This is a genomic window from Ruegeria sp. HKCCD6157, from assembly GCF_013110685.1.
In the GTDB taxonomy this organism is placed as follows: domain Bacteria; phylum Pseudomonadota; class Alphaproteobacteria; order Rhodobacterales; family Rhodobacteraceae; genus Ruegeria.
The window spans coordinates 1-114300 of record NZ_WVRB01000003.1 but is presented as its reverse complement, the minus strand read 5'-3'; the positions used below and the strand labels follow the sequence as shown (position 1 = coordinate 114300).

Sequence of the window (114300 nt, the reverse complement as noted above, 5' to 3'; positions counted from 1 at the left end):
GTTTCGGATGTTTTGCAATCCCACCGGGTGGTTGGCTTCAACACCTACGGAGAGCAGCAATCCGGCGTACACATGAACCAGACCTTTGTAGGGGTCGCTTTCTTTGAACCCGAAAAGCGGGAACTGAGCTGACCATGCTTAATCCGGATGACCCGCCAGAGATCCAGATATCCAAACAGGCCAAGATCATTGATGCGCTGATGCGGCGCGCCAACCGTCAGAAAGATGTAGGCCCGTCCGCCTTTCTGGCGTTTCAGTCGGCGATAGAGTTGCAGCAGCAGGTGATGAAGCAGAGTCGCGATCTGGAACGCGCGACCACCGAACTTGAAAGCGCCAGGTACGAACGCGAACAAACCCGCAAGAGCCTCGTCAAGGCCCTGTCTTCCATGGAAGAAGGGTTTGCGCTGTTCACGGATGGTGAATTGAATCTGTGCAACGAGCTGTTTCAGGCGATCTTCCCTGATATGTCCGATATTGTCGGGCCCGGCCTCAGCTTGGGTCGGTTTTTTCTGTTGGTGCAGAACAGCCCCGAATTCGTATCGTCCGACAATGGCATATCGAAAATGCTGGATACGCTTGAGCGCAATTGCCATACCGGGATGGTGTCCAGCGACGTGATCGAACTGCGTGGGGATCGTTGGTATCAACTCAGCGCACAATACACGTCGCCTCAGAATGTGGTCATTCTGTTGACCGATATCACATCCGTTGTTCGCAGAAATCGTGATGAGAAAGAAACCCTTATTGACCGTCAGGAGGACTACCTTAAGGCGGTTTTCCAAAACATGAGCTCAGGCGTTTGCACGTTTTCATCAGATACGAAGATCATGATGCACAATGCGCGGTTCAGGGAAATACTGAACCTGCCGCTTTCCGTCTTGCAGGCAAATATGCCAGTGCAAACGCTTTTGGATTTGATGCGGGCGCGTGGGTTGATCAAGGCCGATGATGAACTCAGGATCGGCAAATGGCAACACGAGCTGAAAAGCCGTGGCTGGTTGCGCAAACGTGTGCGCGACGGATCAGACCGTGTATTGGACATTCAGGTCAACCAGTTGCCGGATGGTGGTTTTCTGGTCGAACTGAAAGACGTAACGTTTGAGGCACGCGCGACCGAAACCCTGGAAAACCGGGTAATGGAACGCACGGCAGAGTTGACCCATGCCAACGCCAAGCTGGTTCAGGAATACGAAGAAAAAGCGCGGGTGGAAGAGGCGCTGCGGATCGCAAAGGAACGCGCCGAAGCTGCGGTTTCTTCCAAGACGCGATTTCTTGCGGCCGCCAGCCACGACCTGCTTCAACCGATCAATGCCGCGAAACTCATGATCTCGACCCTGCTGGAGATCACGCGTGAAACCGAGCTTCATGAGATGATGGAGCGTTTGGACGGTGCGTTTGGATCTGCTGAACAACTGTTGCACTCATTGCTGGATATATCGCGGCTTGAAACCGCTGACCCGGACACGGTCTCACCGACAGAAGTTAGCCTCGCTACGATGATTGCAGGGATACAGGGCGACCAAACGCTGGTGGCCGAGAGCAAGAATGTGACGCTTGATGTGGTTCCGTGTTCGGAAATCGTGAAATCCGACCCGGTCTATCTGTTGCGCTCGATCCAGAATTTGGTCGTGAATGCCATACAGTATACCGAACCGGGTGGTCGGGTTCTGGTGGGGTGCCGCAGGCGCGGCGACAAGGTCATTTTGCAGGTCTGGGATACGGGTATCGGGATCGCACGCAAAGACCAGGAGCGCGTGTTCGAGGAATTCACGCGGGCCGAAAACGTGCCATTGGGGTCCGGCATGGGGCTGGGTTTGTCCGTCGTGGACCGCGCCTGCCGGTTGTTGGGTCATAAGCTGTCGCTGCGGTCCAAACCTGGCATTGGTTCAGTGTTCAGCATAGAAATGGACAGGGTCGAAACCGGGCCAAGCACCATCGAACCCTTGGATCTTCTGGCCAATACGGGCGACGTGCCGTTGGATTTCATCATTCTGGTGATTGAAAACGACCGTGACGTTCTTTTTGGAACAACGCAGTGGCTGGAACAGAACGGCGCCAGTGTTCTGCCGGCCCGGTCACCGAAAGAAGCGCTGCAATTCATAAAAGACATAGGAATGCCCCCGGATATCATTCTGGCCGACTATCAATTGGATGATGGGGAAACTGGCGTGATGGCCATTCACCGGATCCGAGAGATGACGCAGACTCAAGTTCCGGCGATCCTGATCACGGCTGATCGCAGCGAAGCGTTGCGCAAAGACGGATTGCGGCATGAAATTTCGGTTATGGCGAAACCGGTCAAGCTGCCTCGGCTGCGGTCTTTGATCTTCTGGAAAATACAGAATGCCCTGCACGCGCAAACGCTCAACACCGACAAAAGTCGGCGATGACATGGGGCGATTTGCCCATACTCTCATCCTTGGGAGGGCCAGGTCATGAGAAGGCTTCTTTGCGGCATCGCCGTTTTGTTTCTGAGTTTGAATGCCGTATCCGCGGCATCGGTTGATGCCGAGCAAGCCTATGATTTGCTGTTCCAAAATGGCGTTCTGGACACAATCGAACGTGACAAGGAATTGATCTATCAGCGTACCGTCACAAACCGGATAAGACCCGATGCGGCGGAACGTGATACCGGTCTTATCTCTCTCAGTTTTTCGGATGACGGGAACGAGATGGCCCATCTTGAATTTCGCCAAGATGACAAACACCGCGCCATGGGTGTTTTTCCGGCCAGCGTCGGCAATCCGATGATCATGGTTTTCTATGAAAGCGCCATACGGGATATGGCCGAGTCCGCCGGAGGCAGCCCGTTTTACATCCGAAATCGTATCAAGGATGCGCTGGTTCAACCTGCCGAGATCGTCGAGGGCGAGGCGGCGATTGGTGGCAAAACCATCCCCGTTCGGACCATTTTCATGCGTCCTTTCGCCGAGGATCCGAACCGCGACCGGATGCAAGGGTTCGGAGATCTGGTTCTTCGCGTCACGGTGTCAGAAGAGGTCCCGGGCTGGTATCTGAGCCTTGTGGCGGAAGCTGTTTCCGAACGTGACGGCACGGCCGTTTATCGATCGGAAATGCGGTTTGAAGGAATGCAGGAGGGTCGCGAATGAAAACGCCAGGCCAAATTAGGGAACGCGGCCGCATGACCTTTAAAGCGCTGGTCGCGGGCATTCTGGCAGCGCCCATTGCAGCGTCAGCACAAAGCGTTGCGGATCGGCTCAATGACTACCCGACCGCGGCGCGCGCGGATTACGTGTTTGCATGCATGGTCACCAACGGTCAAACCCGCGAGATGCTGGACAGGTGCTCATGCTCGATCGATTTGATCGCTTCGATCCTGCCGTATGAGCAATATGAACAGGCGGAAACTGTTCTGTCGATGCGTCGGGTCGGGGGAGAGCGTATGGCGTTTTTCAAAAGCGCGGTACTGGCCGAAAACATGGTGGCTGACCTGCGCCGGGCGCAGGCAGAAGCCGAGGTTGTCTGTTTCCGATAAACGCAGGCTCGTCCGTCAGCTGGCCGCAGCTTTGGGAAGGTCTTTTTCGAACGTGTTGCCCTCGGTATCCGTTGCCTTGACCGTCAACATGGTCGAACCGTTGTCATTGTAGGCAAAACGGAAAGCCGGGTTTTCCGAGATCGAGATGCCGCCATCCATCGTGAACAGCAACTCATCGCCCTGCCAGACTTCGATATGGTCGATGAAATGCGCGGGGATGAACAGTTGCGTGACCTGATCGCGTTGCAGGCCGGAATAGTTCGGGTGGCGGATCATGATTTGAGCTTCTCGGCGTGATGTGGAAATCTGCGCCTCTTCCCCAAAGCTGCGCAGCTTCATCTTGCCCATGGACGCCAATGCGACCTCTGGGTCTTTGCTGGCCGGTGCCGAACAGCCGCCCGACGCTTTGACAAACCGGCCTGTCATATGAAGCCCGTCAGGCGTTTCAGCGATCACGCGGACATTCGAATATTGGTTCACGCGAACGCGCATCTCGAAATCCAACTGACCCATGGCCGGTGAAAAGCTGAAGACGCCTGCGATCGGCGCCGGGTTTTCGTCGATAACGACGGTGGCAGCGGAAATCCGGGCATCGGGATCAAGCTGTTTCAAAACGATCGGCACCGTTGCGGCATCATGCGCCCGGTAAGGGGCGTCCAGCGCAAGCAGCGTGTCCGCGTTCCCGATCTGGGCGTCGCCCACGACATCGTATTGCAGGTCCTTCCAGGTTTCGCTGTCGACCAGCGGATTTTTGATCGGCTGCTGTGCCCATGCCGGCAGGGACAGCGCAAGAGAAAGGATCGCTGCGGGTGCTAGTGCTTTGGCCATGGTGTCTCCTCCGGCAACCGGTGGCCGAGAATGTGCCACAAAATGCGGGGAAAATACATGCCGACGAAAGGCGCGGTGGTTCGGGCAGAGATCTATGCCAATGTTCCGGTCGGAGGGCTGCCATGTTTGAAGCCGTGATTTTGCTATGCGCGCAGGTTGCGACAGAGCCTTGCAGAGAACGACTTTTGCCGGGTTACGAAGCCCGATCCCAGGCTGAATGCGAGCAGAAGCTGATAACAACTCCTCCGCCGCTGTCGGATTGGCGTAGCGGCACGCCTTTTTGCCAACCCATTGGCCAGGCTCTGGAATTTGAAGAAGCTGCGCCCGGTCTGTTCGTGCATCGCGGCTTGATAGCGGAACCCGACGCGGACAATCTGGGCGACGTGTCCAATATCGGGTTTGTCATTGGCCAGGACAGCGTCGCCGTGATTGACACGGGAACGGCACCATGGATAGGCGAGGCTGTCTGGCGGGCCATTCGGGCCGAGACGGACAAGCCGGTCAGTCACGTAATTTTGACTCACATGCATCCCGATCACACATTGGGCACAGAGCCTTTGGCCCTTTCAGGTGCGCAGGTTGTCGGCCATGTGGGGCTGGAGCGAGCGTTGCTGGACCGGTTGGGCAACTATGTCGAAAGCCTGAGCGCCGCGATCGGCGAAAGCGCCTATGTGGGCGTCGGGCCGATTTCCGTCGACATCGCCGTCGAAACCACGCACAAGATTGATCTAGGTGGGCGCAAACTGATCCTGCGGGCCTGGCCGCGGGCACATACCGGGAATGACTTGACCGTCATGGATGCAAACACCGGCGTCATGTTCACCGGCGATCTTGTATTTCACCGGCACACCCCGGCATTGGATGGTCAACTGATCGGCTGGCAACGCGTCTTGAAACAGATGACCGGGCTTGAGGTCACCCAAATCGTGCCGGGCCATGGTGGGCCGATCCTAGCGTGGCCTGAAGGGGCCGAGGATATGATGCGCTATTTGAAGGTACTGGAAAGCGACACGCGCGAAGCAATCGACAGTGGTCAGCGGTTGGGGGATGCGGTTGAAACGATCGCTCAGGAAGAAGCGGTGCACTGGGACTTGTTTGACGCCTACAACCCGCGCAATGCAACGGTCGCATTCACCGAACTTGAATGGGAATAGCCCGGTCAGCGAATGGCCCGATCCAGGTTTTTCGCTTCGTTCAGATTGGCCTGATCTGCGCCCTGAACATCAGTCAGCCGCGTTGCCGTCAAATCGGCATTCGTAAAATCGGCACCGGACAAAGTGGCCCCTGTCAGGTCCGCCCCGCCCAATGTTGCCATCGACAAATCGGCATTGGTGAAATTGGCGTTGGGCAATTTGGCAAATTCCAGATCGGCGCGGGACATTTGCGCATCAGTGAAATCCACGTCCGATCCACGAGCCGAGGACAGAACTCCGCGCATAAGCCCCATGGATTGGTTGCGCATGTCGGCCGAAAAATCCGCCCCTTTGAATACTGCCCGGTTCAGATTGGCCTTGGTAAAATCGGCGGCTGTTCTGGCGTTTGTGAAATCCGTATCGCTCAGATCCGCCTGGCTGAGCTGAGTCTGGAACAGCTCGGCCCCAACAAGAGATGCGCCTGAAAGGTTGGCGCCGATCATCCAGGATTGGCTGAGAATCGCGCCGTCCAGAGTCGATCCCGACAAATTGGTGCCGTTCAATGATGTCGCTCGCAGGATCGCGTTGCTGAAATCCAACCCGGACAAGTCGAGATTGTTCAGCCAGACCCGGGTGAAATCGGCGGGCGCGTCGGCCGTGGCAGCCGCAAGTCGGGCCACGACATCGGCGCGGGTCATTTGCGCTTGGGTCATTTTGGGCAGGGTCATGTCAACGCCGCTGAGCGGGGACTGGCCCAGGGCCGAGAGGGGCGACAGCGTCAGAAAGATGATCAATACGTGTTTCATGTGTCCCTCCTTCCTCCGCCGGCGCTGCGTCAACCCTGGTCTGAGGTCAATTGTTGCAGCATTTGCGAAATCGCGAACAGGCGCCGCTCGATGATTTGCGGCGTTTCACACAGATAGGTGATCGAGCGTTGACGGTCAGAATAGATCAGCTGATCCCAATCCAATTGCTCTTCCAAGGCGTCAACGCGGTCATAGTCGGGCGGGTCGGAAGACAGGGCTTGGTCCATTTCCACCCTGGCCAGATCAATCTTTTCGGCCAGATCGATCTGCTTCAGCGAAAACTCTCCGATCCCCGCGATGATGTGCTTGCGCCTTTTGGACAAGGTGTCAAAGACGCGCTGGAACACCTGACCCAGAATATCCGGATCCCCGTTGTACCGCGCGGCAAACACTGCAACCTGGGGCCGAAGGTCTTCCAGTTCGATCCGCCTCAGGGCCAACAGCCCGGCGATTTCGTCGATGTCGGTACTGTTTTCAGCGGTTTCGCCGTCAACAACCTGATACGGCCACATGAGGCCCAGCGACAGGTCCTCGACCTTGCGCTGAATGCACGGCCATGTTGGATCGGAGAAATCCGCAGCCAAGCCAGGGCCAGCCGCACCCAGACAGGCCAGCGCCAAAACAATCAGCTTGCCGTTTGACATCACAGCTTTCCTCCACGCGGACATCATGCATGAAATGTGCGCGCGAAGTCCATTCAACCCAATACACACCATTGTCTTAATTGTTTGCACGTGGTGCTCGCCCCCATACTCGACCCAAGCTGCCGGACTGCGGTTGATTCCGGTGCCATGGGAGGACAGACGGAGATGAGAACACGCGCGGCGGTTGCTGTGGCGGCAGGCCAACCTTTGGAAATCATGGAGGTTGAGCTGGATGGCCCGAAAGCAGGTGAAGTCCTGATCGAGGTCAAGGCGACCGGTCTATGTCATACGGATGAGTTTACCCGTTCCGGAGATGACCCCGAAGGGATTTTCCCTGCAATTCTGGGCCATGAAGGTGCCGGGGTCGTTCTGGAGGTCGGGGAAGGCGTTACCAGCCTTGCCGTCGGGGATCACGTGATCCCGCTGTACACACCAGAGTGCCGCGAATGCGAATATTGCCTGAACCCCAAGACGAACCTGTGTCAGAAAGTGCGGGCGACTCAGGGTGCCGGTCTGTTGCCGGATGGAACGACGCGGTTCAGCATGTTGGATGGCACACCGATCCACCACTACATGGGCTGTTCGACTTTTGCCAATCACACCGTTGTGCCCGAGATAGCGTTGGCCAAGGTGCGCAAGGATGCGCCGTTTGACAAGATTTGTTACATCGGCTGCGGCGTGACCACCGGCATCGGGGCCGTCATCAACACCGCCAAGGTCGAAATTGGTTCGCGTTGCGTGGTCTTTGGTCTGGGCGGAATCGGCCTGAACGTCATTCAGGGCTGTCGCATGGCGGGCTGTGATCAGATCGTTGGTGTCGACTTGAACGACGGAAAGGCCGAAATGGCGACTCATTTCGGTATGACCGATTTCGTGAACCCCTCGAACGTCAGTAGTGATATCGTGGCGCATCTGGTCGAACTGACCGGCGGCGGTGCGGATTATACCTTTGACGCGACCGGCAATGTCGGCGTGATGCGGACCGCTTTGGAATGCGCACACAAAGGTTGGGGTGAAAGCATCATCATCGGTGTGGCACCCGCTGGCGCCGAGATTTCGACGCGTCCGTTCCAGCTGGTCACCGGCCGGTCATGGCGCGGAACCGCGTTCGGCGGTGCCAAGGGCCGGACGGATGTTCCGAAGATCGTGGATTGGTACATGACCGGGAAGATCGAGATCGACCCCATGATCACGCACAAGCTGACGCTTGATGAAATCAACCACGGCTTTGACCTGATGCACCAGGGTAAATCGATCCGCGCGGTCGTGGAGTACTGACATGGGTTTGAAAGTTATCTCGCAAAACCGCAGTTTCGGAGGGGAGCAGACCGTGTACTCCCACTCGTCCGAGACCTGTGATTGCGAGATGACCTTTGCCGTCTACCTGCCGCCTCAGGCCAAATCCGGCCCGGTGCCGGTGTTGTGGTACTTGTCCGGCCTGACCTGCACCCATGAAAACGCGATGACCAAAGGCGGATTTCAGGAGGCGGCTGCGGACTACGGTGTCGCGGTTGTATTTCCCGATACGTCCCCGCGTGGCGACAATGTTGCCGATGATGACGCCTATGATCTGGGGCAGGGGGCCGGGTTTTACGTGAACGCCACCCGGGACCCGTGGCGGGCCCATTTCAGGATGTATGACTACATCGTCGACGAACTGCGCGACATAGTACTGAAGAATTTCCCCGTTCAGGATCGCCACGGGATCACGGGCCATTCCATGGGTGGACACGGTGCGATTACGATCGCGATACGCAACGCCGACAAATTCGGGTCTCTTTCGGCATTTGCGCCGATTGCGCACCCGACGCGGTCGGATTGGGGCCGTAAGCAGCTCAGCAGCTATCTGGGTGACGACGAAAACACTTGGGTCGCGCATGACGCCACGCTGCTGCTGGAAGAGCACGGCTGGAAAGGTGACCTGCTGATCGATCAGGGCGCGGATGATCAGTTCCTTGATCTGCTCAAACCCGAAGCTCTGGCCAACATGATGGCCAAGCGCCGCCAGCCCGGACAGATCAGAATCCAGGAGGGGTATGACCATTCGTATTTCTTCGTGAACAGTTTTGCGCGCGACCATGTCGAATGGCACGCGGAACGTCTCAGCCAATGAAAATAACAAGGAAAGATTGATAGTGATCAGAACGGTATTCGCAGCAACCTGCCTCATGCTTTCCCCCGCCTTCGCAAGTGCCGATGGCGACCCCGAAGCGGGTGAGAAGGTCTTTCGCAAGTGCAAGGCCTGCCATGCGGTGGGCGAGGGGGCTGAAAACAAGGTGGGGCCGGTGCTGAACGGCATCGTTGGACGTCAGGCTGCAACCGTCGAAGGGTTTGGCTATTCACCGGTGTTGATTTCGCTGTCCGAAGAAGGGCTGGTTTGGACACCCGAAGAACTGGACGCGTTTCTGACGAAACCGCGCGACTATGCGAAGGGGATCAAGATGACCTTCGCCGGGCTGCGAAAAGAGGACGATCGGGCCAACATCATCGCATATCTTGCGACCTTTGAGGACAGCGGGTCGTAGGAGATCGCATTGCTCTCCCACCTAAGCGACCGGAAAACCGTCGGTCGGGGCGAGCATCAACAGACACCGTAATCCGACCTGGGTGAGGTGTTGCAATGCAGAGAGAGATCGCTGCACGAAAGGGAGGAGATTGAATGAAAAATCTATCGCTTTGGACCTCCGGGATTGCCATTGCACTGGCCACCACGGCCTACGCAAATGACGACCTGGTTGCCCAGATGGAGAACGCAAAACAATGGGCGATCCAGACGGGTGACTACAAAAATCAGCGCTATTCCGAACTGGATCAGATCAACGCAGACAATGTAGGTGATCTGCAAGTGGCCTGGACCTTCTCGACCGGTGTTCTGCGCGGGCACGAGGGTTCACCGCTGGTGATTGGTGACATGATGTATGTCCACACGCCGTTCCCGAACATTGTCTATGCTCTGGATCTGGCAAATGAGGGCAAAATCGTTTGGAAGTATGAGCCCAAGCAGGATCCGGACGTGATTCCGGTCATGTGCTGTGACACGGTGAACCGCGGTGTGGCCTATGCGGATGGCAAGATCTTCCTGCATCAGGCCGACACCAAGGTTGTGGCGCTTGATGCCAAGTCCGGGGATGTCGTCTGGGAAGTCCAGAATGGCGACCCGGCGATTGGTGAAACCAACACAGCCACGGTGTTGCCGATCAAGGACAAGGTCATTGTCGGTATCTCGGGTGGAGAATTCGGTGTGCGCGGGTCAGTTACGGCCTATGACATGAACTCGGGCGAGCAGGTCTGGAGGGCCTATTCCATGGGGCCGGATTCGGACATTCTTGTTGATCCGGAAAAGACCACCCATCTGGGTAAGCCGGTTGGCGCGGACTCGGGTACAAACACCTGGGAAGGCGATCAGTGGAAGATTGGCGGCGGCACCACATGGGGCTGGTATTCTGCGGATCTGGACGAGAACCTGATGTACTATGGCACGGGTAACCCATCGACCTGGAACCCGGCGCAGCGCCCGGGCGACAACCGCTGGTCCATGACCATCATGGCGCGTGACATCGACACCGGTATGGCAAGATGGTTCTACCAGATGACGCCGCATGACGAATGGGACTATGACGGCATCAATGAAATGATCCTCACCGAACAGGAAATTGATGGCGAGCAGCGCAAGTTGCTGACCCATTTCGACCGCAACGGTCTGGCCTACACCATGGACCGCGTCACGGGTGAGCTGCTGGTGGCCGAAAAATTCGACCCGGTTGTCAACTGGACAACTGGTGTCGATATGGATCCCAACAGCGAAACCTATGGCCGCCCGGCCGTGGTTGCGCAGTATTCGACGGAACAGAACGGCGAGGACGTGAACTCGACCGGTATCTGCCCGGCGGCTTTGGGCACCAAAGACCAGCAGCCGGCGTCGTATGACCCGAACCTTGGTCTGTTCCTCGTGCCAACGAACCACGTTTGCATGGACTACGAGCCGTTCCGTGTCAGCTACACCGCCGGTCAACCCTATGTGGGCGCGACGCTGGCGATGTATCCTGCACCGGATAGCCACGGTGGTATGGGTAACTTCATCGCTTGGGACAACATCAAAGGTGAGATCAAGTGGTCTATACCCGAGCAGTTCTCGGTCTGGTCGGGTTCGCTGACCACCGCAGGAGGCGTCACCTTCTATGGTACACTAGAAGGTTACATCAAGGCGGTGAATACCGAGACAGGTGAAGAACTTTACAAGTTCAAAACACCTTCTGGTATCATCGGCAACGTGATGACGTACGAGCAAGGTGGCAAGCAGTATATCGGCATCCTGTCAGGTGTCGGTGGCTGGGCCGGTATTGGTCTGGCGGCTGGTTTGACCAACCCGAATGACGGTCTGGGCGCCGTGGGTGGCTATGCCGCACTCAGCGACTATACCGCGCTGGGCGGTCAGCTCACCGTGTTCGCATTGCCGAACTAAGCCAAAGATCTGGCCGGCGCGGTTCAATCGGACCGCGCCGGTTTTCACTTGAAAAGAAACGAGCGTTCCATGAACCATTCTGTACGTCTTCTGGCATCAATTCTTGCATTGTGCCTTCCTGTTGCCGCCATTGCTGACAATCTGGCAGTCGCGTATTCCGAAGATGGACGGTATTACACCGAAGACGATATCCCGACATTCAACGTGGCCGAGGATGGAACCGTGGACTGGATGACATTTTCAGGCTTCCGGCGCTATCACGCAGAATGCCATGTCTGTCATGGCCCGGATGGCGAGGGCTCGACCTATGCGCCGGCTCTGAAAAACTCAGCGCTGGAAATGGATTATTACGACTTCGTTGATATCGTCACCAATGGCCGCCAGGTGGTGAACGCCGCTGAAAACTCGGTGATGCCGGGATTTGGCGACAACCCGAATGTGATGTGCTTTCTTGATGATATCTATGTATATCTCAAAGCCCATGGATCGGGCGCGATCCCGCGTGGCCGCCCTCCCAAGAAAGAGGCGAAATCTGACGTGATCCGCGAGGATGAAGATGCGTGTATGGGCTAAGGCCTGCCTGCCGATTTTCGGACTTTGCGTCTGGCTTTGTCAGGCAGTGCCCGTGTCGGCGCAGACGTCTGACCTGGTTTCAAGAACGGCTTTTCGCGTTTGTGCGGATCCAGCCAACTATCCCGTGTCATCCAAGGATGGATCGGGATATGAAAACAAACTGGCCGAATTGATTGCCGAAAAGCTGGAACTGCCCGTGCAATATGTCTGGTTTCCGCAGGCGACAGGCTTCATACGGAACACGCTGGCCGCCAAACGTTGCGATGTGGTGATCGGTTATGCGCAAGGTCATGAGCTGGTGCAGAACACCAACCACTACTACACGTCCGCCTATGCGCTGATCGTGCCGATGGACAGTGATCTGGCCCAGGTGGACAGGCTGAACGATCCCATGCTCAAAGGGAAACGGATCGGGATCGTGGCGGGTACACCGCCTGCGGCTCATATGGCGCGGAACGGGCTGATCGGGCAAGCCAAGCCTTATAACCTCTTCGTTGACCGACGTGTGGAAAGCCCGGCCATCGACATGCTGGATGACCTGCAAACAGGTGAGATCGATGCGGCCATTCTTTGGGGCCCGCTGGGCGGACCATTGGTCAAGGCGGACTATCCTGATTTCAAGGTGATCCCACTGGTCAAGGAAGAGCTGCCGCCGCGCCTGTTCTATCGCATCACCATGGGCGTGCGGCAGGGTGAGAAGGTATGGCAGAGACAGCTGAATTCCCTGATCCGGCGCAACCAGGACGAGATCAATTCGTTATTGGCCGAAGCCGGTGTTCCCTTGGTGAATGATCTGGGGACAGAGGTTCTGGACCTGTCGCAATGATACGGACAACGGTGGCAATTGCGTTGATCTCGACTGCCGCAATAGCGCAGACAGTACCCGAACCAGGTGATTATCGCATGGACCACTACCGCGCGCCGGTGCCGGATCAGATAACCGGCGGGACGGTCATCGGCCCGGAAGAGGCGCACGGCCTGTGGCAGGAACAAAGCGTCGCGTTCATCGACGTTTTGCCGCAGCCGCCCAAACCGGCCAATCTGCCTGAAGGCACGATCTGGCGCGACAAGCCGCGCGACAGCATTCCGGGATCACTGTGGTTGCCCAATGTCGGCTACGGCGCAATTGCCGATGTTACGGCAGACTATTTTCGAACCGGCCTAGAAGCCAGCACCAATGGCGATATCAACCACGGTCTCGTGTTCTTTTGCTTGGAAGATTGCTGGATGAGCTGGAATGCCGCCCGACGCGCAATCGAATGGGGATACACCAAAGTTTATTGGTTCCCGGAAGGTACCGACGGCTGGGCCTTGTGGGGCTATCCGCTGGAACGGGTAAAGCCAGCCCCAGGCCAACCCGTTGCCGGAGGCGGCTGATCTAAAAACCCGCCAGTTTTTTGTGTAAATGACTGACCGTGCCGTCCGTATCCGTCATGGTCACGTCAACTGCTTGCGCCCTGCTTGGAACGGAAATGCCGACCCTTGGATTTTCGGACAGTGAAATCGACCCCGTCATCTGGACATACCCCGCGCCATCAAGATCGATATCCACGGTCTCTACATATCGCATCGGGATGAACAGCAGGGAAATCTGATCCATCTGCATTCCGGAATGCGACGGGTGATCAATGTTCAGATCCATCTTGTTGGCCCGGTTCGCCCCCAAGCTGGACAATCGTGCCCGTGTGTTCAACGCAGGGACGCGGCCCACCAGTTCGGCCTCCATCGTTCCAAGGTTTGCCAACGCCAGTTCCGGATCAGTTCCGGGAGGTGCCGCGCAGGCGCCAAGGCCCGAGGTTTTGACAAAAGTTTCTGACACCCAAAGGTGGCCATCCGTGGTTTCGGCGATGACATGTATCGGCGTCGGGCCGTTCACGCGCATGGTCACGTCGAAGTAGAAACTCGGCAATGGTTCTTCCAACTCGAACACGGCAGAAACCGGCATCGGGTTTTCGTCCAGCACCAAAGTCACCTTGGCCACTTTCGTCCCCCGAGGGGCCGCAATCTGAGCCGCCAGTTGAGCCCGCGCATCGTCGGGCGTGCGATAGGGGGCATCAATCGCGATGAACGCATCTCCGTTTTGCATCGGTCGGTCGCCATACAATATCGCTCGGACATTTTCCCATGCCTCGTTGGATGCCCAAACCGGAGCCGCCAGCACACAGAACAGGACTGCAATCAGATGAGAAACTTTCATGGTCGTCCTCCTTGCAGGAACCTGCCAAAGGCACGGGGCCCATCACAGGTTTCCATTGTTTCTAACACCGACAGTGCCTGCGGGTCCACGATGCTGACGGTGTTGTCGAACCAGTTTGCGATGACCAGAAGATCTTCGCCCGCCGTCGCATCAATGCCTTCGGGGTATTCTCCAACATCAATCACGCCCTCATGTTCGAGCGTCGCCAGAGATATGACGCTGAGCGTATTGGCATATTGGTTCGTGACGAACGCCCGGCCGTGGGCGAAGGCGATGCCGTAAGGGCGTTCTCCGACCGGGACCGTTGCGAGGACGGAGCCGGTTTCCGCATCGACCACGCTGACATCATTGCTGCCGACATTGCCGACGAACAGACGCCCATCCGGGTCAAAACGCAGCCCGAAGGGGCGTGATCCAACCGGGCTGCGGTGCAGAGGCTGAAGAGTGTCGGAATCGAAAACCGACACCTGGTCCGCGTCCTTGTCGGCCGACGCCAGAAAACGCCCGTCTTTTGATATCGCAATACCCGCCGGGGCGGCTCCGGTGGGCAACTCGGATTGAACTTTCAGAGTTTCACTGTCCAGCACCCACAGTCGGGAGTTGTACCAGTCCGAGACGAAAACCCGCCCGCGATCCTGATCCAGTGCGATTCCAATCGGCCCCCCTTCAAGCGTGACTTGTGCGATCGTTTCACCGGTCTTGGCAGACAGACGCCTGACCATCTTGCTGTCCGGGGATACGGTGAACAGCGTTTCATCCAGACCAACCGCAACACCCGCAGGCTTGCCAGTTAGGGGCCAGCGGGCCGTTTCCTGCATCCGTGCAAGATCCATCCGGCTTAGTTCCTCACCGTTCTGACAGGTGATGAATGCTGTCTGTGCCAGTGTCGGGCAGCCAGAGAGCGCCAAAAACAACATCAGCGGGTTGCTAACTTGCCGCACCGAACCGCTCGATCAACGCGTCGAGACCCGCCTGATAGACGCCGGTCACGGCGGCAATGGCGGCTTCGTCATTCAACTCGGCCGGAGGATCGTTGTTTGGATACCCGCGATAGAAGGCACCGCGCCATTCGATGACCGAACCACCTCCATCACGCGGTTTTACCGTCAGATGCGACGAGTAGTTGGTGACAGGCAGCACCTCTACCGCGACTTCGGTGATCCGGTAGGAGTAGCTCATTTTCTCTGCGCTGTACTTGTACAGTATTTCATTGATCGTCGGACCGCCTTCCTGGCCAAGTGTCAGCAATCGGGTCGCATCAATCTTATTGCCGCCGTTTCCTTCGGTCGCAAACACAGCCGGATGCCACGACATGTCATCAAAGTTCCCGACAACGGCCCAGACTTCCTCTGGTGAGGCTGCGACCTCGGCAGTCAGCGTGACTTTCTGCCGGGTCGGCCCGTGGGCCCAAACCAGACCCGGAACCAGCAGAGCGGCGGTTGCGGCAAGAAGAAATCGTCGATTCATTCCATGTCCTCCCTGAATGCGCAAAGCGTTGGCACACGCTGCGCGCTCGCGGCGTTTCTTCTGTCAGACCTGACATGCGAGCGCACGTCGCTGGTCACCCGCAACACCCTATGAATAATCGGCGGGTGTCGCGGGAAACCGCAGCAAGATCAACCGTATACGCGCATTCTTATAAAATAAGAATCGAGCTCAATGATGAAGCTGATAGGCTTTGTTTTACAACACGGCCAAAAGTATCGGTTCCGTTTTTCGGGGCGCTATGCCCCGGATGTTTCAACCTGAACTCTGACTTTCAGGCAACGGGAGGACATCTTGAATATTCGCCTGCTGCCGCTGCTTGCGGCGCTTCTTTGGTGTGCATCCGCGATGACCGCGGCGGCGCTGGATGTAAAGGCTGCGGTGCTGCGGATCGACTATCCGTCGCTTCTGCCGATCTCGCGTTATGATCTGAAACCGGACGACCTGGGATTTGCCGGTGCCGCGCTTGGGGATGAGGATAACGGAACCACGGGTGGATTTCTGGGACATACATACGAGACCGTCACGATGGCCGTTCCTCCGGAAGAGGCTGACGCCGCAATGGACCAGATCCTTGCCGGAGGCGTGCGCCTGATCGTCCTTTTGGCCAAGGCGCCTGACATGTTGCGCCTGACGGACAAGGCGGCAGAGTCCGGGGCGCTTGTTTTCAACGCGTCTGCACCTGATGTCGATCTTCGCGACGCAAACTGCCGGGGCAACCTGCTTCATATCGCGCCGTCCCGCGCCATGAAGGCCGATGCGGTCGCACAGTTTGCCGTCTGGAAGAAATGGGGCGACTGGTTCCTGTTGGCCGGATCCAACCCCGAGGATGTCCAGCTTGCGGACGCGTATCGCCGCGCAGCCAACAAGTTCGGCGCGAAGATTGCCGAAGATCGGACCTTTGCGGATACCGGGGGATCTCGCAGAACGGATTCCGGTCATGTTCTTGTTCAGCGCCAATTGCCATTGGACACGCAAGATGCGCGAGACCATGACGTTGTGATTGCCGCGGACGAAACCGATTATTTTGCGCGCTATCTGTCCTATCACCTTTGGACCCCACGCCCCGTGATGGGTTCAGGCGGCTTGCGTCCGACGACGTTTCACGGCGCACATGAGGCATGGGGCGCGACCCAGTTCCAGACCCGTTTCGAGGATCTGACAGGGCGCTATGTCCGCCCCGAAGACTACAACACCTGGCTTGCACTGCGCGTGATCGGCGAGGCCGTGACCCGTGCCAGTACGGCAGAGCCCGAAGGTGTTCGGGATTATGCTCTGTCGGACGAGTTTGAGCTTGCCGCATTCAAAGGACAGAAAGTGACATTCCGCGATTGGAACGGGCAGTTGCGTCAGCCGATCCTTCTGTATGACGGGTCGATCACTGTCAGCGTCAGTCCGCAAGAGGGGTTTCTGCACCAGGTCTCACCGCTCGATACGATGGGGTTGGATAGGGCGGAATCCAGCTGTCGCGCATTCGAGTAACCGGAGGTATTGATGAAACGACTGTTGTTGACCGTTGCCTGTGCTGCGCTGACTGCGGGTCCCGTGTTTGCGGGCAAGGCTTTTGTCTCGAACGAGCGGGGCAATACGATTACCGTGGTTGATACCGAAACCTGGGAAGTGATCACCGAATTTCCAGGCGGCAACCGACCGCGCGGGATCACCGTCAGCCCGGATGGCGGCAGGCTGTATGTCTGTGCCTCGGATGACAATATCATCCGGGTATTTGATACAGAGACCTATGAGGAACTTCCCAGTTTGCCCTCTGGTCCGGACCCCGAACTTTTCATTCTCGAACCCTCGGGCAAGCGGCTCTATATCGCCAATGAGGACGACAATCTGGTGACGGTCACCGACACTGAAACCCGCACCATTCTGGCCGAGGTTCCGGTCGGCGTCGAGCCCGAGGGCATGGGGATCAGCCCCGATGCCAAGTTCGTGGTCAACACGTCCGAGACCACCAACATGGCGCATTTCATTTCCACCGAGGATTATTCCATCAAGCATAATGTCCTAGTCGACCAGCGCCCGCGCTATGCCCAGTACACAGCGGATGGAAAGCGCCTGTTCGTGACATCGGAAATCGGCGGAACCGTCACTGTGATGGACATTGCAGAAGACGGAACGCCGACGGTTGTCGGCAAAATCAGTTTCGAAGTGGCGGGCGTGCAGCCGGAATGGCTGCAGCCCGTCGGTGCCAAGGTGACTTCGGACGGCAAACGTCTGTTCGTTGCTTTGGGGCCTGCAAACCGGGTTGCCGTCGTTGACGCGCAAAGCCTTGAAGTTCTGGACTATATCCTGGTGGGGCAGCGGGTCTGGCAGTTGGATTTCACGCCGGACGAAAAATATCTGCTGACCACAAATGGTAATTCAAACGACATCACCATCATCGATGTCGCCTCTGAAAAGGCGATCAAATCGGTGCAGGTCGGGCAACAGCCCTGGGGTGTGGTGACCATTGACTGAAGTTCTGGGAGGGACAGGAATGAAGAAACTTATGATCGCGGCCATGGTCGCGGCGCTGGGTGGGCCGATATCGGCGGCACCTCTTTGCGATGATCTGGGATTTGCCGGGCTTCTGGCGAAATGCAACCGCGGGGAAACCATCAAGCTGACGCTTGCTTCGGGGCAACCGCTGGGTGAGGACGTGGTTCTGCAATCCGGCGCGTATTACAAGCTTGAGATCACCGCTGACGGTTCGGCGGAACTGGCCATCGAAGGGCCGTCTTTCTTTCGCGCGATCTGGATGAATGAGATCGTGATCAACAAGATCGAGATCCGTCCTATGGCGGTGGACAGCATCGAATTTGACAAGGCCGGCGTCGCCGAATTGTCGTTTATCGCAATCAAACCCGGCAGTCATGAAATTCGCATCCCCGGTTCCACCGGTGACACGCAACGCATTACGGTGAGTATTCAATAGAGGAGAGATAACGTCATGAAAAGATTTGCAATGTTGATAACCGCCGGGCTTCTGGCGGCCCCGGCTTTCGCCGACGACATTGACGCGGAAACGGTGGCAAAGATCGAGGCCTATCTTGCCTCTGTCGAGTGCCAGATGGACCCGGATGATATCGAAATTGAAGATGATGGTTATGATCTGGACGATGTCATCTGCAAGGGCGGCAACCAGTTCGATATCAAACTGGACAAAGACTTGAATGAAGTCAGCCGAAAGGCGGAATAGCGAGTAAACGGGATCGGGTCATGTCCAAACTATTTGCCGCGTGCCTTGCATTTGCTTTCAGTTCGGGGGCTTTGGCCGCCGAGACCCTGCCGACCATTCGCGCGGCCGTACTCAAGATCGGAACGGTCAATTGGGAACTTGAGACCATTCGCCGGAACGGCCTGGATCAGAAACATGGCTTTGTCCTTGATGTTCAACCTTTTGCCGACAATGGCGCAACGCGTATCGCGGTTGAGGGGGATGAGGCTGATCTGGCGGTTGCCGACTGGATTTGGGTTGCTCGTCAAAGGGCTGCCGGCAAGGACTATGTGTTCATCCCTTATTCCAAAGCCGTGGGCGGCGTGGTTGTGCCCGCTGACAGCCCGGCAACCAGTTTGAAGGACCTGGCGGGCGGCAAGATCGGCATCGCGGGTGGACCGCTGGATAAATCCTGGCTGATCCTGCGCGCATATGCAGCAAAGGAATACGGGATGGACTTGAAAGCCGACACCGAACAGGTGTTCGGTGCGCCGCCTCTGATCTTCAAATCTGCTTTGGACGGCGATTATGCCGGGGCGATCAATTTCTGGCATTTCCTGGCCAAGATGAAAGCGTCCGGCATGAAAGAGCTGATCTCGGTTGAGGATGCCGGGCAGGCATTGGGGCTCGACACCAATACGCCTTTGCTGGGCTATTACCTGAAAGAGAGTTTTCTGAACGAACACCCCGACCTTGCGCAAAGCCTGTTTGCCGCCAGCCGCGACGCCAAGGACCTGCTGGCCAATTCGCCCGAAGCATGGGAGGCGATCAGACCGCGGATGAACGTCAAGTCCGATGCACAGTTTGAACAACTCAAGCTCGATTGGATCGCCGGTATTCCCGATCGCCGCCCGGTTGATGCGGTCGCGGCCAACAGGATGCTGGAACTTATGGCCGAATTGGGCGGGGCTGAGCTGGTGGGCGCCGCGACGACTGTGCCGCAGGGTCTTTTTGCCGACGTGGAATAGGATCAGATGCAAAACGCGCGCCTCACGCCGCTTTTGTCTATCGCAGGCCTTGTGGCGTTGTGGATTGTTGCGGCGTCGCTGACCGCAGACCCTCAGATACTGCCGCAACCCTGGGACCTGATCCCCCGGTTTCATCAAGAGCTTGCGTCAGGAGAGTTGCTGCGCAGCCTTGGCGCGACCCTGTCACGCGTGATCTGGGCGTTCGTGCTGGCAATGACATTGGGAACGATCATTGGCCTGGCCATGGGGCGGTCGGATGCGCTGAACCGCTGGCTCGATCCATGGCTGGTTGTCTTCCTGAACCTGCCCGCGCTGGTTCTGATCGTGCTGTGCTACCTCTGGATCGGATTGACCGAGGCTGCGGCGATCACGGCGGTTACGCTGAACAAAATTCCCAATGTTGCGACGATCCTCCGAGAGGGCGGCCGGGCGCTGAGCCCGGATCTGGATGCGTTGGCACGGGTCTACCGGATGCCGTGGCAAAGGCGACAGCGCCATGTGATCCTGCCGCAGCTTGCCCCGTTTATCGCAGCTGCCGCACGGTCCGGACTTTCTCTGATCTGGAAGATCGTGCTCGTGGTCGAGTTTCTTGGGCGCTCATCCGGTGTCGGGTTTCAAATCCACTTGTATTTTCAGCTGTTTGATGTGGCAATGGTGCTGGTCTACGCGTTTTCGTTCATTGCCGTCATGCTGGTTGTCGAATGGCTGGTTCTTCAACCTTTGGAGCGTAGCGCTCGACGGTGGAGAACTGCATGATCCGAATTGACATCCGAAAGAAGCGCTTTGAACACCACGCCGTTCTGGGCCCCATTGCATTTGACATCGCCGCCGGGGAAACGGTCGCGCTGACCGGACCATCGGGCATCGGAAAGACGACGCTGCTGCGATTGGTGGCAGGCATTGACCCGGATTTCGAAGGCGAGATCATGCGGCCGGATCGGCTTGCCATTGTGTTTCAGGAACCCACTTTGCTGCCATGGCGCTCGGCTTTCGATAATCTCGCCCTGATCCATGGTAACCTGTCGCAGGCTGACATTGACGCTGCGCTGTCAGACGTTGGCCTGGACGAAAAGGGGGATTTGTTTCCCGGTCAATTGTCATTGGGTCAGCAGCGCCGGCTTTCTCTGGCGCGCGCCTTTGCCGGGCAGCCTGAATTTCTGATTATGGACGAGCCTTTTGTATCACTGGATTCCGAAACGGCCGAGACGATGCTGACGCTGACCGAGGACCTCATCACGCGGCATCGCCCGGCGACCCTGTTCGTGACGCATTCCAAACCGGAAGCACAGCGGCTTTCCGACCGGATCCTGAATCTGGTACCCGGGCCCAGCGGTGCGGTTCTTGGTTAGGGTCATTCTGCGGGCTCTCTCGCGGCACCGGGTGCGGTACGATATATAAAGGGTGCATCCGATTTGGCGGCATGTTCGTTTGCCTGGTTTTGCAGGGTCTGATGGTGGGGTGATTTGATGCAAACCGGATCGGTGGCGGCTGCGTCTCCGATAACGGCCATGGCCTGACAGCGGCAGCCACCAAAATCAATGGTTTTGCGTTCGCAGGTTTTGCACGGGTCCGACATCCAATCCGTGCCGCGATAGGCATTGAACGCGCTGCCATGGAACCAGATATCCGCAAGCGGTTTGTCCTGTACCCGGTCAAATGTCAGATGCGGGATGGACTGTGCCGCATGGCAAGGCAGAACCTGACCGTCTGGCGCCACGTTCAGCCCGGTTGTCCCCCAGCCGCCCATGCATCGCTTGGGGTAGTCGTCATGATAGTCCGCCGGAACATAATCGATGACCAGTTGCCCCTTGAGGTCTTTTCTGGCCTCGGCCACCTGTCGCGTCACCTGTTGCGCCTGTTCCCGCGTCGGCATCAAGGCATCCCTGTTTCGCAAGGCCCAGCCGTGGAACTGCACCGTTGCAACCTCGATTCGCCGAGCACCCATCTCCTGTGCCAGTTCCAGCGCCCGCGGCAGTTGGTGGGCATTGCGACGGTGCAGTACGAAGTTCAGGGTCAGCGGAAACCCGATCTTCTTGATCCATTCGACCGTTTTCATTTTGCGGTCAAACCCGCCCCGATAGCCGCCTACCTTGTCCGCCATCGCGGCGTCAGTGCCTTGAAGAGAAAGCTGGATATGGTCCAGGCCGACTTCGTCCAGCTCATTCAGGCGTCGCTCGGACAGGCCGATCGCCGACGTGATCAGGTTGGTATACAACCCGGCCTCACGCGCGGCATTGACCAGCGCAACCAGATCGCGGCGGGATGCGGGTTCGCCGCCGGACAGATGCAATTGCAAGACACCAAGCGCCGCCGCTTCTTTGAAAACACGTGCCCAGGTTTCGGTATCCATTTCATTGTCGAGTTTGGCCATTTCGACTGGGTTGGAGCAATAGGGGCAGGACAACGGACATCGATGTGTCAACTCGGCCAGCATGGCAATGGGGGGAGGGGGGTTTACCTGCATCAGATGACATCCAGAAAGCGACGCACCCGAAGGGCATCCAGAAACCCCGAGCTGTCTTCGACAATCTGTTCTTCCGGGGCGTTGTATTTCCTGGACAGTCTTGCGGTGATCTGACCAAAGCTGCGCTGGCCGTCTACTTCGCTCAGAATCGCATGTCCGATCTGATCCAACGTCACGGCTCGTTCAGGTGCCAGCAGAACCCATTGTTCCCGCACGGAATCGAAATGGATGCGGACACCACGCGGCAGCAAGGGGACCTCCTGCGCCAACATCACGACGCCTGCCGCATCCGTAAACCGGTGTCCGGCTTCCATGCCCCCGGAGGAATTCGGGCAGGTTCGACATAGGCGCCCCACAGGGCATCCAGCTGCGACCAGAGGACATCGGTCTTGAATATCAGTGCCTTGGCTGCCGCGTCCTGTTTTTCTGCGGTGTCGGCATGATCCAGAACCCATGCCAGACCAAAGGCCACATCCTTGGGGGCTTCTTTCAGGCGGTTGCGGAAATAGGCAAGTGAGCTGTCATCCGCAAAATCGTAATGCCGAAGCAGGCCTTCGATCCTGTTGGCATGAATCTTTGGAGCAAACAGTTCTGTGAGTGAGGCCGCAACCGCTTCCAGCAACGACTTTTCGCGGACGTATCGCACGTAAGCATCCACCGCAAATCTGGTGGCAGGCAATACGCCGTCGCATGAGGCGACATAGTCCGGATCCAGACCGACGGCTTCGGCCAGTCGCAACCAGCGCCGGATACCACCTTCGTTGTCTTCCGTGCCGTCATGATCTTCGATCCGCGACCGCCAGGCTCGGCGCAGCGCAGGATCTTCTACACGCGACATGAAGGCGGCGTCCTTCATAGGGATGGAATGCTGATAATAGTAGCGGTTGATCACCCAGGCCCGCACTTCGTCAGGCGTGCATTGACCACCGTGCAGGCGATGATGAAACGGATGAAGGTCGTGGTAACGCTCGGCTCCGATCTGACGAAGCCGGGCCTCGAACTCTGTGCGGCTTTGGGTCATAGCGTTATCTCCATGCCATCCTGGCCTATCGTCCAGCCTTTCGCCCGTGCCCGGGCGTTCTCGGCGCTGTCGGGGCGCAGAACCGGATTGGTGTTGTTCATGTGGATGAACACTTTCCGGCCGATTTTCATATCGTCGAAACCAGCGATGGATCCATCGTGGCCGTCCATCGACATATGGCCCATGCGCTTGCCCGTTTTCTGACCCAACCCGGCCTGCACCATTTCCGTGTCGTGCCAAAGCGTGCCGTCGAAAAACAAAAGATCGGCCTCGTCAAGCCGGGCGCGCAGCTCGGGCGTCAATGCGGCACAGCCCGGTATGTAATATGCCGTCTTCCCCTGCGCGCTCAGTGCCACCCCGACGGTTTGTTCGCCAACCAATTCGGTTTCGACATGTTCCCCTTCAAGATACAGAGGCACTTTGCCGGGCACCGGAAACAATGACGCCTGCAAGCCGGGAACCAGATCGAACGTCTGATTCAACGAGATCGGCGCGCGTGTGACGACCGAGGCGTTCAAGGCGTCGAAAATCGGGTTCTGCGCGATGACGTCCTGAATGCTTTGGGTTGCAAACAGCGTGAATGGCTGCATCTCGCGCAGCGTCAGCAAGCCAGCCACATGGTCGATGTCACCATTTGTCACCAGCACCGATTGAACCGGCACCGCTCGCAACCCGGTCGGATACAGGACGGGCGTATTGCCAAGCTGCGTTCGAATATCCGGAGACGCGTTCAGGATGGCCCAGTTCTTGCCATCGGGTGAGACCGCGAGTGATGATTGCGTCTGCGCCGGAATATGTCCGCTTCGGGCCAGATTGCAGTTTTCACATCCGCAATTCCATTGCGGAAGGCCGCCACCAGCAGCGGCCCCAAGTATTATCGCGCGCAACGTCATCTATTGTTGGCGCCTGCGGCTGATCAGATCAGGCCACCACCGCGCTCATCGTCATGATCGGGGCCGTACATGTTGATTTCCATGCCGCATTCGATTTCGCGAATAACAGGTCTGTTCCAAGCCATATCAGGGTCCTCCTCCTAGAAAGTGCTTGCGAGCAATGTGGCAGGTCTCATGCGCCCGTGCGACTCTTAATTCATAAGAAGGATTTAGACTTTGGTCGGTACTCAGGCGTCATCCGACAACGGGGCGACCCCCTGAATGCAAAACCCCTGGTTGCGTATGGTTTTGATTTCAAATCCAAAATCATCCAACCCCAATTTCTTCCTCAGATATCCGATGTAGACGTCCACCACATTTTCGTTACTGGACCCGTCCTGTGACCAGAGCGTGTCAAACAGTTCTCCTCGGGATATTGGCGATCCGGCCTTGCTGTTGAGCAGCGTGAGCAGTTCGAATTCACGTTCGGTGAGCGCAATGCGTGTCTTGCGGATCGAAAGCGTTCTGTCCTGCGACGACAGGCGCGCGGGGTCCGGGCGCTGAGAGAGCACGCGTTGTTCCTGTACCTGCAACCGGGCGACAAGTTCATCAAAGCTGAACGGCTTGACGACGTAATCATCGGCCCCGGCTTCAAGCCCGGCGGCACGATGATCGACATCGGAAAGGGCAGACAACATCAATATCGGGATTCCGACCCCGGCAAGACGTGCGGCCCGGACCAGTTCGATGCCACTGTCGGTTCCCAGCATGACATCGACAATCGCGCCCGAGAATACACCGCTTTTCAACCGCTCCAACCCTTGGTCGGCGCGGTTTTCAGCCTCGGCTGAGTAGCCGTGCAGCGACAGGCCCCGGACAAGGGCCGACGTGATTCTGGGGTCGTCATCTATGATCAGCAGTCTGGAGACCATTTTTCTATGCCTCCGCCAGCGGTAGTCGAATGCAGACATTTGTACCGGCATTTGATCCCAGGGCGTTTTCACGCGGAACCGGGCTTGCCACCGAAATGGTTCCTTCATGGGCCTCGACGATCCACCTGGCCAGTGCCAGCCCGACACCGAAACCCTGACTGTTTGCTGCCCCTCCCTGAACAAACCGCTCGAAGATCCTGGTTTGGGCGCCGTCGGGAATTCCGGGGCCATTATCGGTCAGCTGTATTTGAACGCCACCATCAACCGATTGGCCGGACAGCAACAACGCCTTCCCGTCCCGCGCATGTCGGATCGCATTGCGTATCAGACTGAGCAGGACCTGACGAATCCAGTTCAGGTCACAGCGCAACGAACAATCCGGGAAGTCGCCCGTTTCAAGCTGCATGTCGGCGCCATCGATTTCAGGTTGAATGTCGCTCACAACTGTTTGCATCAGATCGCATAGTGCAACGTTGGTTGGTTCCAGAGCCAGCTCACCGGTTTCGGATCGGGCGACGCGCAGCAAATCATCGATTCTCTGGTTCAGTTTTGCCGCGCTGCTTTCGATTGTCGCCAACGCCTCTGGCGCGGTCTGGTTATCCCTCTGGCCAATCTGAGCTTCCATCATGATGACCGTCAGCGGTGTGCGCAGTTCGTGACTGACATCAGCAAAAAAGCGGCGCCGGTTTTCGTCGATCTTGGACAGGGATTCATTTGCAGCGCTCAGTTCGCGGGTTCGCTGGGCAATGGTCTCGTTCAACCGGGTCCATTCAGCGTCAACCTCGGCCTGGCGTTTTCTCAATGCAGCGGCCATGCGGTTGGTCTCGCCATATAACTGGCCGATCTCATCATTGCGGGTTTGAGGCAGCGAAATTGCGAATTCGGATCGGCCGACCTGAACCGCCGCGTTGCGCAGCCGATCCAGACGAGAGAACTGCGGTCGCACCAGGCCAAAATAGAACCACGCCGTGCTGAGCAAGGCGAACAGTGCCAGTGCCAGTGCCGCCCAGGTCAGAACCCAACGGGTCCGTTCGATCCCCGCCATGACGGAGTTTCGAAACAGAACCTCGGTATTCACCGCCTGGCTGAGCAGAGGATCAAACGCCGACGCAAACGAGTCGACATAGGCGCGCAGCTGGGCCTGATCGGCTTCTGCGTCGGCTAGCCCTTCCAGCGTGCTGGCCAGCAGCGCTTCCATTCTGGCCAGACCCAGGGATTGGGTTCCGTATCGCGATTGTTCGTTCAGCCCCAGGGATTGAACCGCGGCAACGGCATCTTCCACATCGGAACGAAGCTGTAGAAACGTTGCCCCAATCTGGTCTTGGATCGGCGAAAGGCGATCGAGTCGAGACTCGACCGTTTGGCCGGTCTGTATCGACTCGGTTGCGATCACAAGAAATGTGGCCGCCTGGGTCGACAGAGCAGCATAGCGTGCCATGCGGGTTTCCGATGCCAGAGCCGTTTCCAGGCGGCTGGCGACGGTCTGCATCCCGAAGTAAAGGATTGCGGCCGCCAGCAGGGTGCCTGATCCCAGCACGACGGCCCCAAGGCCCAAGCGTGTTTTCAGAAGCAGACTCCGCTTTGCGGTTTGTGGCGCGGCCGTCATGATTTCCGCCTCATCAGGCCCCGGGCCGGATCATACCCCCAAACGGCGATCGCGCTCAGTATCGCGGTTGACGCCAGAACCCACAGCAGGGCACCCCAGTTGATCTGCAAGTAAAGCAAAAACCGGATCAACTCGACCACATGCGTGAAAGGATTCAGCGCACAGATATCACGCAGCAATGGCGAGCTTTCAGCCATTTTCCACAGCGGATAAAGGGCGGAGGACAGGAAGAACATCGGGAAGATGACAAAGTTCATCACCCCGGCGAAATTCTCCAGCTGCTTGATGAAACTGGACAGCACCAGCCCCAGCGCGCCCAGCATCAGACCGCCTAGAACCAGCCCCGGCAGAACCGCGACATATCCGGGTAGGGGCAGGACAATGCCGAACACAGCGGCCAATCCGAGAAACGTGTAGACTTGCAGGATGGATATCGCGGTTGATCCCAGCAGACGGCAGAACAACAGCCACCAGCGCGGGAATGAGCTGGTCAGCAGTAGGCGCATCGAGCCCATCTCGCGGTCGTAGACAAGGCTGAGCGAGCTTTGCATCCCATTGAACAACAGAACCATCGCACACAGGCCGGGGACGATATAGGTCTCGTAAGTGATATAGGTCTGGTAGGGGGGAATGATCGACAGGCCGAGGGCCGCGCGAAACCCTGCTGCGAAGATCAAAAGCCAAACCATTGGCCGGACCAGGGCTGCCAGAAATCGTTCGCGTTGATGGATGAAACGCAGAAACTCGCGTCCGATGATGGCGCGGGCGACTCCCAGGAACCCGTTCATGCCGGCACCTCGGTTCGGGACAGGAACCAATCGGACAGTGTTTGATCCCCCCGCAGGCGGCCCACCTGCCCACTGGCAAGAATCTGACCGCGATGAAGAACCAGAAGCTGGTCGTCGTCGCGCATTTCATCTGTCAGATGCGTGGCCCACAAGACGCACAGCCCCTGTTCCGCCAGGTCGTGCACATGGTCGGTTATCGCGTGCCGAGCCGCGGCATCAAGCCCAACGGTCGGTTCGTCCAACAGCAACACCGAAGGTTCGTGCAGCAGGGCACGCGCCAGTTCCATCCGGCGGCGATGACCACCATTGAGATCGCGCACACGTTCCCCGGCGCGGTCGCGCATGTTCAGCCGATCCAGCGCCGCATCGATACGGCCGGGGACTTCGGATCGCGACAACCCATGCAGAGCCGCGAAATAGGCCATGTTCTGGCGCACCGTCAAACCCAGATCCAGTGTCGGTTGCTGAAAGACCACGCCAAGCTTTGCCAGCGCCTTGCGTGGGGATTGGCGCAGATCATGGCCTGCGACCGTGATTTCACCGTCCGGCGCCACAAGCAATCGCGTGAGCAGCGACACCAGTGTCGATTTACCGGCCCCATTCGGACCGAGCAGACCGCAGAACATCCCCGCCGAAACGTCAAAAGAGACAGCATCCAAAGCCGTCTTGGCGCCATAATGAAAGCTCAGGTCGCGTACGGCGAGACCAGGATCGGTTTCCGCCGAGGGGCGCGCGTCTGACATTCTTCCTCCGTCCCGAACCATGGTTCTTGACAGCAGCTTGCATCGTCGGGGCGCGTTTCTCAACCTTCCAGTCCGAGGCCGGACCACGACTTAAGTATGTGAAGCTTCACGGATTTGATGGTATTGCCCGAAGGATCCGTCGCGAAGTTTGGCCAGCCGAGACTGTCAGAGGAAGGCGGGCCTGATCGTTGCGAACAACCCGTTTTGCGGGCACCGCTTTTCAGTTTGCGTTCAGCAAAAACGATCTGAACTCTTTGAAGGCGGGGGATCTGCTGAAAGAGGGTGTGAATTTGGCCACCATTGCGCGGGGAAGCTTCAACGAGGCCGAAAACGGGCGAACCAGATCGCCATTGTCCAGCAAGTTCTGAACCAGAACTTCGTGCGCCATCAACACGCCACCGCCATGACGCGCCTCTTCCAGCGCGACGGAATACAACGAGTGCACGGTTCCCGTCTTCGGTACACGTGCGCCATCTGGTTGGCTGTTCAGCCAAATGTCCCAATCATTTGCCCATGCCCCGTCATGGAGAAGGGTTTCCCGCGAAAGATCTGAAACAGATTTCAATCTGTCCGCGACCGAGGGGGCGCAAACCGGGAAAATCACATCTTCGGCTATTTTGATTTCGTTGATGCCTATCGGTTCACCGGAAAAGAACAAAGTCATGTCAAATGGCTCACGCGCAAGGTTTGGCGGCGTTTCAAGGGCTACAACAGACACGGACAAATCCGGGGCAATTTGCCTGAGCGTTCCAAGTCTGGGCGCCAGCCACAATTGCGCGATCGACGGCAGCGCGGCGACCTTGACTTTGCGCGGCAGGGCCTTGGTTCGAAGTTCCTGCACGGCCATTCCCAATTGATCAAACGCCTGGGTGAACCCGGGCAAAAGCTCTTCGGCGAGCGCCGTCATCTCGACTCCACGGGCATTTCGGACAAAAAGTTGGGTGCCGGCCCAGGCTTCAAGGGCCTTGACGTGCTGAGTTATCGCGCCCGGAGTAACGGATAGATCGTCTGCCGCAGCGGCAAAGCTTCCAAGCCGAGCCGCCGCTTCAAATGCTCGTAAAGCATTGAGATGTGGGCCTTTCGGGCGACGAGGGGAAAGTGACATCCATTTAAGCCTTAGTTTTTCTGCGGCAAATAAATAGCAATACTGATTTGCTTCGGCCAGTGGAACTCTGGAATTTTGGAAAAAACGCAATCGCATCGGAGGAGCCCGGATGTCGCGGCACTTTGAAAACCCAGTCAGGATGACCGACCCCGTCGTCGCAGAAGCTCTTGCAAACGAGAAAAAGCGCCAGCAGGATCAAATTGAGCTGATCGCGTCCGAAAATATCGTCAGCCGTGCGGTGCTGGATGCTCTCGGGCATGAGATGACCAACAAGACGCTTGAAGGGTATCCGGGAAACCGGTTCCACGGCGGCGGTCAGTTTGTCGACGTCGTCGAGCAGGCGGCAATCGACCGCGCCAAGGAACTGTTCGGGTGCGACTATGCCAATGTTCAGCCCCATTCCGGCAGCCAGGCGAACCTTGCTGTTTTCTTTCTGCTGCTCAAGCCTGGTGACAGGGTCTTGTCGCTGGATCTGGCCGCCGGCGGTCATCTGAGTCACGGCCTGAAGGCCAACCTGTCGGGTCGCTGGTTCGAACCGCATCATTATGGTGTCGACGCCGAATCCGAGGTCATTGACTGCGATGCGCTGGAAAAACTGGCCGAGGAAATCCGGCCAAAGCTGCTGATCGCGGGTGGGTCTGCCTATCCACGGGAAATCGACTTCGGGCGCATGGGGCAAATCGCCAGGAAGGTCGGTGCGCATTTTCACGTGGACATGGCCCATATTGCCGGGCTGGTCGCCGCGGGCGTGCATCCTTCGCCTTTTCCGCATGCGGACATTGTGACGTGCACCACGACAAAAACACTGCGTGGTCCTCGTGGCGGGGTGATCCTCACCAACAACGAGGACTGGTTCAAGAGGCTGCAATCTGCGGTTTTCCCCGGCGTTCAGGGTTCGATCCACAGCCAGATTCTGGCGGCCAAAGCGGTTTGCCTTGCCGAAGCGCTTACGGATGAATTCAAGGACTACGGAGCGCAGGTCAAAGCCAACGCCGCCAAACTCGCGGAAACCTTGCAGTCCCGGGGGTTGCGTATCGTGTCCGGTGGTACTGACACGCATCTGGTGCTCGTGGATCTCAGCCCCAAGGGTATCACAGGCAAACGTGCCGAGGTCGTTCTGGAGAAGGCCAATATCACGACCAACAAAAACGCGATCCCCAATGACAGCACGCGACCGCCAGAATGGGTTGGATTGCGCCTGGGCGTGAGCGCGGCAACGACCCGCGGAATGAAAGAGGCCGAGTTCGACCAGTTGGCAATCGTGATTGCGGATTTGATCGAAGCTGAGGCCGCGGGTGATACCGACGCGACAATTCTGCGCTGCAAAGCCTCGGTCGCAGCGTTGTGCAAATCGTTCCCCATCTACCCGGCGTAGTTACTGCGTGCCCGGTGGCAGGGTCCATTGACCGCTCTGGACCATTGGTGTGAGCGCGTCACCGCGGCGCCATAGTAACGCGTGTCTGATTGGGTGTTTGGGCTGTAACATGTTTGCAAATTTTGGCATATTCGTGCAGTCCAAAACCAAAGGGCCGGCCAATGCTCGCACCTGAACGCCACGCCATCATACTGGAAGAAGTCTCGCGCCAGCCTGCGGTCTCGATCCGTTCGCTGACGGAACGGCTTGGTGTGTCACGGGAAACCGTGCGCAAGGATATTGAACAGTTGGCACTGGAGAACAAGCTTCATCAGGTGCGGGGCGGCGCGACCAGTATCCGCAGGCGGGAACCTCCGATGGCCGACCGGGCTCAAACCAACCCGAAAGGCAAGGAACGGATTGGAGCCTATGTGGCAAGCGTGATCCCGGACGGGGCCAGCGTGATAATCGACAGCGGGTCAACGACAGTGGCGGCGGCGCAGGCTCTGGCTGCTGTGCGACAAAATCTTACCATATATACCAATGATTTGACGATTGCATCAGTGTTGGCGTCGGCGGCCGCCGAAGTCACGCTGCTGGGCGGACGGCTGGATTTTTCAGAGAATGCCACATTGGGTTTGGACACGCTCGACCACCTGTCGCGATACAATGCGGACTATGCGTTGATCGGGGTCGGCGGTGTGAGCTCTCGGGCATTGTTTACGGATTTCTCGCTGGAAGGCGCCAACCTGCGTCATATGATGATGCAGCGGGCGCAGCGGCCGCTGATCCTGGCTGATCGCAGCAAGTTCGACGTGGTTGGTCCGATCGTGATGAAACCTCTGCCGGTAAATGCGACACTGGTGGTGGATGATGTGTTGCCAAACAGCATAGCTGGCGCGCTGCAAAGCCAGCCCGTGGATATTGTGAAAGCGTAACGCAATAACAGGAAAACAATTGCCAAATTTTGCAAAGTACAAATAGGGTGAAGGGAAATCCGAATCCCTGAGTACGGAGCGAGCCGATGGCTGACACCAAACTTCCGCACAGCGCAGCATGTCATTGTCGGAGGCGTCATCATTGGCTGCACGGTTGCGTATCATCTGACCGGAAAGTGGCATCGTGATGTGGTGCTTATTGCGCAGGGGCAACCAAGCCGTGGCACCACATGGCATACGGTTGGTCTGGATCGTCAGTTGTGCAACCAACCCGCGATGACCAACCTGATCCGCCCCTCGCCGGGGTTGCATTGCCCAGCGGGTTTGAGCCCCCTAAACCGTTGCCGCCGCGATACAGGTCAAGCTTTGGTCGAGCCACTGCATGCGCGCGCGCAAACAAACGCTCTGAAAGCCGAATTGTGACGCAAGTCAAATATTCAGCTCATATCGTCGGGCCACAATGACATTACAGGCAGTTCTCATCGTATTGATCGCAGCCGTGTTGCACGCGCTCTGGAATGCGGTTGTCAAAGGCGCGCCCGACAAAGCGGTTGTTTTGGGGTTGGTGGCGCTTGGCCACGCCGTGCCTGCGCTGATTGCGTTGCCTTTTATCGGCTTGCCGGTTTGGGCGGCGTTCCCCTTCATCATCGGCTCGACCCTGATCCACTGGGGGTACTATTGGTTTCTCAACACCGCGTACAAACATGGAGATCTGTCGGTGGTGTACCCGATCTCACGCGGGATGACGCCAATCCTGGTCACGGTGGGTGCCATTCTTTTCGCGGGTGAGTTTCTGCCGCCGATCGCGTGGGTCGGCATTGTCTGCATCTCGGCTGGGATTGGGTGCCTGTCCCTGGTCGGGCTGGGCCGAAACACAAGCTGGGTCGCCGTGGCGGCGGCGTTTGGCACGGGTCTGATGATAGCGTCCTATTCGATTGTGGACGGCATTGGTATCCGGCTGTCCGGGAACATACTGGGATACATTGCGGCATTGTTCGTTGCCGAAATTTTTGTTGCCGGGTTTATCTTCGCGACCAGATGGCAGCGTTTCGTCGCGCTGCCCAGGCGTTATGTCTGGGCGGGTCTGACAGGCGGCGTCATCTCTGGCCTGGCGTATGGGCTGGTGCTGTATGCCAAGACGGTCGCGCCCTTGGGTGTTGTATCCGCCCTCAGGGAAAGTTCGGTTATCTTTGCATCGCTTATTGGTGTGATGTGGTTCGGCGAAGGACCGAAATCCAACCGGCTTCTTGCAGCGACCATTGTCGCGATCGGGATCGGACTTCTTGCGATGACACGTTAAGCGTTTTTTGCGCCACCGCAGGGAAAGTCTGAAAAATTCAGCGCCTTTGACATGCCCTGATGATCTGTTGATCGTCATGGTCCAGTTCCGCGCTGATCATCTGGGGCGGGCGGTTTTCATCTATAGGAAATGCTTATGACATCGAAGATATAATCGATTTTTATTGGCGTTTTTATCTGTCAAACTGCTGTCAAACAATCGGTGCACAATAATCGAGTTCTAACGCCGCGCAAGAATGGCGAAAATAACATTACTACCAACAGAGGATCACAATGAAACACAAAGCATCACTTCTCGCAGCTCTGACTATCGGTGCGCTGACGGCGACGGCGGCGGCATCGGAAACGGAATTGACAGTTTATACCGCAGTCGAGGCGGAAGACTTGGCCCGGTATGCCGAGACGTTCAATCAAAGCCATCCTGATATCAAGATCAATTGGGTTCGCGACTCGACCGGGATCATTACGGCGAAATTGCTGGCAGAACGTGATAATCCGCAGGCCGACGTAGTTTGGGGCCTGGCCGCCACGTCGCTGCTGCTGCTGAAATCAGAAGGTATGTTGGAGCCTTATGCGCCGGCCGGTGTGGAAAAGCTGGACAAAAAATTTGTTGATGGCGACAACCCCCCTGCTTGGGTCGGCATGGACGCCTGGGTTGCATCCGTCTGCTACAACACCGTGGAGGCCGAAAAGGCCGGGTTGACCCCGCCGACATCCTGGAAGGATCTCACCGATCCGATGTACAAAGATCAGGTGATCATGCCCAATCCGAACTCATCGGGCACCGGTTTCCTTGATGTGTCCAGCTGGTTGCAGATGTTCGGTGACGAAGGTGGTTGGGAATACATGGATGCGCTGCACGAGAACATCGCGCGGTACACCCATTCAGGTTCAAAACCCTGCAAACTGGCGGCGGCGGGCGAAATCCCGATTGGCATTTCCTTTGCGTTCCGCGGGGCAAAATCCAAAGCCGATGGCGCGCCGCTTGAGATCATCGTGCCTTCTGAGGGCGTCGGCTGGGACATGGAAGCCACCGCAATTGTTGCTGGCACCGCCAATTTGGAGGCCGCGCAAAAGCTGGTGGACTTTACCGTCACCAAGGAAGCCAACGAGATGTACAACACCGGCTATGCAGTTGTCGCCTATCCGGGCGTTGCAAAACCGGTTGAGCACTTCCCAGAGGGTCTTCTGGATGCAATGATCGAAAATGATTTTGAGTTTGCCGCCAACAATCGCGCGGCAATCCTGAAGGAATGGCAGTCTCGCTATGACGGAAAGTCGGAAGCGAAGTAACCCCATTGGCAGGAGAGGCTTTAGTGCCTCTCCTGCGCACCAGTCTCTTGTTCCCCGAAAAACAACTTACTCACCCGGTTTCAACCGGCCAGGACCGGCCGCGCCCGAGGTGCAGATGTGAGGACTTCTCCCGTGCTTCAGAAAACACCACCCGGTGAACTGTATCTCAGCATCCAAAATTTGTGGAAAGCGTTCGGAAACTTTCTGGCGCTCAAGGACATCTCTTTGGAAATCAACGAGGGCGAGTTTGTTTGTTTCCTCGGCCCGTCCGGGTGCGGCAAGACCACTCTTTTGCGGGCAATCGCCGGATTGGATTTGCAGACCAAGGGTACGGTCATGCAGGATGGCAAGGACGTGTCCAATCTGCCCCCGTCCGAGCGTGATTTCGGGATCGTGTTTCAGTCCTACGCGTTGTTCCCAAATCTGACGATTGAAAAGAACATCGCTTTTGGCCTTGAAAACACCGGACGCAGCAAATCGGATATCGCTGTTCGCGTAAACGAACTCTTGACCCTGGTTGGTCTGCCGGATCAGGGCAAGAAATATCCGGCGCAATTGTCAGGTGGTCAGCAGCAACGGATTGCGCTGGCGCGTGCCATTGCTACCAACCCCGGACTTTTGCTGTTGGACGAACCCCTGTCGGCGCTGGACGCCAAAGTGCGTGTTCATCTGCGGCACGAGATCAAGGAGTTGCAGCGCAAGCTGGGTGTGACCACCGTGATGGTGACCCACGATCAGGAAGAAGCGCTGGCCATGGCAGACCGGATCGTGGTCATGAACCATGGTGTGATCGAACAGGTGGGGCCTCCTACCGAAATCTACCGGGAACCGGCCAATCTGTTCGTTGCCGACTTTATCGGTGAAATGAACCAGATCCGGTCACAGGTCACCAAAGGCGGACGTTTGAGCGTCGGGGAAAAGACCTTTGCCTGCCTCAGCCACAAGTTCAACGATGGAACCCCGATCATCGCGGCCATTCGACCCGAAGACATCATCCCTCATGAAGCTGGTTATCTCGACACGGGCGGCAATCGGAACTGCATAGAGGTGACGCTGGATGAGATGGAATTCTTGGGTTCGTTCTGGCGCTGCCGCTTGAACAACGAGAAGTTCGGATCATCGGAACTGATCGCGGATTTCTCGATCAACGCCGTGCGTCGTCTGGAACTGGAAGAGGGGCGCAGCGTGGTGATTGAGCTCCCCGAGAACCGCCTTATGGCGTTTGAAGTGCCGGAGGCCAAGGCATGAGCTCGGTTTCTACCAATCAGGACAGCCTGCCTGTCGGGCCGGACATCAAGCCCAAGCTCAGCCGTGATGATATCCTGATGCGCGGCAGCATGATGGTGATCGCGCTGTATCTGGTCGTGACACTGGCGTTGCCGCTTTACACGATGCTGTCCAAGTCGTTTTCGACCTATCGGGTCGAGTTGTCCCAGTACGAGTTTCAGGTAAGTGACGACGCAGGCGTCTTTGATGGAACGATCCTGTCGGCGGACGAGTTGAACAGGCAATTGGGGGTCTATTCCGACTCTGATCTGGTGACGGGTTCCGACGGGCGCTTGCCGGTGACCGGTTTCTTTCCTGATTTCAGCTTTCGCAGCCCGGTGATGTACAAGATCCGCAATACGACGGATACCGGGCGCTTTCTGGTCGGATCGACATTGAATGAAGGCACCGATTGGGTCGAGCTTGATTCCAACACGTTCCGCCGGGTGCAAATGCGGCCGGTCCAGTCGCGAGGGCTGGACAATTTCATCAACTACTTCTCGACACCGGCATTGTTCAATTCGATCAAGAACTCGCTTTGGATCTCGGTAGTCAGCACCATTGTGACGGTGACACTGGCGTTTTGGTTCGCCTATGCGCTGAACCGAAGCTGCATGCGGTTCAAGGGTGTTTTTCGCCTCATTGCGATGGCACCGATCCTGGTTCCGTCGCTTTTGCCGGGCATCGCGTTGGTCTACCTGTTCGGCAATCAGGGCATGATCAAGGAGTTGCTGTTCGGTGCCAGCATTTACGGCCCCATAGGCATCGTGATCGGATCGGTTTTCTTTACCTTTCCGCACGCGTTCCTGATCATATCGACCGCGCTCGCGATATCTGACGCGCGCCTGTATGAAGCTGCGGCCAGCTTGCGGTCGACGCCATGGCGGACCTTCTGGACCGTAACCATCCCCGGGGCCCGCTATGGCCTGATCTCGGCGGCCTTTGTCGTGTTCAACCTGGTGATCACCGATTTCGGATTGCCGAAGGTCATCGGTGGTCAATTCAACGTGCTTGCGGTGGATATCTACAAACAAGTGATCGGCCAGCAGAATTTTGAAATGGGCGCCGTGGTCTCTGTGGTTCTGGTCATCCCGGCCATTCTGGCTTTTGCCATCGACCGAATGGTTCAGTCCAAGCAAGTTGCGCTGCTTTCCGCGCGTTCCGTGCCATATCAGGCGACGCCAAACCCGAAAGCTGACCGCATATTCCTGATCTATTGCAGCCTGATCGGCCTGTTCATCGTTGGTCTTCTGGCTGTGTGTCAGTTTGCGGCGCTGATCAAGTTCTGGCCGTACGACCTGAGTCTGAGCCTCAAGAACTATCAGTTCAACAGAATGGACGGCGGCGGCTGGGGGTCGTATTTCAACTCGATCAAACTGGCGTTGCTGACGGCAGTCATCGGCACGACGGTTGTGTTCTTCGGGGCCTATCTGGTGGAAAAATCAAACGGGTTCAGAACCGGCCGGTCGATTTTCCAGATGTTCGCGATGCTGCCCATGGCGATCCCGGGCATGGTATTGGGGCTGTCTTACATCTTCTTCTTCAACAACCCGTCCAATCCGCTGAACGGGATTTACGGCACGATGGCGATTTTGGTGATTTGCACTGTGACGCATTTCTACACCGTATCGCACCTGACGGCCGTCACCGCGCTCAAGCAAATGGACAGAGAATTTGAGTCGGTGTCTGCCTCGCTCAAACAGCCGACAATGAAGCTGTTCGCACGGGTAACGGTTCCGGTTTGTCTGCCGGCGGTGTTGGACATCTCGATCTATCTGTTCGTCAATGCGATGACGACCGTGTCGGCAGTGGTGTTTCTTTACTCTCCCAAAACGACGCTTGCGTCCATCGCGGTGCTGAACATGGATGATGCCGGGGATATTGCGCCTGCGGCGGCGATGGGCATGATGATCTTTTACACCAACGCGGCTGCCCGGATCGTTCACCTGATTGCTTCAAAAGGCATTCTCAAGCGCACTCAGGCTTGGCGAAGCCGGTAGCCAAGGAACCCTGCCTCCGCCGGTCAGGTATCTGCGGGGGGGCTTTTTTCTTCCAGCGCGCGCTGGGCGAAGTCCATGAAGGCTCGGATGATCTTTACGTTGCGCCGTTGCGACAGCGAAATCATGCTTTCACCCATTTGCAACTTCACGCCCTTCAGCTTGATTTGTCGCAACCGATCATCATGCCCATACTCTGCCTGAGAGACAAATCCGATGCCTGCGCCCGAGGCCACAAGTTCGCGAACGGCCTCGCGCCCTTCCGCAACGATTGCAGGATTCAACGTGATACCGCGCCTTTCGGCTTCTTCCTCCAGTTTCTGACGTGTTTTTGACCCGTGCTCTCTGAATACCAGCGGCAGATCGGCCAGTTCTTCCAAAGAAAGCGAAGGTTTGGATGCCAAAAGCACGCCTTGGGCGGCAAAGGCCACGATTTCAGTGGACCCCAGGTTCAACACATCCATGTCCTTGCCGGGGGACAGGCTGCCGACAACACCGATCTCGGCATTGTACGACCGAAGTTCCTCCAGAATTTCTTCGGTGTTTCCGGACCGCACGGTGATGGTGATTTTGGGGTACTTCTTTTGAAACGATCCCAGGAAAGACGTCATGTGATGCGCTGAATCGGCGATGATCCGCAGTTCCCCGTCGATTGCGGCCTTGGTTTCCGAAAGGTAGTCCTCGATCTGATCTTCGATCTCAAAATACTGCTTTGTGAACCGGTAAAGCTGTTCGCCTTCGGGGGTGAGGTTCACGCGTTTTCGTTCGCGCTGAAACAACAACAGGTCGTGATCCTGTTCCAGCTTTCGAACCTGTTCGGAAATCGCCGGCTGCGTCAGAAAAAGCGCCTCGGCCGCGCGGGAAAACCCGCCATGTTTGGCCACGTAATGAAAGGCTTTGAGCTGGCTGTGCCGCATCACCGGTCCCCAATGATTTGTGCATAGGCTGCACTTATAATTAGATTGATATTTGCAATTTCACATATAGCAACCGTTGCTGCAATGGTGTTTGTGAAAACGCTGTTCTGGAGCCCGGTAATGACGCCATCCCATCCAAAAATCGAGCAACCGCGCCTCGGCGAACCATACCTTTTGACACCCGGTCCTTTGACAACGTCCTATGCCGTGAAAGAGGCCATGCTGAAGGACTGGGGCAGCTGGGACGACGACTTTCGCGCCATGACAAGAGAGCTGCGGTCAAGCCTGCTGGGCCTGCTTGGTGACGGCGCCGACGCCTTCGATTGCGTGCCAATGCAGGGCAGCGGCTCCTTCTCGGTCGAAGCAATGCTGGCGTCGTTTATTCCGCCGGAAGGAAAGGCGCTGGTACTGGCCAATGGCGCCTATGGGCAACGTTCTGCGCAAACGCTACAGTATCTGGGCCGAGACCATATCGTGCTGGACAAGGGCGATTACCTGCCGCCACGGGGCAACGAGGTTGCGCGCATTCTCGCGGATGACCCGGCCATCACGCATGTTGTTGCCATTCACTGCGAAACCAGCTCGGGTATCTTGAACCCCGTCGAGGAAATATCCGAGGCCACATATGCAGCCGGCCGCAAGCTGTTGATCGACTCGATGTCTGCCTTTGGCGCGATCGAGCTCAGGCCCTCGGATATTCGATATGAAGCCATGGTGTCTTCGGCCAACAAGTGCATCGAGGGCGTTCCCGGATTTGGCTTCATTGTGGCGCGCAAGAACGAGCTGGAAGCCGCAAAGGGTAACAGTCATTCCCTGTCTCTGGATGTGCACGCCCAATGGGCGCACATGAACAAGACCGGTCAGTGGCGCTTTACCCCGCCGACGCACGTGGTCGCCGCCTTCATCGAAGCGCTTCGGGCGCATGCCGCTGAAGGCGGTGTTGCCGGCCGCGGCGCGCGTTACACCCGCAACCGGGACGTCATGGTTGCAGGCATGCGTGAACTGGGTTTCGAAACGCTGCTGGACAATCGTTGGCTCAGCCCGATCATCGTCACGTTCTTCTGCCCCGCCGATGAGAAATTCGTATTCGATCGGTTCTACAACCTGATGAAGGACAAAGGGTTCATTATCTACCCGGGCAAGCTGACCGTCGTCGACAGTTTCCGCGTCGGATGCATCGGTCAGATGGACGAAGACGTCATGCGCAATGTCGTGCGCGCAGCAAAGGAATCCCTGGAAGAAATGGGCGTGACAAGCGCCGCTCCTCCTCTTCGTGCACTGGAAGAACGCGCCAAGCTGGCCGCTTAAACATCAAGGAAAATACAGATGACCATTCAAACCCCTGTCGAAGCAAATGAGCGCGTCTATCCGACGCCGAAGGTGCCTGCTATTGCCATCTGCCTTGATGGATGCGAGCCCGAATACCTTGATGTCGCGATTGCGAAAGGGCTGATGCCCAATCTCAAGCGGATACGGGAAGAGGGTACGGACCGACTGGCCCATTCCGTTATCCCGTCCTTCACCAACCCCAACAATCTTTCGATTGCCACCGGGCGCCCTCCGATCGTGCATGGCATCTGCGGCAACTACCTCATCGACCCTGACAGCGGCGAGGAAGTGATGATGAATGATGTCCGCTTCCTGCGTGCGCCGACCATTTTTTCCCAATTCTACGACGCGGGTTTCCGCGTGGCGATGGTAACCGCCAAGGACAAGCTGCGCGCGCTGTTGGGGGCAGGGCTGAAATTTGACGAGGGCAGGGCGGTTGCGTTTTCTTCCGAACGGTCGGGTGAAACGACGCTGGCGGAACATGGCATCGACAACGCCAGCAAATGGCTGGGCATGGACGTCCCCGAGGTCTACTCGGCAGAACTTTCCGAATTTGTCTTTGCCGCTGGCGTCAAGCTGCTGAAAGAGTTCAAGCCCGACGTGATGTATTTGTCGACCACAGACTATATCCAGCACAAGTTTGCACCCGATCAAAAAGGCGCACTCGATTTCTATGCCATGTTTGACCGGTATCTGGGCGAACTGGATGAATTGGGTGCGGCCATCGTGGTGACCGCGGACCACGGCATGAAGCCAAAGCATTTGGCGGATGGATCCCCCTCGGTGGTGTACGTGCAGGACCTGATGGACGAATGGTTGGGCAAGGATGCGGCGCGGGTCATTCTTCCGATTACCGACCCATACGTTGTGCATCATGGTGCATTGGGGTCTTTTGCAACCGCCTATTTGCCTGACGGAGCAGACCAGGACGACATCATCAGCAAGCTCAAGGCGACCAGCGGCATCACCCATGTGCTGACCAAGGCCGAGGCGATCGAGCAATTCGAATTGCCGGGCGACCGCATTGGCGACATCGTGATGGTTTCCGGTGAAAACATCTGCATCGGCACGTCCGAGCATCGCCACGATCTGGCAGCACTCAAAGAACCGTTGCGCAGTCATGGTGGTTTGACCGAGCAGGAAGTTCCCTTCATCGTGAACCGTGTCATCGACCTGCCAAACCAACCCGTGCTGCGCAATTTCGATGCCTTCTTCTACGCAACAACAGCGGCGGCACAGTAAGCTATGAAAGATCAGACCATGTCGAAAATCGAAGTACGCAACGAGGGAATGCGGATCGGTGGCGAGATTGTCTTTACAGACGACACCGTTCCCGTTCTCTACCCGTACACAAACGAGGTTGTGGGTCACGTACCAGCCGGTACAGCCGAACATGCGCGCCGGGCGTTCGAGATTGCGGCGAATTACAAACCCAAGCTGACCCGATACGAGCGCAGCCAGATCCTGCAACGGGCGGGCGAGTTGATCGGCGAAAAGCGCGATTATCTTGCGAAATGGCTGACGCTGGAGTTGGGGATCTGTCACCAGCATGCGATCTACGAAACCAAGCGCGCGCAGGACGTGTATCAATTCGCGGCGGCCGAGGCACTGAAGGATGATGGTGAAATCTTCTCCTGCGACCTGACCCACAACGGCAAGGCCCGCAAGATTTTCACCACCCGAGAGCCGGTGAAAGCAATCAGCGCGATCACGCCGTTCAATCACCCGCTGAACATGGTCAGCCACAAGATCGCGCCGTCGATTGCCACCAACAATTGCATGGTCTGCAAACCGACCGAGCTGACGCCGCTGACCGCATTGACACTGGCGGACATTCTCTATGAGGCCGGCTTGCCACCCGAGATGTTCCAGGTCGTGACAGGTTGGCCCGGTGACATCGGCGACGAAATGATCACCAATGAACACATCGATATCATCACCTTCACCGGCGGTGTGCCCGTGGGCAAGATGATCGCCGAAAAGGGCGTCTACAAGCGTCAGGCGCTGGAACTTGGCGGCAACGACCCTCTGATCGTTCTGAATGACCTCAGTGAGGCCGATCTGGACAAGGCGGCAGCCATTGCGGTGGCGGGGGCTACCGGAAATTCCGGCCAGCGTTGCACGGCGGTCAAGCGCATTCTCGTGCAGGAAAGTGTGGCCGATACATTCGTGCCGCTGGTTCTTGAAAAGGCCAAGAAGATCAAGTTCGGCGATCCGCAAGACCCGGAAACCGAATTGGGATGCGTGATCCATGACAAGGCCGCCGAGGTTTTTGAAAACCGCGTTTTTCAGGCGGAAAAAGAAGGTGCTGAAATTCTGTACAACCCCGGTCGCCAGGGTGCGCTGCTGCCACCTATCGTGGTCGACAAGGTGCCCCATGACAGCGAGCTGGTGATGGAGGAAACCTTTGGTCCCATCGTGCCGATCGTTCGCGTGCCGGACAACGACGAAGAAGTGATGGCAATTTCAAACGGAACCGAGTTCGGCCTGTCTTCGGGTGTCTGCACAAACGATCTGAACCGGGCGATTGCTTTCATCAACGGGTTGAACGTCGGCACCTGCAACATCTGGGAACAGCCGGGTTACCGCATTGAAATGTCGCCCTTTGGCGGCATCAAGGACAGTGGAAACGGGGTGAAGGAAGGCGTCATCGAAGCGATGAAATTTTTCACCAACGTCAAAACCTATTCGCTGCCGTGGCCTAACTGAGTCTGTTGCCCTTACCCATTTGTGGAAAGGGCAACACAGTTCCTCCCTGGTACTGGCGGGCCTTGCGGGGTCCGCATCTTTTGATGACGGCAAAGAGGAGCGGACATGCCACAAATTGTCCATACTGAAGGGGAATCAAACACGTCCGAGGCGCGCAAGGCGTGGCTGCAAAAATCCATGGGGCCCAAGTCATCGCCTTTGCTCAAACGCGATGCAAACGTGTTCCTGCATCAATCTTTGTCCTCACCCTGCGTCAGCACCATTGCTAAGGCCGAAGGGCTCTGGATCGAAGACATCGAGGGCCGCCGGTACATGGATTTCCACGGCAACTCGGTGCACCACATCGGGTATGGCCATCCCCGCTTGGTCGCCGCCATAAAGGCACAGCTTGACGATCTGCCCTTTGCGCCCCGCCGCTTCACCAACGATCCGGCGGTGGAGCTGGCTGAAAAACTGGCAGAGATCGTGCCTGGTGATCTGGGCAAAATGCTCTTTACCACCGGCGGATCCGACGCCAACGAGGTTGCCCTCAGGATCGCGCGCGCCGCTACGGGTCGGTTCAAAACGATCAGCTTCTGGGATGCTTTCCATGGCGCGGGGTTCGGCGCTGCAAGTGTCGGCGGAGAGGCGACCTTTCGCAGTCACATTGCGGGGCCCCTTTTGTCTGGCACCGAACATGTCGCCCCCTTTGCCTGCTATCGATGCCCTTACAATCATGCGGGCCCCGAAACCTGCGGGCTGGCCTGTGCGAAAATGGTGGAATATGTCCTCGAGCGCGAAGGAGATGTGGCGGCGGTCATTGCGGAGCCGATGCGCGCCGTGCCCTATGTCCCGCCGCCGGGGTTCTGGAAGACGGTGCGCGAGGCATGCAACCGTCACGGGGCGCTGTTGATCATGGATGAAATCCCGACGGGTCTTGGCAAGACGGGCAGGATGTTCGCCTTTGAACATGACGAGATCATCCCGGACATCGTGACACTTGGGAAGGCGCTTGGCGGCGGCATCCTGCCAATTGCCGCCTGTGTCGCCCGCAAACAGCTGGATGTCTGCGGAGATTTTGCCATCGGGCATTACACGCACGAAAAGAACCCGGTCACCGCCCGGGCCGCTTTGACCACGATCCAGATCATCGAAGACGAAGGCCTGGTTCGCCGGTCAGCCGAACTGGGTGAACATGCCATTGGTCGCTTGATGGATGAACTTCAGAACGTTCCGATTGTCGGAGACATCCGGGGAAGGGGCCTGATGTTCGGGATCGAAATCGTGGATGATCGCGCCGACAAAACACCGGGGAACGCGTGCGCCGAACGGATCTACTATGCCTGCCTCGAGGCCGGTCTGAGCTATAAGATCAGTCAGGGGTGCGTTCTGACGTTGTCTCCGCCGCTGACGATCTCGCGTTTGGAGTTGGACCGCGCAATCGACATCGTAATTGCTGCAATCAAGGCCGAGAGTTGACGCCCCTTACCGATCTCGTGTCACAATAGAGGATCAGGGGCCGCGCCCTTCCGGGCGCCCTTGGCCAAGTTCATAGGTGACGGATGTTCCGTCAAAGCGCGGTCAAGTGCTTGCGGTGAAGCTCACAGGAGTTTACGCCTTGTAGGCCAAAAATGGGATGTATCCCTTCCCAATCGCGGCCGGTAACATGAATAATACAATGCGCCGCGACAAGCTGGGCCAAAAAGAATAACGGGGTAGAGTATGGCAATTGTCAGCTTCCTTATCAGCCTTGCTGGGGCGACGATGCTGCTGCTTTACGCGGTTCGTATGGTGCGAACCGGGATCGAGCGCAGCTATGGGGCGTCGTTCCAGCGGGTAATGACCCAACAACGCAGCTACCTTCAGGCCTCGGTGGTTGGGTTGACGATGGCGGTCGTGCTGCAAAGCTCGGCGGCCGTTGCTCTGTTGACCTCGGGGTTTGCGGCCAGTGGAATGCTCAGTTTTCCTGCCGGCCTTGCGATTGTACTTGGCGGCGATCTGGGGTCGGCGCTGATCATCCAGATTCTTTCGTTCCGGCTGGACTGGCTTGTTCCGATGCTGTTGGCGGTTGGGGGGTATCTGTTCGTAAAGACCGACGCCAAAAAAACCCGGCAAATGGGGCGCATCCTGATGGGCGTGGCCTTTATCCTGATCTCGCTTCGGTTCCTTCGCGAGGCGATGGATCCCATTCGGGACAGCGCGTTTCTGCCCGCGGTGGCGGATTATCTGGCGCGCGACTATATCACCGCGTTTCTGGTCGGGGGCGCCTTGGCTTTCATCATGCATTCTTCGGTGGCGGCCATCCTCATGTGTGTCACCCTTGTGCAGATCGGAGCGATCCCGTTCGCCGCCGGGATGTCTTTGGTGTTTGGCGCGAATTTCGGCTCTGCCTTCATTCCGGTCTGGCTCACCCGTGCCATGCCAGTCCAGGCCCGGCGCATTCCATATGCCAACCTGGCATTGCGTGGCAGTTGGGCTTTGGTGAGTTTGTTTGCCGCCAACATGGCTTTGCGGACCGGGTTGTTAGGAGACCCGCAAGGCGGGCAGATGCTGGTCAATGTGCATGTTTTGTTCAACCTGTCACTGCTGCTTCTGGCCTTGCCATTTTGCGGGAGATTGAAAGTTCTGTTCGAAAGATTTTTGCCGGATCAGAAGAAGGAACTGGTTCCGCAACCGGCACGACCCGCCAGCGCATTGGACATAGGCAACGTGGCAAATCCCAGCCAGGCCCTGCCAAGCCTCAAGCGTGAGCTGCTGCGGATGAGCGACCTTGTCGAAACCATGTTCCGGCCTTGCCTGGAATTGTATCGCAGTGGCGACAAACAACAGATTCGAGCGGTACAAGCCATCGACGAGGACGTGAACAATTGCCTGTCCGGGATCAGGGCATTCGTTTCGGCGATTCCGCCGGATGTATATGATAAAAAGGACGAAAAATCCGCACGCGACTTGATGGAATTCGCAATCCGGCTGGAGACGGCCGGTGATGTCGTAGCCAAGCGCTTGACCGTGTTGGCGGGTGAAATGCGAGCCAAAGGCTCGAGCTTCTCGCAGGAAGGCTGGTCGGAACTTGTTCAGATGCACGAGGGTATTCTGGCCAACATGAAGCTGGCATCAAACGTGCTTATTTCAGACGATCTGGAAAGCGCGCGCCTGCTGAGCCTTGAGAAGACCGAAATCAAACGGGTGGAACGTGAAAGCCGAAAACGACATCTGCGCCGATTGCAGCACGGGTCACGGGAAAGCTTCGAAACCAGTGATATTCATCTTGAGACGTTGCGGGCGTTCCGGGAGTTCAACAGCCATATCGCATCTATTGCTTACCCGGTGCTGTACCAGAATGGCCAGCTTCTCGAGACGCGGCTGATCGACGAAATTGCGAAATAGCCGGAAGGTTCTGTGATAAAAATCTGAAAAAGCAAAGGAATGATGCTACACTTCTGATGACGGCAGCGAACAGGAGCCGGACTCGATGCAAGCACGGGTAAAGAAAACAGGAAGATCGAAACGCGAAGCAACAAAATGGCTTCAGTTTCGAAATTCGGTTTTGCGGCTTTTCGGCGTCGATGGTAGCTTCCGCCCAGAGCGCGGCGCAGAAGGCGGAATCCAAAAGGTCGCGGTCGAAAAGGCAACCACGTTTTACCTGCCTTGAAGCTGAATTGCGCGACGGTTTTTGGGGGCGTTCCCAGACCTGATCCTTGAAAAATTCTATGAACATCAATTCCGTGGAGTTTGGCGGGCCAAATCGTAGCTTGGGAACATGTTCGAGTGGAACTTTTGCTTGGTGCGTTCAAAGCTTAGCAACAAAGCCGATACCGGACGGCAAGTCCCACCCGGGGAACCGATCTCAAAAGGAAGGAATGGGCAGGGCGTTACTGCGTTTGATTTCGCGCAGAACGACATTTGTTTGCGCGCTTTCCACCGCCGGCAGGCGAAACAGGAATTCTTCAAGAAAAACGTTGTAAGCCCCGATATCCTTGCAGATCACCCGCATGTGGTAATCTGCCTGCCCGGTCGTTGCGTAGCATTCCATAACTTCCGGGCGCTTCTCGATCGCTGCAATGAAGCGTTCAAGATGTTCCGGATTGTGCCGGGTCAGATGAACATGCACCAGGGCCTGAAACGAAAGCCCGGCGTGTTCAGGCGACAATTCGGCACGGTACTGCGAAATCAGGCCGGCCTCTTCAAACACGCGGATTCGACGCCAACAGGCAGAGGATGACATGCCCACCCGTTCTGCAAGGTCAGCATTTGAGATGCGGCAATCCTTTTGAAGCAGCGCGAGAAGTTGGCAGTCACGTGAGTCGAGAAGCATTCGAGAAAAATACCCCATAACGCGACAAAAGAAGAGAGGATTTTTCAAAAATATCCGGAAATAGCGGGAAGCTAGAACAGATTCCTCAAAGGATTCCGGTAAAATACCCAGAAAAGGCGAGGTATCCATGACTGACCAGTCCCTGAAATTCGATACTTACGCCCTGTCGGACCGATACAAAGCCTCAGAGGGTCGTGTTTTCCTGACGGGAACGCAAGCTCTGGTTCGCATCATGTTGGACCAGGCCCGCAGGGACGCAGCAGCGGGAAACAACACGGCCGGGTTCATTTCCGGATATCGGGGGTCTCCTCTTGGTGGTTTGGATCTGGAGCTGTGGCGAGCGAAAGAGGAAACCGAGGCGGCCAGGATCACATTCATGCCGGCCGTAAACGAAGACCTCGGCGCCACAGCGGTTCTTGGTGCCCAGCAGGCCTCGCTTGATCCCGATTGTGAAGTCGAGGGCGTGTTTTCGATGTGGTACGGGAAGGGCCCCGGAGTTGACCGTTCAGGGGATGCGTTGCGCCATGGCAATGCCTATGGCTCGTCGCCGAAGGGCGGGGTTCTGGTTGTCGCGGGTGACGATCATGGCTGCGTGTCTTCTTCAATGCCGCATCAGTCCGACGTCGCCTTCATGACCTGGTTCATGCCAACGCTGAACCCGGCCAACGTGGCTGAATACCTGGAGTTCGGCGAATACGGGATCGCGCTGAGCCGATACTCGGGCACCTGGGTCGGGTTCAAGGCGATTTCGGAAACCGTGGAAAGCGGGCAATCCGTGCAGTTGAAGCCGGACCGAAAATTTACCTTGCCGGAAATAGATCTGCCGCCGGGCGGCTTGCACGTGCGCAGCGCCGATTTGCCAAGCCCGGCCATCGAGACGCGGATCGAACACAAGTTGCGGGCAGTCGAGGCTTTTGTCGAGGCGAACCCGATCGACCGGCGCATCTATGACATCAAGGATGCCCCATTCGGGATTGTCACAACGGGCAAAAGCCATCTGGACCTGATGGAAGTGCTGCGTCTTCTGGGGCTTGACGAAAACGGATGCCGCCGTTTGGGCATCGACATCTACAAGGTGGGGATGGTTTGGCCTTTGGCGCGGCGCGATGCGTTGTCTTTCGTCCGTGGCAAAAAAGAGGTGCTGGTCGTCGAGGAAAAACGCGGGATCATCGAAAGCCAGTTCAAGGAATATTTCTATGACTGGCCGGGGGACAAACCCGAAAAGATGGTCGGAAAACACCGCGCAGCGGGTGATCCGTTGATTCCCTGGACCGGAGAGTTGAGCCCGTTGAACCTGATTCCGGTCGTTGCAGAGCGACTCGACCGTTTTTTTCCGGAAGAGGGATTTCTGGAAAAGGCGAAGGCGCTGACGGACGAACCGCCATCCGTTCTGAATGTTCCGGGTGCGGTCAGGGCTCCGTATTTTTGCTCAGGTTGTCCCCACAACACATCCACCAAAGTCCCGGATGGAAGCATGGCTGCGTCAGGGATCGGCTGTCACGTGATGGCAAGTTGGATGAACCGCAACACGGTCGGTTATGCGCAGATGGGGGGCGAAGGTGTGCCGCATGTTGTTGCCTCGAAATTCAATGGCAACAAACATATCTTTCAAAACCTTGGCGAGGGCACCTGGTATCATTCCGGGTCGCTTGCCATTCGCCAGGCCGTGGCAGCGGGTACGAACATCACTTACAAGATCCTGTACAATGACGCAGTGGCAATGACGGGGGGGCAGCCTGTTGATGGCCCTATCAGCGTTTCCGGGATCGCCCAGACCTGTCGCGGGGAAGGTGTCGACCGGATCGCCTTGGTTTCAGACGACATAACGAAGTTCGATTCCAGCGATTTTCCGGCACGAACGAGCTTTCACCCCCGGGAAGAGATGGATGCCGTGCAGCGTGAGCTGCGTGACATCCAAGGTGTTACGGTTTTGATTTACGAGCAGACCTGCGCCACCGAGAAACGCCGTCGCCGCAAGCGTGGAAAAACAGAAGACCCCAAGCGGTTTGCTTTCATCAACCCCGCGGTGTGCGAAGGCTGCGGCGATTGCTCTGTCGAAAGCAACTGTCTGAGTATCGAACCCTTGGAAACCCCATTGGGCCGCAAGCGAAAGGTCAACCTGAACTCGTGCAACAAGGACTTTTCCTGCCTGAACGGGTTTTGCCCCAGTTTCATTACCGTGGAAGGGGCGGTGCGGCGAAAGGAACCCAGGCAGAAACTGGATATCCCGTCGCTTCTTGCCAAGGTTCCCGACCCGCAGCTTCCTGACCTGCACGCGCCGTACGATCTTTTGGTCGGTGGGGTCGGCGGCACCGGTGTCGTAACGGTGGGCGCCGTTCTGACGATGGCGGCGCATTTGGAAGGCAAAGGCGCCAGCGTGCTGGATTTCACCGGGTTCGCCCAGAAATTCGGTACGGTTGTCGGCTATGTTCGCATTGCCCGCGCGCCCGAAGAAATCAATCAGGTCCGAATTGAGGCCAAAAGCGCCGACGCCGTCATCGGGTGTGACGTGGTCGTGTCTTCGGCGCCCAAAGCCTCGGTTCACTATCGCAAGGGCACAAAAGTTGTACTGAACCGTGCGGAAATGCCAACAGGCGACCTTGTTTTGCACCGCGATGCCCAGCTCAAGGTCGACGAACGAGAAGCGCTGATACGCCGGACCGTCGGCGAAGAAAATGTCTTCGCGTTGGATGCAAACCAGTTGGCCGTGGATTTGCTGGGGGATTCGGTCTTTGCCAATACCTTGCTGTTTGGTGTCGCATGGCAGTTGGGGAACATTCCGATCAGTGAAGTTGCGATCAAACAGGCGATCAAGCTCAATGGAGCCGCGGTCGAGGCCAACACAAGGGCCTTTGATCTCGGGCGGGTGATCGCAGCAAACCCACAGATGCTGAATGCGAAGGAAAAGAGCTTCTCGCAAGAATCGGCGCAGCAGATAATCGATTACCGGTCCGACGAATTGGCGACCTATCACGATGACGCTTATGCGCAACAGTACCGGGATCGCCTGATCCGTCTGTCAGCAGTACTGCCTGACCAGATACGCGAGGAAGCGCTTTCGCTTGCGGCAAAATCCCTGTTTCGCCTCATGGCAATCAAGGACGAATACGAGGTTGCTCGGTTGCTGACATCGCAACAATTCGAGAAACAATTGCGGTCCGAGTTCGAAGGGGATTTTCGGATCAAATACCACCTCGCGCCACCGGTTCTGAGCGGTCGCAAGGATGCACGCGGGCGACCGAGCAAGCGAAGCTATGGTGGTTGGATGACCCCCGTTCTGAGGCTTCTTTCGCGTGCAGGCAGGCTTCGGGGCGGCTGGCTTGATCCATTCCGGTTTTCAAGGGACCGCAAGCTTGAAAACGAAACCCTGGCCTGGTTTTTGGCTGTCTTGGATCGCATCGAAGAAGTCAGCCCCGAGCTGGAGGCGGAAACTTGCCTGAAAATCCTGTCAGCGCCGCTGGATATCCGCGGTTTTGGCCCGGTGCGCGAAGCGGCAACACAAACCGTACGTGCAGATGTAGATGCCATGCTGAACGTGATCGGAGAACAGCGAAGGGATGCGCAGGGCGTCGCTTGTCACAAGGCTTGACTGTTCTTTCGGGAAACTGTCTGGAAACGCGGATTGTACGCGAGGCTGAACGGATCTGAAGCCCCGTACACTCCGGTGTAATGGACTGCTGTTTGAAACGGTCCGGTTTGCGTTCGGGCTTCACCGGCAGCGGCGCGACGCCGCCACCGGACAGACGGATGTGGGTACCCTTCGTCACGGGCATTGCGTTGGCAGAGGCCGTCTTGCTCTGGGTTGACGAGCAAGGGGCTTGTAAGTGCATTTTGCCCAGCCGGCTTTCATTGTCTCCGACCCTTGTGATCAGACCCTTGCTTTTTCAAAGGCAGCCCAGGCGGTTTCGAATGCTTCGAAATCAAACGCGGGCTCGCGGGCTGCGTCCAGAACAATACGTTCTGTCGCCAAAAGCTTTTGGATTGCACCTTCCAATTGATCAACGACATCATTCGGTATGACCAATGCGCCATGACGATCGGCGTGAACCAGATCACCGGGCTCAACTGTCAGACCAAAAATCGAAACCTGAGTGTCAATCTCGCGGACGTGGACGAATCCATGGCTCGGGCCGATGGAACCAGCGACAACCGGGAACCCTTGGGGCAAATCCCCGAGATCCCGCATGACACCGTTGGTCAGAGCGCCAGACATGCCGAAACCCTTGTGAACCGTCGTATTGATCTCACCCCAATAAGCGCCGATGCAATCGGGATAATCCAGATCCTCGATCACGGCGATTGAAGGGGCGGGTGCCTCGGCCATGTACTTGTAATAGGCCATGCGTCGGGCTTTGATGATGTCGGGCGGCTCGGTCGGGGGATTGACCGCAGCAATTTTGGCGGTGCGCGCATAGCCGACTATGGCAGGCCCTTCGGGGGCCGAGCTTAGCATGGTGCCACGCGTGAACCTGTCGAACCCGCGCCTGCCCTGTGCCACCTCGATGGCATTGCAGACAGTTGGCGTATCGACTTTGCGAAGCAAAGACAAAAGGGACGGTGTCATGTGTCCTCCAGCCAGCGGGACAGCGCCGCTGTTGTTTTTTCAGGTTGTTCCAATGTCGGGAGATGGCCCGCGTCGCCGATGATCTCAAGCGCGCTTCGTGGCAGCAGGTCATGCATAAGTCGGTGGCGTTCAACTGGGCAAAGCCGGTCTTCACGTCCGCACAAGACCAGAGCCTTTCCGGTATAAGCCGTCAGCGTCTCGCTTTGGTCCGGTCGGTTCATAAGCGCCTTGGACTGACGTATGAAAACGTCCGGGCCCAGGTCGGTGGCCATTGCCATGCACAGATCCAGGATCGCCCCCCGGTTCGGTCCGTCAGCCAGATAACCGGGCTTCATCTCGTCACGCATCACGGTCCTCAGCTGACCGTTGCGCACGACGGACATCTGCGGCGTACGACGCGCTTTTACCTCTGGCTTTTCCGCCAGTGGATTGGTGTCAAGCAAGGCCAGACGCGAAACACGTTCGGGGGCTTGGCGCGTGACCTCCATCGCCACGATACCCCCCATGGACAGCCCGGCCAGCGCGAAGACCGGCGGCGCATTCCCGAGGATATCCTGGGCCATGGCCTCTATGCTGTCGTGATGAGACAACGGAAAGGTCATCACGGGCATTTTGCCCGACAGAGCATTGATCTGAGGGCCAAAAAGCCGGGCATCACACATCATGCCCGGCAACAAGATCAGAGGTTTCATGCCGAAGCCAGCTTTGCCCCTTCGGACAACGCCGCCAGCTTGGCATAGGCGATCTGGGGATCGACGGCACCGAATCCTGCAAAAGTGCCAAAGCCGCAATCGCTGCCCGCAATCACCCGGTCGGGTCCCACGATTTCCGTGAACCGGTCAATCCGTTGGGCCACAAGTTCGGGATGTTCGACGAAATTGGTCGTGGTGTCGACCACGCCGGGCACCAGAACCTTGTCATCGGGAATCTCGGCCTTGCGGTCCCGGAAAACAGTCCATTCATGGGCATGCCGCGGATTGGACGTTTCGAACAGGACATAGCGCGACTTGGTCGCCATCAAGGTACTGAAGACCTTGTCCATGGCGATGTCACAGCAATGCGGGCCTTCGTAGTTGCCCCAGCAAATATGTACCCGTACCCGATCCTGCGGGACGTTCTGAAGCGCGTGGTTCAGGGCCTCGACATGCATGTCGGCAATCTTGATGAACGCCTCATCCGACAGGTCGGTGAACAGCATGTGGCGCGACAGGGCAAGGTCGGGGCAATCCAGTTGCAGGTCCAACCCGGCGGCGACGATGGTTTCGTATTCGTCCTTCATCGCATCGGCCAACGCTGCCAGATAGGCCTCTCGCGTAGGGTAGAAATCATTCTGCAAAAACAACGAGATCACTCCGGGAGACGCGGCATTCATGAAGCCGCGCTCGGCCCCGTGTCGAGCCATGGCCGCCTTGAGGTTGGCGATGTCCTTTTGCAACTCGCCTTGCCCCTTTGATCGCACCTCACCCGTGCACATCGGCCTTGCGTATTGTGGCGTACCGCCGTCATCGGCCAGTCTTTGCAGAAAGCCGGGGAACATTTTCAAGTCTGCCGGCGCGTTACGAGGGCTGTCGCCCGAAAACCCGGTGTAGCGATCCTTGACATAGGTCGCATAGGAGATTTTCGAAGTTTCGCCGTCGCTGACGATATCAACACCGGCTTCGACCTGTTTGCGCACCGTTTCGGCCACGGCGTTGGCCATGCAGGTATCAAAGGCGCCTGTGTCATAAGGTTCGCCGTTTTCGCGGGCAAAAATAAAATCCACGACGTCCTGCGTTCGGGGCAGAGAACCAACATGTGTTGTTTTTACGGTCATGGGGACCTCCTTAAATTTTTCGTGCCATCAGGATCGTGTGGCTTTGGGCTTCTGGATCTTCGGCCAGGTATCCGGTCATTTGCAGCCCGTTTTTCTCAAGACATCCGGCGTAACCGGCCGGGGACAGCGACGCGTGGTAGACAAGCTCTGATCCCACCGTGCCGCTGACCTCTCCGGCACGAGGTCCGACGGTCAGCATGAGCATTCCCTTGGGCCGCAAATGGCGCGCCATCCGGGCGATACAGTCTTTCTGCTCGTCCGCTGTAAGGTGGAAAAAGCTGTTCCAGGCAATGATGCCGTCGAACTGTTGATCCAGTTCAAAACTCCGCATATCCGCGTTGCGCCAGTCGCCATCGGGCCAACGGTCGCGGGCAATGGCAAGCATGGCGTCGGAAAAATCGATACCCGTGACGTCAAACCCTTCGGCCATGAACCAACGGGCAATCGGGTCGCCCGAACCACAGCCCAGGTCCAATACGCGGTCACCCGGCTTCAGGCTGGCCGTGAAGCGCGCCAACCAGCGCGCTTCGAACAGGGCCTTGGAACGGCGCCTGTCATATTCGCTCGCCTGCCGTTCATAAACGGCGTGGGTGTCATTCGGGTCCGCGTTCATCCTGTCCAGGTCGCTCCTGCCGGGTCATCGGTTGCGGTGATGCGGTACAGGCCCGCCTGTCCGGTCATAGATGGCTGAACGCCATAGGTTTCGCCGGGAAGAACCAAGGTCGTGTCGCCCACCGAGATCGTAGTCTCGTACCCGTCAATCGAAACACGCCAGTGACCGCTGGCCGGCATCAGAACCACTGGTTTCTTGGCAGCGATCGGTTGGGTCACTGCGGACCCGCGCCCCAGAAAATCGACCTCGAATCCGGGTTTGTCCTTGATCAACGCGTTTTCGCCAATCACCTTTGCGGGCTTTTTGGCCGACAACGCCATCAGATCCCAATACCGCGCAACGTATTTGCCGACCACATCTTCGACAGGAACTTCGGGATAGCTTTTCAGCTGTTCTTCGGTCAGCAAAGGCATCGGGCGGACATTGTGCGGCAGTTCCTGGCCCAGTTTGGAGTCGTACAGAACGCCATTGTCGCCCAGCATCAGACCATGTGCCTGTGCATCTTCGATCACCTGAGGCGCCCAGGTGACGCCGCCACCCGCATCGTCTCCGCCCAGGATCGACATGATCATTCCGTAATCCTGGCCGACATTCTCAAAGCCCCGGAAAATACCCGTTGGAATGTTGAAGATGTCTCCTTCCTCGGCGATGAATTCCCCGGCCGTACCATAGCGGCCCCAGAAAAACCGCCAACGACCCTTGGCAACGAAAAAGACCTCGGCCGTGGTGTGGCTGTGCAGTGAGTTGCGGCATTTCGGCGGCTGCCCGGCCGCTCCGATGTTGAAACCGATCTTGTCCGTGATGTGGACATGCTGGTCCGGAGATTCCGAGACGCCGCCGCCGATTATCGTGAAGTTCTCTTTCTGATCGCTGCCGGGAGTATGGGCATCGATAAAAGCGGTTTTACAGGGTTGAAGCTCGCCATAGCGGACTATGCGGGAAGGGATGGATGATTTTGTCATGACGTACGATCCGATTTTGCGTTTTGGAAAGAAAGCTCGTGTGTCCAAGCAGGACAGGCCCTTACTTTCCGGGTGGGCGCAGGTTCAGTCGCCGCGCCCTCAGGCTTTGACGGTACATATGGAAAAGCCGAACGGTCCGGGACTCGGACAGACCGCCCGACAGGATGCGATATGAGACCGGGCGGCCCACTCAGACCTCGCCGTTCTGCAACAGGATCTGCTTCCAGACCGAGGTTTCATCGAACAGGGTGTATTCACGGCGCAACTGCGGCTGCCCTGTAATAAGCGCGCCGAATTCAGCGTGGCTGATCCCGAGGACATAAACCTGCGCACCAGTCGGCGCGCCAAACACGCCCCAGCCGTCATGCTTGCCCCAAAGGCTCCAGCGAATTGCCGCACGCGGAGGCATATCGGGGTCATCTCGCCCGATCTGATGCTCGATCTTGAATTCCGCATTCGGAAAACTCGCCCGCAGCCCCATCCAGAAGCGGTCGATGGCCTGCCAGCCATGCCCTGTTACGCCACCCACATATTCTGACTGAACAGCGCGGTCATATTCTGAACCGATCACGCCCATATCTGCGTTCATGATCCGTGTAAGAATGTCGGCGTAGCGCTGCCCCCATTCATTGTCATTCCCATGGCCTTTGTACGGTCCAGGCTGATCTATTTCGGGCGTCAGAGGCTTGACGCAGTTCTCTTTGCCGCCTTCCCGGGCAATCAGATCAGCGGCGTATTCCTTGGGATCCCAGCCCATCTGGCGCACAATCGCGCCCTGATCGCGGATCAGCCATTCATCGTTGATCTGATTGTCTATGGCGTGGCAATCCGCAAGAATCCGGTAACGCAGCTTCGTCCCGGTGGGCTTGCCATAGACACCCTCGGCCAAATGCGTGGCCGTTGAAATGATCCGATGAGAGCTCAGCATGCCCTCTTCCGGTGTGCCGGACCAAATCACGTCTTCGCCCAGCAGCTGCCGATCCGGAAACTCGGCCAGCGTTGCCATTGTGGCCCCAATGACATTCTGATTGCCCAAAACAACCGAACCAGGCGAACGGACGACGATGTCATCGCTGTAATATTCGTGCAGCGTGGCGATTCCCCGGTCTTCCCAAATCTCCTTGGTGATGCCGATGATGTAGTCCGGAAAATCCCGGAATTTCGGATCGAAGCCTTTCATGTCTCTGTCCTTTGTGGGGCCCACCCCTTTGGCAATCGGGCCGAGGTCCGCACAACCAATGGTCCATCAATGGCCACTTTGCGCGGTTCGGCTTTCGCCGGGGTGTCGATATGTTCGAAAAGGGCGGCAACGGTTTCGGCCACCATAAGGTTGGCCCGCTGCCGGATCGTCGTCAAATTGTAAGCCGGCCAACCGGCCGGCGGCACGTCATCATAGCCCACGACCGAGACATCCTCGGGGACGCGCAGGCCAAGTTCAAAACGGATCACATCCATCGCCGCCAATGCCATGTGATCATTGGCCACAAATACGGCATCCGGCCGTCGTTCGGGGGCGACATCGAACATCCGACGGGCTGCTGTACGGGCGTTTTCCGTGTGAAACTCACCTACTTCGTGGGCAAACAATTCCTGCCCGGCCTCGGCCAGTGCGGCGCGATACCCGGCTTCGCGGTCCCGCTGCGTCGAGGCCCCTTGCCAACCTGCGATATAGGCAATCCGTTGGTGCCCACCGGCTAACAGAAATTCCGCGACTTTGCGGCCCCCGGCATAGTTGTCGGACGTGACCGTGGTGATGCCCTCGATGTCCTGGCTGCGGTTGAACAGCACCACCGGCACCCCGGCCTGTTGGCAGCGCATGGCGATATCCGACGACATGGGCACCGAGGCCAGGATGACGCCATCCACCTGATAATCAAGAATCTCTTCCATCACATCGTCGATGTTCCCGGCCGATCGTGAGGCCATGAAGATCAGCACGTGATAGCCTTGCTCCTGAAGGGCGTTGGACAGCTTCTCGAGCGCTTCCGGATAAAAATAGTTATCCAGGTAGCCCACCACCAAACCGATAATCCGGCTTTTCCCGGACACCATGGCGCGGGCCAGAACGTTTGGACGATAGCCCAGTTCAGCAGCGGCTTTGCGCACCTTCTCTTCGGTCTTTTTGCTGACGGACGCGCCGGGCGTGAATACGCGGCTGACGGCGGACTGGCTGACACCAGCCAGTTGAGCGACCTGCAGAGATGTTACTTTTTCCGCCATCAATCTGCTGTCCAACCCCCGTCGATAAGCATTGACGTGCCGGTAACCAGTGCAGAGGCGTCTGACGCGAGATAACGCACCGCCCCCATGATGTCTTCGACCTCTCCGACCCGATCCAACTTGATCTTTTCCATGATCCAAGCCGCGCGTTCAGGATTGTCGAAAGTGGATTGGGTCAGGGGGGTTCTGATGAAAGTCGGGCAGACAGTGTTGATCCGAATGCCCTGTTTGCCCCATTCGATGGCCATGGATTTGACCATGCCCTCAAGCCCATGTTTGGTCGCACAATAAAGCGCCCGGTCGACACCGCCGACATGCCCCATCTGGCTGGAGATGTGGATGATCGATCCCGGCTTTCCTGCCTTGATCAAAGCGCGGGCGGCGTAGGCCGATAAGAAGTAGGCCGAACGCAAATTGACGTTGGTGACAACATCGAAGTCATCGGGTGTTGTCTCTATGGCCGCGCTGTGGCGCGCCACGCCCGCCGAATTCACCACGATATCGAAGGTGCGGTGATCGAAATGCTGTTTCAGGGCATCCAGATCACCCTGATCCATCACAAGCGCTTCGGCCGACCAACCGTGATTTCGCAAGGCGGAGACGGTGTCGTTCAACCGATCCGCCCCTCTGGCCGCACAAACTACATGTGCACCCGCCTCGGCCAGCGCTACCGCGCACCCCTGCCCGATACCCGAGGAGGCCCCGGTAACGAGGGCGGATTTTCCGTTCAGGGAAAACGAAGGGGTGCGTGGCAATTCCGTCATCAGCTCATTCCATCCGGTATTTCAATGCGGCCCAAATTGCGGGCCTTGTTGAACTCCCGCAGGCGGGCAAAGACGTCAACGCCAAGCTGCCGGTAGGCATCCAGCAAATCAACCAGCACCCAGTTTTCCCGGATCCTGCCGTTTTCCAAACGCCAGAAATCGAGGCTGCGCATGGTGATCTTCTTGCCTGACGGAGCGATGCCCATCCAACCATCGTCTGTGACGGTCTGGATCATGTTGGGCCAGCCCGTCACGGCCGCATATTCCCCGTCACCGAAGAAGTGATAGGTTATGTCGTCCACGAACTGCCCGCGATCCGGCATACCGTTCAGGAACGGGATCTGATGCCAATTTCGGAACCCCGCGTACCCGCGCCCGGTGCCGATGCCCGAAGGGCCGTACCAGTTCATGCGCGGGTGCCAGAACCGTTCCATCTCCATCACTTCGGGGCCGCCTTGGGACGGGTGTTTCTTGAGATGCTCCAGCATGTCGATGATATGCTGGCAGGTCTGTTTGCCCTTGGCTTCATCATAAGGGCCGGGGACAAACCCGTCCTGGGTGGCAGGGCCGGGGACATGCCATTCACGGCCCAGACTTGGCGCCATCGGCCAGGCACTCGCCTGCATCATGACTTCGGGGATGTCCCAAAGGGCCTGCATCTCGACGATCTTGCCGTTTTCGAAGCGGTAAAATTCATGAAACCGCATCGTGACTTGATGACCCGTCGGTGGGATGTCCAGCCAGGGGCCGGTAAAAACACCGGTGTAATACCCACCACACCCGACCCAATCTGCGCCGAACTCATCCGGGCCGGCCATGACGATGTAATCCCGTCGTTCAAGATCGGGCCAGGCCGCCAGTAAGTCTTTGTAGCCAGTGTCATAGAACGCATCACTGCCGACGCTGTCCCCAAAGGGATGACACAGACGGAACACGGCATCCGGTGACGTGACCTCCGCCAAAGCCCGGCGTACGCCGGCCTCATCGAAATCGTACATCGCAGCCCTGAGCGGTTCGACCAGGGCCTTGTGATGTGTGTGTTTGTCACTCATTCAGCAGCGTCCCGGTAAGGGGCGGGCGCACCGTAGGGAACATTGATTCCGCCATATCGGCGCACACGAACGTTGCATTGTTCCGCGTGGCCAACGAACCCTTCAAGCATGCACAGGCGCGAGCCATACTCGCCGATCAGCGTCGCGGCCTCATCCGTCAGAACTTTTTGATAGCTGTGCGTCTTCAGGTATTTACCAACCCAAAGACCACCCGTGTAACGTCCGGCTTTTTTGGTGGGCAGCGTGTGGTTTGTGCCAATCACCTTGTCCCCGTTCGAAACATTGGTGCGCGGCCCAAGGAACAACGCCCCATAGCAGGTCATGTTTTCAAGGAACCAGTCGTCTCGGTCGGTCATCACCTGTACATGTTCCGAGGCGATGTCATCGGCAACCTGCAACATCTCATCATAAGTGTCGCAAACGATCACCTCACCATATTCGTCCCACGACACCTTCGCGGTATCCGCGGTTGGAAGGATGCCCAGCAGCCGGTCGACCTCGGCCAGGGTGTCATTGGCCAGATTGCGTGAGTTGGTCAGCAGAACGCAGGGGCTGTTGTATCCATGCTCGGCCTGCCCCAGCAGATCGGTTGCGCACAGCTCCGCATCTGCGGCGGTCTCGTCGGCAATGACCATCGTTTCGGTCGGCCCTGCAAAAAGATCGATCCCGACACGACCGAACAACTGACGTTTGGCTTCCGCGACAAAGGCGTTGCCGGGGCCAACAAGCATGTGAACTGGATCGATTGTTTCGGTGCCCAATGCCATGGCCCCGATGGCCTGAATGCCGCCCATGACATAGATCTCATGCGCGCCACCCAAGTGCATGGCGGCAATTACCGCTGCATTGGGTTTGCCCTGAAACGGGGGCGTGCAGGCGATGATGCGCGGAACACCGGCGACCGAAGCGGTCGCCACCGACATATGCGCCGAGGCGACCATCGGGAATTTGCCGCCCGGAACATAGCAACCCACGGATTGCACCGGGATGTTCTTATGCCCCAGAATGACACCGGGCAGGGTTTCGACCTCGATGTCCAGCATTGAATCCCGCTGCGCCTGCGCAAAGTTGCGTACCTGTTCCTGCGCGAATTTGATATCGGCCAGCTCACGATCGGACAATTGCCCGATCAGGTCATCAATTTCCTGCTGGCTCAGGCGGAACGAGGCAGGTGAGTAGTTGTCGAACTTCTCACTCAACTCGCGCACCGCGGCATCCCCACGGGTTTCGATGTCTTTCAGCGTCGCTTCAACCACGGCGCGGGTCTTGGCATCATCTTCCGCCCGATCCGCATCGGATTTGCCGCGTTTAAGATACTCGATTGCCATCTTTCCAATCCTCAGTTTTCCGGCCGTGGCGGAGTCTTCTCGCCGCGGTCAAATGCTTCCCAGCCTTCGCCGTTGAACAGGTCCACGCCCAGCTGAGCCGCAACGTGGGCAAAGTCGACATTCACCCAGTTGTCGACAATTTTGCCGTCGACCACTTTCCAGAAGTCCATGTACCTGATTTCGACACGCTTGCCTGTGGGGGCAATGCCCAGAAATTCGCCGGAATGCGTGGCTTCCTGGCGGCCGAAGGCGGCGGCCCATTCACCCATGTAAAGGCGCGCTTCGTCAACGCAGACCTTATCCGAAAACGCGGCTTGAAACGGGCGCTGCCAGTTATCCTGAAATTCCTGCAGGCCGGTCTTGGTGCCGCAGCCCTGATTGCCCATCCAGCGAAAACCTTGGGCGAAGAATTCACCGATGTCATCAATGCGGTGATCATTCAGACCATCAACCATCGTTTCGATCACGCGGCGCGTGTCTTCCGTCTTGCTCATGTCCGTGTCGCGGGTCAGAACCGCTTGTTCGGGACGGGAACCTTTCATTTTTCTATCCTTTGAGGTTGCCGAAGGGAGGGATTGGGACGTGCGGCCCCAATGCTCAGAAAGTCCCTCGGCATCCTGTTCAGCGCCGGGTGGCGCGACATGGCGTTATGTCGGGCGTTCTTGCTCATCAGCCTTTCACTGCCCCGGCTGTCAGACCGCTGACAATCTGGCGCTGGAAAATCAGCACGAGGAAGATCAGAGGCGCGGTGATCGATACGGCAGCGGCAACCGCAACGACCTGATCGGTTGTCGTCGTCTCGCGATTGAACATGCCGACGATGGCGGGAACCATGGTCTGGTTCTGCGCATCAAGCAGCAGCGCGGTGACCAGAAAATCGTTGTACGCCAGCAAGAAGCTGAACAGTCCTGTGGTGATCACGCCTGGCCACATCACCGGCATGATGACACGGCGGAAGGCCTGAAAGTGGTTGCACCCATCCACGCGGGCGGCCTCATCCAGCTCGGCCGGGATGTTCTGGAAGAACGAACGCAGCATCCAGATTGTGAAGGGCTGGTTGATCGCAACCAGAACAGCAATTACCGCAAAAGGCTTGCCGTACAAGGTTGGTGCGTTTTCACCCAAGATCGGGCTGAGCCATTCGGCCGAGTTGATGAACACCGGCAGATAACCTGCTACCAGAACCGAATGCGGCAATGCCCGGAACACCAGTGCGACGATCAGGATCCAGAAGGCCAACGTTGATCCTGACCGCGCTAGACCGTAGCCCGCCAATGTGCCCACGGTCAGCGACACTGTCACCACGCCCGTCGTTACGATCAGCGAGTTCTTGAAGTTGTTTGAAAAGCCCCGGTCGATCCAGACGGTTTTGTAATGCTCGGTCGTCAGACCAAGCACATCCCGTCCCAGTGGGCCAAACAGCGGGTTCAACACGTTCAGGATTGCAGGCAGGACCACGAAGAACACCAGCAGGAAACCCACCAGCAAGACCAGAACACCGATCAGCCATCCAAACCATTCCTGACCGGGCTTGGTGTAGGACTTTATCATCGAAGGCAGTGTTTTGGTGGCAGCGAAGATCGTGCCCCAGATAACCGCGATGCCCAGAATGATATCCAGCAGCGACAAGCCCTTTCCGACGCTCAGCGTGGCCGGCCCGAAGATCACGTTCAGCGCGTTGCTGTCGAACGCATCGACGGGTGACTTGAAGCTCATGACCACGATCCAGAAGATCGGAAAGGCCGCGATCAGGCACCAGAGCGCAAGGAAGATGTTCGAGGTCAACCGCAGGCTTAACGGCTGGCGAAGCGCACGCGAGGACATATTAGTGACCTCCTTTATGGTCGCGCCATGTACGGCGCAGCGGCAGGATAAGCAGGATGACGACACCGATCATGGTCAGCATCGAGTTGGCGGACGCCCGGCTGATCGACCGGTTGCCGGCCTGATCCGGCGTCAGGTAATCGAAGGTCAGCCACTGTAGCGAGATGACGTAGCCCTGGCTCGAAAAACCGACGATCTCTTCGAACACGCGGTAGCTGTCCATAAGGTGGATCATCGACACGAAAATGATCAGCGGCATCAGGTGTGGAATGACGATGTATTTCAGGCGCTGCCAACGGGTCGCACCGTCAATCACCGCACTTTCAAGACTATCCTGATTGACCGTTTGCAGCCCGGCGTAGAAGACGATCGCTGCAAAGGGTGCCACGTGCCAGACGCGGTAGAGCATCATCAGTATTTCGATGGTCCAGGCTTGGGCGAAAAGGGCGATGTCCCGGTTCAGCCACCATTCCATCATTGCGGTCAGGATGCCGTCGCCCCGGAACAGCCAGTTGATCGACAGCACTCCGATTACGGGTGTGATGATGAAGGGCAGCAAGGACACAAAGATCACCGGCCCGCGGATGGACCGCGCCGCGTTGTTGATCAGTATTGCGATCCCAAGCCCGCACCCGACCACCAGTGGCAGAGTGATCAAGGTGAAGGTCAGGGTGAACCGAAGCGCCTTCCAGAAGTTGATCGTAGACAGCACATGCCAACTGCCGTCGCTTATGGCGCGCCATGCGCGTTCAGGCTCCAATACGTTGCGATAGCTTTGCAAGCCGACATATTGGGTTTGGGTAATGACCTCGCCATGTTCGTCAATTTTTGGCTGCGAAACCATCTCGGTCACGCAGGTCTGCGTCAGGAAACCGGGCGTGCAGGTTTCCTTTTCGACCGTCTCATAGATCGGCTGAGTAACGTAAAAACTCTGCTTGAACACGCTGACCAGAGGAAACGCGATAAAGAGAAGCATCATAAAGACAGAGGGGCCGACAAATGCGGCAAATGTCCGGAAATTCATGGCTCTGCCTTTCTCATGACTCTCGAGGGGAAGGGGCGGGAGGGCCGTAGCCCTCCCACGGGAGGATCAGTTGCTGATCAGACCTGCTTCTTTCGCGGCAGTGATGTAATCTGCCTCGATATCCGCCAGCGTTGTCTGAGCATCCTTGGCGCCGGTCAGGTAGTCGGCCAGACCGTTGCCCAGGGCGGTGTGCATGATGCCCATCGGGCCAGATGCCGGGTAAGCCTTTGCGCCCGCTTCAGCCGAAGCGGCTGCTCCTGCCGCCAAAGCACCCGCTGAATAGGCAGGGCTCAGCCAAACAGCCACGTCGTTGTTTGCGCTGACCATTTCGCCGTCCATGCCCTCAAGCGCGACGCGGAATGCGGCGTCGGCCTCTTCGTCGCTCATGTTCGAAGCGAGAACGATGCCATCCCACCAGATGGTGGTTGCCGGCGCTGCCGAACCCATAGGAGCGGCTGCCATGGTGACTTTGCCGACGACCTGGCTTTCGGCCTCATCATTCATGGCGGCTGCACGGCTGGCCCAAAGGTTCGCCATGGCGATCTTGCCCTGCTGGAATTGTTGCTGCACGTATGTCGAGTCGGAAACCAGATATTCCGGATCCATGTACTCGGTCATGGCTTTCAGTGTTTCCAGCGCAGCGACGCCCTGCTCGTTGTTGATCGTTGGAACGTTGCCGTCGCCAAAGAACGAGCCGCCTTCGCCAAGGTACATGTTGACGAATTCCTGGCCGAGGTTCCAACCGGTCTTGAACGTTCCCCCGATCGGATAGTCCATTACTCCGGCTTCTTTGATCTTGGCAGCTGCGGCCAGGACATCATCATAGGTTTTTGGTTCTTCGATGCCCAGTTCAGCCAGTACATCATCGCGATACATCAGGTGCTGCGCATTCACCATCATTGCAATGGCCATGGTCTTGCCATCGACCTTGATCAACTGGTTGGGAAGCAGGTCCTGGCCGTATTTTTCGACCAGATCATCCAACGGGCGGATCGTGCCTGCGTTCAGCAACGGCACCAGGGTCGCGTTTGAAACACCGCCGATCTGATAAAGCGCGGGATCCGCAGCAAATGCTTCGGGCTGCTTTTCGCGGAATTCCTGATCCAGCGATGCGCTGAAATTGCCGCATTCTGCCATCGCATCGGTGACGGCTTTCCACGCTTCAAAACCGGCGGACAGTGATTTTAGCGGCACTTCGTTTTCAAAGGCGCAATCTGCCCACGCGCCGGTGGCGGCGATGGACATGACACCGGCCATGAGGATCGTCTTGAGTTTCATAGGTTTCTCCCTGTCAGGATCGGTCCGTCGTCGACGTCCGGACCGGTGTTATGCCCTTGCGGGCCGTTTGTGGGGTTAGCCCCCGATCCGCGCACCGCTTCCAGCTTCGAAGAGGTGACAGATATCCGTCGGCACCGAGAACGAGACCGTTTCGCCAATCTCGGCGCGGAATGCTTTGTCTGCTTTCACCGAAACCAGAGCTCCGCCGACCCGAACCGAGATCATGGTCGCGTCGCCCAGCAGTTCCAGCGTATAGATCGGAGCGGTGATCTGACCTTTGCCATCGGCAAGGCTGGCATCCTCGGCCCTGAAACCCAGTGTCATTGGGCCATCCGGTGCATCCACCGCAATTTCGACATGTTCGGCGCGGAAAATTCCGCCGGCCACTTCGCCATCCATCAAATTCATGGCAGGTGAACCGATGAAGCTGGCGACAAAAGTATTGGCGGGACGGTCATAAATTTCGGTCGGGCTTCCGACCTGCTGAACCACGCCCTGTTTCATCACGACGACGCGGTCCGCAAGGGTCATGGCCTCGATCTGGTCGTGGGTGACGTAAATGGTGGTGACAGCCAGCTCATGGCTCAGGTTCTTGATCTGGGCCCGAGTGGAAACCCGCAGCTTGGCGTCCAGATTGGACAATGGCTCGTCCATCAGGAACACGTTGGGTTCGCGCACGATGGCACGTGCAAGTGCCACACGCTGTCTCTGACCACCCGACAACTCGGCTGGCTTGCGATGCAGGAAATCGTCCAGTTCAACCATGGCACTGGCGCGGCGCACTTTCTCGTCGTGTGTTGCCGGGTCGATACCACGCACTTTCAGCGGAAAGCGGATGTTCTCGTAGACGTTCATGTTGGGATACAGAGCGTAGCTTTGGAACACCATCGCCACGTCACGGTCCTTGGGTTCCAGATCATTGACCACGTTGCCGTCGACAAGGATTTCGCCCTCCGTCACGTCTTCGAGGCCGGCGATCATGCGCATGGTGGTTGTCTTGCCGCAGCCTGATGGGCCGAGCAGCACCAGAAACTCACGATCTGCAATCGTGAGGTCGAAATTGTGAACCCCAACGAATGAGCCCCATCGCTTGCCGACGTTCCGCAATTGAATTTCCGCCATGGTGCCCCCTGCAAGGAATCGTTTTGCATACGTTTGCAAAACTGTAATTCGCATGTATCAAATCAGGCAAGACTTTTTTGCATACGTATGCAAAAATAACGGAGAAATCCGACTCAACCTGGCTTCGCGCCGCTCGCAAAACTTTGACTACAATGGTAAAAACTGTGAACTTTCAGACAGAAAAAAAACTGGTCTCTGCGTTTCACACCGCATTGGAATCCGCCGCAGTGACGGAAACTCCCAAGGTGATGAGCCAATTCTGCGCTTCGGATTCGAGGTGGCGCGGCTTTCATCCGTTCAACGAAATCAACGGCGCCGAACAGGTTGCCCGGAAATTCTGGCAGCCGCTGAAGGGCAGCCTTGCTCATTTGCAGAACCGCGTGGATATTCTGTTTGCGGGGCAAAACGCGTTGCGGAAAGAAACCGACGTTTGGGTTGTCGCCATGGGCCATCTGGTGGGGCTGTTCGACCGACCGTGGTTGGGTATTCGCCCAACCGGCAAGATGGCGTTCCTGCGATATTGCGCGTTCTACAAGGTGGCCGGTGACAGAATTGTCGAAACGGCGATGTATTTCGACATCCCGCACCTGATGGTCCAGGCCGGCCAGAATCCGTTCCCCCCGCAGACCGCGGCACATCTGGTGCAGCCCGGACCAAGGACCCATGATGGTTTGCTGCATGATGAGCAACCCGCTGACGAAGGCGAAAAAACGCTGGCGGTCATCAACGCGATGATCGCGGATCTGGGCCGTTGGGACAGCGGACTGTCGCTGGAAGAAGAATTGGCGCGCACGTGGCACCAGGACATGATCTGGTGGGGCCCCGAAGGAATTGGCGCGACCTACACGATCGAACGCTATGCCAGGCAACACTCTGGCCCGTTTCGTGCTGCCTTCACGGACCGGTCAAAGACCAATCACGTCTGCCGTCTGGCCGAGGGGCATTACGGTGGCTTCTTTGGATGGCCCAACTTCACTGCCACGCCCACAGGGGGTTTCATGGGGATGCCGGCCACCGGAAAACCCGGCGAATTCAGGGTGATCGATATCTATCGCCGCGTCGAAGACAAGCTGGCCGAAAACTGGATCTTCATCGACTTGCTGCATTTCTGGAAAGGGCAGGGTGTGGATATTCTGGCGCGCACCACCGGGATTGAAGCATCATGAGGATAGATGCGCATCACCACCTGTGGGACCTTTCGGCCGTGCACTACCCATGGCTTACAGAGAAAGGTATCGTTCGGTTTTTCGGCGATCCGTCTTCCATCCAGCGGGACTATTTGCTCCCGGAGTTTCGCGCAGACGCCGAAGCCATGGGGTTCGGCGCTTCGGTTCACATTCAGGTCGGCGCCGCTGACCCCTGGGCCGAGGCGCAGTGGGTACAATCCGTTGCCGACCAGTTCCCTGACTGGCCGTTGGTGCAGGTGGCATTCTGCGATCTGACCTCGGATGATCTGGATGCACAGCTCGACCGTCTTCAAACCCTGCCTTCGGTGCGCGGCGTTCGTCAGATTATTGGCCGCGCTCCGGGTGAAGACGCCTCAACTGGTACGAATGCGTTGCTTGAAGACCCAAAATTCTTGACTGGCCTGAAGCAACTGGGCGCGCGTGGTCTTTCCTTTGATCTTCAGCTGCTGCCAGAGCTGATGGGTCAAACCGCGAATGTCCTTGCACAGGCCTCGGAGACCCGGATCGCTCTTTGCCACGCAGGGTCGCCTTACGACCGGACCCCGCAAGGGTTGCGACGGTGGGCAGATGAATTGACGGCCTTGTCAAACCTGCCACATGTCTTTTGCAAACTCTCCGGCCTGGGAATGTTCGACCACGATTGGAATGCTGAGAGCGTCTCGCCGATCGTTTCAACCTGCCTTTCGCAATTTGGCGCCGATCGCTGCATGTTCGGATCGAATTTCCCGGTCGACAGCCTTACCTCGACCTACAAGGAAACCGTTTCCCGGCATGAGACGCTCATCCCGGGGGCGATGCTGGACGACGTCTTTCGCGGCACGTCAGAACGTTTCTATCGCTTTGAATAGCGCCGGAAACGACAAACCGGGCTCGCTGCACCGGTTTTCTGAAACGGCTTGGCAATCCCGGCGCGCCGGCTCTGAGGCTGACCGGCGAACCCGCAGGTTCATGTCACCTGTTTCCTTTGATCATCCATTCCCATCGAACACAGAATCGGGCTGTTTCTTTGGCGAGACTGAAATGTCGACTTGTCCGACAGTCCGGACCAATTGTTCAGGATCAGGCTTTGCGCGACGGCACCGCCCAGCGTGGTGCCGGGACCCGTAACAACGAAAAGATCCGGTGCGAACTCATGCGCGGCTTGCGCTATGGCATGGGTGAAATCATAAGTTTCGGTCACTTGGTGGCCCAATGTGTAATCCCAAAGCGCATTCGGGTCGCACGCTCCGGGCCACCATATCCGGCCACGACCGTCGATCAGGGGCAGGTCCGGTTGCCGAAACAGGCCAGCGCCCAGTTGCGTGCGGCCCTGCGCCGAGACCGGAGCCTGAAGATGCGAATGGAACCCGGCATGGTTGGCCAATCGCATTGGAAAACGTTCCTGAACCACCGGTACGGCCTTTTCGAACGCGGCCAAACCGGCGTCATCGCCTGCAAGCACCAACATGCCGCCCAGATCAATCGACAGCGTCAGCGTTGCATCGGTTCGGTCAATGTCATCCACCAAGGCAAGCAGCTCTGCCTTGCGGGCCCGGTCAGGATGCCAGTCGGCATCCACGAAAGGATAGATCAATTGTCCACCGATCATGTTTTCCTGCATCAGAGTGCCCATGGTGTTGACCACCTCGAACCCTCCTTCGGCGGACAGCGCACCGCCGCAGGCCAGTGCCGAATACCAGCCCATCGAATTTCCCGTCACCGCAACCACTTCGATTTTGTCAGGATTGATGGCGCGGAAATCGCCCAAAGTCGCGGCATAGATCAAAGCAGATGCATTGTCGCCGCGGGTATGCTTGGCAATGGAATATCGGGCCGCACCGTCCAGTTCGCTGAGCGTGTCTTGCCCCTGCGTGCGCCGCATGTCATCAAAGCGTCGCAACAGGGCCTTGTCGCTGAATTGCCGGCCCAAGACACCCAGTTCGGGTCTGTTGTAAGTACCGCGGCCAGGGCAGATGACGACGGCAGTCTGTTTGGCGGAACTCATGTGCCGGCCTCCATCATGGATCGCGCAGCGGCTTCGATCCTGTCCTTCGATGGCATGGTCGCAGCATAGGCCGGGCCCGTGGCGATAAAGCTGTCTTCTGCGGTGATGCGGGCCAGCGGCACATCGCATGTTTCATGAAAATGCGCCATCAGAGCTTCGGCCACGCCGCCATGGTGGCGGGTTTCGTCGACGATCAGGATGCGTTTGGCCCCGGTCACGGCCTGTGTCAGTGCCGCTTTGGGCAAAGGGGACAACCAGCGCATATCGATGATCCGTGTCTTGATCCCGTCGGCCTGCAAGGCCGCGCGCGCCTGATGGCTGAGATAGACGCCGTTTCCAAAGGTGACGATGGCCAGATCGTCGCCGTCACCATCCACGCCCACCTCGCCGAAGCCGATCTTTTCAGAAGGGTCGGGATAGGTTTGCATCCAGCCGCCGTCTCCGGCCTCGTGCAGGTCCCGCATCGGGTAGAGGGCGATGGGTTCGAGGAAAACGACCAGCCGCTGTTCTTCACGCGCGAGGCGCACGCATTCACGCAGCATCCGCGCGGCGTCGGCGCCGTTCGACGGGCAGGCCAGGATCAGGCCCGGAATGTCGCGCAATACAGCGACCGAGTTGTCGTTGTGGAAATGTCCGCCAAACCCTTTTTGATACCCCAGCCCGGCAATGCGCACGACCATCGGGTTGGTGTATTGACCGTTAGAGAAAAAGGGCAGGGTGGCGGCCTCGCCACGCAACTGGTCCTCGGCATTGTGAAGATAGGCCAGAAACTGGATTTCCGGCATTGGCGTGAACCCGTTCTGAGCCATGCCGATCGCAAGGCCCAGGATCGACTGTTCGTCCAGCAACGTGTCGATCATCCGGTCAGGGCCAAACCGTGTTTGCAGCTTTTGGGTCACGCCGTAAACGCCGCCCTTGCGGCCGACATCTTCGCCCATCATGACGATCTCGCCATGTTCCAGCATCAGATCGGTCAGTGCCCAGTTGATCAATCGCGACATGATCTGCGGTTCGGAATGGGCCTTGAGATCGCCGCCGAACACCTCCGCCCGACGCTCGGGTGTTGGGCCGTTGGTCGGCGCGCAGGGGCGTGCCGGCGGGATCAGGCTGGCCATCACCTCTTTTGCGTTTTGCAGGCGCGGGCGTGTGACGGCCTGATCGGCCACGCGGGCGACCCGGGCACAGGTATCATTGTAGACGCTCAGCGCCTGTTCCGGGCTCATCGCGCCGCACTGATCCAGCAGGCGCACGGAATTCAGCAACGGGTCGTTGGCCTCTTCGGCCTCAACCTCGGCCTTTGGCATATAGGTGGTTGGCATATCGGCCCCGGCGTGACCGTACAGGCGAACAGTCCGCACATGCAGGAAAGCAGGTTTCCTACGGCTGCGCACATAGTCCGCCGCCTGCTGCGCGACGCGATAGGTGTCGAACAGATCCAACCCGTCGCACGAGAAATACTTCAGGCCCGGTCGGTGGGCGAATGTGGCCGCGATCCAGCCTTTCGGCGTTTTGGTCGAGATACCGATCCCGTTGTCTTCGCAGCAGAACAGAAGGGGCAGAGGCACAGATTGAAAGGATGTCCACTGCGCCGTGTTGAACGCGCCCTGTGCGGTGGAATGGTTGGCCGAGGCATCCCCGAACGAGCAATAGACGACGGCATCCTCGGGCATGTCTGCATGTTCAGGGCGATGACGCCGTGCAGCGGCGACGGCATATGCCGCGCCGACCGCCTTCGGCAGATGGCTGGCGATGGTCGAGGTCTGCGGCGGAATGCACAGCGCTTTCGATCCCAGAACCTTGTGACGCCCGCCACTGATCGGATCCTCGGAAGACGAGGCAAAGGACAGCAGAATATCCCATGTCGGGCTTTGGCCCGGCACCTGATCCGAGCGGGCAATCTGAAAGGCCGCATCGCGGTAGTGCAGAAAGGCCGGATCGGTCGGGCGCAGGGCCGCGGCAACGGCCGCCATACCCTCATGCCCGGATGACCCGATCGTATAGAACCCCTGGCCCGCCTTCTGCATCGCGCGGCTTTGCCGGTCCAGCGCGCGGCTCAGGCATTGCGCCCTGTAAAGCGCGACGGCTTCATGACCGCTCAGCGGCCCGGCCGGTGCGGACCCTTCGGGAAAGTCCCGCGCCGCAACACGGCGCAAGAAATTGTCATGCACGATTGCGGCGCGATCCATGTCAGATGTCCTTAGGCGAAGGCTTGCAGACCTGTCTGCGCACGGCCCAGGATCAGGGCATGCACATCATGGGTGCCTTCATAGGTGTTGACGGTTTCAAGGTTCACCATGTGGCGGATCACGTGGAAGTCCTGACTGATCCCGTTGCCACCATGCATGTCGCGGGCATGGCGGGCGATCTCAAGCGCCTTGCCGCAATTGTTCCGTTTGATCAGGCTGACCATCTCGGGCGCGGCGCGGGCTTCGTCCATCAGGCGACCCACGCGCAGCGCCGCTTGCAGGCCCAGCGTGATCTCGGTCTGCATGTTGGCAAGCTTCAGCTGGAACAATTGTGTCTGCGCCAGCGGACGGCCGAACTGTTTGCGGTCAAGCCCATATCGCCGGGCCGCGTGCCAGCACGCCTCGGCAGCGCCCATCGACCCCCAGGCAATGCCGTAACGCGCACGGTTCAGACAGCCGAACGGGCCTTTCAAACCTTCGACATTGGGCAGCAGGGCGTCCTCGCCGACCTCGACATTGTTCATCACGATCTCACCGGTGATCGAGGCGCGCAGGGACAGCTTGCCTTCGATCTTGGGCGCCGACAGTCCAGCCGTTCCCTTGTCCAGGACAAAGCCCTTGATCTTGCCGCCATGCGCCTCGGATTTGGCCCAAACGACGAACACATCGGCGATCGGGGCGTTCGAGATCCACATTTTCGACCCGTTCAGCACATAGCCGCCCTCGGTTTTCTTCGCGACAGTCTTCATCGATCCGGGGTCCGAACCGGCATCGGGTTCCGTCAGCCCGAAGCAGCCGATAAATTCGCCGGTTGCCAGTTTGGGCAGGTACTTCTGACGCTGCTCTTCGGTGCCGTACGCGTAGATCGGATACATCACCAGGCTGGACTGCACCGACATCATCGAACGATAGCCGCTGTCCACACGCTCGACCTCGCGCGCGACCAGGCCATAGGTCACATAGCTGGACCCAATGCCGCCATATTCCTCGGGGATGGTTGTTCCCAGCAAACCCATCTCACCCATCTCGCGAAAAATGGCCGGGTCGGTTTCCTCATTGGCAAACGCGGCAGTTACCCGAGACAGCAGCTTGTCCTGCGCGTAGGCATGTGCAGCATCACGAACCATGCGTTCGTCTTCGGCCAGCTGGTCTTCCAGCAGGAACGGATCGTCCCAGGTGAAGGGGCCAAGGTGCGGGGCGGATTGAGGTTTCATGCAAGTTTCCTTTCCACAGCGGTTTTCAGACGCGCAAGGCCCGCTGCAATTGTATCTTCAGCATATGCGAATGACAGGCGAAGATGGCCCGGCATCCCAAAGGCGCGGCCGGGCACCAGGGCAACGCCGGCATCTTCCAGCAACCACGTGCAGAATTCCGCGTCGCTGTCAAATGGTCCGCCTTGTTCCTTCAACAGGCCAGTGCAGGACGGAAAGGCGTAAAACGCCCCGTCCGGGGTGGAACAGCGCAGCCCGGGTACTGCGTTCAACCCGTCGACGACCAGATCGCGGCGCGCGGCAAAGAGGGCGCGACGCTCCTCCAGTAACTCGGGGTCGCAAGTGATCGCGGCCAGCGACGCCCATTGCGAGATCGAGCATGCCCCCGATGTGACCTGACCCTGAACAGCGACCATTGCGTTTATCAGATCGGACGGTCCGATCCCCCAGCCGATGCGCCATCCGGTCATCGACCACGCCTTGGCCACACCGTTGACGATCAGCATGCGATGGGTCAGCGCCGGGGCGGCCTCGGCCGCGGAGGTAAAAGGTGCAAAGCTGAGATGGCGATAAATCTCATCGGCCAGAACCCAGACCTGCGAGTGGCGCTCCAGCACTTCTGCCAGCCCCGCAAGTTCTTCCTTCGAGTAAATCGCGCCCGACGGGTTCGAGGGTGAATTCAGCATCAGCCAGCGCGTGCGCGGCGTGATGGCGGCCTGCAATTGTTCAGGCAGCAGTTTGAAGCCCTGCTCCATCGGGCAGGGCAGAACAACCGGCACCCCACCTGCCATCCGGACAATATCGGAATAACTCGTCCAATAGGGGGCGGGCATGATGACCTCGTCGCCGGGGTTAAGGCTGGCCAGCATCGCATTTGCAATCACCTGTTTCGCGCCTGTTGATACGATGACCTGAGCCATCTCGGCACCTGCCTGTCGGGCAATTTCCGTGCGCAGTTCAGGCACACCCGCAGTGGGCGGGTACTTGGTTTTGCCCTCCAGTGCCGCTGAATGCGCAGCTTCGACCACATGGGGCGGCGTCGGCAGGTCCGGTTCGCCGGTTGACAGCGCCAGAATATCACGCCCTTGGGCGCGCAGGCGGGCGGCGGCCTCTGAGATCTGGACGATTTCCGACAATTCGATACCGTTCAACCGGTCAGCGCGCTGGAACACCATGAACCTTCCTCTGCAAACAGGTTCGGTTTTAGCCACAAAGCCACTTGAGAAAAATACGCCAATGAGTATCTTTTCAGTGACTAAAACTCATGAATTCCATGCCCCGGATCAACTCACTGCCATCGCTGGCCCTTATGCGCAGTTTCGAAGCCGCCGCGCGCCATGAAAGCTATACCATGGCGGCCGAAGAGCTTGGCGTGACGCAAAGCGCGATCAGCCGCCAGGTCCGAGAGCTTGAGGCCGCGATTGGCGTTACGCTGTTTCGGCGGGTTGGACGCGCAGTGCGCCTTTCCAAAGCGGGGCGGGCCTTGCGGGACGAGCTGGCAGGTGATCTTGAACGTCTCAGTGGTACGATCAACCGTGCGATTGCAGCCGGAGACGGTGCGTCGCTTTTGACCCTGGCCGTCCTGCCCACCTTTGCGACACGGTGGCTGGTGCCGCGCCTGCCGGATTTCAAAACGCGCCATCCCGGGATCGAACTGGATCTGCACTCTTACACGACGCCTTTCAGCCTTGAAGAACGACGTATGGATCTGGCCATCCATTTCGGGCAGGAGGATTGGCCGGGCGCGCAATTGCGCAGGTTGTTCCCCGAGCATCTGGTGGTCACGGCAGCACCCGCGCTGCTGAGACGTCACAGGCTGGACACCCGCGCGCAAACCTTTGAGCTGCCGCTTTTGCATCTGACCTCGCGCCCCGAGCTGTGGTCTACCTATCACTCTCAGCTCGGGCTGGATCCGGGAGCGGTTTTTCCGGGGATGCGGTTTGATCAGTTCTCGATGCTGATCGAGGCCGCCGTCGTCGGTTTGGGTGCCGCCATTCTGCCCTCGTATTTGATTGAAGAAGAGCTGGCGTCCGGCGTTTTGACCGAAATCGGCCAGATCGCCAACACGTCGAACAGCGCCTATTACATCGCGACGCCAACAGGTCAGAAGAACGACGCCGTTCAAGTTTTTGCAAACTGGATCAGCAAGCAGACGCGGGCACGCGCGTAACTGGTCAAATAGAGAAGATCGAACTCATTGCCCGCAGGCACATCTCAGGCGAAAATCTGTTTGAGCCAGGTTTCAAACATCTGTTTGGCAGCAGAGTTCGCGTTCGATCTCTGGCCATCGACAAGGAAATGGCTCTGTTCGATTGGAATGGCGTCCCCGACTATCGCGATGGACCTTCCGGCCTTGATTGCGGTTCTGGCAAAGCGCTCAAGGATTACCGCGTATCCTCCACCTTCCGCCACGATGTCCACGGCGGCAATTGTCGTGTCCACGGTGAAGGAAGACGCCGCAGGAGAATACTCTGTGCCGAAAGCGGAAAAATACCGGTGCCACATGTCCTGAAATCCCAAAATCTGTATCTGGGGTTTGACCAGCAGTTCTTGCACCGAAGGCCATTTCCGATCTCGTGATCCGGCTGCAACCGGTACGATACGCTCATCCGAGATCTTGCTGAACGGCCCGTCCGTCCATTCCCCGTTTCCCAAACGCAGCTCGACATCGACGTTTTCGCTGCCCGCGGATTCTGCCCAGATATTTGAAACCAACCTGATCGATACACCCGGGTGTGCGCGTGAAAACTCGGGCAATCTGCCGGCAAGGAACAAGCTGGCCGTGGAAATCGGCACACGCACGACCAGCTCGTGCTTGTGACCGGAGCCAAACAGGCTTGCGGTCGACAGATCAATATCGCCCAAGGCGCGCCGAACTGAAAACGCATAGGCCTGCCCGACCTCTGTCAGGCTGAGGTTGCGCGCGGCACGAAAGAACAAAGGGCAGCCCAGCTGTGCTTCCAATGAGCGGACATGCAGGCTCAGGGCCGTCTGTGTGATGCCAAGCTCTTCTGCCGCAGCAGTAAAGCTCATATGCCGTGCGGCACAGTCAAAAGACCGCAGCCAGACCAGATTGGGCGATTTTGACATTTCCAGCACCAAAAAATTTTATGGATACCGGCGATATTTATTCGTTTTACACGCTGCATTCAACGCCCGTAGATTTCATCAGGGAAAAACAGCGCTGGTCCTCTGATTGGCCACCGGAAAGGGAACGCAGGTATGAAAGTTGGATTCATCGGCCTTGGAAATGTCGGCGGGAAACTCAGTGGCAGTTTGCTGCGCAATGGCGTTGATCTGACCGTGCATGATCTGAACTCTGACCTGGTGTCCGGTTTCGTCGACCGCGGGGCAAAGGCTGCCGAGAATCCGGCACAACTGATGCGGGATTGTGATGCGGTGATTACCTGTCTGCCTTCTCCGGCGGCTTCGGACGCTGTGATGCGGGACATGCTGCCCGAAGTGACCGAGGGCAAAATCTGGATGGAGATGTCCACCACGGATGAAGCAGAGGTCAAGCGTCTGGGTGCGATGGTGAAGGAACGCGGTGGCGCTGCCGTCGATTGTCCGGTCTCGGGGGGGTGTCATCGGGCGGATACCGGCAACATTTCGATTTTTGCCGGATGTGATCGCGCCACGTTCGAACGTATTCTGCCCTTTCTGACCACGATGGGGCGTCGCATCCTTCATACCGGTGAGTTGGGATCTGCTTCGGTGCTGAAAGTGCTGACCAACTATCTGGCCACTGCAAACCTGATCACCTGTTCAGAGGCGCTTGTCGTCGCCAAGGCCGCCGGAATGGATTTGAATACGGCGTATGAGGCAATGAAGATCAGTTCGGGAACATCCTTCGTGCATGAAACCGAAAGTCAGGTCATCCTAAACGGATCTCGCGATATCTCGTTCACGATGGACCTGGTGTTGAAGGATATCGGCCTGTTTCAGGAGGTGGCGGATCGCGCCGGGGTGCCGCTGGAGATCAATCCGCTGATGATCGAGATTTTCAAGGACGGTATCGAGAACTACGGCCCTCGTGAGTTTTCCCCCAACATCATCCGCCGGCTCGAAGACAAAACCGGGCTGGATATCCGCGCGCCGGGGTTCCCATCGGAAATGCTGGACGATGAACCCGAAGAGCCCGGTTACGAAGTGATCCCGCAAGGATCTGACCTGAAGGCCGCCGAGTAGGGCGGTGCGCGGCGGGCAGGAAACGGATCTACAGCATGGCGGATCATCATTCTTGCGCCGTTGCATTCGCTGACATGGGGGGATCCTGCATCACGCCTGAAGCAAATCGGCTGAAACGTCTGGCCGTTTTTCGTGCCGCCGTTGCTGTGGGGAACGGTTCGCTTTCCGCTGCCGGTGTCCGCAAGAAACCGGATGGGCGGGGCAGGTTGCACAAGGCGCTCGATAACCACCGCCCGTTCCACGAATAGGTCGCATCATGTATCGCCGGCCATCACGCAAATATCCTTACGAGCCGCCTCCGGCTTGGTCCTGAAAAAGGCGACTTTATTCAGGAAAGGACAATCACGTGACGACCCAAGACGCGAACCCTCAGGACATCACCAAAGCAAGCCCCGAGCCCGGCCCCATGAGCCGCGAATGGCATTGGCACCCGGACTTGCCGGTGAAATACGCCCCGTACTGGAACTGGCCGCCGAAAATCGGCGTCCTGGCGAAATGGGTTTGGCAGAACTGGCTTCAGTTCTCGGACCGCTCGATCTTTCTGGCCTTGGCCTTCCTTGTGGCCTTCTGGGTACAACCCGTCGATGCCGGGCAGGCCTCGTTTGCCCCGGGCTGGATGTCATGGGTATTCATTCGGAACTGGGTGCTGCTGTTGATCGTCGCCGGTGGTCTGCACATGTGGTTCTACGGCGTTGATGGGCAGGGAAAGCTGCTGAAATACGACCCACGGCCTTACATGAAGCGCAAGAACGCTTTGTACAAGTTCGGCTATCAGACCTGGGACAACATCTACCATTCGATGGTCTTTGGCGCGACATTCCTGTCGATGCTGGAGTGCTTTCTGCGCTGGATGTACGCCAACAATTACATCGCCACGCTCAGCTTCGCTGTACATCCGGTCTGGTTCGTGCTGCTGTTTCCGATCCTGGCGATCTGGCAGAGCTTTCATTTCTACGTTGTGCATCTGTTTCTGCACCAGCCGTTCATCTACAGAGATGTTCACGCCGTGCATCATCGCAACGTCAACACCGGCCCATGGTCGGGCATGTCGATGCATCCGGTCGAGGCTTTGGGGTATCTCAGTGCCATCCTGATCGTGCTGGTACTGCCCAGCAACCCGGTGCACATGATCTTTCTGGGGTATTGGCTGATGTTGGGTGCCGCCTCGTCTCATTCCGGGTACGAGGCCATCTGGGCGCGCGACCGTCAGGCGTTGTTGATCGGGGCGTTTTTCCACCAGTTGCATCACCGGTATTACGAATGCAATTACGGCAACGCGGAAATGCCCTGGGACAAGTGGTTCGGAACCTATCACGATGGCTCGGACGAGGCCACAAAACGGACTCGCAACCGCAAACGTGACATGCACGCCAAATAGAGCGGCAGGCAACGCGGGCCGCGCGCAGGTGGCGCTGCCTCGGCCCATCATTTGTCTGGCCCGACACCGCTTGATTGAACCGATCCCGTTGGCGAAATCCTGACCCTGAACGAAACTGTTTGCGCGCGGGGCCGGATGGCATTTCCTTCGGGTCCGATTATACTGGGCAAATGAAAGATACCGCTCCAGACTGGTTTGAAACCTGTGTCAGCCGGCTGACCACGACAAGCACCCAGCGGGTGTGGTCTGTTCTGGTCACGATTTTCGGCGATCTGGCGCAGGATGGATCAGATCAGATCAGCGGATCACTCATCACCGCGCTTACGCGTCTGGCGGGGATCAGGGCCGAGGCCACGCGTGTTGCCCTGCATCGGTTGCGCAAGGAAGGCTGGATTGAAAGCACGCGGGTCGGTCGGAACAGTGTGCACAGGCTGACCAGCTTTGGCCGCCGTCAAAGCGTTGCAGCCGCACCGCGTATCTATTCCCGCGACCCGAACATGCCGGATATCTGGCATGTCCTCATCGCCAGCAACTCGGAAAGTTCCCGAAAGGAATTGTCGGACCTGATGCTGACAGGGGATTACTTCTCGTTGAATGCGTCCACGGCCATGGCGCCCGGGCCGATGCCGGATGATCTTGAGGAGCTTCTGGGTTTCGAGAGCGACACGATGTCCGTCCCGAACTGGCTTCGCGACCTGTGCGGGCCGGAGCCGTTGAAAACCGCCTATGATCAGTTCTGGGATGCCATTCAGGTGGTTGAGCGGCTTTTGCCCGCAGAGGGGGCGGGCGATCCGATGCGTTCGGCGGTACTGCGCGTACTGGTGGTGCATGCATGGCGACGTATCGTTCTGCGCCATCCAAGCCTGCCGCCGGTTTTCCTGCCGGACGACTGGAAAGGCGCCGCATGCAGAGAAGCTGTCTCGCACTTGTTGGACAGGCTGCCGCGCCCCTCGCTATCGAGCTTGGAAGCCGAGCTGATGGACTGACCCACAGCGGGGCAAAGTTCGGGCGAGCTGTTGGATGTCCTGCCATCGCGAAGGGCTGCATCGTCTTTTTTGCGGTCAAGAACACCTCTTTGGTAGGCAGCCACCCTTAATGTTACAAGATGTGCAGTATATGAGATGATTGAGTAACATAAGGCTTGCATCGAATCAGGGGAGGATTTATTAACCGACCAGACGGTTGATATTGTTCCACGGGAACAGGAGTACTCTAAGATGGACGCTTTCATTTGTGACGCGACGCGCACTCCGATCGGACGCTACGGAGGGGCGCTCTCGTCGGTCCGCACAGATGATCTGGCTGCTCTGCCGTTGGCGGCATTGAAAGCGCGCAACCCTCAGGTCGACTGGGCCAGTGTTGACGACGTGATCTATGGCGATGCCAATCAGGCGGGCGAGAGCAACCGAAACGTTGCGCGTATGGCGGCGCTGTTGGCGGGTTTGCCGATTGATGTGCCGGGAACGACGGTGAACCGTCTGTGTGCCAGCGGCATGGACGCCGTGGGAATGGCGGCGCGCGGCATCAAGGCGGGCGACTATGATTTGGCCATTGCGGGTGGCGTGGAAAGCATGTCCCGTGCGCCGTTCGTCATGCCCAAGGCAAGTTCGGCGTTCACCCGCAGCAACGCGGTTTACGACACCACGATCGGATGGCGTTTCGTGAACCCGAAGATGAAGCAGGCATACGGCGTCGATTCCATGCCGCAAACGGCCGACAATGTCGCCGAAGATTATGGTATCAGCCGGGAAGACCAGGATGCCTTTGCCGCGCGCAGCCAGTCCCGCTGGGCCGCCGCGCATGTGGCTGGGGTGTTCAAGGATGAAATCACCCCGGTTTCGGTTCCCCAGCGCAAGGGCGATCCGATTGTTATTGATACGGACGAGCACCCGCGCCCGGGAACTACGGCAGAAAAACTCGCGGGTCTGAAAGGTGTGAACGGGCCCGACAAAACCGTGACGGCGGGAAATGCGTCCGGTGTGAATGATGGCGCGGCGGCGATCCTGATGGCGAATGAGGCCGCAGCAGCCAAGAACGGTCTGACCCCGATGGCCCGTGTGGTTGGCATGTCCGTTGCGGGTGTTGCGCCACGTGTGATGGGCATCGGCCCGGTGCCGGCCAGCCGCAAGGTGTTGGCCCGGGCAGGGCTGAGCGTGGATCAGATGGACGTGATCGAACTGAACGAGGCGTTTGCGTCTCAGGGCCTTGCCACCTTGCGCGAGCTGGGTCTTCCCGACGACGCGCCCCACGTGAACCCCAACGGTGGCGCAATAGCGCTGGGCCACCCCCTTGGCATGAGCGGTGCGCGTCTTGTGCTGACCGCGGCCTATCAATTGAAACGTACCGGCGGGCGCTATGCCCTGTGCACCATGTGTGTGGGTGTCGGGCAGGGTGCGGCCCTTTTACTTGAACGCGTGTAACGGAGGAGACGGGACATGTATGCTCAGATGGTAGAATCCGAAGCGTCGAATGAAGATCCGGACAAGCTTGCTGAATTCCAGGCGCGGATCGACGCGGATATCAAGATCGAGCCAAAGGACTGGATGCCGCACGGGTATCGGAAGACGCTGATCCGTCAGATTGGACAGCACGCTCATTCCGAGATTGTGGGCCAATTGCCCGAAGGCAACTGGATCACGCGCGCGCCGACGCTGGAGCGGAAGGCGATCCTTCTCGCCAAGGTGCAGGACGAGGCCGGGCACGGTCTTTACCTGTATTGTGCCGCCGAAACGTTGGGTGTCAGCCGCGATGAACTGACCGAGATGCTGCTGGATGGCCGCATGAAATACTCGTCGATCTTCAATTACCCGACCTTGAACTGGGCCGATATCGGTGCCGTCGGGTGGCTGGTTGACGGGGCGGCGATCATGAACCAGGTGCCGCTGCAAAGAACGTCCTACGGGCCGTATTCGCGCGCGATGATCCGCATCTGCAAGGAAGAAAGCTTTCACCAGCGTCAGGGTTACGATGCCATTCGCAAAATGGCCGAAGGTACGCCCGAGCAACGCAAGATGGCGCAGGATGCGATGAACCGCTTCTGGTACCCGTCACTGATGATGTTCGGCCCGTCCGACAAGGACTCGGTGCATTCGGCCCAGTCGCTGGCTTGGAAGATCAAGATCAATACCAATGACGAGCTGCGCCAGAAATTCGTCGACCAGACTGTGCCGCAGGCTGAATATCTGGGTCTGACAATCCCTGATCCGGATCTGAAGTGGAATGAAGAGCGGGGGCATTACGACTTTACGGAACCCGACTGGTCGGAATTCTTTGACGTGATCAAGGGCAACGGCCCCTGCAACGTGGATCGGCTGGCCGCGCGCAACAAGGCATGGGACGACGGCAAGTGGGTCCGTGACGGGCTGTTAGCCCACGCCCGCAAGAAACAGGCCGGCAATCTGGCTGCTGAATAAGCTTACCCTGAGGAGGATACCCGATGAATACCGAATGGCCCCTGTGGGAAATCTTCATCCGCGGTCAGCATGGGATGAGCCACCGACATGTCGGTTCGCTACATGCCCCTGACGCGGAAATGGCAATCAAGAACGCGCGCGATGTCTACACCCGCCGCAACGAAGGCGTCTCGATCTGGGTGGTCGAAGCCAACAACATCTCGGCGTCGTCACCCAGCGACAAAGGCCCGCTGTATGAACCGAGTCAAAGCAAAGTTTACCGCCACCCGACCTTCTTCGACATTCCCGATGAAGTGGGGGCAATGTGATGACCCGGGACGAGGCATTTCTGCAATTCCTGCTGCGGATGGGGGACAACACCCTGATCCTCGGCCATCGTGTCAGTGAGTGGTGCGGCCATGCGCCGGTTCTGGAAGAAGACATAGCGCTGGCCAACACTGCGCTGGACCTGATTGGTCAGACCCAGATGTGGCTGGGCCTTGCCGGAGAGGCAGATGGTGGCAAAAGCGCCGACGATCTGGCCTTCCTGCGCGACGCCTGGGATTTCCGCAACGTGTTGCTGGTCGAAGTGCCGAACGGCGATTTCGGCCGTACGCTGATGCGTCAATTCCTGTTCGATGCGTGGCACTCGATCATGCTGGGGCGGCTGATGGCTTCCTCGGACGAGCGCGTCGCGGCAATCGCCGCCAAGGCCAACAAGGAAGTGACCTACCATCTGGAACGTTCGGGCGACACGGTTGTCGGTCTTGGCGACGGAACCGAGGAAAGCCATGCCCGGATGCAGGATGCACTGGATTACCTGTGGCCCTATGTGGGCGAGATGTTTGCCAGCGACGAGGTGGACGCCCAGATGGTCGCCGCAGGGATTGCGCCGAACCCGGCGGATTTGCGAGAGGAATACGACACTCTGGTCGAGCGGGTCCTCAATCAGGCGACGCTGACCATTCCGGAAAGCCGATTTGCCCATAAAGGCGGCCGCGACGGGCGCATGCATACCGAACATCTGGGCCATCTGCTGACGCAGATGCAATGGCTGCAACGCGCCTATCCCGGAGCAAAGTGGTAAAAGCGGATGCGGGTCTCGACTGACCAGATATGGAGCTGGCTGGATGCCGTGCCCGATCCCGAAATCCCGGTGATCTCCGTCGTGGATTTGGGCATTGTTCGCGATGTGCGCTGGGACGCTGACACGCTGGTCGTAACCGTCACGCCAACGTATTCCGGTTGCCCGGCGACATCCATCATCAGTATGGATATCGAAACCGCCCTGCGCGATCACGGCATCGGGGATCTGCGCATAGAAACCAGCATTTCACCCGCCTGGACCACCGATTGGCTCAGCGAAAAAGGCCGCGCCAAGCTGGAAGATTATGGCATTGCGCCGCCGCAACCCGCGGGCGGCCCGGATCGCTGCCCCCATTGCGGCAGTAAAGCAGTCGAAAAGGTCAGCCAGTTCGGCTCGACCCCGTGCAAGGCCCATTGGCGCTGCGCGGACTGTCTGGAACCCTTTGACTATTTCAAGTGCATCTGAGGAGGAGCACCGGATGGCACGTTTTCACGACCTGAAAGTCACCGACATCCACAAAACCATCCGCGATGCGGTTGTCGTTACGCTTGAACCCGTTAACGGCGCAGCGGAACAGTTCGACTTCGCCGCCGGCCAGTACCTGACGTTCCGGCGCGAATTCGACGGTGAAGAACTGCGCCGCTCCTACTCCATCTGTGCCGGCAAGGATGACGGTGTTCTTCAGGTTGGCATAAAACGTGTCGAGGGTGGCGCGTTCTCAAGCTGGGCAAATGAGGACCTCAACATAGGTGACGTCGTGCAGGCGATGCCGCCCATGGGCAATTTCCACGTGCCCATCGATGCGGATGCGGAAAAACAATATCTTGGCTTCGCCGGCGGATCGGGGATCACGCCTGTTCTGTCGATCCTCAAAACCACGTTGGCCCGCGAACCCAAATCCCGATTTACGCTGATCTATGCCAACAAGGGCATCAACACGATCATGTTCCGTGAGGAACTGGAGGATCTGAAAAACCTCTATATGGGTCGGCTGAACGTCATCCACATTCTGGAAGCCGACGCGCAGGAGATTGACCTGTTCACCGGTCTGGTAACGCAGGAAAAATGCCGCGAGCTGTTCAAGCACTGGATCGATGTCAAGAATGCAGACACCGCATTCATCTGCGGACCAGAGCCGATGATGCTGGGTATTGCCGCCGCTCTGCGGGAACACGGTCTTGAGGACAGCCAGATCAAGTTCGAACTCTTCGCCAGCGCCCAGCCGGGTCGGGCCAGGCGCACGGCAGACGCGGCTGACGCAGGCACGCAGGCAAACCAGACCAGTGCTTCGATCACACTGGACGGCGCGACGCAGACCGTCACCTTGCCGAAGGATCAGTCCATTCTGGATGCCGCCCTGGAAAACGCCATGGATGCACCTTACGCCTGCAAGGCCGGGGTCTGTTCAACCTGCCGCTGCCGTGTTCTTGAGGGCGAAGTCGAGATGCTCGCCAATCACGCGCTGGAAGATTACGAGGTCGAAAAAGGTTACGTGCTGAGTTGTCAGGCTTACCCGGTGACCGACCGCGTGGTCGTGGACTACGACCAGTAAAGGGAGAGGATCAATGACCGACGCCATGACACTTGACAGCTATCTGGCCGCAGGCGGAGTGCTGACCAATCCGACCAACGTACCGCCGCGTTACCGCGCCGAGCTGATGAAACTGATGGCTACGTTTGTGGACAGCGAACTCGCAGGTGCCGCAGGCTTTGCTGATGTCATCAACCAGGGCCCCGGCATAAAGGAACGCATCGCGGCGGCGAAGATCGTGCTGGAAAAGACGGACCATGCGGACCGGGTTCTGAAAATCATGGGTGAGTTCGGCGCCGACACGGATCGTTATGCCACGCATCACCCGTGGACTGCCCGGTTGGATCGAAAAGCGGATATCGGCGCGACCCGCAGCGAACATGACATGCGGCTTGCGGTGTTCAATTATCCGATTTCCGGTTGGACTGATGCCGTCGTCATGAACCTGCTGATGAGCCGTGCCGTGGCAGAGCAACTGGCGGAGTTCTCGACCGTCTCTTACCAGCCACTGGCCGAGGCTTTCCGGCAGATCGCACCGATCGAGGCGCATCACGGCGAACTGGCGTTGGAAGGTGCGTTGAAGCTGGTTGAAAACGGAGCGTCGCAAGACATGCAAGACGCTGTGGACTATTGGTGGCCACGCGTAGCAGTGTCTTTCGGGAGGGATGACCCGAACCGATTTGAGCATCTGAGATCACTTGGTTTGCGCCATAGCACCAACGCTGCCCTTCGGGAGCGTTGGGCTCGGTCAGCGGACGAAGCTCTGAAACAGCTGGGTTTGAAATCACCCTCATAGTGCCACGATGCATCCAATTTCAAGGTACTTCAGGGTACACGTCCTAGAAAACAGAGCGGTGAAACGGGTGATCCTTTCTGGTTGACCGACGAGCAGGTGGCCAGGCTCGCCCCCTTCTTAGCGGAGTCGCTTGGCACGCCTAGGGTCGATGACAAACGGGTATTGAGCGGGATTATCTCCATTAATCGCAACTGTTCGCGGTGGCGCGACGTTCCCGAGAAATACAGAGCGCACAACTCGCTTTACAGCCGGAGAAAGCGTTGGTGCGAGAAAGGTATCTTCGCCGGAATGCTGGCCGGCCTTGTTGTCGGGCAGGGCGAGAAGAAGACTGTGATGATCCCTATCGTGACATCATTGGCGTGCCACTCTGTTGGGCAATAGGCGCGACCTGTTTCAGGATATTTCAATCAGCGATCGCACCCGCAGCAACAGTCGTTTACTGGTTAGGAATCGCGACCCCAGAGCCTGTTTTGAAGTTCATGGTTTTCTTTTCGTCGGTCGCTCCATTCTGATAGTTCTGTTTACATTTGCTCATCACCTTGCATACGATCCGGTTGAATTCTTTCGATTGTTCTAACGCAAAGGTTTGATGCCATGGCAGAAACGCTGGACCTGCATAAGTTCGAGAACCTAAGTCCTTTCCAGATCAAAGACGAACTCATAAAGCTGGCGCAGAGAGAGTCGCGCCAAATGGCGCTGCCATATTTGAACGCAGGGCGCGGCAACCCGAATTGGATCGCTACCAAGGCACGAGAGGCGTTCTTCCTTTTGGGTCAGTTCGCGATGACCGAGGCACAGCGACATCGCAATGAACCACAAGTTGGACTAGCCGGTATGCCACAAGGGCCGGGATGTTACGAACGGCTCAAGGCATACTGCACCGACACGTCTGAAAATAACGGTCCTCCAGGCGCAGATACTTTGGTGGCCGTGGTGGATTTTGCGATTGAAAAATTTGGTTTCACAGCAGACGATTTCGTACTCGAATTGACCGACGGTATCATTGGCGACCACTACCCGATGCCGGACAGGTGCTTGGAACACAATGAGGCGATCGTCCACGAATACGTGATGTGGGCGATGTGCGCAGGCCATCGGCCCGACGCAAAGTTCGATATCTACGCAGTAGAGGGCGGAACTGCTGCGATGTGCTATATTTTCAAGGCGCTCAAGAACCAGCGGTTGCTTAATGCAGGCGACACAATTGCATTGGGCACGCCGATCTTCACGCCTTATCTGGAAATGCCGGTGCTTGAAGATTACGGGTTGAATACTGTGGATGTGTCTTCTGCTGAAGAAGATCATTTTCAACTTAACGACAACGATTTTGAACTGCTGGCCGATCCCAAAGTCAAAGCGCTGTTCTTGGTCAACCCAGGGAATCCATCCTCTGTCGCGATCAGCCCCGAAGTCATGACCCGACTTGTGGACTTAGTAAAGACCCGCCGTCCTGACCTGATCATATTGACAGATGATGTCTACGGCACCTTCGTACCTGACTTTCAATCGGTGATGGGGCATCTTCCTGAAAATACGATCGGGGTTTACTCCTACTCGAAGTATTTCGGTTGCACGGGCTGGCGTCTGGGCGCAATTCTGGTGGCCGAGAACAACATCTTCGACAAGATGATTGCTGAGGCACCGGACGAGACCAAAGTCGTGGTGAACGCCCGGTATGAATCGCTGACCCCCGACCCGTCCTCGTTCAAGTTCATTGATCGGATTGTCGCCGACAGCCGGGATGTCGCACTAAATCACACTGCGGGTCTGTCGGTGCCACAACAAGTGATGATGACATTGTTCTCGCTTGTTGAATTGATGGACCAAGAGAAAGTTTATCAGAAATTCTGTTGGGGTATCTTGAAGCACCGTTTTGATGAACTGGTCGACGGATTGGGCATTAAAGTCGCCGACAACCCTTTGTTCGACAAGTATTATGGCATCATAGATTTCGAGTTCTGGCTGCGGAAATACGTCGGCGAAGATGTGGTTGAATGGATCAAGGAAAACGTTCACCCGTTGGATATCTCGTTCAAACTGGCACAGGACCACGGGATCGTGCTGTTGAACGGGTCCGGTTTTGATGCGCCCAACTGGTCTGCACGCGTGTCTTTCGCCAATTTGGACGACAGCGCCTATCGCCAGATCGGTCGCGCTGTACGGGCTGTGGCCGTTGGGTATGTGCAGGCTTATCGTGCGTCAAAAGGATTGCCGTTGCACGGTTAAAGACATGGCCGCTGAGGACGCAGGCGACCCAAACTATCAGCCTGTCTTCTCAGCGGGTCATGCCCTAGCCGCATGCCACATGGTTGCGTTCGAAAGTTGAGGTCATTCTGAAGCGACTTACGGTACAAACGCCACAACGAGCGGGCCCCAGAGCGTCAAAAAGATATTTGCAACCGCATAGGTCATGGTGAACGCTGGCGTGGGGGTGGAGTTCCCTGCCTTTTCAAGCAACGTCGCAAACCCCGGGTTCCCGGACCGGGACCCGGTAACAACCGCGCAGGCTTCGACCGGGTTTTTGATGCGCAAGACATAGTAGTTAATTGGGAATTGAACAATCATTGGCATCATTGTGACCAGCACTCCCAACAGAAGCAGGGTAACGCCGTACTGTTGAATTGCTTCCAGAGCAGGTTTACCGGCATTCAAACCAACAACCCCGACGAATACCGCCAATCCGAAACTCTGCAGAAAATTTGCGGCCCCATGGTTGATCCCGCCGATCTTGGGTCGGCGAATACGCAAATACCCGATTATCAACCCTGTCACGAGGCACCCAAGGCCCGAGCCGAGCGACACTTTGGTTCCAGCGATCACGAAGCTAATTTCGCCAATCAAATAGCCAATTGCCACACCAATCCCCAGCGCGATGAAATTTGTGGCCGAAGCCAATGGCGGTACATATCCCGCCTCTTTTGCCGCACGGTTCAAATCGTCTTTGTGGCCGACGATGCAGATCTCATCGCCTGCATGAATTTCGGTATTTTGCAGCACCGGCACTTCGTGACCCATTCGGATAATCTTTGAGATGTGAACGCCGCGTCGTTGATCGGCTGTCAGGGCTTCGCGCAATTCGAAAAGAGTTTTACCTGTCAGTTTCCGATTAGTGACAACAACATTTCGACGTTCTTCCACCACCGTCAATTCAGGTGGGTACTCACCAATTTCTCCGCTTGCACTACCTTCGAACCGGGTCAGGGTTGTAACAAGCCCCGATACAACGATGACGTCTCCTGGGCTGATAACCATGTCCGGTTTCGGATCTAAGGGGGCACCTTCATGCAGAAGTTTCTCGACGATCAGGTCGCCGTCGTAAGTGTCTTCGATGGATTTAACTGACTTTCCTGCAATCGAGGCGTCGGAACCTACCTGATAGGCACGGGCGTTAAAGCGGTTCATTGGGAGGAACTCGCCTTCTTCCAGTTTGCGACCACCTCCGCTGAGTTTTTGGGCCAGCTTAATCGCCTCTTTACGCAGATCCACGCGCATTATGATTGGAATGACACTCACCGCCAAAATTGGCCCGATCGAGCCGAAGATGTAAGTGACTGAATATCCCACGGCGATGTTGGTTTTGAGCTTTTCCGCTTCGTCAGCAGCCAGCCCAAGCAGGTCGATGGCATTTCCAGCGGTACCAATGATTGCGGATTGCGTAAGCCCTCCTGCAGCCAGCCCGGCGGCCAACCCTTTGTCCAACCCAGCCAAACGGGCGACGACCACCACAAAGAAAAGTCCCCAGACAGTCATCATAAATGCAGCCAGTAGCTTGGTAAGTGCGGTTCGGTTCAGAGCTGCAAAAAATTGAGGACCACCATTATAGCCGACCATAAAAATGAAGAGAGAGAAGAAAATATTCTGGACATCGGTGCTCAGGTTAATGCCCCCGATTTGACCTACAAGAACGGCCACCAAAAGGGTTCCGGCGATGCCACCAAGTTCGAACTTGCCGACCCTGAACTTTCCAACGCCGTAACCTAAGCCCAGACAAAGAAACAGCGCCATAATCGGGAAGGTACGAAGCTGCTCAGAAATCAATTCCATTTTGAAATCTCCTGCGTCTCTCTTCAGGGTCGTTCCGATCAAGATACAGTGACTAACTATATTGAAAACAAAAAAACAATGTGACTGACGTAGCGCGAGGATTTAAGAACACAGCGCTTCGCATCTCTATTCCGGCGGAAAGGTTTCGAAAAAGAGCTAATGTGCTTGGGCGAGGATTCCCAGTCAGTGGATGACGGTTTCTTTGAGTGCAGTCGCTGATTGGAAGACCCCGGATCAACGGTGATAGCGGGTTGCCGCACGCCTCCAATTCTTAAGCCCGCCAAACATAGTTTCGATGCAGTTGCGGCGCTTGTCTTACTTGACTGGCATCACGGCCACGTTCCCCAAGCAGCCAATCCACATTTGGGATGCTACTGAGCAGAGCCCGGGCGTCGATGTAATCACTGTCGCTCCCGGCGGTCACGAACAGGTTGAGCGGGCGACCCTGGCCATCGCAGGCGGGCATCAGCTTGGTATTCATGCCGCCCTTGATGCGCCCGATCAGGCGGCCGCGCCCCCCTTTTTTCGGCCATACCGGTTTCATTGCGATGTGCCATGAGATAGGTCGCGTCCATTGCCCGGCAGGGGATCGAGTTCTTCCTTTCGCCGTGCCCGGCAACCAGCTCGGCCAACATTCAGGCGAAGATACCTTTCTTGCACCAATGCTTCCACCGGCTGTTAAGCGTCTTGTGATCTCTGTATTCCTCGGGAGTATCGCGCCACCGCGAACCATTGCAGTTGATGAAGATAATCCCGCGTAACACCGGTTTGTCATCAACCCGAGGCCCGCCGTGCGACTTCACGAAGAAGGGGGCATGCCTAGCCATCTGCGCGCCGGTCAACCAGAAAAAATAACGCGTGTCACCGCTTCGTTTTTCAAGCCGTGAACCGTGCCGCGCAGTGAATACGGATGCACCATCGCAATATATATGAAGTAGCTGCCGATTTTTTCGGTCGCCGAGTTGGTCCGTCCCATCTCCTGGAAAGTTGAACCCGGCCGGTTTCTCAACCTGAGCCGGGTTTGCAACAGGGCTAGAGGCACTCGGCCAAGGTTCTTGCCATGTTGAGAATGACTTGCGGGTAGAGATCGGCTCCGGGTTCCAGATCTGAGCCCAGCGGATCGATTACGGCCGTCTTGGCCTCGGTGCCGTCCAGCACGGTTTTGACGATGCCCGGGTTGAATTGCGGCTCGGCGAGAACGCAGTTGATACCTTCTTCGCGGATACGGGTTTGAATCTCGGCGATACGAGCCGGGCTCGGGTCCGAGGCGTCGGCGATGGAAATCGCACCTGCGGCCGGAAAGTCAAATGCATCCTCGAAATACTGGTAGGCGTCGTGGAACACGACGAAGCTTCCTCCGCGAACCGGTCCAAGCGTCTCGGCCACTTGTTCAGACAGCGCGGCCATTTCAGCGCGCGCGGCTGCGGCATTGGCAAAATATGCACTTGCATTGTCCGGGTCGGCAGACGACAGATGCGCGGCGATCAGATTCAGCCAGGTTTCTGCATTTGCCGGTGAAAGCCACGCATGTGGGTCGTGCGCGCCATGCGCGTGATCATGATGCTCATCATGCTCATCATGCTTTTCTTGATCGGCATGTTCTTCGTGATCGTGATCATCATCCTTGGCGTGGTCGTCGTGATCGTGCTCGTGGTCATCATCCTTTGCATGGTCGTCGTGACCATGTTCATGATCATCATGATCGTGCCCGTTATCTTCGATGTGCTCATCATCATGATCATGTTCGTCTTCGCCGCCATGATCATGTGCCTCGAAAACAGCGCTTTCGCGGAACTCCAGAAGAACCGTACCATCCGCGTCAAGAAGGGACGTGACCGTCGCACTGTCGGCAAGGGTTTCGATGGCACTTTCCATCCAAGGTGTCAGGTCTTCTCCTACCCAGAACACCAGATCGGCATCCTGCAATGCGGCCGCCTCGGACGGGCGCAGGTTGTATTCATGAGGCGAGGCACCTGGTGCGACGATCAGGGCCGGTGTTCCGACGCCGTCCATAACCCGGGAAACGAGCGAGTGGATCGGTGCGATATCGACCGCGACGTTCGGAACGTCCGCAATGGCCGTTCCTCCCATCAATGCAACCGTGATCGAAACTGGAAGAAGCTTTCTGGACATCAGACCCTCTGTGTGATTTTATAACGTTACGAGTGGCAATACAAGATATGAAATAACATGACAAGCGATACGAACCCTGCCTCTGTCGATGAGGCGGCCCCGGTCGGGTTTCAGGAACATGACCATCAGAGTTGCGTCAAAACTGCGTTGGTATCCGCCGAGGCGCGCTGCGAGGGCGAGGGGCTGCGCCTGACACCGGTTCGCCGCAAGGTCTTGGAAATGCTGCTGCAAGAGCATCGGGCCCTTGGTGCCTATGCAATTCTTGACCGCCTGCGAGAGGAAGGGTTCGGGTCTCAACCTCCGGTCGCCTATCGGGCGCTTGATTTCCTTGTTCAAAACGGCTTCGTTCACAAGATCGAGCGGTTGAATGCATTTGTTGCCTGCTCTCATCCCGGCGCGTCGCATTCGCCGGCATTCATGATTTGCAGAAAGTGCGATGCCGTTGCCGAGGCGCAGTCCACGCCGGCCAGAGGTGTTCTGGGTGCCGCTGCGCGCGCAGCGGGTTTCGAGATCGAGCGAACGGTTGTAGAAGCCGAGGGACTTTGCCCCGACTGCACCGAAAAGGCCTGAAAATGACGCTCGTCTCTGTCGAGAATCTCAGTGTTCGCTATGGTTCAAACACTGTTCTCAGCCATGTGGACATGGCTGTCGAACCCGGCGAGATCGTCACCATCGTCGGGCCGAACGGGTCGGGCAAAACCAGCCTGTTGCGCGCCATTATCGGTGCGACCAGGCCAAGTGCCGGGCATGTATCGCTGAAACCCGGATTGAAGATCGGGTACGTGCCGCAGAAACTGCACGTGGATCCCACCTTGCCAATCTCGGTCGAGCGATTCATGCGACTGACCGACCGTGTCTCCGGCCGTCAGTGCGTCGAGGCATTGGAAAAAGCGGGCGTCCCGGATCTGTTGAAACGTCAGATGTCGCAACTGTCCGGCGGGCAGTTTCAGCGTGTGTTGCTGGCGCGGGCGCTGATCAACCAGCCTGACCTTCTGCTGCTGGATGAGGCAACCCAGGGGCTGGACCAGCGCGGATCGGCGAGTTTCTATCAGCAGATTGAGGCCGTGCGCCGCGAAACCGGATGTGCAATCCTGATGATCAGTCACGAATTGCACGTGGTCATGAGCGCCTCGGACCGGGTGATTTGTCTGAACGGCCATGTGTGCTGTGAAGGATCGCCGGCGGTGGTCGCTTCGGCACCGGAATACCGGGCCTTGTTCGGAACGGGAACAGGCGGTGCGCTTGCCCTGTACCGGCACGAGCATGATCACCATCACGACCATGATGCAAATCCTCAGGAAGCGGCGGAATGATGCTTGACGATTTCATGATGCGTGCAACGCTTGCAGGTATTGGCGTTGCGTTTGCGGCGGCGCCTCTTGGATGTTTCGTGGTGTGGCGCCGCATGGCGTATTTCGGTGACGCTACCGCACATGCCGCGATTCTGGGCGTGGCCCTGTCGCTGACCTTTCAGATGTCGATCTTCACCGGTGCGCTGGCTGTTGCGTTGATTATGGCGCTGACGGTCACTTTGTTGGCGGGTCGTGGCTATGCGATGGACACGCTGCTGGGGGTCCTGGCGCATTCCGCCCTGGCGTTCGGTCTGGTTGCCGTTTCGTTTTTGTCCGGCGTCCGCATTGATTTGATGGCATATCTGTTCGGCGACATTCTTGCGGTATCCCGTTCGGATCTGCTTGTGATCTGGGGCGGCGCGGCGCTTGTCGTGGCGCTGATCGCCTGGCGATGGGCTCAGCTTTTGACGGCCACATTGAATGAGGAACTGGCCTATGCCAGCGGGTTCGACCCGAGGCGGGAACAGTTGATTCTGACACTTTCTCTGGCGGTGACCGTGGCTGTTGCGATCAAGGTCGTGGGGGTGTTGCTGATCGCGGCGATGCTGATCATTCCCGCGGCGGCGGCACGAAATTTGGCCCGATCGCCCGAATCAATGGCGTTGATAGCCGCCGCAATAGGCGCGATATCCTCGGTTGCGGGGTTACGGGCAGCTTATGTGTTCGATACTCCGGCAGGGCCATCAATTGTCTGCGTCGCCGCGGTCTTGTTTGCCTGTCTCAGTGTGGTGGGGTGGCGAAGACAGGGCAGGGCGTGATGGATCTGAGCTTGATTGCGCTGACCAGGTAAACTCATTCTTCGTTCGGCACCTCAGGTGCGCTCAGCACAAAAAGGGCCCGCACACGGATTGCGGGCCCTTTTTGTTCCTTGACGATACAGCTTACTGCGGAATTTCGCCTTCCAGCCCTTCAACATAGAAGTTCATGCCTGCCAGCGTGCCGTCGTCAGCGGTTTCGCCTTCAGCCAGCCAGTTGCTGCCGTCCTGCTTCTTCAGCGGACCGGTGAACGCGTGATAGCTGCCATCTGCAAGCGCCGCCTTCAGGGCCAGAGCCTCTTCCTTGACATCTGCGGGAACCGCGTCCGAAATCTCGCCGATTTCAACCATTCCTGCGCCGATACCGTCCCAGGTGTTGGAAGACGTCCAGGTCCCGTCCATTACGGCTTTTGTCCGCGCGATGTAATAGGGGGCCCAGTTGTCGATGATCGATGACACACGCGGAAGCGGTGCGTACTCGCTCATGTCCGACGCCTGACCGAAGGTGATCACATTGCCGGCTTCTTGCGCTGCTGCTTGCGGCGCTGTCGAATCGGTGTGTTGCAGGATTACGTCCGCGCCCTGCTCGATCAAAACGGTGGCGGCGTCAGCTTCTTTCGCCGGGTCGAACCACGTATAGGCCCAGACGATCTTGAACTCGACATCCGGGTTCACCTTCTTGGCGTGGATATAGGCCGAGTTGATTCCGCGGATCACCTCGGGGATCGGGTAGGAGCCGATATAGCCGATGATGTTCGACTTGGTCATTTTACCGGCGATGTGGCCCTGAACCGCGCGACCTTCGTAGAAACGGGCCGAGTAGACCGAGACGTTGTCGGCGGTTTTATAGCCGGTTGCGTGCTCGAACTTCACGTCTGGGAATTTCTTGGCCACGTTGATGGTTGGGTCCATGTAGCCAAACGAGGTGGTAAAGATCAGATCCGCGCCTTCCAGCGCCATCTGGGTCATCACACGCTCGGCATCTGGGCCTTCGGGAACGGATTCAACGAATACGGTTTCAACCTTGTCGCCGAACTCTTTTTCAACGGCCTGCCGGCCTTTGTCATGTTCATAGGTCCAGCCGCCATCGCCGACCGGGCCGACATAGACGAAACCGACCTTGGTCTTGTCTTCGGCCATGGCCCCCGAGGCCAGACCCAGCGCCATGGCGGCGCTCGTCAGAAGTGTAGTGAATTTCATGTGTTACTCCCCAAGTTGGTACTGTTGGCCCCTAGTGTGAGGCATGGAAGGTCCGGCCCAGCGAGGCAGGTGCGCTGCTCTTGTCAGCCGAAAGGATCACAAGCACAAGGATCGTGATGATATAGGGCGACATTGCCAGATACTCGACGGGAATGGCAACGCCCGCTGCCTGCAAATTAAGCTGCAACACGGTAATGCCGCCGAACAAATAGGCACCCAGCAGGACACGCCACGGCTTCCAGCTTGCAAAGACAACAAGGGCCAATGCGATCCAGCCGACACCGGCGGTCATGCCCTCGGTCCACTGCGGCACGCGGATCAGGCTGATATAGGCCCCGCCCAGACCAGCGCAGGCGCCGCCGAACATGATGGCCAGAATGCGGATCTTGATCACCTTGTAGCCCAGCGCATGCGCGGCATCGTGGTTTTCACCGACGGCCCGCAGGATCAGACCAAGACGGGTGTATTTCAGCACCGCCCAGACGGCCGCCGTGATCGCGATGCCGACATACAGGATCGGGTCATGTTGAAACAGGATCGGACCGACAACCGGAATATCGCTGATCAGCGGAATATGGATGTCGCCCATACTGGGGGGTTTGATCCCCACATAGCTTTGCCCCATCAACGCGCTGAACCCCAGACCAAACAGGGTCAGCGCCAGACCACTGGCCACCTGATTGGCCAGCGCAAACTGCGTCAGCAAGACGAACAGCAGCGATAGAACAGCGCCGCCGATCGCGGCAGCAACAAAGCCCAGCCAAGGCGAGCCGGTCTCGACCGAAATCGCGAAGCCGCTGATCGCACCGACAATCATCATGCCTTCGACGCCGAGGTTCAGAACGCCTGCTTTTTCAACGACCAGCTCTCCGATCGCGGCCAGCAGCAAGGGGGTCGCGGCCACCATCAGTGAAGCGACCAGAAGTACGGGATTGATTTCACCAAGGTCCATGGGTCACGCCACCTCGTTACGGGCCGCACGGATGCGGTAATTGGTCAATAGGTCGAAGGCCAGCAGGAAGAACAGCAGCATGCCCTGGAACACCTGAATGGCAGCGGCGGGCAGGCCCAGCTGCGACTGCGCGATTTCACCGCCGATATAGGTCAGCGCCATCAGGCCACCGGCCAGCAGAATGCCCACAGGGTGCAAACGGCCCAAAAAGGCCACGATGATGGCAGTGAACCCGTAGCCCACGTTGAAATCGATGCTGACAACGCCTGAAGGGCCGGAAACTTCGAACATGCCTGCAAGTCCTGCAAGCGCGCCGGACAAACCCAGACAGAACAGGATCAACCGGGCCGGGTTCACACCCGCAAATTTCGCGGCGCGCGGTGCTTCACCGGTCAGGCGGATGTGAAAGCCCAGCATGTGCCGGTTCAGCAGGACATAGGCAAAGATCACTGCGATCAACGCGGTCACAACACCCCAGTGCATGCCGGATCCGGCGATCAGTTCGGCATTGTGCGCACTGTCATAGGATTGCAGATTGCGGGACCCCGGGAAGCCAAACCCTTCGGGGTTCTTCAGCAAACCCAGAGAAACCGAGGCCAGCATCTGCTCGGCCACATAGACCAGCATCAACGAGACGAGAATTTCGTTGGTGCCGAAACGCACCTTCAGGAAGGCGGGGATCGTGGCCCACAACCAGCCGCCGAAGGCGCCGGCAATCACCATGATCGGAAAGATATAGAAGGCATCCAAAGGGTAAAAGGCCAGCCCGGCACCCGCCCCGAAGATGGCGCCCATGATATACTGTCCCTCGGCCCCGATGTTCCAGATGCCTGCACGAAAGCCCAGCGACAGACCGATGGCGATAAGCACCAGCGGAGCGCCTTTCACCAGCAGCTGCGGGCGGTAATAAAAGGCGAATTCACCAAAAAGAGGTTCCCAGAAGATGGTGCCGATGGCCTCAACCGGATTCTTGCCTAGTATGGCGAACAGTACTCCGCCAAAAAACATCGTCGCCAAAACTGCAACCAACGGCGTCGCATAAGACCAGACCCTGGAAGGCTGAGGACGTTTCTCCAGCACAATCATCAGCTCGTTCCCCTGACTTCTTCATCTTTTCTCAAATACTCTCGCCGAAGGCGGCCCAACAGATCACACATGCGCCACCTCCATTCCGTGGGCACCGCCCATCATCAGCCCGATTTCGTCCACTGTCAGTCCGGTTGTCGGACGTGGTGCACTCAGGCGGCCCTCGTTCAGCGCAGCAAAGCTGTCCGAGATTTCCATCAACTCATCCAAATCCTGAGAGATGCAGACAACCGCCGTTCCCATTGCCGCCAGGTCTAGGATTGCCTGCCGGATCGACGCGGCCGCCGCAGCATCCACGCCCCAGGTTGGCTGATTCACCACCAGCACATCCGGGTTTTGCAGCACTTCGCGTCCGATCACGAATTTCTGCAGGTTCCCCCCGGACAAGGACCGCGCCGCGTTGTCCGGGCCGGGTGTTCGGACGTCAAAAATCTCGATGATCTTCTCCGCAAAGCTCTTGGTCTCGGCCCATTTCAGAAAGCCGTTGCTTTCCAGACCCTCTCGAACCGACCCGGTCAACAGGGCGTTTTCGGTCAGGCTCATGTTCGGGGCAGCGGCATGGCCCAGCCGTTCTTCGGGCGCGGTCAACACGCCAAGTTTGCGTCGTGCGGTCGGGCCCAGCTTGCCGATCGCCTGACCGTTGAACTTGATCGCGTCGGCAGATGTCAGAATCTCACCGGACAGAACGCCCAGCAATTCATCCTGCCCGTTGCCCGCAACGCCTCCAATGCCCAGAACCTCGCCCTTGCGGGCGGTCAAATGCACGTTGCGCAATGCGGTGCCGAATTCTGACGGAGAAGGCACCGACAGCCCGCTGACATCCAGCGTCACTGCGCCAAATTCACGCCCCGAACGTTCCGGGGTTTGCAGGGCCGTTCCCACCATCAGTTCGGCCATGTCGCGGGCCGAGGTCTCAGAGGGGACACACTCGCCCACATTCTTGCCCAGACGCAGGATCGTGGCGTGGTCACACAGGGTCCGAATCTCTTCCAGCTTGTGCGAGATATACAGGATCGACGTGCCTTCGGACCGCAACTTGTTCAGCGTCTCGAACAGGATCTCGACCTCCTGCGGGGTCAGTACCGAGGTCGGTTCGTCCATGATCAGCAGTTTCGGGTCTTGCAGCAGGCAACGGATAATTTCAACACGCTGGCGTTCCCCGGCGGACAGATCGCCGACAGTGCGGAACGGATCCAGCGGCAGGCCGTAGGTTTCCGACACTTCGCGGATGCGCGAGGCCAGATCACCCATGGCGGGCGGGTTTTCCATCCCCAAGGCGATGTTCTCGGCCACGTTCAGGGCGTCAAACAGCGAAAAATGCTGGAACACCATCGCAATTCCGTCAGCCCGTGCGGAGCGGGGCTCGGGCGGCGCAAAAGGCTGACCGCGCAACAGCATGGTGCCACTGTCAGGTTTCACCAGCCCATAGATCATCTTGACCAGCGTGGATTTCCCGGCCCCGTTTTCCCCCAACAGGGCGTGAACTTCGCCCTCTCCGATGTCAAAGGACACTTGATCATTGGCCACGACACCGGGATAGGCTTTGGTCAACCCTTGCAGGCTCAGCAATGGAGTGGTCACGCGCTCAGGTCCTTCTTCAACTCATTCTGCCGGGCCGGGCGCAGCAGTTGCGCTGCGACGCCCACGGCGATCATCTGCGGGTGTTTGCCCAGCGACGGGTCACCAATCGGGCAGGTAATCCGGCTTATCCGGTCGGGCGGATGCCCAAGAGCCGCCAGCCGCGATCGGAACCGCGCCCATTTGGTAGCCGAGCCGATCAGTCCCGCAAAGCGGAAATCGTGCAAAAGCAGCCTGTTGCACAGTTCTAGATCCAGATTGTGTGAATAAGTCAGCACAAGGTGCTCGGCGTTGGACGGTGCATGTCGCACAAGTTCGGCCGGTTTCGTCGCTGGCAGATCGGTCACGCCTGCGGGAATCACGTCCGGAAAGCGCTCGGGGCCGGTATCGACCCAAGTGATCGCAAGATCGGGCAGGGGGGACAGAACATCCACCAGCGCCCGTCCGACGTGACCTGCGCCCCAGACCCACAGGTTTCGTGCCGGTTTATGCACCGGTTCGATCATCCAGCCGTCGATCAGGCGTGGTTCGGGTGCGATGCCCTGATTGCGTGCTGCCGCCAGCACTCGCTTGACCGAAAGAGGCATGGCGCCACCGGATGCTGATCGTGCAATGATCGTATCATCCAGCGTTTCAACCTTCATGAGATCATAGACTTCGCTGAACAACGAGACCGCTCCGCCGCAACATTGGCCCATGTCTGGTCCCAGCGTGTGATGCGTCAGGCGCGTGGCCACTGTTTGCGATCGTGCGGCCTCTGCGGCCTGGTATTCCAGCGTACCACCACCGATGGTTCCGCTTTGCCCATCTTTCCAGACCAGCATCGCAGCACCCACCTCGCGCGGGGACGATCCTTTGATCCCGGCGATGACCACCCGAACCACTTTCCCGTGGGTTTTGACCGCCTCCCTCAAAGCCTCAAGGTCAAATCCCATCAGATGCCTCCCTTCATCCTCTGGACACCGCGCCAAACCTCTTCGGCCGTGGCCGGAGCGTTCAGGGCCGGGTATCTGTCTCCGCAGGCGGCAACCGCGTTCGACAGCGCCAGCCAGGCCGAGATCCCCAGCATGAAAGGCGGCTCGCCCACAGCTTTCGAACGATAGATCGTGTCCTCGCGGTTTTCGCCATCCCAAAGCGTGACGTTGAAGATGTCCGGCCGGTCCGAGCAGGCCGGAATCTTGTAGGTCGAGGGCGCGTGCGTGCGCAGGTTGCCCGTGTCATCCCAGACCAGCTCTTCGGTCGTCAGCCACCCTGCACCCTGTACATAGCCGCCCTCAACCTGACCTATGTCCAAAGCTGGGTTCAGCGACGCGCCCGCGTCATGCAGGATATCCGTTCGCAGAATGCGGTTTTCACCGGTCAGAGTGTCCACCGCCACCTCGGTAACGGAAGCACCGTAGGCAAAGTAGAAGAAGGGGCGACCGCGCCCGGCGATCCGGTCCCACTCGATCTTGGGCGTCTTGTAGAACCCGGTCGCCGACAGGCTGACGCGCCCCTGATAGGCCAGTGCGGCGGCTTCGGCGAAGGTGTAGCGTTCTTCTGAGACCGACACCTGCCCATCCGAGAACGTGACCGTCGATGGATTGGCCTGATGACGTTCCGCAAGATAGGCGGCCATCCGGTCGCGGATCGTGTCGCAAGCGGCCTTGACCGCCATGCCGTTCAGGTCACTGCCCGAAGATGCCGCCGTCGCAGACGTGTTCGGTACTTTCGCCGTGTCGGTTGCGGTGATTTTCACCATCTCCAGCGGTATGCCAAAGCGCGACGCGGCGACCTGTGCGACCTTCTGGAACAGGCCCTGACCCATCTCGGTGCCACCGTGGTTCAGGTGGACTGATCCGTCCTGATAGACATGTACCAGCGCACCCGCCTGATTGAGGTGGGTCAGCGTGAACGAGATACCAAACTTGACCGGCGAAAAGGCGATGCCCTTTTTGATTATACTGTTCTCGGCATTCCATTTCGCGACAGCCGTCTTGCGCGCGGCATAGTCGCTGGATTTCAGCAACGCCTCGGTCATGCCGTGCAGTTCGAAATCGCTGACCTCCATCCCATAGGGTGTGGTGTTGCCGCCGGCGGGCAGAGGACGCACCGGTGCGTCACCCATTTCAACGGCGCCGCGGCTGGTCAGGTCTTCGTGCGGATCGGGATGCCCCAGTGGTTTTTCTGTCGGTGTGCTCTCGGTCACGGCGTGCGCGGGTGCATAGTAATTCCGGCGGCGCAGCTCGACGGGATCCAAACCCAGCGCATGCGCGGCATGGTCCATGACCCGTTCGATGCCGACCATGCCCTGCGGGCCGCCGAACCCGCGATAGGCGGTGGCAGATTGGGTGTTGGTCTTCAAGCGGTGGCTTTCGATCCGGGCGTTCGGCAAAAGGTAGGCGTTGTCCGAGTGCAGCATCGCCCGGTCGGCCACGGGCAAGGACAGGTCCTGCGCCCAGCCGCAGATCGCATAGTGGAGGAATGAGACGCCCTGTATATGTCCATGCTCATCGAACCCGGCCTTGTACGAAATGCGGAAAGCGTGGCGTTTGCCCGTGATGATCATGTCATCGTCACGGTCATAGCGCATCTTGCAGGCCTTGCCGGTTGCGCGGGCGGCCACGGCGCAGGCCACTGCCAAAGCGTTGCCCTGACTTTCCTTGCCGCCAAACCCTCCGCCCATGCGGCGGGTCTCGACCCGGACGGCGTGCATCGGAACACCCAGAGCGTCGGCCACTTTGTGCTGAATCTCGGTCGGGTGCTGGGTCGAGCTGTGCACCAGCATATCCGCACCTTCATTCGGCACGGCCAGCGCGGCCTGACCTTCCAGATAGAAATGCTCCTGCCCGCCCAATTCAAACGAACCTTCGATCACATGCGGCGCACTGGCAATGGCCGCATCCGCATCGCCCTTGGCATAGATGCGTGGACCATCTTCAAACCGGCTGTCGGCGGCCAGCGCTTCTTCGATCGTCAGGATCGGCGTTTCCTCGGCATAGTCGACCTTGCCCAATCGCGCCGCTTTGCGGGCGGCCAGATGGCTGGTGGCAACGACCAGGAACACGGGCTGACCGATATAATGCACCGTGCCGTCCGACAGCAGCGGCTCATCGTGGATCGAGGGCGAGACATCGTTGGCGAAAGGCAGATCCTCTGCCGTCATGACCAACACGACACCCTCGGCGTCTTTGACAGCCGACAGATCCATGGCGGTGATCTTGCCCTTGGCGATCTGGCTCAGGCCAAAGGCCAGGTGCAGCGTGCCCTTGGGTGTCGGGATGTCATCAACGTACCGTGCCGCGCCCGAAACGTGCAAAGGGGCGGCGTCGTGGGGCAGGGCTTGCGTCACACTCATGCTGACACCTCCAGCACATTGGTGATCTCGCCCTGATCTTCCAGGAAATACCGTTGCAGCATCGCCTTGGCGGTTTCCAGTCGATACAGGGCCGAGGCGCGCATATCCGTGAGTGGCGAAAAGTCGTCGGCAAACGATGGCAGCGCGGCGTCAACGGTCTTGCGCGTCCACGGTTTGCCGATCAAAGCGGCCTCGACATGGGTTGCCCGTTTCGGAATAGCAGCCATGCCACCATAGGCGATGCGCGCCTGTGTGACGCTGCCCTCCGAAACGGTTATGTTGAAACAGCCGCAGACGGCCGAGATATCCTGATCGAACCGTTTGCTGAGCTTGTAAGCCTTCAGGCGATCTGGCTGGCGGGGGAAGCTGACGGCTTCCACAAACTCGCCCGGAACCCGATCCTGTTTGCCGTAGTCGATGAAGAACTCTTCCAGCGGGATCGACCGCCGCTCGTCGCCCTTGCGCAGGTGCAGTGTCGCGTTCAATGCGATCAGCGCAGGCGGGTTGTCCCCGATGGGCGAACCGTTTGCGATATTGCCGCCCACGGTGGCCGCATGGCGGACCTGAACGCTGGCATAGCGGCGGATCATCTCGGCATAGGACGGATGCAGATCGACCATAGCCGCGCCCATGCGATTCATGTCTACCATTGCGCCAAAGCGGACTTCTTCACTGCCGAGCGTGATCTTCTTCAAATCATCGCAGCGGTTGAGGAAGATCACCGGGTCCAGTTCGCGCAGTTGTTTTGTGACCCAAAGGCCCACATCGGTCGCACCAGCGACCAGAGTCGCATTCGGGTTCTCGGCATACACGGCGGCCAATTCGTCGGATGAGGTTGGCAGCATGCGCGAAGCGGCAATCGTTGCAGGTGGTTTATCTTTGACCCAAACCGGAACGGGATGTTCCTCGGCCGCTTTCGCCGCGCGAATGATCGGCGCATAGCCGGTGCAGCGGCACAGGTTGCCTGCAAGCAAAGTGTCATGGTCCGTTGCACCGTTCGCGTGCCCGGCCACCATCGACATGACGAATCCGGGTGTGCAGAAGCCGCATTGCGAGCCGTGCAGATCAACCATTGCCTGCTGGACCGGGTGCGCTTCGCCATTCGGGCCGCTGGCACCTTCGACCGTGCGCACCGCTTTGCCATGCAGTTGCGGCAGAAACAGAATGCACGAGTTCAGGGCCTTGGCGCCTTGGTCATCCGTCACCATCACGGTGCAAGCCCCGCAATCGCCTTCGTTGCAGCCTTCCTTGGTGCCGGTCAGGCCGCGATCTTCGCGCAGCCAATCCAGCAGGGTGGCTGTCGGATCGATATCAGCCAACTCCACTGTCTCTCCGTTCAGAAGAAACGTGATGTTCATTCGAGAAACCCGTCGCCTTACCCGGTTGCGCCCTTGTGGCCCTCCTTCGATGCGACGTAGAAAGAGTGGCGGGCGAATTGCTTGCCATGAGATGTTAGAAACAGCACGGCTTGTCTGGCAAGAAAAACCGCCTCTGTCATACACCATTAGACGTATACGGCCTGTGACTGTCTTTTCTGATTAATGGGCAGCCACTTGTAAATAAAGCGGTTTTTGATTGCGACGCCCAGTCAATCCCGAAGCACCTTCTGAAAAAGCCGAATAATCAATGGCGATTTTTTTTGCGGCAAACGTAACGCGGTTCAGCCTTTTGCCGCGCAGCCGGCTGGGGTAGCTTGGGCGTCATGAGCAGTTCTCCACGATTCATCCACCTCCGCGTTCACACTGAATATTCCCTTCTGGAAGGCGCCGTGCGGCTGAAAAAGCTGCCGTGCCTGTGCGAGAAGATGGAAATGCCGGCGGTCGCCGTGACGGATACCAATTCGATGTTTTCGGCGCTGGAATTCTCGGTCACCGCAAGCGGCGCCGGGGTACAGCCGATCATGGGGTGCCAGGTCGATCTGACCTATGTCCAGGCCCAGCCGGGCGAGAAGCCAAAGACGCCCGCGCCTCTGGTGCTGCTGGCGCAGTCCGAGACCGGGTACGAAAACCTGATGAAACTCAGCACGTGTCTCTACGTGGACAAGGGCGGGCAACTGCCTCAGGTCACTTTGGAAGAACTGGCCGACCGATCTGAAGGGTTGATCTGCCTGTCCGGTGGACCTGACGGCCCGGTCGGGATGCTGCTGCAACAGGGTCAGCGCCCGGCGGCCGAAGCGTTGGTCGATCGGCTGGCGGCAATGTTCCCCGATCGGTTTTATATCGAGCTTCAGCGCCATCCGGGTGAAGATGGCCAACCCGAGGCCGAGCGCCTGACAGAACGCGGCCATGTCGAGATGGCCTATGCCAAGAACCTGCCGCTGGTCGCCACGAATGACGTCTATTTCCCGACGCCGGACATGTACGAAGCGCATGACGCGCTGATCTGCATATCGGAAGGGGCCTATGTCGACCAGCAGGAAGGCCGCCGTCGGCTGACGGCGCAGCACTACTTCAAGTCACAACAAGAGATGGCGACCCTGTTCGCCGACTTGCCCGAGGCCATCGAAAACACCGTCGAGATCGCCAGACGCTGCGCGTTCATGGCCTATCGACGCGACCCGATCCTGCCAAAATTTGCGGATGACGAGGTGGCAGAGCTGCGGCGCATCGCCAATGACGGCTTGCAGAAACGTCTGGCCGTGATCCCGCATGCCGTGACGCCCGAGGAATACCAGGAACGTCTGGATTTCGAACTGGGCATCATCGAAAGCATGGGTTTCCCCGGCTACTTTCTGATCGTCGCGGATTTCATTCAATGGGCCAAGGATCACGACATTCCGGTCGGGCCGGGGCGGGGCTCGGGCGCGGGCTCGCTGGTGGCCTATGCGCTGACGATCACCGACCTTGACCCGCTGCGCTACAGCCTGCTGTTCGAACGCTTCCTGAACCCCGAGCGGGTGTCGATGCCCGACTTCGACATCGACTTTTGCATGGACCGCCGCGAAGAGGTGATCCGTTACGTGCAGCAGAAATACGGCCGCGACAAAGTGGGTCAGATCATCACCTTCGGCGCGCTCTTGTCCAAGGCCGCCGTGCGCGACATCGGGCGGGTGCTTCAAATGCCATATGGGCAGGTGGACCGCCTGTCCAAGATGATCCCGGTTGAGGGGGTGAAACCTGTTTCCATCGAAAAGGCGCTGAAAGACGAACCCCGCCTGCGCGAGGCCGCACGCGAGGAAGAGGTGGTCAACCGCCTGCTGACCTATGGCCAGCAGGTCGAGGGGCTGTTGCGGAATGCTTCGACCCACGCGGCGGGGGTGGTGATCGGCGACCGGCCGCTGGATGCGCTGGTGCCGATCTATCAGGATCCGCGCTCGGATATGCCTGCGACCCAGTTTAACATGAAATGGGTGGAACAGGCCGGGCTGGTAAAGTTCGACTTTCTGGGTCTGAAGACCCTGACCGTGATTCAGAACGCGATGGACCTGATTTTCAAATCCGGGCGCCCGTTGCACATCGCCGCCGATGGCACCGAACTTTATGAGCCCGCTGAGGGGGCTGAGAACCAGATCAACGCCATTCCGCTGGATGATGAGGCGACGTACAAGCTTTATTCCGCGGCCAAGACCGTGGCGGTGTTCCAGGTTGAAAGCTCGGGCATGATGGACGCGCTCAAGCGCATGAAACCCACCTGTATCGAGGATATCGTGGCGCTTGTGGCGCTATACCGTCCCGGCCCGATGGAGAACATCCCCACCTATTGCGAGGTCAAGAACGGCCAGCGCGAGATCACCTCGGTCCACCCGCTGATCGATCACATCCTGGAAGAAACGCAGGGCATCATCGTCTACCAGGAACAGGTGATGCAGATCGCACAGGTCATGGCGGGATACAGCCTTGGCGGCGCCGACCTGCTGCGCCGCGCCATGGGCAAGAAGATCAAAGAGGCGATGGACGCCGAACGCCCGAAATTCGAGGCCGGCGCGGCCAAGAACGGAGTGGACGCCAAGAAAGCCTCCGAGGTGTTCGACCTGCTGGAGAAATTCGCCAACTACGGCTTCAACAAGTCCCACGCGGCGGCCTACGCGGTGGTCAGCTACCAGACCGGCTGGCTCAAGGCGAACCACCCGGTCGAGTTCATGGCGGGCGTCATGAACTGCGATATCCACCTGACCGACAAGCTGGCGGTGTATTTCGAAGAGGTCCGCAAGGGTTTGGGCCTGCCCTACGTGCCGCCCTGCGTGAACCGCTCGCTGGCGACCTTCGACGTGGTGGATGGCCAACTGGTCTATGCGCTGGGCGCGCTCAAGAATGTCGGCGTCGAGGCGATGAATCTGGTGGTGCAGGGCAGGGGAGACAAGCCTTTCGTCAACCTCTTTGACTTTGCCCGCCGGGTCGACCTGAAAAAGGTCGGCAAACGTCCGCTGGAAATGCTGGCGCGTGCCGGCGCTTTTGATGAGCTCGACAAGAACCGTCGCCGCGTGTTCGAAAGCCTTGACCGTCTGGTACAGTATTCGGCGGCGATCCATGAACAGAAAAACTCCAATCAGGTGTCTCTGTTCGGTGAGGCAGGCGACGACCTGCCCGAACCGCGCCTGTCGCCGACGCCCGACTGGCTGCCGGCCGAGCGCCTCAGCGAAGAATTCAAGGCCGTCGGCTTCTATCTCTCGGGGCATCCGCTGGACGATTACATGCCCGCGCTGAAGCGCAAACAGGTGATGACGCTGGACGAGGTGACGGAAAGGGCCCGGTCTGGTCCGCTTATCGCAAAGATGGCAGGGGTTGTCGCCGGGCGGCAGGAGCGGAAATCGGCCAAGGGCAACCGTTTTGCTTTCGTTCAAATGTCTGATCCCACCGGCGCCTATGAGGTCACCCTGTTTTCGGACACGTTGGAGAAGTGCCGCGAGTTTTTGGAAACCGGCGCGCAGGTCGTGCTGACTGCCGAGGCAACGATGGAAGCCGATCAGCTTAAGCTGCTGGGCCGCTCGGTTGGTCCTGCGGATTCCCTCGTGGCCGAGGCCGGAGCAACTGGGCTGCGAATTTACGTTGACGAAGCACAGGCCGTACCAACGGTGGCCAAGGTTTTGGAAGACGCCGCCTCTGCCGCGAAAGGGGCTGCACGGGGACCAGTCCAGTTCATGTTGCTGGACCCCAGCCTGCCCGGCGATGTTGAGATGGAACTGGGACGTGAATTCCCCATCAACCCGCAGATCAAGGGCGCGATCAAATCCCTTGAAGGCGTCATGACCGTCGAAGAGATATGATACCGCTTTGTTGCCAGACTGTTGGTGCCCCGCTAGGCTGACTTGACAGAGATGTCTTTAGGTCATGCCACGGGAGGGCGTTGTTATGACAATAGCAGGTCTCAAGTTCAGAAAGATATTATTCGGCGCAGCAGCGACGCTGGCTTTGGTTTCGGCCTCAGCTGGTCTGGCGGATGACAAGAAAAAAGAAAACACGATCAAAGGCGCCGTGATTGGCGCGGGTGTCGGCGCGCTGATCGGCGACGGCAAAGGTGCCGCCGCCGGAGCGGTGGCCGGTGCGCTGATCGGCGCGAATTCCAAGTAAGCGGAGGAGCACCCGGATGAGGACGAATTTGCTTAAGCCAGCCGCCACCGCCTTAATGCTTGCAGCGCCCGGATTGGCCCTTGCCGACGAGGAAGCCGAACAGATGATGCAGGACGCGCTGCCGCTGATGTATCACACCTGCACCTCTGTTATCGAAGAGGCTGATGGGAACGAAGAGTACATTCTGGACGTCGTTGGGAAGATGACGGCCCTTTCGCTTTACAACCGTCAGGTTGACATCGAAGCCCACGCGACTTCGGATGAGGAAAAGGCGGCTCTGAGAGAAACATTTGTGGCCGCCTTGAAAGAGGGCTGCACCGGGGACGAAAACGCCCTGTTGGGAGGCGTTGTGGACAACGCGGTAAAATCGACGCTTGGGCTTTAAATCATCAATAGTGAGGCGGTCGTTCGTCACCAAAGACAACGCCGCCTGAACCTTCCTGCGCCCGTTCTGCTTCGCGCTGCAACAGCATTTCAACCCGTTGGGTCAGCCGGTCGATTTCCGACTGTTGTCTGGTGACGACCGTGTTCAGTTCGTCCACGGTACGGGTCAGATGGGCGATCTCTTCTTCCAGATGCTGCATGGGGAACTCCTGTCTTGCGCTGGTCATAGCGACACAGTCGGCCCAAGGCCAGAGAAAGCGCGCCTTGCCCCGATGCGGACCATGGGATAGACCGCGCGCGGAACAAGGACACTCCCAAGGACGCCCCACATGGCCAAGCCCAAGAAACAGCCCCGCCCCAAGGCCGTCACGCCGAAAGGGTTCCGCGACTATTTCGGCGAGGAAGTCACGCAGCGCACCGAGATGCTGCGGACGATTGCGGGCGTGTATCATCGTTACGGGTTCGACGCGCTTGAAAGCAGTGCGGTCGAGACCGTCGAGGCGCTGGGCAAGTTCCTGCCCGATGTGGATCGCCCGAACGAAGGCGTGTTCGCCTGGCAGGAGTTTGACGAGGGCGGCAACGGCGATTGGATGGCGCTGCGCTATGATCTGACAGCACCTTTGGCTCGGGTCTATGCCCAGCACCGCAACGATTTGCCCACGCCCTATCGCCGCTATGCGATGGGTCCGGTCTGGCGCAACGAAAAGCCGGGGCCGGGGCGGTACCGTCAGTTCTATCAGTGTGATGCGGATACGGTGGGGACGGCCAGCATGGCCGCCGATGCCGAAATCTGCGCGATGCTGTCGGATACGCTGGAAACCGTGGGCATTCCTCGCGGCGATTATCTGGTCCGGGTCAACAACCGCAAGGTTTTGAACGGCGTGCTCGAAGCGATGGGTTTGGGCGAAGACGCAGCCGCCCGTGACAACGTTCTGCGCACCATCGACAAGTTCGACAAGGTGGGCGAGCAGGGCGTGCGCGAGTTGCTGACCAAAGGCCGGCTTGATGCCTCGGGCGCGTTCATCGACGGTGTGGACCTGTCCGAAGATCAGGCCGACCCGGTGATCGCTTTCCTGACCTCCAAGGCTGATGATGCCGCTGGAACGCTGGCCAACCTGCGTGCGGCCGTGGGTGACAGCAAGATCGGCGCCGAAGGAATTACGGAATTGGAACAGATCGGCGAGTTGCTGGCCGCGGGCGGCTATGGCGCTGATCGCATCCAGATCGATCCCTCGGTCGTGCGCGGTCTGGGGTATTATACCGGGCCGGTCTATGAGGCCGAACTGACCTTCGAGATCTTTGATGAGAAAGGCCGCAAGCGGCAGTTCGGCTCGGTCTCGGGCGGCGGCCGTTATGACGATCTGGTCAAGCGCTTTACCGGGCAGGAAGTACCTGCGACAGGCATCTCCATCGGCGTTGATCGCCTGCTCGCCGCGTTGCGCGAAAAGGGCCGGATCAGTGCTCAGGCCACCGGCCCTGTGGTCGTGACCGTAATGGACCGCGACCGCATGGCCGACTATCAGGCGATGGTGGCCGAGCTGCGCAATGCCGGCATCCGGGCCGAGGTCTATCTGGGCAATCCCAAGAATTTTGGCAACCAGCTGAAATATGCGGACAAGCGGAATTCTCCGATTGCAGTGATCGAGGGCGGCGACGAAAAAGCCAAAGGCATCGTGCAGATCAAGGACCTGATCCTGGGGGCCAAGATTGCCGAAAGCGCCACGCTCGAGGAATGGAAGGAACGCCCCAGCCAGTTCGAGGTGCCGCGCAGCGATCTTGTCGCCAAGGTGCGCGAGATTCTGGACAGTCAGGACTGAGCCATGCCCAACCGATCCCAGATCCAGGCCCAGGCCGCGATGATGCGCGTGCGCTTCGAGGCCGCCGGGGCGCAGGTCGTCGACCCGCCGCTGCTGCAATCGGCCGAGACGCTGCTGGACCTCTACGGCGAGGATATCCGCGCGCGCGCCTATGTCACCTCGGACGCGCTGCGCGGCGAACAGATGCTGCGCCCGGATTTCACCCTGCCGGTGGTGCAGATGCACATGCGCGACGGGGCCGAACCGGCGCGCTATACCTATTCGGGTGAGGTGTTCCGCCGTCAGGAGCATGACCCCGACCGCGCCAATGAATACATCCAGGTGGGATACGAGGTCTTTGACCGTGACGATCCGGCCGGGGCCGATGCCGAGGTGTTTTCGCTGATGGCGCTTCAGTTGCGCGGGCTGCCCCTGCGCGCGGCAACCGGGGATATCGGTATCCTCACCGCTGCGGTCGAAGGGCTGCGCACGACCGAGCGTCGCAAGGCCGCCCTGATGCGGCACCTGTGGAGACCGCGCCGATTCCGTGTCTTGCTGGATCGGTTTGCGGGTCGCAAGGCGCCCTCGGAAGGGCGCGCCGCGCTGCTGGACGCTGCCGATCCGATTGCGTTTGATGCCCCAATGATCGGCAAGCGCCGCAAGGCCGAAATCGCAGCGCGCATCGAAGCCCTGCGCGAAGACCGCGATACGCCGCCGATTTCCGACAATGAACTGGCCGGGCTGGAAACGTTGCTGAATGTGCGCGAGACCATGCCATTTGCGCTGGAACAGCTGCGCGACGTGGCGGTGGATCTGCCCCAGATCACGCCCGCCTTGGACCGGTTGGAAGCGCGCGTGGCTGCGCTGCAAGCACGTGGCGTAGATGTCGAGCGGTTGGATTTCGAGGCCGCCTATGGCCGGACATCGATGGAATACTACGATGGTTTTGTTTTTGGGTTTTACGCAGAAGGTCGGCCTGACCTGCCTCCGATCGCCACGGGCGGGCGCTATGACGCGCTGACACGGCAATTGGGCCGTGGAGACGAAATCCCGGCTGTCGGCGGCGTGTTGCGCCCCGACCTGATGCTGGAGATTGAGGAGGGTGCTGTATGAGCCTGAAACTGGGTGTGCCCTCGAAGGGCCGGTTGATGGAAAAGACCTTCTCGTGGTTCGAAAAACGCGGCATCACCTTGTCACGCAGCGGGTCGGACCGGGAATATGCGGGCAAGGTCGAAGGGATCGACGGTGTCTCTCTGATCCTGCTGTCGGCGGGGGAAATCCCGCGTGAACTGGCGGCGGGGCGGATTCATCTGGGCGTCACCGGGATCGATCTGGTGCACGAGAAACTGCCGCGCTGGGAACAGCAGGTTGAAGAGGTTTCGCAGCTTGGATTCGGCAAGGCTGATCTGATCATCGCAATCCCGGCATGTTGGGTCGATGTCGATACGCTTGATGATCTGGACGCGGCAGCAGCTGCGTTTCGCAAAACCCATGGCCACCGGCTGCGGATCGCCACCAAATACCACCGTCTGGTTCGGGAATTCCTGACAGAAGCGGGCGTGGCCGATTACACGCTGGTCGACAGTCAGGGTGCGACTGAAGGCACGGTGATGAATGAAACCGCTGAAGCAATTGCCGACATCACTTCGACCGGAGAGACCCTGCGCGCGAACCACCTGAAGATCCTCTCGGACGGTCTGATCCTGCAATCGCAGGCCACGCTTTGGCGCAGTCGCGTTGCAAAATATGATCCGACAGAAAAAGCGGTTCTGTCCGAACTGCTGGATCGGTTGCGGTAACTACAGAACCCCGATTTCCGCCAGGGCGCGGTTCAGATCATCGGGCAGGGCATCGTCCTGCTCGCGGTTTTTGGGCAAATCGGCAGGAGTATCTTCAGGCTTGAGATAACGCCATCCCTGAAACGGGCGTTTCAGGGCGTTCTGTGTGCGGTGCAGCTTTGGGTCCAGCACAATGGCACAGCGGCGGATACCATCGTCTCCGATCACTTCATCCAGCCGCAGGATCCGCTGGCGACACTGGATTACGCCCTTGATGACCCAATAGATCGATCCGCCGTTCAGAATTTCGGCTTCGCGCTTGGGCCACATGCGGGTGACGTGGCGTGGAAGGCCATCTGCGAACCGCTGGCGATAGCTGTCCTGCCAGGCCATCAGCGTGTCGACGCTTTCCGAACCAACGGACAGTTTTATGAGGTTTACGTAATTATCCACAGCTTTCCCACAGAGTCGTCCCGAAGACCATCTTTATATTGTAGCTTGGTTCCAATTGTCATCAAGGTGTTGTGGTGAGCATGTGATTTGAGGTAGTCTGGATACCTCTTTCAGCACAGGGAATCACCAATGAGCCGCTTTGCCGCCCCCATCGCCGAGCAGATCTGGGATATGAAGTACCGTTTTAAACAGGCGGATGGCACCCCCATCGATCAAACGGTTGAAGACAGTTGGCGGCGCATCGCCCGTGATCTGGCGCGGGCGGAAAACGACCCGGGGCACTGGGAAGAGAAATTCTATGAGGCACTGGAAGATTTCAAATACCTGCCTGCCGGGCGGATCACAGCAGGCGCCGGCACCGCGCGTCAGGTGACCCTGTTCAACTGTTTTGTAATGGGCACGGTGCCCGACAGCATGGGCGGCATTTTCGACATGCTGAAAGAGGCCGCATTGACCATGCAGCAGGGCGGGGGGATCGGCTATGATTTCTCGACCATCCGCCCGCGTGGCGCTGACGTGAAAGGCGTCGCGGCGGATGCGTCGGGGCCGCTGAGCTTTATGGATGTCTGGGATGCCATGTGCCGCACGATCATGTCCGCGGGCTCGCGCCGTGGCGCGATGATGGCGACCATGCGCTGTGACCACCCGGATATCGAACAGTTCATCACCGCCAAATCTGACCCGGCCCGCCTGCGCATGTTCAACATGTCGGTTCTGGTGACCGATCCGTTCATGGAAGCGGTCAAGGCCGATGCCTCGTGGGATCTGATCTTTGACGGCAAGGTCTATCACACGGTTCAGGCGCGTGACCTGTGGAACAAGATCATGCAGGCCACCTATGATTATGCCGAGCCGGGGGTGATCTTCATCGACCGGATCAACCAGGCCAACAACCTGAGCTATGTTGAAACAATCGCGGCCACGAACCCGTGCGGCGAGCAGCCATTGCCGCCCTATGGCGCCTGCCTGTTGGGTTCGATCAATCTGGCGCGTTTGGTGGTTGAACCGTTTGAGGCAAAAGCCCGTTTGAATGAAGAGGCCCTGCAAGAACTTGTCGCCACGGCTGTCCGGATGATGGACAATGTCGTTGATGTGTCAAAATTCCCACTGGCCGAACAAGAGGCTGAAGCGCAGGACAAGCGCCGCATTGGGCTGGGCGTGACCGGACTGGCGGATGCGTTGTTGATGCTGGGTCTGCGTTATGGGTCCGACGAGGCGGCGCGTCAGACCGAGCGCTGGTTGCACGCGATCGCCCGCGCCGCGTATCTGGCGTCGGTCGACTTGGCCAAGGAAAAAGGGGCGTTTCCCCTGTTCGATGCCGAGAAATACCTGGCCAGCGGCACCATGCAGCAGATGGATGACGATGTTCGCGAGGCCATCCGCGAGCACGGCATCCGCAACGCGCTGCTGACCTCGATCGCGCCCACTGGGACGATCTCTTTGTACGCGGGCAACGTGTCGTCGGGGATCGAGCCGGTCTTTGCCTATGCCTATACGCGCAAGGTCTTGCAGAAGGACGGCTCGCGGACCGAGGAAGAGGTGGTGGACTATGCCGTTCAGATGTGGCGCGACAAGTTCGGCGATGTCGATCTGCCCGACTATTTCGTGAACGCCCAGACCTTGACCCCGGCCGAGCACGTCAAGATGCAGGCCGCGGCGCAGAAATGGATCGACAGCTCGATCTCGAAGACGATCAACTGCCCCGAGGACATCTCGTTCGACGCCTTCAAGGACGTGTATATGCAGGCCTGGGATCAGGGCTGCAAAGGCTGCACCACCTATCGCCCGAACGACGTGACCGGGAGTGTGTTGAGTGTTTCGTCAACTCCAATTTCACTCGAAGGCGCGACAGTAGCGGACCGAGTTCAAAGCGCGTTGGCGCTTCGAAATACGAATGCGAAGCGAGTTGCCGAGGCTGCCGGTCTAAACGCAACGGCGGTCTATGATATCGTAAAGGGGAAGTCTTTGTCGCCTAGGGTTGAGACGATTCAGAAGGTGGCTGCTGCGCTTCAGGTGCCTGTTGAATCTCTGATCGGCGGGGATTCAGTCGCGCCAGAGGTTATTGCAAGTTCAGATTCTGAGCCGCTTCAACCCCATGGCGATGTCATCTACATGTCCGAACCGCTGGACCGGCCGCAATCGCTTGAGGGTTCGACCTACAAGCTGAAATGGCCCGACAGCGAACACGCGATCTATCTGACCATCAACGACATCGTCATCGGCGGCCGGCGGCGTCCGTTCGAGGTGTTCATCAACTCGAAGAACATGGAGCATTACGCCTGGACGCTGGCCTTGACCCGGATGATCTCGGCCGTGTTCCGGCGCGGTGGTGACGTGTCTTTCGTGGTCGAGGAGCTCAAGGCCGTGTTCGATCCGCGCGGCGGGGCCTGGGTGCAGGGCAAGTATATCCCTTCGATCCTGGCGGCGATCGGCGGCGTAATCGAGCAGCACATGATCGCGATCGGGTTCCTCGAGGGCGAAGGGATGGGGCTGAAGTCCGACCCGCAGGCGCAGGTGGTCAACATGGACGCCCCCCGCGGCAAGGCCTGCCCGTCCTGCGGCCAGTATGACATGGTGATGATCGAGGGCTGCATGACCTGCCGCAGCTGCGGGCATTCGAAATGTGGCTGAGACGGGGGGTGGGGTTTCGCTGTTGAGACTGAAAGCAATTAGAGTCCATTCCGCATAAACTATTGACCATTATGAAAGCACTTACTGACCACCGGGATGTTTCCCGGTGGTCTTTTTGGTCGCAAAAGGAATGTGGGTCTGGCGAGCCTGCTATCAAAACCGGAACTCAAGAAACCGGGTTTGCAGAGAATATCGTCGCAGAGATCGGCTGACTTTCAGCGGCCTATGGTCGACTAAACGAGGTTGGAGCAGTTGGACTGCGTTGCCGTGACCTTTCAGGCATTCCGCTGCGAGCGGCGAGCGTCAAACCGGCGCCTCAGCCAAATTGAAAGGGGCCATGGCGATGCCATGGCACCTTATTCTGCCTACTCAGTCAACTGTGCTGTCTTCGTGGCTCCGCACAACCCCAAGAGAGGCAGCCAGGGCTATACCGGCGGCAACGCGAACGGGTGCCCGGGCCGACCTACCGACGGGTGGGCCCTACGTCATCCGATAACGGCTCGGGCCGCAAGGTGATCACTTACGAGCCACGCGTTGCGCTGCATCTCGTCGAGGTGGTTGAAAAGGATTCCAATGTTGCGTCCCAGTTCAGAGCCGCCAACCTCGTAGGGATCGCCTTCCTCCGTGTGGTGGATCACAGGCACGCCGCCTACCTCTTCAATGAGGGTTTTGAGGCGCAGCAACACCTCCTGCGCATTTTCGAGTTTATTCGGCGTGAACAGGTCTTCGACAGACAACTTGCAGGTGGCATCGATCGCAAAACGGAGCGACAGAGGCAGAGCGTCGCGCACGGGATGGAGCGCATTGCGCAGTTTGCGCCGACATGCGATCGCTTGGGCAGCGGATAGCTCGACGTCGACGTGAATGGTCTTCGAGTTCACGATTGTTCTCCTGTAAAAAGTGCCAGCCTGTTTCGGCACGTCAAGCTGGCGCACAGAATGCGCCAGACGCTCCTACAGCCAGGCGCACGCATCCTGGAGGCCTTCGAGCAAGAGGCAGATTTCTTCGATGACGGGGCTCATGGGGTTGATCTTGAGCCTCCCCAACTGAACGGGTCCACCGTTATGTTTAGGAAACGGAGGACTA

Annotated in this window: 107 protein-coding genes and 2 pseudogenes (1 of these 109 only partly in view); 58 read left to right on the top strand and 51 right to left on the bottom strand. The window is 58.2% G+C overall.

The features are described from left to right. The 4 genes in view from GS612_RS12455 to GS612_RS12440 are tightly spaced (at most 45 nt apart) and all read left to right on the top strand, a layout consistent with a single transcriptional unit that may run on beyond the window. Positions 1 to 132: the 3' end of an FIST N-terminal domain-containing protein gene (locus GS612_RS12455; protein ID WP_171363244.1), read on the top strand. 1026 nt of this gene lie to the left of the window's left edge; the window shows 132 of its 1158 coding nt (coding positions 1027-1158); its start codon lies off the left edge, out of view; its stop codon occupies positions 130 to 132. A gap of 2 nt (positions 133 to 134) precedes the next feature. Continuing rightward, positions 135 to 2390: a PAS-domain containing protein gene (locus tag GS612_RS12450; RefSeq protein ID WP_171232387.1), complete on the top strand. Its 2256-nt coding sequence runs from the start codon at positions 135 to 137 to the stop codon at positions 2388 to 2390. Between the two features lie 45 nt (positions 2391 to 2435). Then, positions 2436 to 3110, top strand: a complete 675-nt coding sequence (locus tag GS612_RS12445; protein ID WP_171118300.1) for a hypothetical protein — start codon at positions 2436 to 2438, stop codon at positions 3108 to 3110. 32 nt (positions 3111 to 3142) lie between these two features. Then, a complete protein-coding gene (locus GS612_RS12440; RefSeq protein ID WP_171229304.1) occupies positions 3143 to 3496 on the top strand; it encodes a hypothetical protein in 354 nt (117 codons plus the stop codon). Between the two features lie 15 nt (positions 3497 to 3511). Here GS612_RS12440 and GS612_RS12435 read toward each other — a convergent pair whose 3' ends face one another. Continuing rightward, on the bottom strand, positions 3512 to 4324 hold the full coding sequence (locus tag GS612_RS12435; protein WP_171640696.1) for a quinoprotein dehydrogenase-associated SoxYZ-like carrier: 813 nt from the start codon (positions 4322 to 4324) through the stop codon (positions 3512 to 3514). 122 nt (positions 4325 to 4446) lie between these two features. On the opposite strand from GS612_RS12435, the gene GS612_RS12430 reads away from it, so the two are divergent. Further along, positions 4447 to 5478 (top strand): quinoprotein relay system zinc metallohydrolase 2, encoded by a 1032-nt coding sequence (locus GS612_RS12430; protein WP_171640694.1) that lies wholly within the window; start codon positions 4447 to 4449, stop codon positions 5476 to 5478. Positions 5479 to 5483: 5 nt separating this feature from the next. Here GS612_RS12430 and GS612_RS12425 read toward each other — a convergent pair whose 3' ends face one another. Further along, positions 5484 to 6263 carry a pentapeptide repeat-containing protein gene (locus GS612_RS12425; protein WP_171331233.1) on the bottom strand — a complete coding sequence of 260 codons (780 nt, stop codon included), beginning with the start codon at positions 6261 to 6263 and terminating at the stop codon, positions 5484 to 5486. Between the two features lie 29 nt (positions 6264 to 6292). After that, positions 6293 to 6907 carry a hypothetical protein gene (locus GS612_RS12420; protein ID WP_171640692.1) on the bottom strand — a complete coding sequence of 205 codons (615 nt, stop codon included), beginning with the start codon at positions 6905 to 6907 and terminating at the stop codon, positions 6293 to 6295. Between the two features lie 165 nt (positions 6908 to 7072). On the opposite strand from GS612_RS12420, the gene GS612_RS12415 reads away from it, so the two are divergent. The 7 genes from GS612_RS12415 (at position 7073) to GS612_RS12385 (ending at position 13319) form a co-directional block, all read left to right on the top strand. After that, positions 7073 to 8185: an S-(hydroxymethyl)glutathione dehydrogenase/class III alcohol dehydrogenase gene (locus GS612_RS12415; protein WP_171331235.1), complete on the top strand. Its 1113-nt coding sequence runs from the start codon at positions 7073 to 7075 to the stop codon at positions 8183 to 8185. Between the two features lies 1 nt (position 8186). Next, positions 8187 to 9020: an S-formylglutathione hydrolase gene (gene fghA / locus GS612_RS12410; protein ID WP_216601148.1), complete on the top strand. Its 834-nt coding sequence runs from the start codon at positions 8187 to 8189 to the stop codon at positions 9018 to 9020. A gap of 55 nt (positions 9021 to 9075) precedes the next feature. Beyond that, complete coding sequence (locus GS612_RS12405; RefSeq protein WP_171229299.1) at positions 9076 to 9432, top strand: cytochrome c family protein; 357 nt, start codon at positions 9076 to 9078, stop codon at positions 9430 to 9432. 134 nt (positions 9433 to 9566) lie between these two features. Further along, entirely contained in the window at positions 9567 to 11369 is a 1803-nt protein-coding gene (locus GS612_RS12400; protein WP_171118316.1) for a methanol/ethanol family PQQ-dependent dehydrogenase, read from the top strand. Between the two features lie 69 nt (positions 11370 to 11438). Further along, on the top strand, positions 11439 to 11942 hold the full coding sequence (locus tag GS612_RS12395; RefSeq protein ID WP_171118318.1) for a c-type cytochrome, methanol metabolism-related: 504 nt from the start codon (positions 11439 to 11441) through the stop codon (positions 11940 to 11942). After that, positions 11926 to 12768: a substrate-binding domain-containing protein gene (locus GS612_RS12390; protein ID WP_371809338.1), complete on the top strand. Its 843-nt coding sequence runs from the start codon at positions 11926 to 11928 to the stop codon at positions 12766 to 12768. Before GS612_RS12395 ends, GS612_RS12390 begins: the two co-directional genes overlap by 17 nt. After that, positions 12765 to 13319: a PQQ-dependent catabolism-associated CXXCW motif protein gene (locus GS612_RS12385; protein WP_171640690.1), complete on the top strand. Its 555-nt coding sequence runs from the start codon at positions 12765 to 12767 to the stop codon at positions 13317 to 13319. The genes GS612_RS12390 and GS612_RS12385 overlap by 4 nt, the downstream gene beginning before the upstream one ends. A gap of 1 nt (position 13320) precedes the next feature. Here the strand turns inward: GS612_RS12385 and GS612_RS12380 are convergent, their stop codons facing one another. From GS612_RS12380 to GS612_RS12370, 3 genes are read right to left on the bottom strand one after another with little or no spacing between them, the layout of a single operon-like run. Beyond that, the gene (locus GS612_RS12380; protein ID WP_171640688.1) at positions 13321 to 14139 is read right to left on the bottom strand and encodes a quinoprotein dehydrogenase-associated SoxYZ-like carrier; all 819 of its coding nucleotides are present in this window, start codon (positions 14137 to 14139) and stop codon (positions 13321 to 13323) included. Further along, positions 14136 to 15056 carry a YncE family protein gene (locus tag GS612_RS12375; protein ID WP_171640686.1) on the bottom strand — a complete coding sequence of 307 codons (921 nt, stop codon included), beginning with the start codon at positions 15054 to 15056 and terminating at the stop codon, positions 14136 to 14138. Before GS612_RS12375 ends, GS612_RS12380 begins: the two co-directional genes overlap by 4 nt. A gap of 10 nt (positions 15057 to 15066) precedes the next feature. Continuing rightward, entirely contained in the window at positions 15067 to 15606 is a 540-nt protein-coding gene (locus GS612_RS12370) for an SRPBCC family protein (protein WP_171640684.1), read from the bottom strand. 366 nt (positions 15607 to 15972) lie between these two features. On the opposite strand from GS612_RS12370, the gene GS612_RS12365 reads away from it, so the two are divergent. Genes GS612_RS12365 through GS612_RS12335 form a run of 7 tightly spaced genes read left to right on the top strand, consistent with a single transcriptional unit; the run spans position 15973 to position 21146 of the window. Beyond that, positions 15973 to 17106 carry an ABC transporter substrate-binding protein gene (locus tag GS612_RS12365; protein WP_171641024.1) on the top strand — a complete coding sequence of 378 codons (1134 nt, stop codon included), beginning with the start codon at positions 15973 to 15975 and terminating at the stop codon, positions 17104 to 17106. A gap of 12 nt (positions 17107 to 17118) precedes the next feature. Then, the gene (locus tag GS612_RS12360) at positions 17119 to 18090 is read left to right on the top strand and encodes a YVTN family beta-propeller repeat protein (protein ID WP_171640675.1); all 972 of its coding nucleotides are present in this window, start codon (positions 17119 to 17121) and stop codon (positions 18088 to 18090) included. Between the two features lie 19 nt (positions 18091 to 18109). Further along, positions 18110 to 18547 (top strand): hypothetical protein, encoded by a 438-nt coding sequence (locus GS612_RS12355; protein ID WP_171170174.1) that lies wholly within the window; start codon positions 18110 to 18112, stop codon positions 18545 to 18547. Between the two features lie 15 nt (positions 18548 to 18562). Beyond that, on the top strand, positions 18563 to 18811 hold the full coding sequence (locus GS612_RS12350) for a PepSY domain-containing protein (protein ID WP_171229290.1): 249 nt from the start codon (positions 18563 to 18565) through the stop codon (positions 18809 to 18811). A 20-nt stretch (positions 18812 to 18831) separates the two neighbouring features. Continuing rightward, a complete protein-coding gene (locus GS612_RS12345; RefSeq protein ID WP_171640673.1) occupies positions 18832 to 19797 on the top strand; it encodes an ABC transporter substrate-binding protein in 966 nt (321 codons plus the stop codon). A 6-nt stretch (positions 19798 to 19803) separates the two neighbouring features. Then, a complete protein-coding gene (locus GS612_RS12340) occupies positions 19804 to 20553 on the top strand; it encodes an ABC transporter permease (RefSeq protein WP_171640671.1) in 750 nt (249 codons plus the stop codon). After that, the gene (locus GS612_RS12335) at positions 20550 to 21146 is read left to right on the top strand and encodes an ABC transporter ATP-binding protein (RefSeq protein WP_171640669.1); all 597 of its coding nucleotides are present in this window, start codon (positions 20550 to 20552) and stop codon (positions 21144 to 21146) included. Before GS612_RS12340 ends, GS612_RS12335 begins: the two co-directional genes overlap by 4 nt. Before the next feature lie 2 nt (positions 21147 to 21148). Here the strand turns inward: GS612_RS12335 and pqqE are convergent, their stop codons facing one another. The 10 genes from pqqE to GS612_RS12285 all read right to left on the bottom strand — a co-directional run bounded on the left by pqqE (position 21149) and on the right by GS612_RS12285 (position 29328). Continuing rightward, the gene (pqqE, locus tag GS612_RS12330; RefSeq protein ID WP_171640667.1) at positions 21149 to 22261 is read right to left on the bottom strand and encodes a pyrroloquinoline quinone biosynthesis protein PqqE; all 1113 of its coding nucleotides are present in this window, start codon (positions 22259 to 22261) and stop codon (positions 21149 to 21151) included. Then, positions 22261 to 22533, bottom strand: a complete 273-nt coding sequence (pqqD, locus tag GS612_RS12325) for a pyrroloquinoline quinone biosynthesis peptide chaperone PqqD (protein ID WP_171229477.1) — start codon at positions 22531 to 22533, stop codon at positions 22261 to 22263. Before pqqD ends, pqqE begins: the two co-directional genes overlap by 1 nt. Then, positions 22533 to 23282, bottom strand: coding sequence for a pyrroloquinoline-quinone synthase PqqC (gene pqqC, locus GS612_RS12320; protein WP_171232375.1), 750 nt, complete (start codon positions 23280 to 23282; stop codon positions 22533 to 22535). Before pqqC ends, pqqD begins: the two co-directional genes overlap by 1 nt. Beyond that, positions 23279 to 24175 carry a pyrroloquinoline quinone biosynthesis protein PqqB gene (gene pqqB / locus GS612_RS12315; RefSeq protein ID WP_171640665.1) on the bottom strand — a complete coding sequence of 299 codons (897 nt, stop codon included), beginning with the start codon at positions 24173 to 24175 and terminating at the stop codon, positions 23279 to 23281. Before pqqB ends, pqqC begins: the two co-directional genes overlap by 4 nt. Positions 24176 to 24198: 23 nt before the next feature. After that, positions 24199 to 24300 (bottom strand): pyrroloquinoline quinone precursor peptide PqqA, encoded by a 102-nt coding sequence (pqqA, locus tag GS612_RS12310; RefSeq protein ID WP_117873022.1) that lies wholly within the window; start codon positions 24298 to 24300, stop codon positions 24199 to 24201. Between the two features lie 102 nt (positions 24301 to 24402). Beyond that, complete coding sequence (locus GS612_RS12305; RefSeq protein WP_171232373.1) at positions 24403 to 25086, bottom strand: response regulator transcription factor; 684 nt, start codon at positions 25084 to 25086, stop codon at positions 24403 to 24405. Positions 25087 to 25090: 4 nt separating this feature from the next. Next, on the bottom strand, positions 25091 to 26692 hold the full coding sequence (locus tag GS612_RS12300; protein ID WP_171640663.1) for a HAMP domain-containing sensor histidine kinase: 1602 nt from the start codon (positions 26690 to 26692) through the stop codon (positions 25091 to 25093). Further along, entirely contained in the window at positions 26689 to 27480 is a 792-nt protein-coding gene (locus tag GS612_RS12295; RefSeq protein ID WP_171205922.1) for an ABC transporter permease, read from the bottom strand. The genes GS612_RS12300 and GS612_RS12295 overlap by 4 nt, the downstream gene beginning before the upstream one ends. Continuing rightward, positions 27477 to 28223, bottom strand: a complete 747-nt coding sequence (locus GS612_RS12290; RefSeq protein ID WP_171363232.1) for an ABC transporter ATP-binding protein — start codon at positions 28221 to 28223, stop codon at positions 27477 to 27479. Before GS612_RS12290 ends, GS612_RS12295 begins: the two co-directional genes overlap by 4 nt. Positions 28224 to 28443: 220 nt before the next feature. Then, a complete protein-coding gene (locus tag GS612_RS12285) occupies positions 28444 to 29328 on the bottom strand; it encodes a LysR family transcriptional regulator (RefSeq protein ID WP_171640661.1) in 885 nt (294 codons plus the stop codon). A gap of 109 nt (positions 29329 to 29437) precedes the next feature. Here GS612_RS12285 and glyA point away from each other — a divergent pair, with 109 nt between their 5' ends. From glyA to GS612_RS12250, 7 genes are all read left to right on the top strand, one after another. After that, entirely contained in the window at positions 29438 to 30703 is a 1266-nt protein-coding gene (glyA, locus tag GS612_RS12280) for a serine hydroxymethyltransferase (RefSeq protein WP_171640659.1), read from the top strand. A gap of 161 nt (positions 30704 to 30864) precedes the next feature. Further along, entirely contained in the window at positions 30865 to 31620 is a 756-nt protein-coding gene (locus GS612_RS12275) for a DeoR/GlpR family DNA-binding transcription regulator (protein WP_171640657.1), read from the top strand. 57 nt (positions 31621 to 31677) lie between these two features. Further along, a complete protein-coding gene (locus GS612_RS12270; protein ID WP_371809345.1) occupies positions 31678 to 32043 on the top strand; it encodes an FAD-dependent oxidoreductase in 366 nt (121 codons plus the stop codon). A gap of 37 nt (positions 32044 to 32080) precedes the next feature. Beyond that, positions 32081 to 32920, top strand: a complete 840-nt coding sequence (locus GS612_RS12265) for a hypothetical protein (protein ID WP_171331261.1) — start codon at positions 32081 to 32083, stop codon at positions 32918 to 32920. Positions 32921 to 33192: 272 nt separating this feature from the next. Continuing rightward, a complete protein-coding gene (locus GS612_RS12260; RefSeq protein WP_171229275.1) occupies positions 33193 to 34212 on the top strand; it encodes a putative 2-aminoethylphosphonate ABC transporter substrate-binding protein in 1020 nt (339 codons plus the stop codon). A gap of 132 nt (positions 34213 to 34344) precedes the next feature. Continuing rightward, positions 34345 to 35460 (top strand): putative 2-aminoethylphosphonate ABC transporter ATP-binding protein, encoded by a 1116-nt coding sequence (locus GS612_RS12255; protein ID WP_371807901.1) that lies wholly within the window; start codon positions 34345 to 34347, stop codon positions 35458 to 35460. Further along, positions 35457 to 37478 carry a putative 2-aminoethylphosphonate ABC transporter permease subunit gene (locus tag GS612_RS12250; RefSeq protein WP_171640655.1) on the top strand — a complete coding sequence of 674 codons (2022 nt, stop codon included), beginning with the start codon at positions 35457 to 35459 and terminating at the stop codon, positions 37476 to 37478. The genes GS612_RS12255 and GS612_RS12250 overlap by 4 nt, the downstream gene beginning before the upstream one ends. A 23-nt stretch (positions 37479 to 37501) precedes the next feature. Here GS612_RS12250 and GS612_RS12245 read toward each other — a convergent pair whose 3' ends face one another. Continuing rightward, on the bottom strand, positions 37502 to 38392 hold the full coding sequence (locus GS612_RS12245; RefSeq protein WP_152460090.1) for a LysR substrate-binding domain-containing protein: 891 nt from the start codon (positions 38390 to 38392) through the stop codon (positions 37502 to 37504). Positions 38393 to 38512: 120 nt separating this feature from the next. Between GS612_RS12245 and GS612_RS12240 the strand changes: the two genes are divergently transcribed. The 5 genes from GS612_RS12240 (at position 38513) to GS612_RS12220 (ending at position 45796) form a co-directional block, all read left to right on the top strand. Next, positions 38513 to 39700 carry a 2-aminoethylphosphonate--pyruvate transaminase gene (locus GS612_RS12240; protein WP_171641020.1) on the top strand — a complete coding sequence of 396 codons (1188 nt, stop codon included), beginning with the start codon at positions 38513 to 38515 and terminating at the stop codon, positions 39698 to 39700. A gap of 18 nt (positions 39701 to 39718) precedes the next feature. Continuing rightward, entirely contained in the window at positions 39719 to 40963 is a 1245-nt protein-coding gene (phnA, locus tag GS612_RS12235; RefSeq protein ID WP_171640653.1) for a phosphonoacetate hydrolase, read from the top strand. An 18-nt stretch (positions 40964 to 40981) separates the two neighbouring features. Then, positions 40982 to 42430 carry a phosphonoacetaldehyde dehydrogenase gene (gene phnY, locus GS612_RS12230; RefSeq protein WP_171641018.1) on the top strand — a complete coding sequence of 483 codons (1449 nt, stop codon included), beginning with the start codon at positions 40982 to 40984 and terminating at the stop codon, positions 42428 to 42430. 105 nt (positions 42431 to 42535) lie between these two features. Further along, positions 42536 to 43888, top strand: a complete 1353-nt coding sequence (locus GS612_RS12225) for an aspartate aminotransferase family protein (RefSeq protein WP_171637139.1) — start codon at positions 42536 to 42538, stop codon at positions 43886 to 43888. Between the two features lie 243 nt (positions 43889 to 44131). Further along, positions 44132 to 45796 (top strand): Na/Pi cotransporter family protein, encoded by a 1665-nt coding sequence (locus tag GS612_RS12220; protein WP_171232360.1) that lies wholly within the window; start codon positions 44132 to 44134, stop codon positions 45794 to 45796. 460 nt (positions 45797 to 46256) lie between these two features. Here the strand turns inward: GS612_RS12220 and GS612_RS12215 are convergent, their stop codons facing one another. After that, positions 46257 to 46724, bottom strand: a complete 468-nt coding sequence (locus GS612_RS12215) for an Lrp/AsnC family transcriptional regulator (protein ID WP_171641016.1) — start codon at positions 46722 to 46724, stop codon at positions 46257 to 46259. Between the two features lie 127 nt (positions 46725 to 46851). On the opposite strand from GS612_RS12215, the gene GS612_RS12210 reads away from it, so the two are divergent. Then, positions 46852 to 50313 carry an indolepyruvate ferredoxin oxidoreductase family protein gene (locus tag GS612_RS12210; protein WP_171640651.1) on the top strand — a complete coding sequence of 1154 codons (3462 nt, stop codon included), beginning with the start codon at positions 46852 to 46854 and terminating at the stop codon, positions 50311 to 50313. 279 nt (positions 50314 to 50592) lie between these two features. Here the strand turns inward: GS612_RS12210 and GS612_RS12205 are convergent, their stop codons facing one another. The 15 genes from GS612_RS12205 to GS612_RS12135 form a co-directional block, all read right to left on the bottom strand. Next, positions 50593 to 51288 (bottom strand): RraA family protein, encoded by a 696-nt coding sequence (locus tag GS612_RS12205; RefSeq protein ID WP_171640649.1) that lies wholly within the window; start codon positions 51286 to 51288, stop codon positions 50593 to 50595. After that, complete coding sequence (locus tag GS612_RS12200) at positions 51285 to 51980, bottom strand: alpha/beta fold hydrolase (RefSeq protein WP_171640647.1); 696 nt, start codon at positions 51978 to 51980, stop codon at positions 51285 to 51287. Before GS612_RS12200 ends, GS612_RS12205 begins: the two co-directional genes overlap by 4 nt. Next, positions 51977 to 53101 (bottom strand): cobalamin-independent methionine synthase II family protein, encoded by a 1125-nt coding sequence (locus tag GS612_RS12195; protein ID WP_171118384.1) that lies wholly within the window; start codon positions 53099 to 53101, stop codon positions 51977 to 51979. The genes GS612_RS12200 and GS612_RS12195 overlap by 4 nt, the downstream gene beginning before the upstream one ends. A 10-nt stretch (positions 53102 to 53111) precedes the next feature. Next, positions 53112 to 53714 (bottom strand): trans-aconitate 2-methyltransferase, encoded by a 603-nt coding sequence (locus GS612_RS12190; protein WP_171232356.1) that lies wholly within the window; start codon positions 53712 to 53714, stop codon positions 53112 to 53114. Continuing rightward, the gene (locus GS612_RS12185; RefSeq protein WP_171640645.1) at positions 53711 to 54676 is read right to left on the bottom strand and encodes a cupin; all 966 of its coding nucleotides are present in this window, start codon (positions 54674 to 54676) and stop codon (positions 53711 to 53713) included. The genes GS612_RS12190 and GS612_RS12185 overlap by 4 nt, the downstream gene beginning before the upstream one ends. Before the next feature lie 190 nt (positions 54677 to 54866). Further along, positions 54867 to 55856, bottom strand: a complete 990-nt coding sequence (locus GS612_RS12180; protein ID WP_171640643.1) for an ester cyclase — start codon at positions 55854 to 55856, stop codon at positions 54867 to 54869. Continuing rightward, positions 55853 to 56896 carry a LacI family DNA-binding transcriptional regulator gene (locus tag GS612_RS12175; RefSeq protein WP_216597841.1) on the bottom strand — a complete coding sequence of 348 codons (1044 nt, stop codon included), beginning with the start codon at positions 56894 to 56896 and terminating at the stop codon, positions 55853 to 55855. The genes GS612_RS12180 and GS612_RS12175 overlap by 4 nt, the downstream gene beginning before the upstream one ends. Further along, positions 56896 to 57660: an SDR family NAD(P)-dependent oxidoreductase gene (locus GS612_RS12170; protein WP_171640641.1), complete on the bottom strand. Its 765-nt coding sequence runs from the start codon at positions 57658 to 57660 to the stop codon at positions 56896 to 56898. The genes GS612_RS12175 and GS612_RS12170 overlap by 1 nt, the downstream gene beginning before the upstream one ends. Next, entirely contained in the window at positions 57660 to 58712 is a 1053-nt protein-coding gene (locus tag GS612_RS12165; protein WP_171640639.1) for an ester cyclase, read from the bottom strand. Before GS612_RS12165 ends, GS612_RS12170 begins: the two co-directional genes overlap by 1 nt. Beyond that, positions 58709 to 60040: a histidinol dehydrogenase gene (hisD, locus tag GS612_RS12160; RefSeq protein ID WP_171170235.1), complete on the bottom strand. Its 1332-nt coding sequence runs from the start codon at positions 60038 to 60040 to the stop codon at positions 58709 to 58711. The genes GS612_RS12165 and hisD overlap by 4 nt, the downstream gene beginning before the upstream one ends. Before the next feature lie 11 nt (positions 60041 to 60051). Beyond that, entirely contained in the window at positions 60052 to 60582 is a 531-nt protein-coding gene (locus tag GS612_RS12155) for an ester cyclase (RefSeq protein WP_171118397.1), read from the bottom strand. Positions 60583 to 60709: 127 nt separating this feature from the next. Continuing rightward, positions 60710 to 61864: a carbohydrate ABC transporter permease gene (locus tag GS612_RS12150; RefSeq protein ID WP_171640637.1), complete on the bottom strand. Its 1155-nt coding sequence runs from the start codon at positions 61862 to 61864 to the stop codon at positions 60710 to 60712. Position 61865: 1 nt separating this feature from the next. Next, the gene (locus GS612_RS12145) at positions 61866 to 62888 is read right to left on the bottom strand and encodes a carbohydrate ABC transporter permease (RefSeq protein WP_171640635.1); all 1023 of its coding nucleotides are present in this window, start codon (positions 62886 to 62888) and stop codon (positions 61866 to 61868) included. A gap of 66 nt (positions 62889 to 62954) precedes the next feature. After that, a complete protein-coding gene (locus tag GS612_RS12140) occupies positions 62955 to 64166 on the bottom strand; it encodes an ABC transporter substrate-binding protein (protein WP_171640633.1) in 1212 nt (403 codons plus the stop codon). Between the two features lie 75 nt (positions 64167 to 64241). Further along, positions 64242 to 65288: an ABC transporter ATP-binding protein gene (locus GS612_RS12135; RefSeq protein ID WP_152460110.1), complete on the bottom strand. Its 1047-nt coding sequence runs from the start codon at positions 65286 to 65288 to the stop codon at positions 64242 to 64244. A 152-nt stretch (positions 65289 to 65440) separates the two neighbouring features. Between GS612_RS12135 and GS612_RS12130 the strand changes: the two genes are divergently transcribed. Both GS612_RS12130 and GS612_RS12125 read left to right on the top strand, forming a co-directional pair. Further along, on the top strand, positions 65441 to 66454 hold the full coding sequence (locus GS612_RS12130) for a nuclear transport factor 2 family protein (protein WP_171640631.1): 1014 nt from the start codon (positions 65441 to 65443) through the stop codon (positions 66452 to 66454). After that, positions 66451 to 67323 (top strand): amidohydrolase, encoded by an 873-nt coding sequence (locus GS612_RS12125; protein WP_171640628.1) that lies wholly within the window; start codon positions 66451 to 66453, stop codon positions 67321 to 67323. Before GS612_RS12130 ends, GS612_RS12125 begins: the two co-directional genes overlap by 4 nt. Positions 67324 to 67421: 98 nt before the next feature. Here the strand turns inward: GS612_RS12125 and GS612_RS12120 are convergent, their stop codons facing one another. From GS612_RS12120 to GS612_RS12105, 4 genes are read right to left on the bottom strand one after another with little or no spacing between them, the layout of a single operon-like run. Then, the gene (locus GS612_RS12120; RefSeq protein WP_171640626.1) at positions 67422 to 68459 is read right to left on the bottom strand and encodes an ACP S-malonyltransferase; all 1038 of its coding nucleotides are present in this window, start codon (positions 68457 to 68459) and stop codon (positions 67422 to 67424) included. Continuing rightward, positions 68456 to 70645, bottom strand: a complete 2190-nt coding sequence (locus GS612_RS12115) for a thiamine pyrophosphate-dependent enzyme (RefSeq protein ID WP_171640624.1) — start codon at positions 70643 to 70645, stop codon at positions 68456 to 68458. The genes GS612_RS12120 and GS612_RS12115 overlap by 4 nt, the downstream gene beginning before the upstream one ends. 11 nt (positions 70646 to 70656) lie before the next feature. Continuing rightward, positions 70657 to 71859, bottom strand: a complete 1203-nt coding sequence (locus tag GS612_RS12110; protein WP_171640622.1) for an acyl-CoA dehydrogenase — start codon at positions 71857 to 71859, stop codon at positions 70657 to 70659. Next, entirely contained in the window at positions 71856 to 73031 is a 1176-nt protein-coding gene (locus GS612_RS12105; protein ID WP_171640620.1) for a pyridoxal phosphate-dependent aminotransferase, read from the bottom strand. The genes GS612_RS12110 and GS612_RS12105 overlap by 4 nt, the downstream gene beginning before the upstream one ends. A gap of 89 nt (positions 73032 to 73120) precedes the next feature. Between GS612_RS12105 and GS612_RS12100 the strand changes: the two genes are divergently transcribed. Beyond that, on the top strand, positions 73121 to 74026 hold the full coding sequence (locus GS612_RS12100) for a LysR family transcriptional regulator (RefSeq protein WP_253286164.1): 906 nt from the start codon (positions 73121 to 73123) through the stop codon (positions 74024 to 74026). A gap of 44 nt (positions 74027 to 74070) precedes the next feature. Here GS612_RS12100 and GS612_RS12095 read toward each other — a convergent pair whose 3' ends face one another. After that, positions 74071 to 74946 (bottom strand): LysR family transcriptional regulator, encoded by an 876-nt coding sequence (locus tag GS612_RS12095; protein WP_171640616.1) that lies wholly within the window; start codon positions 74944 to 74946, stop codon positions 74071 to 74073. Positions 74947 to 75078: 132 nt separating this feature from the next. Between GS612_RS12095 and GS612_RS12090 the strand changes: the two genes are divergently transcribed. The 13 genes and pseudogenes from GS612_RS12090 (at position 75079) to GS612_RS12030 (ending at position 86454) form a co-directional block, all read left to right on the top strand. Continuing rightward, positions 75079 to 76044, top strand: a complete 966-nt coding sequence (locus GS612_RS12090; protein WP_171640614.1) for an NAD(P)-dependent oxidoreductase — start codon at positions 75079 to 75081, stop codon at positions 76042 to 76044. A gap of 35 nt (positions 76045 to 76079) precedes the next feature. Continuing rightward, positions 76080 to 76292, top strand: a complete 213-nt coding sequence (locus GS612_RS12085) for a hypothetical protein (protein WP_152460119.1) — start codon at positions 76080 to 76082, stop codon at positions 76290 to 76292. A 98-nt stretch (positions 76293 to 76390) separates the two neighbouring features. After that, positions 76391 to 77422: a sterol desaturase family protein gene (locus GS612_RS20695; protein WP_171640612.1), complete on the top strand. Its 1032-nt coding sequence runs from the start codon at positions 76391 to 76393 to the stop codon at positions 77420 to 77422. Between the two features lie 170 nt (positions 77423 to 77592). Continuing rightward, positions 77593 to 78408, top strand: coding sequence for a PaaX family transcriptional regulator C-terminal domain-containing protein (locus GS612_RS12075; RefSeq protein ID WP_171232340.1), 816 nt, complete (start codon positions 77593 to 77595; stop codon positions 78406 to 78408). 231 nt (positions 78409 to 78639) lie between these two features. Next, the gene (gene pcaF / locus GS612_RS12070) at positions 78640 to 79842 is read left to right on the top strand and encodes a 3-oxoadipyl-CoA thiolase (RefSeq protein ID WP_171640610.1); all 1203 of its coding nucleotides are present in this window, start codon (positions 78640 to 78642) and stop codon (positions 79840 to 79842) included. Positions 79843 to 79857: 15 nt separating this feature from the next. Beyond that, positions 79858 to 80835 (top strand): 1,2-phenylacetyl-CoA epoxidase subunit PaaA, encoded by a 978-nt coding sequence (gene paaA / locus GS612_RS12065; RefSeq protein ID WP_171640608.1) that lies wholly within the window; start codon positions 79858 to 79860, stop codon positions 80833 to 80835. Positions 80836 to 80858: 23 nt separating this feature from the next. After that, a complete protein-coding gene (paaB, locus tag GS612_RS12060; protein WP_171118424.1) occupies positions 80859 to 81143 on the top strand; it encodes a 1,2-phenylacetyl-CoA epoxidase subunit PaaB in 285 nt (94 codons plus the stop codon). After that, entirely contained in the window at positions 81143 to 81901 is a 759-nt protein-coding gene (gene paaC, locus GS612_RS12055) for a 1,2-phenylacetyl-CoA epoxidase subunit PaaC (protein WP_171640606.1), read from the top strand. Before paaB ends, paaC begins: the two co-directional genes overlap by 1 nt. 6 nt (positions 81902 to 81907) lie before the next feature. Then, the gene (paaD, locus tag GS612_RS12050) at positions 81908 to 82366 is read left to right on the top strand and encodes a 1,2-phenylacetyl-CoA epoxidase subunit PaaD (protein WP_171118426.1); all 459 of its coding nucleotides are present in this window, start codon (positions 81908 to 81910) and stop codon (positions 82364 to 82366) included. A gap of 13 nt (positions 82367 to 82379) precedes the next feature. After that, positions 82380 to 83453, top strand: a complete 1074-nt coding sequence (locus tag GS612_RS12045) for a 2Fe-2S iron-sulfur cluster-binding protein (protein WP_171640604.1) — start codon at positions 82380 to 82382, stop codon at positions 83451 to 83453. 13 nt (positions 83454 to 83466) lie between these two features. After that, entirely contained in the window at positions 83467 to 84228 is a 762-nt protein-coding gene (locus GS612_RS12040) for a Phenylacetic acid catabolic protein (protein ID WP_171640602.1), read from the top strand. Positions 84229 to 84309: 81 nt separating this feature from the next. Continuing rightward, positions 84310 to 84594, top strand: a pseudogene (locus tag GS612_RS12035) (transposase); the annotation flags it as partial. A 228-nt stretch (positions 84595 to 84822) separates the two neighbouring features. Next, entirely contained in the window at positions 84823 to 86454 is a 1632-nt protein-coding gene (locus GS612_RS12030; RefSeq protein ID WP_171640599.1) for a bifunctional aspartate transaminase/aspartate 4-decarboxylase, read from the top strand. 117 nt (positions 86455 to 86571) lie between these two features. Here GS612_RS12030 and aspT read toward each other — a convergent pair whose 3' ends face one another. From aspT to GS612_RS12010, 3 genes and pseudogenes are all read right to left on the bottom strand, one after another. Next, positions 86572 to 88272, bottom strand: a complete 1701-nt coding sequence (gene aspT, locus GS612_RS12025) for an aspartate-alanine antiporter (RefSeq protein ID WP_171640597.1) — start codon at positions 88270 to 88272, stop codon at positions 86572 to 86574. A gap of 234 nt (positions 88273 to 88506) precedes the next feature. Then, positions 88507 to 89099, bottom strand: a pseudogene (locus GS612_RS12020) (IS5 family transposase). Positions 89100 to 89304: 205 nt separating this feature from the next. Next, positions 89305 to 90405, bottom strand: a complete 1101-nt coding sequence (locus GS612_RS12010; RefSeq protein ID WP_171640595.1) for a zinc ABC transporter substrate-binding protein — start codon at positions 90403 to 90405, stop codon at positions 89305 to 89307. A gap of 57 nt (positions 90406 to 90462) precedes the next feature. Between GS612_RS12010 and GS612_RS12005 the strand changes: the two genes are divergently transcribed. From GS612_RS12005 to GS612_RS11995, 3 genes are read left to right on the top strand one after another with little or no spacing between them, the layout of a single operon-like run. Then, on the top strand, positions 90463 to 90975 hold the full coding sequence (locus GS612_RS12005) for a transcriptional repressor (RefSeq protein WP_171640593.1): 513 nt from the start codon (positions 90463 to 90465) through the stop codon (positions 90973 to 90975). A gap of 2 nt (positions 90976 to 90977) precedes the next feature. Then, entirely contained in the window at positions 90978 to 91718 is a 741-nt protein-coding gene (locus tag GS612_RS12000) for a metal ABC transporter ATP-binding protein (protein WP_152460133.1), read from the top strand. Further along, a complete protein-coding gene (locus GS612_RS11995; RefSeq protein WP_171641014.1) occupies positions 91718 to 92515 on the top strand; it encodes an iron chelate uptake ABC transporter family permease subunit in 798 nt (265 codons plus the stop codon). The genes GS612_RS12000 and GS612_RS11995 overlap by 1 nt, the downstream gene beginning before the upstream one ends. Positions 92516 to 92638: 123 nt before the next feature. Here GS612_RS11995 and GS612_RS11990 read toward each other — a convergent pair whose 3' ends face one another. The 7 genes from GS612_RS11990 to xdhA form a co-directional block, all read right to left on the bottom strand. Beyond that, entirely contained in the window at positions 92639 to 93712 is a 1074-nt protein-coding gene (locus GS612_RS11990) for a BMP family ABC transporter substrate-binding protein (protein WP_171640590.1), read from the bottom strand. Between the two features lie 31 nt (positions 93713 to 93743). Then, positions 93744 to 94664: an ABC transporter permease gene (locus tag GS612_RS11985; RefSeq protein ID WP_171232333.1), complete on the bottom strand. Its 921-nt coding sequence runs from the start codon at positions 94662 to 94664 to the stop codon at positions 93744 to 93746. Positions 94665 to 94667: 3 nt separating this feature from the next. Next, a complete protein-coding gene (locus GS612_RS11980; RefSeq protein ID WP_171640588.1) occupies positions 94668 to 95750 on the bottom strand; it encodes an ABC transporter permease in 1083 nt (360 codons plus the stop codon). Positions 95751 to 95813: 63 nt separating this feature from the next. Further along, positions 95814 to 97331 (bottom strand): ATP-binding cassette domain-containing protein, encoded by a 1518-nt coding sequence (locus tag GS612_RS11975; protein ID WP_171640586.1) that lies wholly within the window; start codon positions 97329 to 97331, stop codon positions 95814 to 95816. Continuing rightward, positions 97328 to 98263, bottom strand: coding sequence for a xanthine dehydrogenase accessory protein XdhC (gene xdhC / locus GS612_RS11970; RefSeq protein ID WP_171640584.1), 936 nt, complete (start codon positions 98261 to 98263; stop codon positions 97328 to 97330). The genes GS612_RS11975 and xdhC overlap by 4 nt, the downstream gene beginning before the upstream one ends. Beyond that, the gene (gene xdhB / locus GS612_RS11965) at positions 98263 to 100665 is read right to left on the bottom strand and encodes a xanthine dehydrogenase molybdopterin binding subunit (protein WP_171640582.1); all 2403 of its coding nucleotides are present in this window, start codon (positions 100663 to 100665) and stop codon (positions 98263 to 98265) included. Before xdhB ends, xdhC begins: the two co-directional genes overlap by 1 nt. Beyond that, on the bottom strand, positions 100662 to 102023 hold the full coding sequence (gene xdhA / locus GS612_RS11960) for a xanthine dehydrogenase small subunit (protein WP_171640580.1): 1362 nt from the start codon (positions 102021 to 102023) through the stop codon (positions 100662 to 100664). Before xdhA ends, xdhB begins: the two co-directional genes overlap by 4 nt. Positions 102024 to 102367: 344 nt before the next feature. Here xdhA and dnaE point away from each other — a divergent pair, with 344 nt between their 5' ends. From dnaE to GS612_RS11945, 3 genes are all read left to right on the top strand, one after another. Then, positions 102368 to 105868 (top strand): DNA polymerase III subunit alpha, encoded by a 3501-nt coding sequence (gene dnaE / locus GS612_RS11955; protein WP_171640578.1) that lies wholly within the window; start codon positions 102368 to 102370, stop codon positions 105866 to 105868. Between the two features lie 85 nt (positions 105869 to 105953). Next, the gene (locus GS612_RS11950) at positions 105954 to 106172 is read left to right on the top strand and encodes a hypothetical protein (RefSeq protein WP_171172726.1); all 219 of its coding nucleotides are present in this window, start codon (positions 105954 to 105956) and stop codon (positions 106170 to 106172) included. Positions 106173 to 106188: 16 nt separating this feature from the next. Further along, on the top strand, positions 106189 to 106557 hold the full coding sequence (locus GS612_RS11945; protein ID WP_253283557.1) for a hypothetical protein: 369 nt from the start codon (positions 106189 to 106191) through the stop codon (positions 106555 to 106557). Between the two features lie 4 nt (positions 106558 to 106561). Here GS612_RS11945 and GS612_RS11940 read toward each other — a convergent pair whose 3' ends face one another. Beyond that, positions 106562 to 106756: a SlyX family protein gene (locus tag GS612_RS11940; RefSeq protein ID WP_152460143.1), complete on the bottom strand. Its 195-nt coding sequence runs from the start codon at positions 106754 to 106756 to the stop codon at positions 106562 to 106564. Positions 106757 to 106885: 129 nt separating this feature from the next. Between GS612_RS11940 and hisS the strand changes: the two genes are divergently transcribed. From hisS to hisG, 3 genes are read left to right on the top strand one after another with little or no spacing between them, the layout of a single operon-like run. After that, positions 106886 to 108373 (top strand): histidine--tRNA ligase, encoded by a 1488-nt coding sequence (hisS, locus tag GS612_RS11935; protein ID WP_171640576.1) that lies wholly within the window; start codon positions 106886 to 106888, stop codon positions 108371 to 108373. 3 nt (positions 108374 to 108376) lie between these two features. Further along, positions 108377 to 109465, top strand: coding sequence for an ATP phosphoribosyltransferase regulatory subunit (locus GS612_RS11930; RefSeq protein WP_171640574.1), 1089 nt, complete (start codon positions 108377 to 108379; stop codon positions 109463 to 109465). Next, positions 109462 to 110151 carry an ATP phosphoribosyltransferase gene (gene hisG / locus GS612_RS11925; RefSeq protein ID WP_171206995.1) on the top strand — a complete coding sequence of 230 codons (690 nt, stop codon included), beginning with the start codon at positions 109462 to 109464 and terminating at the stop codon, positions 110149 to 110151. Before GS612_RS11930 ends, hisG begins: the two co-directional genes overlap by 4 nt. Here hisG and GS612_RS11920 read toward each other — a convergent pair whose 3' ends face one another. Further along, positions 110152 to 110583 (bottom strand): DUF1489 domain-containing protein, encoded by a 432-nt coding sequence (locus GS612_RS11920; protein ID WP_171119093.1) that lies wholly within the window; start codon positions 110581 to 110583, stop codon positions 110152 to 110154. 129 nt (positions 110584 to 110712) lie between these two features. Here GS612_RS11920 and GS612_RS11915 point away from each other — a divergent pair, with 129 nt between their 5' ends. Continuing rightward, complete coding sequence (locus tag GS612_RS11915; RefSeq protein WP_171232324.1) at positions 110713 to 113214, top strand: adenosylcobalamin-dependent ribonucleoside-diphosphate reductase; 2502 nt, start codon at positions 110713 to 110715, stop codon at positions 113212 to 113214. 485 nt (positions 113215 to 113699) lie between these two features. On the opposite strand, the gene GS612_RS11910 is transcribed toward GS612_RS11915, so the two are convergent. Continuing rightward, positions 113700 to 114095 carry a hypothetical protein gene (locus GS612_RS11910; protein WP_171640572.1) on the bottom strand — a complete coding sequence of 132 codons (396 nt, stop codon included), beginning with the start codon at positions 114093 to 114095 and terminating at the stop codon, positions 113700 to 113702. Positions 114096 to 114300: the final 205 nt, after the last annotated feature.

What these genes read in the sequence shown, in the direction of transcription:
- GS612_RS12335 (WP_171640669.1), top strand. Translation starts at nt 20,550, where the DNA reads ATGATCCGAATTGACATCCGAAAGAAGCGCTTTGAACACCACGCCGTT.
- GS612_RS12200 (WP_171640647.1), bottom strand. Translation starts at nt 51,980, where the DNA reads ATGAAACCTCTGATCTTGTTGCCGGGCATGATGTGTGATGCCCGGCTT.
- GS612_RS12100 (WP_253286164.1), top strand. Translation starts at nt 73,121, where the DNA reads ATGAATTCCATGCCCCGGATCAACTCACTGCCATCGCTGGCCCTTATG.
- GS612_RS12145 (WP_171640635.1), bottom strand. Translation starts at nt 62,888, where the DNA reads ATGAATTTCCGGACATTTGCCGCATTTGTCGGCCCCTCTGTCTTTATG.
- GS612_RS12395 (WP_171118318.1), top strand. Translation starts at nt 11,439, where the DNA reads ATGAACCATTCTGTACGTCTTCTGGCATCAATTCTTGCATTGTGCCTT.
- GS612_RS12245 (WP_152460090.1), bottom strand. Translation starts at nt 38,392, where the DNA reads ATGCGGCACAGCCAGCTCAAAGCCTTTCATTACGTGGCCAAACATGGC.
- GS612_RS12275 (WP_171640657.1), top strand. Translation starts at nt 30,865, where the DNA reads ATGCTCGCACCTGAACGCCACGCCATCATACTGGAAGAAGTCTCGCGC.
- xdhB (WP_171640582.1), bottom strand. Translation starts at nt 100,665, where the DNA reads ATGAGTGTGACGCAAGCCCTGCCCCACGACGCCGCCCCTTTGCACGTT.
- paaB (WP_171118424.1), top strand. Translation starts at nt 80,859, where the DNA reads ATGAATACCGAATGGCCCCTGTGGGAAATCTTCATCCGCGGTCAGCAT.
- GS612_RS12170 (WP_171640641.1), bottom strand. Translation starts at nt 57,660, where the DNA reads ATGACGGAATTGCCACGCACCCCTTCGTTTTCCCTGAACGGAAAATCC.
- GS612_RS12375 (WP_171640686.1), bottom strand. Translation starts at nt 15,056, where the DNA reads ATGTTGTTTTTGGCGCTCTCTGGCTGCCCGACACTGGCACAGACAGCA.
- fghA (WP_216601148.1), top strand. Translation starts at nt 8,187, where the DNA reads ATGGGTTTGAAAGTTATCTCGCAAAACCGCAGTTTCGGAGGGGAGCAG.
- GS612_RS12250 (WP_171640655.1), top strand. Translation starts at nt 35,457, where the DNA reads ATGAGCTCGGTTTCTACCAATCAGGACAGCCTGCCTGTCGGGCCGGAC.
- paaA (WP_171640608.1), top strand. Translation starts at nt 79,858, where the DNA reads ATGTATGCTCAGATGGTAGAATCCGAAGCGTCGAATGAAGATCCGGAC.
- GS612_RS12130 (WP_171640631.1), top strand. Translation starts at nt 65,441, where the DNA reads ATGGTAAAAACTGTGAACTTTCAGACAGAAAAAAAACTGGTCTCTGCG.
- GS612_RS12415 (WP_171331235.1), top strand. Translation starts at nt 7,073, where the DNA reads ATGAGAACACGCGCGGCGGTTGCTGTGGCGGCAGGCCAACCTTTGGAA.
- hisG (WP_171206995.1), top strand. Translation starts at nt 109,462, where the DNA reads ATGAGCCTGAAACTGGGTGTGCCCTCGAAGGGCCGGTTGATGGAAAAG.
- GS612_RS12195 (WP_171118384.1), bottom strand. Translation starts at nt 53,101, where the DNA reads ATGACCGTAAAAACAACACATGTTGGTTCTCTGCCCCGAACGCAGGAC.
- GS612_RS12125 (WP_171640628.1), top strand. Translation starts at nt 66,451, where the DNA reads ATGAGGATAGATGCGCATCACCACCTGTGGGACCTTTCGGCCGTGCAC.
- GS612_RS11950 (WP_171172726.1), top strand. Translation starts at nt 105,954, where the DNA reads ATGACAATAGCAGGTCTCAAGTTCAGAAAGATATTATTCGGCGCAGCA.
- GS612_RS12425 (WP_171331233.1), bottom strand. Translation starts at nt 6,263, where the DNA reads ATGAAACACGTATTGATCATCTTTCTGACGCTGTCGCCCCTCTCGGCC.
- GS612_RS12435 (WP_171640696.1), bottom strand. Translation starts at nt 4,324, where the DNA reads ATGGCCAAAGCACTAGCACCCGCAGCGATCCTTTCTCTTGCGCTGTCC.
- GS612_RS12000 (WP_152460133.1), top strand. Translation starts at nt 90,978, where the DNA reads ATGACGCTCGTCTCTGTCGAGAATCTCAGTGTTCGCTATGGTTCAAAC.
- glyA (WP_171640659.1), top strand. Translation starts at nt 29,438, where the DNA reads ATGTCGCGGCACTTTGAAAACCCAGTCAGGATGACCGACCCCGTCGTC.
- GS612_RS12030 (WP_171640599.1), top strand. Translation starts at nt 84,823, where the DNA reads ATGGCAGAAACGCTGGACCTGCATAAGTTCGAGAACCTAAGTCCTTTC.
- GS612_RS11995 (WP_171641014.1), top strand. Translation starts at nt 91,718, where the DNA reads ATGCTTGACGATTTCATGATGCGTGCAACGCTTGCAGGTATTGGCGTT.
- GS612_RS12365 (WP_171641024.1), top strand. Translation starts at nt 15,973, where the DNA reads ATGACCGCGGCGGCGCTGGATGTAAAGGCTGCGGTGCTGCGGATCGAC.
- pqqC (WP_171232375.1), bottom strand. Translation starts at nt 23,282, where the DNA reads ATGACCCAAAGCCGCACAGAGTTCGAGGCCCGGCTTCGTCAGATCGGA.
- GS612_RS12150 (WP_171640637.1), bottom strand. Translation starts at nt 61,864, where the DNA reads ATGTCCTCGCGTGCGCTTCGCCAGCCGTTAAGCCTGCGGTTGACCTCG.
- phnY (WP_171641018.1), top strand. Translation starts at nt 40,982, where the DNA reads ATGTCGAAAATCGAAGTACGCAACGAGGGAATGCGGATCGGTGGCGAG.
- GS612_RS12355 (WP_171170174.1), top strand. Translation starts at nt 18,110, where the DNA reads ATGAAGAAACTTATGATCGCGGCCATGGTCGCGGCGCTGGGTGGGCCG.
- GS612_RS12450 (WP_171232387.1), top strand. Translation starts at nt 135, where the DNA reads ATGCTTAATCCGGATGACCCGCCAGAGATCCAGATATCCAAACAGGCC.
- GS612_RS12190 (WP_171232356.1), bottom strand. Translation starts at nt 53,714, where the DNA reads ATGAACGCGGACCCGAATGACACCCACGCCGTTTATGAACGGCAGGCG.
- GS612_RS12305 (WP_171232373.1), bottom strand. Translation starts at nt 25,086, where the DNA reads ATGGTCTCCAGACTGCTGATCATAGATGACGACCCCAGAATCACGTCG.
- GS612_RS12225 (WP_171637139.1), top strand. Translation starts at nt 42,536, where the DNA reads ATGCCACAAATTGTCCATACTGAAGGGGAATCAAACACGTCCGAGGCG.
- pcaF (WP_171640610.1), top strand. Translation starts at nt 78,640, where the DNA reads ATGGACGCTTTCATTTGTGACGCGACGCGCACTCCGATCGGACGCTAC.
- GS612_RS11940 (WP_152460143.1), bottom strand. Translation starts at nt 106,756, where the DNA reads ATGCAGCATCTGGAAGAAGAGATCGCCCATCTGACCCGTACCGTGGAC.
- GS612_RS12390 (WP_371809338.1), top strand. Translation starts at nt 11,926, where the DNA reads ATGCGTGTATGGGCTAAGGCCTGCCTGCCGATTTTCGGACTTTGCGTC.
- GS612_RS12210 (WP_171640651.1), top strand. Translation starts at nt 46,852, where the DNA reads ATGACTGACCAGTCCCTGAAATTCGATACTTACGCCCTGTCGGACCGA.
- GS612_RS12385 (WP_171640690.1), top strand. Translation starts at nt 12,765, where the DNA reads ATGATACGGACAACGGTGGCAATTGCGTTGATCTCGACTGCCGCAATA.
- GS612_RS12350 (WP_171229290.1), top strand. Translation starts at nt 18,563, where the DNA reads ATGAAAAGATTTGCAATGTTGATAACCGCCGGGCTTCTGGCGGCCCCG.
- GS612_RS12180 (WP_171640643.1), bottom strand. Translation starts at nt 55,856, where the DNA reads ATGAAAGGCTTCGATCCGAAATTCCGGGATTTTCCGGACTACATCATC.
- dnaE (WP_171640578.1), top strand. Translation starts at nt 102,368, where the DNA reads ATGAGCAGTTCTCCACGATTCATCCACCTCCGCGTTCACACTGAATAT.
- GS612_RS11945 (WP_253283557.1), top strand. Translation starts at nt 106,189, where the DNA reads ATGAGGACGAATTTGCTTAAGCCAGCCGCCACCGCCTTAATGCTTGCA.
- GS612_RS12220 (WP_171232360.1), top strand. Translation starts at nt 44,132, where the DNA reads ATGGCAATTGTCAGCTTCCTTATCAGCCTTGCTGGGGCGACGATGCTG.
- GS612_RS12040 (WP_171640602.1), top strand. Translation starts at nt 83,467, where the DNA reads ATGACCGACGCCATGACACTTGACAGCTATCTGGCCGCAGGCGGAGTG.
- GS612_RS12440 (WP_171229304.1), top strand. Translation starts at nt 3,143, where the DNA reads ATGACCTTTAAAGCGCTGGTCGCGGGCATTCTGGCAGCGCCCATTGCA.
- GS612_RS12300 (WP_171640663.1), bottom strand. Translation starts at nt 26,692, where the DNA reads ATGACGGCCGCGCCACAAACCGCAAAGCGGAGTCTGCTTCTGAAAACA.
- pqqE (WP_171640667.1), bottom strand. Translation starts at nt 22,261, where the DNA reads ATGCAGGTAAACCCCCCTCCCCCCATTGCCATGCTGGCCGAGTTGACA.
- GS612_RS12430 (WP_171640694.1), top strand. Translation starts at nt 4,447, where the DNA reads ATGTTTGAAGCCGTGATTTTGCTATGCGCGCAGGTTGCGACAGAGCCT.
- GS612_RS12380 (WP_171640688.1), bottom strand. Translation starts at nt 14,139, where the DNA reads ATGAAAGTTTCTCATCTGATTGCAGTCCTGTTCTGTGTGCTGGCGGCT.
- GS612_RS12085 (WP_152460119.1), top strand. Translation starts at nt 76,080, where the DNA reads ATGGCGGATCATCATTCTTGCGCCGTTGCATTCGCTGACATGGGGGGA.
- GS612_RS11930 (WP_171640574.1), top strand. Translation starts at nt 108,377, where the DNA reads ATGCCCAACCGATCCCAGATCCAGGCCCAGGCCGCGATGATGCGCGTG.
- pqqD (WP_171229477.1), bottom strand. Translation starts at nt 22,533, where the DNA reads ATGTTGGCGCAGGAGGTCCCCTTGCTGCCGCGTGGTGTCCGCATCCAT.
- GS612_RS12095 (WP_171640616.1), bottom strand. Translation starts at nt 74,946, where the DNA reads ATGTCAAAATCGCCCAATCTGGTCTGGCTGCGGTCTTTTGACTGTGCC.
- GS612_RS12400 (WP_171118316.1), top strand. Translation starts at nt 9,567, where the DNA reads ATGAAAAATCTATCGCTTTGGACCTCCGGGATTGCCATTGCACTGGCC.
- paaC (WP_171640606.1), top strand. Translation starts at nt 81,143, where the DNA reads ATGACCCGGGACGAGGCATTTCTGCAATTCCTGCTGCGGATGGGGGAC.
- GS612_RS12185 (WP_171640645.1), bottom strand. Translation starts at nt 54,676, where the DNA reads ATGACAAAATCATCCATCCCTTCCCGCATAGTCCGCTATGGCGAGCTT.
- GS612_RS11990 (WP_171640590.1), bottom strand. Translation starts at nt 93,712, where the DNA reads ATGAAATTCACTACACTTCTGACGAGCGCCGCCATGGCGCTGGGTCTG.
- GS612_RS12260 (WP_171229275.1), top strand. Translation starts at nt 33,193, where the DNA reads ATGAAACACAAAGCATCACTTCTCGCAGCTCTGACTATCGGTGCGCTG.
- GS612_RS12420 (WP_171640692.1), bottom strand. Translation starts at nt 6,907, where the DNA reads ATGTCAAACGGCAAGCTGATTGTTTTGGCGCTGGCCTGTCTGGGTGCG.
- GS612_RS12285 (WP_171640661.1), bottom strand. Translation starts at nt 29,328, where the DNA reads ATGTCACTTTCCCCTCGTCGCCCGAAAGGCCCACATCTCAATGCTTTA.
- GS612_RS12295 (WP_171205922.1), bottom strand. Translation starts at nt 27,480, where the DNA reads ATGAACGGGTTCCTGGGAGTCGCCCGCGCCATCATCGGACGCGAGTTT.
- GS612_RS12045 (WP_171640604.1), top strand. Translation starts at nt 82,380, where the DNA reads ATGGCACGTTTTCACGACCTGAAAGTCACCGACATCCACAAAACCATC.
- GS612_RS12345 (WP_171640673.1), top strand. Translation starts at nt 18,832, where the DNA reads ATGTCCAAACTATTTGCCGCGTGCCTTGCATTTGCTTTCAGTTCGGGG.
- GS612_RS12340 (WP_171640671.1), top strand. Translation starts at nt 19,804, where the DNA reads ATGCAAAACGCGCGCCTCACGCCGCTTTTGTCTATCGCAGGCCTTGTG.
- GS612_RS12120 (WP_171640626.1), bottom strand. Translation starts at nt 68,459, where the DNA reads ATGAGTTCCGCCAAACAGACTGCCGTCGTCATCTGCCCTGGCCGCGGT.
- hisD (WP_171170235.1), bottom strand. Translation starts at nt 60,040, where the DNA reads ATGGCAATCGAGTATCTTAAACGCGGCAAATCCGATGCGGATCGGGCG.
- GS612_RS12090 (WP_171640614.1), top strand. Translation starts at nt 75,079, where the DNA reads ATGAAAGTTGGATTCATCGGCCTTGGAAATGTCGGCGGGAAACTCAGT.
- GS612_RS12290 (WP_171363232.1), bottom strand. Translation starts at nt 28,223, where the DNA reads ATGTCAGACGCGCGCCCCTCGGCGGAAACCGATCCTGGTCTCGCCGTA.
- GS612_RS12155 (WP_171118397.1), bottom strand. Translation starts at nt 60,582, where the DNA reads ATGAAAGGTTCCCGTCCCGAACAAGCGGTTCTGACCCGCGACACGGAC.
- pqqA (WP_117873022.1), bottom strand. Translation starts at nt 24,300, where the DNA reads ATGGCTTGGAACAGACCTGTTATTCGCGAAATCGAATGCGGCATGGAA.
- GS612_RS12140 (WP_171640633.1), bottom strand. Translation starts at nt 64,166, where the DNA reads ATGAAACTCAAGACGATCCTCATGGCCGGTGTCATGTCCATCGCCGCC.
- GS612_RS12205 (WP_171640649.1), bottom strand. Translation starts at nt 51,288, where the DNA reads ATGACACCGTCCCTTTTGTCTTTGCTTCGCAAAGTCGATACGCCAACT.
- aspT (WP_171640597.1), bottom strand. Translation starts at nt 88,272, where the DNA reads ATGGAATTGATTTCTGAGCAGCTTCGTACCTTCCCGATTATGGCGCTG.
- GS612_RS12005 (WP_171640593.1), top strand. Translation starts at nt 90,463, where the DNA reads ATGACAAGCGATACGAACCCTGCCTCTGTCGATGAGGCGGCCCCGGTC.
- GS612_RS12215 (WP_171641016.1), bottom strand. Translation starts at nt 46,724, where the DNA reads ATGCTTCTCGACTCACGTGACTGCCAACTTCTCGCGCTGCTTCAAAAG.
- GS612_RS12360 (WP_171640675.1), top strand. Translation starts at nt 17,119, where the DNA reads ATGAAACGACTGTTGTTGACCGTTGCCTGTGCTGCGCTGACTGCGGGT.
- GS612_RS12010 (WP_171640595.1), bottom strand. Translation starts at nt 90,405, where the DNA reads ATGTCCAGAAAGCTTCTTCCAGTTTCGATCACGGTTGCATTGATGGGA.
- GS612_RS11915 (WP_171232324.1), top strand. Translation starts at nt 110,713, where the DNA reads ATGAGCCGCTTTGCCGCCCCCATCGCCGAGCAGATCTGGGATATGAAG.
- GS612_RS12105 (WP_171640620.1), bottom strand. Translation starts at nt 73,031, where the DNA reads ATGGTGTTCCAGCGCGCTGACCGGTTGAACGGTATCGAATTGTCGGAA.
- GS612_RS11985 (WP_171232333.1), bottom strand. Translation starts at nt 94,664, where the DNA reads ATGGACCTTGGTGAAATCAATCCCGTACTTCTGGTCGCTTCACTGATG.
- pqqB (WP_171640665.1), bottom strand. Translation starts at nt 24,175, where the DNA reads ATGACGTTGCGCGCGATAATACTTGGGGCCGCTGCTGGTGGCGGCCTT.
- GS612_RS12115 (WP_171640624.1), bottom strand. Translation starts at nt 70,645, where the DNA reads ATGGATCGCGCCGCAATCGTGCATGACAATTTCTTGCGCCGTGTTGCG.
- GS612_RS12370 (WP_171640684.1), bottom strand. Translation starts at nt 15,606, where the DNA reads ATGAATCGACGATTTCTTCTTGCCGCAACCGCCGCTCTGCTGGTTCCG.
- GS612_RS12405 (WP_171229299.1), top strand. Translation starts at nt 9,076, where the DNA reads ATGCTTTCCCCCGCCTTCGCAAGTGCCGATGGCGACCCCGAAGCGGGT.
- GS612_RS12110 (WP_171640622.1), bottom strand. Translation starts at nt 71,859, where the DNA reads ATGAAACCTCAATCCGCCCCGCACCTTGGCCCCTTCACCTGGGACGAT.
- hisS (WP_171640576.1), top strand. Translation starts at nt 106,886, where the DNA reads ATGGCCAAGCCCAAGAAACAGCCCCGCCCCAAGGCCGTCACGCCGAAA.
- xdhC (WP_171640584.1), bottom strand. Translation starts at nt 98,263, where the DNA reads ATGGGATTTGACCTTGAGGCTTTGAGGGAGGCGGTCAAAACCCACGGG.
- GS612_RS12135 (WP_152460110.1), bottom strand. Translation starts at nt 65,288, where the DNA reads ATGGCGGAAATTCAATTGCGGAACGTCGGCAAGCGATGGGGCTCATTC.
- GS612_RS12075 (WP_171232340.1), top strand. Translation starts at nt 77,593, where the DNA reads ATGAAAGATACCGCTCCAGACTGGTTTGAAACCTGTGTCAGCCGGCTG.
- GS612_RS12445 (WP_171118300.1), top strand. Translation starts at nt 2,436, where the DNA reads ATGAGAAGGCTTCTTTGCGGCATCGCCGTTTTGTTTCTGAGTTTGAAT.
- GS612_RS11980 (WP_171640588.1), bottom strand. Translation starts at nt 95,750, where the DNA reads ATGATTGTGCTGGAGAAACGTCCTCAGCCTTCCAGGGTCTGGTCTTAT.
- GS612_RS12240 (WP_171641020.1), top strand. Translation starts at nt 38,513, where the DNA reads ATGACGCCATCCCATCCAAAAATCGAGCAACCGCGCCTCGGCGAACCA.
- GS612_RS12165 (WP_171640639.1), bottom strand. Translation starts at nt 58,712, where the DNA reads ATGAGTGACAAACACACACATCACAAGGCCCTGGTCGAACCGCTCAGG.
- paaD (WP_171118426.1), top strand. Translation starts at nt 81,908, where the DNA reads ATGCGGGTCTCGACTGACCAGATATGGAGCTGGCTGGATGCCGTGCCC.
- GS612_RS12175 (WP_216597841.1), bottom strand. Translation starts at nt 56,896, where the DNA reads ATGGCGGAAAAAGTAACATCTCTGCAGGTCGCTCAACTGGCTGGTGTC.
- GS612_RS12265 (WP_171331261.1), top strand. Translation starts at nt 32,081, where the DNA reads ATGACATTACAGGCAGTTCTCATCGTATTGATCGCAGCCGTGTTGCAC.
- phnA (WP_171640653.1), top strand. Translation starts at nt 39,719, where the DNA reads ATGACCATTCAAACCCCTGTCGAAGCAAATGAGCGCGTCTATCCGACG.
- xdhA (WP_171640580.1), bottom strand. Translation starts at nt 102,023, where the DNA reads ATGAACATCACGTTTCTTCTGAACGGAGAGACAGTGGAGTTGGCTGAT.